The 112536-nt window shown below is 72.4% G+C and carries 95 protein-coding genes, 1 tRNA gene and 1 pseudogene (1 of these 97 only partly in view); 39 read left to right on the top strand and 58 right to left on the bottom strand.

What is annotated here, in order from left to right; genetic code table 11:
- Window positions 1–116 precede the first annotated feature (116 nt).
- Both AB0H82_RS15510 and AB0H82_RS15515 read right to left on the bottom strand, forming a co-directional pair.
- Entirely contained in the window at window positions 117–1061 is a 945-nt protein-coding gene (locus AB0H82_RS15510) for a Gfo/Idh/MocA family oxidoreductase (protein ID WP_362992810.1), read from the bottom strand.
- Window positions 1062–1080: 19 nt separating this feature from the next.
- A complete protein-coding gene (locus AB0H82_RS15515; RefSeq protein ID WP_362992812.1) occupies window positions 1081–2082 on the bottom strand; it encodes a zinc-binding dehydrogenase in 1002 nt (333 codons plus the stop codon).
- Window positions 2083–2338: 256 nt separating this feature from the next.
- Here AB0H82_RS15515 and AB0H82_RS15520 point away from each other — a divergent pair, with 256 nt between their 5' ends.
- Window positions 2339–3883: a glycoside hydrolase family 3 N-terminal domain-containing protein gene (locus AB0H82_RS15520; RefSeq protein ID WP_362992814.1), complete on the top strand. Its 1545-nt coding sequence runs from the start codon at window positions 2339–2341 to the stop codon at window positions 3881–3883.
- On the opposite strand, the gene AB0H82_RS15525 is transcribed toward AB0H82_RS15520, so the two are convergent.
- Both AB0H82_RS15525 and AB0H82_RS15530 read right to left on the bottom strand, forming a co-directional pair.
- On the bottom strand, window positions 3855–6212 hold the full coding sequence (locus tag AB0H82_RS15525) for a collagenase (protein WP_362992816.1): 2358 nt from the start codon (window positions 6210–6212) through the stop codon (window positions 3855–3857). The two genes, AB0H82_RS15520 and AB0H82_RS15525, sit on opposite strands and share 29 nt — an antisense overlap.
- Window positions 6213–6395: 183 nt before the next feature.
- Window positions 6396–7556, bottom strand: coding sequence for an MFS transporter (locus tag AB0H82_RS15530; RefSeq protein ID WP_362993112.1), 1161 nt, complete (start codon window positions 7554–7556; stop codon window positions 6396–6398).
- Between the two features lie 186 nt (window positions 7557–7742).
- On the opposite strand from AB0H82_RS15530, the gene AB0H82_RS15535 reads away from it, so the two are divergent.
- From AB0H82_RS15535 to AB0H82_RS15565, 7 genes are all read left to right on the top strand, one after another.
- Complete coding sequence (locus AB0H82_RS15535) at window positions 7743–8489, top strand: helix-turn-helix transcriptional regulator (RefSeq protein ID WP_362992818.1); 747 nt, start codon at window positions 7743–7745, stop codon at window positions 8487–8489.
- Between the two features lie 84 nt (window positions 8490–8573).
- Window positions 8574–9794, top strand: a complete 1221-nt coding sequence (locus AB0H82_RS15540; RefSeq protein ID WP_362992820.1) for an FAD-binding oxidoreductase — start codon at window positions 8574–8576, stop codon at window positions 9792–9794.
- A complete protein-coding gene (locus AB0H82_RS15545) occupies window positions 9784–10107 on the top strand; it encodes a (2Fe-2S)-binding protein (RefSeq protein ID WP_362992822.1) in 324 nt (107 codons plus the stop codon). Before AB0H82_RS15540 ends, AB0H82_RS15545 begins: the two co-directional genes overlap by 11 nt.
- Window positions 10088–11629, top strand: a complete 1542-nt coding sequence (locus tag AB0H82_RS15550; RefSeq protein ID WP_362992824.1) for an NAD(P)/FAD-dependent oxidoreductase — start codon at window positions 10088–10090, stop codon at window positions 11627–11629. The genes AB0H82_RS15545 and AB0H82_RS15550 overlap by 20 nt, the downstream gene beginning before the upstream one ends.
- Window positions 11626–12534 carry a dihydrodipicolinate synthase family protein gene (locus AB0H82_RS15555; protein ID WP_362992826.1) on the top strand — a complete coding sequence of 303 codons (909 nt, stop codon included), beginning with the start codon at window positions 11626–11628 and terminating at the stop codon, window positions 12532–12534. The genes AB0H82_RS15550 and AB0H82_RS15555 overlap by 4 nt, the downstream gene beginning before the upstream one ends.
- A gap of 65 nt (window positions 12535–12599) precedes the next feature.
- A complete protein-coding gene (locus AB0H82_RS15560; protein WP_362992828.1) occupies window positions 12600–13604 on the top strand; it encodes a proline racemase family protein in 1005 nt (334 codons plus the stop codon).
- A gap of 104 nt (window positions 13605–13708) precedes the next feature.
- A complete protein-coding gene (locus tag AB0H82_RS15565; protein WP_362992830.1) occupies window positions 13709–14383 on the top strand; it encodes a GntR family transcriptional regulator in 675 nt (224 codons plus the stop codon).
- 7 nt (window positions 14384–14390) lie between these two features.
- On the opposite strand, the gene AB0H82_RS15570 is transcribed toward AB0H82_RS15565, so the two are convergent.
- Both AB0H82_RS15570 and AB0H82_RS15575 read right to left on the bottom strand, forming a co-directional pair.
- Window positions 14391–15944: a PQQ-dependent sugar dehydrogenase gene (locus AB0H82_RS15570; protein WP_362992832.1), complete on the bottom strand. Its 1554-nt coding sequence runs from the start codon at window positions 15942–15944 to the stop codon at window positions 14391–14393.
- Window positions 15945–16068: 124 nt separating this feature from the next.
- Window positions 16069–16740: a lytic polysaccharide monooxygenase gene (locus AB0H82_RS15575; RefSeq protein WP_362992834.1), complete on the bottom strand. Its 672-nt coding sequence runs from the start codon at window positions 16738–16740 to the stop codon at window positions 16069–16071.
- Window positions 16741–17538: 798 nt separating this feature from the next.
- Here AB0H82_RS15575 and AB0H82_RS15580 point away from each other — a divergent pair.
- The 3 genes and pseudogenes from AB0H82_RS15580 to AB0H82_RS15590 all read left to right on the top strand — a co-directional run.
- Window positions 17539–18330 (top strand): annotated as a pseudogene (locus tag AB0H82_RS15580) (glycosyl hydrolase family 5); the annotation flags it as partial.
- 82 nt (window positions 18331–18412) lie between these two features.
- A complete protein-coding gene (locus tag AB0H82_RS15585; protein ID WP_362992836.1) occupies window positions 18413–19915 on the top strand; it encodes a glycoside hydrolase family 6 protein in 1503 nt (500 codons plus the stop codon).
- Window positions 19912–21000, top strand: a complete 1089-nt coding sequence (locus tag AB0H82_RS15590; RefSeq protein ID WP_362992838.1) for a lytic polysaccharide monooxygenase — start codon at window positions 19912–19914, stop codon at window positions 20998–21000. Before AB0H82_RS15585 ends, AB0H82_RS15590 begins: the two co-directional genes overlap by 4 nt.
- Window positions 21001–21098: 98 nt before the next feature.
- Here AB0H82_RS15590 and AB0H82_RS15595 read toward each other — a convergent pair.
- The 19 genes from AB0H82_RS15595 to AB0H82_RS15685 form a co-directional block, all read right to left on the bottom strand.
- Window positions 21099–21186: transfer RNA gene (locus AB0H82_RS15595), tRNA-Leu, on the bottom strand.
- Window positions 21187–21405: 219 nt separating this feature from the next.
- Complete coding sequence (locus AB0H82_RS15600) at window positions 21406–22455, bottom strand: sugar phosphate isomerase/epimerase (protein ID WP_362992840.1); 1050 nt, start codon at window positions 22453–22455, stop codon at window positions 21406–21408.
- A 148-nt stretch (window positions 22456–22603) separates the two neighbouring features.
- Window positions 22604–23980 carry a nucleotide pyrophosphatase/phosphodiesterase family protein gene (locus AB0H82_RS15605; protein ID WP_362992842.1) on the bottom strand — a complete coding sequence of 459 codons (1377 nt, stop codon included), beginning with the start codon at window positions 23978–23980 and terminating at the stop codon, window positions 22604–22606.
- The gene (gene eboE, locus AB0H82_RS15610; protein ID WP_362992844.1) at window positions 23977–25146 is read right to left on the bottom strand and encodes a metabolite traffic protein EboE; all 1170 of its coding nucleotides are present in this window, start codon (window positions 25144–25146) and stop codon (window positions 23977–23979) included. Before eboE ends, AB0H82_RS15605 begins: the two co-directional genes overlap by 4 nt.
- A gap of 3 nt (window positions 25147–25149) precedes the next feature.
- Window positions 25150–26001: a TatD family hydrolase gene (locus AB0H82_RS15615; RefSeq protein WP_362992846.1), complete on the bottom strand. Its 852-nt coding sequence runs from the start codon at window positions 25999–26001 to the stop codon at window positions 25150–25152.
- Window positions 26002–26009: 8 nt separating this feature from the next.
- Window positions 26010–26693, bottom strand: coding sequence for an EboA domain-containing protein (locus tag AB0H82_RS15620; protein ID WP_362992848.1), 684 nt, complete (start codon window positions 26691–26693; stop codon window positions 26010–26012).
- Entirely contained in the window at window positions 26690–27631 is a 942-nt protein-coding gene (locus AB0H82_RS15625) for a sugar phosphate isomerase/epimerase family protein (protein ID WP_362992850.1), read from the bottom strand. Before AB0H82_RS15625 ends, AB0H82_RS15620 begins: the two co-directional genes overlap by 4 nt.
- Window positions 27628–28890 carry an SCO3242 family prenyltransferase gene (locus tag AB0H82_RS15630; RefSeq protein WP_362992852.1) on the bottom strand — a complete coding sequence of 421 codons (1263 nt, stop codon included), beginning with the start codon at window positions 28888–28890 and terminating at the stop codon, window positions 27628–27630. Before AB0H82_RS15630 ends, AB0H82_RS15625 begins: the two co-directional genes overlap by 4 nt.
- Before the next feature lie 181 nt (window positions 28891–29071).
- Window positions 29072–30244: an inositol-3-phosphate synthase gene (locus AB0H82_RS15635; RefSeq protein WP_362992854.1), complete on the bottom strand. Its 1173-nt coding sequence runs from the start codon at window positions 30242–30244 to the stop codon at window positions 29072–29074.
- Window positions 30245–30403: 159 nt separating this feature from the next.
- The gene (locus AB0H82_RS15640) at window positions 30404–31810 is read right to left on the bottom strand and encodes a ThuA domain-containing protein (protein ID WP_362992856.1); all 1407 of its coding nucleotides are present in this window, start codon (window positions 31808–31810) and stop codon (window positions 30404–30406) included.
- Between the two features lie 16 nt (window positions 31811–31826).
- Window positions 31827–34301 (bottom strand): PQQ-dependent sugar dehydrogenase, encoded by a 2475-nt coding sequence (locus AB0H82_RS15645; protein WP_362992858.1) that lies wholly within the window; start codon window positions 34299–34301, stop codon window positions 31827–31829.
- 190 nt (window positions 34302–34491) lie between these two features.
- Window positions 34492–35496 carry a sugar phosphate isomerase/epimerase family protein gene (locus AB0H82_RS15650; protein WP_362992860.1) on the bottom strand — a complete coding sequence of 335 codons (1005 nt, stop codon included), beginning with the start codon at window positions 35494–35496 and terminating at the stop codon, window positions 34492–34494.
- Window positions 35497–35508: 12 nt separating this feature from the next.
- On the bottom strand, window positions 35509–36732 hold the full coding sequence (locus tag AB0H82_RS15655; RefSeq protein ID WP_362992862.1) for a Gfo/Idh/MocA family oxidoreductase: 1224 nt from the start codon (window positions 36730–36732) through the stop codon (window positions 35509–35511).
- A gap of 48 nt (window positions 36733–36780) precedes the next feature.
- Complete coding sequence (locus AB0H82_RS15660; protein ID WP_362992864.1) at window positions 36781–37821, bottom strand: substrate-binding domain-containing protein; 1041 nt, start codon at window positions 37819–37821, stop codon at window positions 36781–36783.
- 16 nt (window positions 37822–37837) lie between these two features.
- Window positions 37838–38857 carry an ABC transporter permease gene (locus AB0H82_RS15665; protein WP_362992866.1) on the bottom strand — a complete coding sequence of 340 codons (1020 nt, stop codon included), beginning with the start codon at window positions 38855–38857 and terminating at the stop codon, window positions 37838–37840.
- Window positions 38854–40371 (bottom strand): sugar ABC transporter ATP-binding protein, encoded by a 1518-nt coding sequence (locus tag AB0H82_RS15670; RefSeq protein ID WP_362992868.1) that lies wholly within the window; start codon window positions 40369–40371, stop codon window positions 38854–38856. The genes AB0H82_RS15665 and AB0H82_RS15670 overlap by 4 nt, the downstream gene beginning before the upstream one ends.
- Window positions 40372–40575: 204 nt before the next feature.
- Window positions 40576–41757 carry an ROK family transcriptional regulator gene (locus AB0H82_RS15675; RefSeq protein ID WP_362992870.1) on the bottom strand — a complete coding sequence of 394 codons (1182 nt, stop codon included), beginning with the start codon at window positions 41755–41757 and terminating at the stop codon, window positions 40576–40578.
- Between the two features lie 230 nt (window positions 41758–41987).
- Window positions 41988–42605 (bottom strand): GNAT family N-acetyltransferase, encoded by a 618-nt coding sequence (locus tag AB0H82_RS15680; RefSeq protein ID WP_362992872.1) that lies wholly within the window; start codon window positions 42603–42605, stop codon window positions 41988–41990.
- Between the two features lie 23 nt (window positions 42606–42628).
- Complete coding sequence (locus AB0H82_RS15685; RefSeq protein WP_362992874.1) at window positions 42629–43576, bottom strand: beta-ketoacyl-ACP synthase III; 948 nt, start codon at window positions 43574–43576, stop codon at window positions 42629–42631.
- A gap of 267 nt (window positions 43577–43843) precedes the next feature.
- On the opposite strand from AB0H82_RS15685, the gene fdhD reads away from it, so the two are divergent.
- The 3 genes from fdhD (at window position 43844) to AB0H82_RS15700 (ending at window position 48035) form a co-directional block, all read left to right on the top strand.
- Entirely contained in the window at window positions 43844–44692 is an 849-nt protein-coding gene (fdhD, locus tag AB0H82_RS15690) for a formate dehydrogenase accessory sulfurtransferase FdhD (protein WP_362992876.1), read from the top strand.
- Window positions 44693–44881: 189 nt separating this feature from the next.
- Complete coding sequence (locus AB0H82_RS15695) at window positions 44882–46771, top strand: exo-alpha-sialidase (RefSeq protein ID WP_362992878.1); 1890 nt, start codon at window positions 44882–44884, stop codon at window positions 46769–46771.
- Window positions 46772–46781: 10 nt separating this feature from the next.
- A complete protein-coding gene (locus AB0H82_RS15700) occupies window positions 46782–48035 on the top strand; it encodes a DUF4185 domain-containing protein (RefSeq protein ID WP_362992880.1) in 1254 nt (417 codons plus the stop codon).
- Here AB0H82_RS15700 and AB0H82_RS15705 read toward each other — a convergent pair.
- Window positions 47971–49011, bottom strand: coding sequence for a bile acid:sodium symporter family protein (locus tag AB0H82_RS15705; protein ID WP_362992882.1), 1041 nt, complete (start codon window positions 49009–49011; stop codon window positions 47971–47973). The two genes, AB0H82_RS15700 and AB0H82_RS15705, sit on opposite strands and share 65 nt — an antisense overlap.
- Window positions 49012–49154: 143 nt before the next feature.
- Between AB0H82_RS15705 and AB0H82_RS15710 the strand changes: the two genes are divergently transcribed.
- Window positions 49155–50024: a LysR substrate-binding domain-containing protein gene (locus AB0H82_RS15710; RefSeq protein WP_362992884.1), complete on the top strand. Its 870-nt coding sequence runs from the start codon at window positions 49155–49157 to the stop codon at window positions 50022–50024.
- Window positions 50025–50042: 18 nt separating this feature from the next.
- On the opposite strand, the gene AB0H82_RS15715 is transcribed toward AB0H82_RS15710, so the two are convergent.
- Complete coding sequence (locus AB0H82_RS15715; protein ID WP_362992886.1) at window positions 50043–51020, bottom strand: AsnC family transcriptional regulator; 978 nt, start codon at window positions 51018–51020, stop codon at window positions 50043–50045.
- A 126-nt stretch (window positions 51021–51146) separates the two neighbouring features.
- Between AB0H82_RS15715 and AB0H82_RS15720 the strand changes: the two genes are divergently transcribed.
- Window positions 51147–52646, top strand: coding sequence for an MFS transporter (locus tag AB0H82_RS15720; protein WP_362992888.1), 1500 nt, complete (start codon window positions 51147–51149; stop codon window positions 52644–52646).
- 326 nt (window positions 52647–52972) lie between these two features.
- On the opposite strand, the gene AB0H82_RS15725 is transcribed toward AB0H82_RS15720, so the two are convergent.
- The gene (locus AB0H82_RS15725; protein ID WP_362992890.1) at window positions 52973–53656 is read right to left on the bottom strand and encodes an alpha/beta fold hydrolase; all 684 of its coding nucleotides are present in this window, start codon (window positions 53654–53656) and stop codon (window positions 52973–52975) included.
- A 378-nt stretch (window positions 53657–54034) separates the two neighbouring features.
- Here AB0H82_RS15725 and AB0H82_RS15730 point away from each other — a divergent pair, with 378 nt between their 5' ends.
- From AB0H82_RS15730 to AB0H82_RS15745, 4 genes are all read left to right on the top strand, one after another.
- On the top strand, window positions 54035–55834 hold the full coding sequence (locus tag AB0H82_RS15730) for an AMP-binding protein (protein ID WP_362993114.1): 1800 nt from the start codon (window positions 54035–54037) through the stop codon (window positions 55832–55834).
- A gap of 63 nt (window positions 55835–55897) precedes the next feature.
- Window positions 55898–57154 carry an ABC transporter substrate-binding protein gene (locus AB0H82_RS15735; protein WP_362992892.1) on the top strand — a complete coding sequence of 419 codons (1257 nt, stop codon included), beginning with the start codon at window positions 55898–55900 and terminating at the stop codon, window positions 57152–57154.
- Window positions 57155–57166: 12 nt separating this feature from the next.
- Entirely contained in the window at window positions 57167–59902 is a 2736-nt protein-coding gene (locus AB0H82_RS15740; protein WP_362992894.1) for an ATP-binding cassette domain-containing protein, read from the top strand.
- Window positions 59899–60690, top strand: coding sequence for an ABC transporter ATP-binding protein (locus tag AB0H82_RS15745; protein ID WP_362992896.1), 792 nt, complete (start codon window positions 59899–59901; stop codon window positions 60688–60690). Before AB0H82_RS15740 ends, AB0H82_RS15745 begins: the two co-directional genes overlap by 4 nt.
- Here AB0H82_RS15745 and AB0H82_RS15750 read toward each other — a convergent pair.
- Window positions 60651–61739, bottom strand: a complete 1089-nt coding sequence (locus tag AB0H82_RS15750; protein WP_362992898.1) for a CocE/NonD family hydrolase — start codon at window positions 61737–61739, stop codon at window positions 60651–60653. The two genes, AB0H82_RS15745 and AB0H82_RS15750, sit on opposite strands and share 40 nt — an antisense overlap.
- Before the next feature lie 118 nt (window positions 61740–61857).
- On the opposite strand from AB0H82_RS15750, the gene AB0H82_RS15755 reads away from it, so the two are divergent.
- From AB0H82_RS15755 to AB0H82_RS15765, 3 genes are all read left to right on the top strand, one after another.
- Complete coding sequence (locus tag AB0H82_RS15755; protein ID WP_362993116.1) at window positions 61858–62505, top strand: GNAT family N-acetyltransferase; 648 nt, start codon at window positions 61858–61860, stop codon at window positions 62503–62505.
- A complete protein-coding gene (locus AB0H82_RS15760; protein WP_362992900.1) occupies window positions 62502–63452 on the top strand; it encodes a PaaX family transcriptional regulator C-terminal domain-containing protein in 951 nt (316 codons plus the stop codon). Before AB0H82_RS15755 ends, AB0H82_RS15760 begins: the two co-directional genes overlap by 4 nt.
- 77 nt (window positions 63453–63529) lie before the next feature.
- On the top strand, window positions 63530–64402 hold the full coding sequence (locus AB0H82_RS15765) for an aldo/keto reductase (protein WP_362992902.1): 873 nt from the start codon (window positions 63530–63532) through the stop codon (window positions 64400–64402).
- A gap of 46 nt (window positions 64403–64448) precedes the next feature.
- Here AB0H82_RS15765 and AB0H82_RS15770 read toward each other — a convergent pair whose 3' ends face one another.
- The gene (locus AB0H82_RS15770) at window positions 64449–64841 is read right to left on the bottom strand and encodes a CU044_2847 family protein (protein ID WP_362992904.1); all 393 of its coding nucleotides are present in this window, start codon (window positions 64839–64841) and stop codon (window positions 64449–64451) included.
- Window positions 64842–64893: 52 nt separating this feature from the next.
- Entirely contained in the window at window positions 64894–68589 is a 3696-nt protein-coding gene (locus tag AB0H82_RS15775; protein ID WP_362992906.1) for a WD40 repeat domain-containing protein, read from the bottom strand.
- 387 nt (window positions 68590–68976) lie between these two features.
- On the opposite strand from AB0H82_RS15775, the gene AB0H82_RS15780 reads away from it, so the two are divergent.
- The gene (locus tag AB0H82_RS15780) at window positions 68977–70296 is read left to right on the top strand and encodes a glycosyltransferase family 39 protein (protein WP_362992908.1); all 1320 of its coding nucleotides are present in this window, start codon (window positions 68977–68979) and stop codon (window positions 70294–70296) included.
- Window positions 70297–70319: 23 nt separating this feature from the next.
- On the opposite strand, the gene AB0H82_RS15785 is transcribed toward AB0H82_RS15780, so the two are convergent.
- The 3 genes from AB0H82_RS15785 to AB0H82_RS15795 form a co-directional block, all read right to left on the bottom strand.
- Window positions 70320–71246 carry a class I SAM-dependent methyltransferase gene (locus AB0H82_RS15785; RefSeq protein WP_362992910.1) on the bottom strand — a complete coding sequence of 309 codons (927 nt, stop codon included), beginning with the start codon at window positions 71244–71246 and terminating at the stop codon, window positions 70320–70322.
- A 148-nt stretch (window positions 71247–71394) separates the two neighbouring features.
- Window positions 71395–72135 (bottom strand): class I SAM-dependent methyltransferase, encoded by a 741-nt coding sequence (locus tag AB0H82_RS15790; protein ID WP_362992912.1) that lies wholly within the window; start codon window positions 72133–72135, stop codon window positions 71395–71397.
- A 6-nt stretch (window positions 72136–72141) separates the two neighbouring features.
- Window positions 72142–72447, bottom strand: coding sequence for a 4a-hydroxytetrahydrobiopterin dehydratase (locus tag AB0H82_RS15795; protein ID WP_362992914.1), 306 nt, complete (start codon window positions 72445–72447; stop codon window positions 72142–72144).
- Window positions 72448–72518: 71 nt separating this feature from the next.
- On the opposite strand from AB0H82_RS15795, the gene AB0H82_RS15800 reads away from it, so the two are divergent.
- The gene (locus AB0H82_RS15800; protein ID WP_362992916.1) at window positions 72519–73352 is read left to right on the top strand and encodes a helix-turn-helix transcriptional regulator; all 834 of its coding nucleotides are present in this window, start codon (window positions 72519–72521) and stop codon (window positions 73350–73352) included.
- On the opposite strand, the gene AB0H82_RS15805 is transcribed toward AB0H82_RS15800, so the two are convergent.
- Window positions 73349–73768, bottom strand: a complete 420-nt coding sequence (locus AB0H82_RS15805) for a hypothetical protein (protein WP_362992918.1) — start codon at window positions 73766–73768, stop codon at window positions 73349–73351. The genes AB0H82_RS15800 and AB0H82_RS15805 overlap by 4 nt on opposite strands.
- Before the next feature lie 257 nt (window positions 73769–74025).
- Here AB0H82_RS15805 and AB0H82_RS15810 point away from each other — a divergent pair, with 257 nt between their 5' ends.
- The 4 genes from AB0H82_RS15810 to narI are packed head-to-tail and all read left to right on the top strand — an operon-like array spanning window position 74026 to window position 80667.
- Complete coding sequence (locus AB0H82_RS15810; RefSeq protein WP_362992920.1) at window positions 74026–77709, top strand: nitrate reductase subunit alpha; 3684 nt, start codon at window positions 74026–74028, stop codon at window positions 77707–77709.
- Window positions 77709–79373, top strand: coding sequence for a nitrate reductase subunit beta (gene narH, locus AB0H82_RS15815; RefSeq protein ID WP_362992922.1), 1665 nt, complete (start codon window positions 77709–77711; stop codon window positions 79371–79373). The genes AB0H82_RS15810 and narH overlap by 1 nt, the downstream gene beginning before the upstream one ends.
- Window positions 79370–79948 carry a nitrate reductase molybdenum cofactor assembly chaperone gene (gene narJ, locus AB0H82_RS15820; RefSeq protein WP_362992924.1) on the top strand — a complete coding sequence of 193 codons (579 nt, stop codon included), beginning with the start codon at window positions 79370–79372 and terminating at the stop codon, window positions 79946–79948. The genes narH and narJ overlap by 4 nt, the downstream gene beginning before the upstream one ends.
- Window positions 79945–80667, top strand: coding sequence for a respiratory nitrate reductase subunit gamma (gene narI, locus AB0H82_RS15825; protein ID WP_362992926.1), 723 nt, complete (start codon window positions 79945–79947; stop codon window positions 80665–80667). Before narJ ends, narI begins: the two co-directional genes overlap by 4 nt.
- 21 nt (window positions 80668–80688) lie before the next feature.
- Here the strand turns inward: narI and dnaK are convergent, their stop codons facing one another.
- From dnaK to AB0H82_RS15840, 3 genes are all read right to left on the bottom strand, one after another.
- Window positions 80689–82569, bottom strand: coding sequence for a molecular chaperone DnaK (dnaK, locus tag AB0H82_RS15830; RefSeq protein ID WP_362992928.1), 1881 nt, complete (start codon window positions 82567–82569; stop codon window positions 80689–80691).
- Window positions 82570–82718: 149 nt separating this feature from the next.
- Window positions 82719–83144: an OsmC family protein gene (locus AB0H82_RS15835; RefSeq protein WP_362992930.1), complete on the bottom strand. Its 426-nt coding sequence runs from the start codon at window positions 83142–83144 to the stop codon at window positions 82719–82721.
- Window positions 83145–83267: 123 nt separating this feature from the next.
- A complete protein-coding gene (locus tag AB0H82_RS15840; protein WP_362992932.1) occupies window positions 83268–84068 on the bottom strand; it encodes an SAM-dependent methyltransferase in 801 nt (266 codons plus the stop codon).
- A gap of 319 nt (window positions 84069–84387) precedes the next feature.
- On the opposite strand from AB0H82_RS15840, the gene AB0H82_RS15845 reads away from it, so the two are divergent.
- A complete protein-coding gene (locus tag AB0H82_RS15845) occupies window positions 84388–86025 on the top strand; it encodes a DUF6345 domain-containing protein (RefSeq protein WP_362992934.1) in 1638 nt (545 codons plus the stop codon).
- Between the two features lie 5 nt (window positions 86026–86030).
- On the opposite strand, the gene AB0H82_RS15850 is transcribed toward AB0H82_RS15845, so the two are convergent.
- The 3 genes from AB0H82_RS15850 to AB0H82_RS15860 form a co-directional block, all read right to left on the bottom strand.
- Window positions 86031–87422: an amino acid permease gene (locus tag AB0H82_RS15850; RefSeq protein ID WP_362992936.1), complete on the bottom strand. Its 1392-nt coding sequence runs from the start codon at window positions 87420–87422 to the stop codon at window positions 86031–86033.
- Between the two features lie 83 nt (window positions 87423–87505).
- Window positions 87506–89641, bottom strand: coding sequence for a phage holin family protein (locus tag AB0H82_RS15855; protein WP_362992937.1), 2136 nt, complete (start codon window positions 89639–89641; stop codon window positions 87506–87508).
- Window positions 89642–89729: 88 nt separating this feature from the next.
- Complete coding sequence (locus AB0H82_RS15860) at window positions 89730–90152, bottom strand: hypothetical protein (protein ID WP_362992938.1); 423 nt, start codon at window positions 90150–90152, stop codon at window positions 89730–89732.
- Window positions 90153–90235: 83 nt separating this feature from the next.
- On the opposite strand from AB0H82_RS15860, the gene AB0H82_RS15865 reads away from it, so the two are divergent.
- Both AB0H82_RS15865 and AB0H82_RS15870 read left to right on the top strand, forming a co-directional pair.
- Window positions 90236–91012: an MBL fold metallo-hydrolase gene (locus AB0H82_RS15865; protein WP_362992940.1), complete on the top strand. Its 777-nt coding sequence runs from the start codon at window positions 90236–90238 to the stop codon at window positions 91010–91012.
- Entirely contained in the window at window positions 91012–91626 is a 615-nt protein-coding gene (locus AB0H82_RS15870) for a VTT domain-containing protein (protein WP_362992942.1), read from the top strand. The genes AB0H82_RS15865 and AB0H82_RS15870 overlap by 1 nt, the downstream gene beginning before the upstream one ends.
- Here the strand turns inward: AB0H82_RS15870 and AB0H82_RS15875 are convergent.
- From AB0H82_RS15875 to AB0H82_RS15885, 3 genes are all read right to left on the bottom strand, one after another.
- The gene (locus AB0H82_RS15875; protein WP_362992944.1) at window positions 91623–92846 is read right to left on the bottom strand and encodes an MBL fold metallo-hydrolase; all 1224 of its coding nucleotides are present in this window, start codon (window positions 92844–92846) and stop codon (window positions 91623–91625) included. The two genes, AB0H82_RS15870 and AB0H82_RS15875, sit on opposite strands and share 4 nt — an antisense overlap.
- Window positions 92843–94090: an aminotransferase class I/II-fold pyridoxal phosphate-dependent enzyme gene (locus AB0H82_RS15880; protein WP_362993118.1), complete on the bottom strand. Its 1248-nt coding sequence runs from the start codon at window positions 94088–94090 to the stop codon at window positions 92843–92845. Before AB0H82_RS15880 ends, AB0H82_RS15875 begins: the two co-directional genes overlap by 4 nt.
- 240 nt (window positions 94091–94330) lie before the next feature.
- Window positions 94331–95029 (bottom strand): ANTAR domain-containing protein, encoded by a 699-nt coding sequence (locus AB0H82_RS15885; protein ID WP_362993120.1) that lies wholly within the window; start codon window positions 95027–95029, stop codon window positions 94331–94333.
- 83 nt (window positions 95030–95112) lie between these two features.
- Here AB0H82_RS15885 and AB0H82_RS15890 point away from each other — a divergent pair, with 83 nt between their 5' ends.
- On the top strand, window positions 95113–96243 hold the full coding sequence (locus tag AB0H82_RS15890; RefSeq protein WP_362992946.1) for a PAS domain-containing protein: 1131 nt from the start codon (window positions 95113–95115) through the stop codon (window positions 96241–96243).
- 4 nt (window positions 96244–96247) lie between these two features.
- On the opposite strand, the gene AB0H82_RS15895 is transcribed toward AB0H82_RS15890, so the two are convergent.
- Complete coding sequence (locus AB0H82_RS15895) at window positions 96248–97057, bottom strand: RNA polymerase sigma factor SigF (protein WP_362992948.1); 810 nt, start codon at window positions 97055–97057, stop codon at window positions 96248–96250.
- 252 nt (window positions 97058–97309) lie between these two features.
- On the opposite strand from AB0H82_RS15895, the gene AB0H82_RS15900 reads away from it, so the two are divergent.
- Window positions 97310–99100, top strand: a complete 1791-nt coding sequence (locus AB0H82_RS15900; RefSeq protein ID WP_362992950.1) for a thiamine pyrophosphate-requiring protein — start codon at window positions 97310–97312, stop codon at window positions 99098–99100.
- A gap of 75 nt (window positions 99101–99175) precedes the next feature.
- On the opposite strand, the gene AB0H82_RS15905 is transcribed toward AB0H82_RS15900, so the two are convergent.
- Window positions 99176–99304, bottom strand: coding sequence for a hypothetical protein (locus AB0H82_RS15905; protein ID WP_362992952.1), 129 nt, complete (start codon window positions 99302–99304; stop codon window positions 99176–99178).
- A 180-nt stretch (window positions 99305–99484) separates the two neighbouring features.
- Between AB0H82_RS15905 and AB0H82_RS15910 the strand changes: the two genes are divergently transcribed.
- Both AB0H82_RS15910 and AB0H82_RS15915 read left to right on the top strand, forming a co-directional pair.
- Window positions 99485–99859, top strand: coding sequence for a CBS domain-containing protein (locus tag AB0H82_RS15910; protein ID WP_362992954.1), 375 nt, complete (start codon window positions 99485–99487; stop codon window positions 99857–99859).
- Window positions 99860–100003: 144 nt separating this feature from the next.
- Entirely contained in the window at window positions 100004–100549 is a 546-nt protein-coding gene (locus AB0H82_RS15915) for a type 1 glutamine amidotransferase domain-containing protein (RefSeq protein WP_362992956.1), read from the top strand.
- Here the strand turns inward: AB0H82_RS15915 and AB0H82_RS15920 are convergent.
- The 3 genes from AB0H82_RS15920 to AB0H82_RS15930 are packed head-to-tail and all read right to left on the bottom strand — an operon-like array spanning window position 100546 to window position 102419.
- Window positions 100546–101562, bottom strand: a complete 1017-nt coding sequence (locus AB0H82_RS15920) for a Ppx/GppA phosphatase family protein (RefSeq protein ID WP_362992958.1) — start codon at window positions 101560–101562, stop codon at window positions 100546–100548. The genes AB0H82_RS15915 and AB0H82_RS15920 overlap by 4 nt on opposite strands.
- Window positions 101563–101592: 30 nt before the next feature.
- Window positions 101593–102189 (bottom strand): TIGR03086 family metal-binding protein, encoded by a 597-nt coding sequence (locus AB0H82_RS15925; protein ID WP_362992960.1) that lies wholly within the window; start codon window positions 102187–102189, stop codon window positions 101593–101595.
- Window positions 102186–102419 carry a DUF6158 family protein gene (locus AB0H82_RS15930; protein ID WP_362992962.1) on the bottom strand — a complete coding sequence of 78 codons (234 nt, stop codon included), beginning with the start codon at window positions 102417–102419 and terminating at the stop codon, window positions 102186–102188. Before AB0H82_RS15930 ends, AB0H82_RS15925 begins: the two co-directional genes overlap by 4 nt.
- Before the next feature lie 243 nt (window positions 102420–102662).
- Between AB0H82_RS15930 and AB0H82_RS15935 the strand changes: the two genes are divergently transcribed.
- Entirely contained in the window at window positions 102663–104204 is a 1542-nt protein-coding gene (locus AB0H82_RS15935) for an alpha/beta hydrolase (RefSeq protein WP_362992964.1), read from the top strand.
- Between the two features lie 20 nt (window positions 104205–104224).
- On the opposite strand, the gene AB0H82_RS15940 is transcribed toward AB0H82_RS15935, so the two are convergent.
- Entirely contained in the window at window positions 104225–105853 is a 1629-nt protein-coding gene (locus AB0H82_RS15940) for an ATP-binding cassette domain-containing protein (protein ID WP_362992966.1), read from the bottom strand.
- Window positions 105854–105957: 104 nt separating this feature from the next.
- Between AB0H82_RS15940 and AB0H82_RS15945 the strand changes: the two genes are divergently transcribed.
- Both AB0H82_RS15945 and AB0H82_RS15950 read left to right on the top strand, forming a co-directional pair.
- Window positions 105958–107490 (top strand): phosphatase PAP2 family protein, encoded by a 1533-nt coding sequence (locus tag AB0H82_RS15945; protein ID WP_362992968.1) that lies wholly within the window; start codon window positions 105958–105960, stop codon window positions 107488–107490.
- Window positions 107491–107610: 120 nt separating this feature from the next.
- The gene (locus AB0H82_RS15950; RefSeq protein WP_362992970.1) at window positions 107611–108426 is read left to right on the top strand and encodes a class I SAM-dependent methyltransferase; all 816 of its coding nucleotides are present in this window, start codon (window positions 107611–107613) and stop codon (window positions 108424–108426) included.
- Window positions 108427–108461: 35 nt separating this feature from the next.
- Here AB0H82_RS15950 and AB0H82_RS15955 read toward each other — a convergent pair whose 3' ends face one another.
- The 8 genes in view from AB0H82_RS15955 to AB0H82_RS15990 are tightly spaced (at most 10 nt apart) and all read right to left on the bottom strand, a layout consistent with a single transcriptional unit that may run on beyond the window.
- Window positions 108462–108761 carry a gas vesicle protein K gene (locus tag AB0H82_RS15955; RefSeq protein WP_362992972.1) on the bottom strand — a complete coding sequence of 100 codons (300 nt, stop codon included), beginning with the start codon at window positions 108759–108761 and terminating at the stop codon, window positions 108462–108464.
- Between the two features lie 8 nt (window positions 108762–108769).
- Complete coding sequence (locus AB0H82_RS15960) at window positions 108770–108958, bottom strand: gas vesicle protein (RefSeq protein WP_362992974.1); 189 nt, start codon at window positions 108956–108958, stop codon at window positions 108770–108772.
- The gene (locus tag AB0H82_RS15965) at window positions 108955–109818 is read right to left on the bottom strand and encodes a GvpL/GvpF family gas vesicle protein (RefSeq protein ID WP_362992976.1); all 864 of its coding nucleotides are present in this window, start codon (window positions 109816–109818) and stop codon (window positions 108955–108957) included. The genes AB0H82_RS15960 and AB0H82_RS15965 overlap by 4 nt, the downstream gene beginning before the upstream one ends.
- Complete coding sequence (locus AB0H82_RS15970) at window positions 109799–110161, bottom strand: gas vesicle protein (RefSeq protein ID WP_362992978.1); 363 nt, start codon at window positions 110159–110161, stop codon at window positions 109799–109801. The genes AB0H82_RS15965 and AB0H82_RS15970 overlap by 20 nt, the downstream gene beginning before the upstream one ends.
- Window positions 110158–111312: an SRPBCC family protein gene (locus tag AB0H82_RS15975; protein ID WP_362992980.1), complete on the bottom strand. Its 1155-nt coding sequence runs from the start codon at window positions 111310–111312 to the stop codon at window positions 110158–110160. Before AB0H82_RS15975 ends, AB0H82_RS15970 begins: the two co-directional genes overlap by 4 nt.
- Window positions 111305–111997, bottom strand: a complete 693-nt coding sequence (locus AB0H82_RS15980; RefSeq protein WP_362992982.1) for a DNA primase — start codon at window positions 111995–111997, stop codon at window positions 111305–111307. The genes AB0H82_RS15975 and AB0H82_RS15980 overlap by 8 nt, the downstream gene beginning before the upstream one ends.
- Before the next feature lie 2 nt (window positions 111998–111999).
- On the bottom strand, window positions 112000–112239 hold the full coding sequence (locus tag AB0H82_RS15985; RefSeq protein ID WP_362992984.1) for a gas vesicle protein GvpG: 240 nt from the start codon (window positions 112237–112239) through the stop codon (window positions 112000–112002).
- A gap of 10 nt (window positions 112240–112249) precedes the next feature.
- Window positions 112250–112536: the final stretch of a GvpL/GvpF family gas vesicle protein gene (locus AB0H82_RS15990; RefSeq protein WP_362992986.1), read on the bottom strand. The gene runs 454 nt beyond the window's last position; the window shows 287 of its 741 coding nt (coding positions 455–741); the start codon falls outside the window, past its right edge; the stop codon is at window positions 112250–112252.

The raw sequence follows: 112536 nt of genomic DNA on the forward strand, positions 1-112536 counted from the left end.
CTGGGGCGCCGTGCGGCATGGGGGTCCCCCCTGCTCGAGCGCAGCCGAGAGCTTGGGGGAGGGCGTGCCGGGCGTCGGGGCGCAGGCGGGGGTTCGAAGACAGGCTCTGAGTCCCTTCAGAGCCGGACGGCCCTGCCTCCCGCCGCGTCCGAGCGTTCCGCCGCGACGATCACGTCGTCGACGAGACGGGCCTCGGCCACCGGGCAGGCCGGGGTGGTGCCAGCCGCCACGGCGGCCGCGAAGTCGGCGAGCAGCGGCTGGTGGGGGTTGGGCGCCGGGGGCAGCAGGAGAGGTGACCCGGCGGCCCCTTCGAGGTGGCCCGAGTCGAGCGGGTCGAGCGTCACGGCGCGTCCGCCGCCCGTGAGCCGGATGCGGTCCACGGGCGGGGCGTCGCCCCACTCCATGAGGCAGTGCGCCCGGAGCCCGGACGGCCAGCGCAGGACGAGCTGGGCCTGCCGCTCCGCGCCGCGCGGGAAGCGGCGGCCGAGCCGGGCCGTCACCTCGTCCGGCGCTCCGAAGAGGTGGAGCAGCAGATCGATCCGGTGGCTCCCCGCGTCGGCGAGGACCCCGCCGCCGGACACGGCGGGATCGGTGCGCCAGCGCATCGGATCGCCGGGCCCCGGCTCGAAGGCGCACCGGAACCGCACCTCCACCCGGTCGGGCGCCCACCCGGCGAGCTCCTCGCGCAGCCGCCGCACGGCGGGCGCGAGTCTGCGGTAGTAGGCGACGCCCGCGCACCGCCCCGTCGTGTGGAGCGCGCTCCCGGTGCCGAGGCCGCCCGCGAGCGGCTTCTCGATCAGCACGGGCAGGCCCGCGTCCAGCACGGCACGGGCGACCGGTACATGGAGCGCGACGGGGGTGGCGACATACACGGCGTCGACGCCGGACAGGAGGAGGTCGGGGTCGGCGCCCGACCGCGCGACCCCGTACCGCTCGGCGGTGCGCGCGGCGCGGTGCGGGTCGCGGCCCCAGAGGGCCACCGGTTCCTCGCCGAGCGCGTGCAGCGCGGGCAGCACGCGGCGCGTCACGACGTCGCCGTATCCGGCGATGCCCCATCTCATGCGGTTGTCCTCCGGCCGTTCAGGGGACGATCGCCACCTTCAGGGTCTCGGGCGGCGGGCCGTCGTAGGGGGCCTGTCCGGCGTCCGGGTAGAGGGAGCGGCTGGCGGAGAGCTGTTCCAGGGCCTTGGAGAGTTCGTCGAGGGGGTAGGTGTGGGTGTGGAGGTCGGGCAGGCGCAGGGCGTCGGTGCGACGGTGGGCGAGCCGTTCGGCGGTCGCGAGCGCCTCGGCGCGGGCGGTGTCCAGCGGCTCCGCGGAGCTGTGCACCCGCAGCCCCTTGCGCTCCCAGGTGACCAGGTCGACGGTGACGTGCGTGTCGACGTGGTGCGTGCCGAGGAGGACGACGAGGCCGTTCTGCCGTACGAGACGCACGCAGGCGTTGAGGGTGGTGGGGGTGCCGACGGCGTCGACGGCCACGTCGAAGTCCGCTCCGACGGACGCCAGCTGTTCCGCGCTGCCGTCCACGCGGCGTACGTCGTCGGCGCCCGCGGCGGACGACCGCTCAAGGCGCCAGTCGTCGAGGTCGACGGCGACGACCTCGGCAGCGCCGCGCGCCAGCGCCACCCGCAGTGCCAGCTGTCCCACGGGCCCCTGTCCGACGATCGCGACGCGGTCGCCGAGCCGGATGCCGCGGGTGGCGTGCACGGCCAGCGGCAGGAGCTGCAGGATCGCGCCCTGTTCGAAGGGCACGTCGTCGGGCAGCGCGCCCACGGAGATCTCGCGGGCCAGCGCGTAGTCGGCGTATCCGGTGGTGAGCGGGGTCCGCACGAATACCCGCTGCCCGGGCACGACCCGCCGTACGCCCGCGCCCGCCGCCTCGACCACTCCGGCGATCTCGTGGCCGAAACACCCCTGGGAGCAGTGCTCGCGCAGTCCGTAGTAGTGGAAGTAGGCGAGGTCGCTGCGGTTGCAGACCGTGCAGGCCCGGACGCGGACGAGGACTTCCGACGGTCCGGGTTCCGGCACCGCGACATCGGTGACCAGCCTGATGTCACGCCTGCCGACGAGCTCATACCTGCGCATGGGCCTCTCCTCTCAGCGGATGTGATCCGCGGAAGCCTCAAGGATTCCCCAACTCTCGCCCCGAGAGGGCGGATTCGCCCGCCTCGACCTGTTCCGACTCCTTGACAGCCCTGATTGGTACGAGCCAATATCCACTATCCGATTGGCCTGGACCAATCAGCAGGAGCCCCGCCGCACACCCGCTCACCTCGTGCACCCCGCACACCCCATGCCCCGTACGTCTCCCGTACGTACCCGCAACTTCGGAGGTCGCGCCATGGCATCGAGCAGTGACCCGACTCTGGAGCACCTCGCCCACTCCGTGCTGCAGCCCGGCTTCGAGGGCACCACGGCCCCCGACTGGGTGCGCCGCAGGATCTCCGAGGGCCTGGGCTCCGTCGTGCTGTTCGCGCGGAACATCGAGACGCCCGAGCAGGTCGCACGGCTCACCTCGGACCTGCGCGCGGAGAACCCCGACCTCATCGTCGCCATCGACGAGGAGGCGGGCGACGTGACGCGCCTGGAGGCGTGGACCGGCTCGTCCCGCCCCGGCAACCTCGCCCTCGGCGCCGTCGACGACATCGACCTCACCGAGCGCGTCGCCCACGACATCGGCCGCGACCTGCACGCGGCGGGCGTCTCCCTCAACTTCGCGCCCAGCGCCGACGTGAACTCCAACCCGCTCAACCCGGTGATCGGCGTACGCTCCTTCGGCTCCCGCACCGACGTCGTCTCCCGCCACACGGCCGCCTGGATCCGCGGCCTCCAGGAGGCCGGCGTCGCCGCCTGCGCCAAGCACTTCCCCGGCCACGGCGACACGGTCGTCGACTCGCACTACGGCCTGCCGCAGGTGAAGGGCTCCGCCGAGGAGATCGCCCTCACCGCGCTGCCGCCGTTCATCGCGGCGATGGAGGCGGGCGTGCGCGCCGTGATGACCGCGCACCTGCTCGCCCCCGCCTACGACCCGGACCTGCCCGCGACCCTCAGCCACCGCATCCTGGTGGAACTGCTCCGCGGCGAGCTGCACTTCGACGGCCTCCTGGTCACCGACGGCATCGAGATGGGGGCCGTCACCGACCGCTACGGCATCGACGGCGCGACCGTGAAGGCGGTGGCCGGCGGCGTGGACGCGGTGTGCGTGGGCGGCGAGAGCGCCGACGAGTCGACGTTCGACCTGCTCTCCACGGCCCTGGTGAAGGCCGTGCTCGACGGCACGCTGCCCGAGACCCGCCTCGCCGAGGCGAGCACGCGCGTACGGGAGTTCGCCGCCTGGTCCGGCGAGCGGTCCCGGGCCGTGGGGCGCGCCCCGGAACCCTCCGACATCGGCCTGGTCGCGGCCCGCCGCGCCGTGCGGGTGCACCACCGCTCCGGCACGGCGAACGCGGCGCTGCCCGTCGTGGGCGTGCCGCACGTCGTGGAGCTGTCCCCCACGATGAACCTGGCCATCGACGGTCACACCCCGTGGGGCGTCGCCGAACCGCTGCGGGACCTGCGCCCCGGCACGACGTCCGTACGCCTCACGGAGCCCGACCTCGCCCACGTCGGCGACCTCCTGGACCGCGAGGTGCTGACCCCGGCGACGGGCCGCGCCCTGGTGGTCGTGGTCCGCGACGCGGCCCGGCACCGCTGGGTGACCGACACCCTCAACCGCATCCTGCGGTGCCGCCCCGACGCCCTGGTCGTGGAGATGGGCGTCCCGGCGGGCGACGCGCTCGGTGCCACCCGCCTGATCACCCACGGCGCGACCCGTGTCTCGGGCATCGCGGCGGCGGAGCTGCTCGCGGGCGGGGGTCTCACCCCTTCAGCGGCCCCTCGCAGCTGAAGTCCGCGCTCCCCGCGCGCCCGTCGGACCAGATGTCCACCTCGCCGAACGAGCAGTTCATGTCGGTGAGGTTGTTGTCACCGGCCAGGGAGCGGTCGAGCAGGAAGTAGTCCACCGTCTCCGACATGTCCTTGAAGACGGTGTCGGGGCTGTCGGCCGCGGTGAGGTTCGCGGTGATCCTGCCCGTGCAGGTGTACCGCGGGCGCTCCGGTGCGGCGTTCGAGCGGCAGTCGGGCGTGATGCCCGTCGTCGCGGCGATGGAGGTGCGGACCTGGGCGGCGGTGGTGTCGCGGAGCTCGCCGACCGGCACGTACTTCGTGTCGGGCACGAAGAGGTCGTCGACGCGGGCGATCTGCTTGTCCAGGAAGGCGTCGTACTGGCTCTGCAGTCCGCGGTCCTTGCTGAGCCGGTCGCGCCAGGCGTCGAAGGCCGCAGGGTCGTCGGCCCGCAGGTGCCGGTACATCTCCTTGACGAGGGCGGGGCGTTCGGTCCACAGGAACTCGAAGAACGTGCCGGCGTAGTCGTAGAAGCGGAAGCCGTCCCCTTCGTAGGTGGCGTGCAGCAGCTGGTCCACGGTCATCCTGGGGCCGCCGTTCGCCGTGTCGTCGATGACGCCCTGGACCAGTGACTTGCGGACCTTGATGCCGTCGTCACGGGTGGCGCCGTCGAAGAACTCCGCGGTGCCCTCGTCCATGGCGGTGGTCCGGTCGCCCTGGTACCACGGGCCCTCTCCGAAGAAGCCGGGCACCGCCCAGCGGCCGTTGAGGTAGTGCGTGTACTCGTGGCGGAAGAGCTCCTCCAGCGTCAGCGTGGAGTCCTGCGGGACACGCCGCTGGTAGGTGTAGAAGGTCGCGCCGCGCTCTATGTAGACGCCGCCGTTGTTCGTGTCCATCCCGGTGAGCAGCGGGTGGTAGTTCTCGTAGTCGGCGCGTGAGGCGTAAAGGACCGTCGTCAGCGTGGTGTTGGGGTCGCCCGCGAGCGGCTTCTCGGTGCCGACGACGCGGTGGAACTGCGCCTTGACCTGCTTGCTCGCGTAGTACAGCTGGTCGACGGTCTTGCGGTCCAGCGCCGTGCGGACCTTCATGCCGCCCTGGTCGTACGTATAGGTCTGCGGGAAGACGCGGCGCTCGATGTCGGCCTTGCACACGTTGTACGGCGCGCAGGCATCGAACTCGTTGAGCCAGAGGGCCACCTTCGCCCAAGGGGCGCTGCCTTCGCCGAAGTTGCGGACGGTGACGGGCAGCAGGCCGCCGAGGCCGGTGACGATCTCGCCGGTGAGGCCGTCGATCTGGCCGAACCTGCCGTACTCGCTCAGTGCGTCCCGCACCACCCAGGCGTTGCCCGTGCCCTTGAGGTGGGTGTGCCCGCCGAAGGCCTTGAAGGCGGCGCGGTAGGACGGATCGGCCTTCACCGCCGCGTGAAAGGCGGTGTCCTTGTTGCCGGGGTAGACGCCGAGGTAGCTCAAGGAGAGCGCGGCGAGTGCGGATCCGGCCCAGGCGGCGTCCTTCGCCGTGTCGGGGTGCTTGGCGTCCATGGTGGCCAGGACCCGTTTGACGAGCGGGAGTTGGTGCTGCCGCAGGCCGGGCGCGCCGGCGGCGTAGAGGGCCTCGCGCAGCGAATCCGCGTTGGTGCGGGTCACGTCGAAGGTGCGGGCCGCCGAGCCGAAGGCGGCGACGGCGCGGCGCATCGCGTCCACGGTCGGCGCGTCGGTGACGTCGATCTCGTCGTGCGAGAAGTCCTGGTAGGCGACGGCGTGCAGATAGGTGAGCAGCTCCAGGAGGTTGCTGCCGTTCTTGCCGTCGTGGGCCGCCGCGAGGCGGGTGACGCGGCCGGAGACGGCCTGGACGTGCGCGTCCGACATGACGGGGGCGAGCCGCGGGTCCCAGGTCCAGACGAGGGTGCGCAGACAGCCGTCGGCGGTGACGGCCGGGTCGGTGAGGAAGTCGGCGAACCGCTCGGGCGACAGACCGGTGACGCCGTCCAGGGTGCAGGGCGCGGCCGCGACATCTGCCGCGACCTCCTTCTCAGGCTTCGGCGTGCGGGCGCCGGGGACCCGGCCGTCCTTGAGTCCGCCGGGCGCGGGGATCTTGAAGGCGCCCGGCTCGGGGGCCTTCGCCCTGCGGTCGACCACGTCGAGGGGGTTCGGTTCTGTGGGTGCGGACGCGGACGCGGATGCGGACGACACGGTCGGGGCGGTGGTGCGGGGATCGGGCGTCGCGGGGGACGGTTCGGCCGCTTGTCCGTACTGGGCGGCCGAGATGCAGAGGGTCGCCGCTGTCGCGCCGGCGAGCACGGATCTGCGCAGGGTTCGTAGACGTGGCTGGGACACCGAGGGCTCCTGTGTGGGAGGTGGGGGAGAGAGGTGATGTCACGCTGAACTGACGCACGGACAGCCCCACTTGAGGGCTGCCGCCGCGTCATGTGATGCGTAACGTAGTAATGTGAAATTGCACTGACAACCCCTCAGGCGCCGCCGACTGTCACGGATTTACTGGCTCAGGAGCGGGGCGGCTCAAGGGCGGGTTGGGTCATCCGCCCCCGGCTCGCGCAGGGTACGCAGGAGGAGCCAGCCGAGGGCGGGCAGCGCGATCAGCGGCGCGAGGGCCACCCGCAGGGAGGCGGCGTCCGCGACGGCTCCGATCAGTGGGCTCGCGAGGCCGCCGATGCTCACGGTCAGCCCCAGCGTGACGCCGCTCGCCGTGCCCATCCGGCGCGGCAGATAGTCCTGGCCGAGCGTGATGTGCAGGGAGAACGGCACGTACAGGCCGGCCGAGACGAGCGCGACGAAGACGTACAGCAGCGGCCCGGGGACGAGGACGACGCCCGCGACCGCGAGGACCGTCGAGGCGTACGACCACCTGACGACCGGGATGCGGCCGTACCGTGCGGCGAGCCGCCCGCCCGCGACGGTGCCGGCCGCGCCGCCGACGTAGAGCACGAACAGCGCGACGGTACCGGCGGCCGCACCGCCACCGGTGCGCTCCCGCACGAACAGCGCGATGAACGTGCTCAGCCCGGTGAAGACGACCGAGCGGCAGACGACGGCGGCGGACAGCTTGAGGAAGGACGGCCAGTCGTCCTCGGCGACCGGGGAGGGCGCGGCCCGCGGACCCTCGGACGCGCCTTCGTCGGCGGCGGCCTCCCGCGCCCGGACGCTCCGCAGCGCGGCCACGCAGAGCACGGCTCCCGCGAGGGCGGGGACGACCAGGAGCGGGGACGCGCGCAGGCCGCCCGTCGCGACGACGGCCGAGACCAGCAGGGGCGCGGCCGCGAAGCCGAGGTTGCCGCCGAGGGAGAACCAGCTCATGGCCGTGTGGCTGCCCCGGCTCGCGTGCCGCGCCACCCGCGCCGCCTCCGGGTGGTACGCGGCGACGCCGATGCCGGACACGGCGACGGCCAGCAGCGTCAGCGGATAGCTCCCGCCGACCCCCGCGAGGGCGACCCCGGCACCGCCCACCACCGTGCTCACCGGCAGCAGCCACGGCATGGCCCACTTGTCGGTGAGCGCGCCGAACAGCGGCTGCACCACGGAGGAGAGCAGCGAGGCGGCGAGCACGATGCCGGACGCGGCGGCGTAGGTATAGGCGCGCTCGGCGACGAAGAACGGGACGAGGGCGGCGACGGCACCCTGATAAATGTCCACGCAGGCGTGGCCGAGGGAGAGGAGGGGGATGGGGCGGGGGCGAGGGCTGGTGCGGGATCGCTTGGTGTGGGGTGGCTTTGTGTGGGGTGCGCGTGGAGCGCGTACGTACACGGGTGACGGTGAGGGTCGGCTTGTTGGGCGTGAGGGCTGGTTCGTCGACACCGCCTCATCCTCGCCAGCCCGGACCGTGGCCCGCTTCCGATAAAGTGCCAACCTGTGCCGAAGATCCGCCACACCCCCCAAGCCCCCACCGTCACCCGGGAACTCGCCCCCGGAGAGCGCATCGACGCGCACCGTCACGACGACCACCAGATCATCTACGCGGGCTCCGGCGTCGTCGCCGTCACCACCGACGCGGGCACCTGGTTCGCGCCGGGCACCCGGGCCATCTGGGTCCCCGCGGGATGCGTCCACGCGCACCGCGCCCACGGCCACCTCGCCCTGCACCTGCTCGGCCTGCCCGCCGACACGAACCCGCTCGGCCTCGACTCCCCCACCGTCCTCGCCGTCGGCCCGCTCCTGCGCGAACTGATCCTCGCCTGCACGCGCGCCCCGCACGACGCGTCCCCGGAGCGCCGCCGGCTGCGCGCCGTTCTCCTCGACCAGCTGCGCGCGTCACCGCAGCAGCCCGTGCAGCTGCCCGCCCCGGCCGATCCGCGCCTCATCACCGTCTGCGACCTGCTGCACAGCGACCCCGCCGACCCGCGCGGCCTGGCGGACCTCGCCGCCGCGGCGGGGGCGGGCGAACGCACCCTGAGCAGACTGTTCCGTCGGGAGCTGGGGATGACCTTTCCGCAGTGGCGCACCCAACTGCGCCTCTATCACGCGCTGCGCATGCTCGCCGACGGCATGCCGGTCACCGCGGTCGCGCACCGCTGCGGCTGGTCGTCCACCAGCGCGTTCATCGACGTGTTCCGCCGCGCCTACGGATACACGCCCGGCGCGCACCAGCGCCGCGACTGACCGCCCCCCTTCCGGCTCCACCGGCCAACTCCCTTGCGTGTACGCACCCTTGGCAGCAGCAGTGCCATGTGAAATATTACTGCCGTGCTCACGAGACACCCGTCCGCACAGCCGGACCTCATCATCGTGGGGGCGGGCGTCGTCGGCGCCGCGTGCGCCTACTACGCCGCCCGTTCCGGACTCGACGTCACCGTCATCGACCGCGGCCCCGTCGCGGGCGGCACCACCGGAGCGGGCGAGGGCAACCTCCTCGTCTCCGACAAGGAGCCGGGCCCCGAGCTCGAACTGGCCTTGCTCTCAGCACAGTTGTGGCGGGAGCTCGCGGCCGAACTTCCCTCCCGCGTCGAGTACGAGGCGAAGGGCGGCCTGGTCGTCGCCTCGACCGAACCGGGGCTCGCCGCGCTGCGGGACTTCGCCGCGGCGCAGACACACGCGGGCGTCAAGGCGACCGAGGTCCCCGCCGACCGCCTCGCCGACTTCGAACCGCACCTCGCACCCGGCCTCGCGGGCGGCTTCCACTACCCGCAGGACGCTCAAGTGCAGCCCGCCCTCGCCGCCGCGCACCTGTTGCGGGCGGCGACCGACGCCGGACGCCTGACACTGCGGCTCGGCGAGGAGGTCACCGCGGTCCTCACCGGCACGAAGGGTGAGGTGCGGGGCGTACGGACACAGCGGGGAGAGGTGCGGGCGCCGCACGTGCTCAACGCGGGCGGCACCTGGGGCGGTGAACTGGCCCGCATGGCGGGCGTGGAGCTGCCGGTGCTCCCCCGCCGCGGCTTCGTCCTCGTCACCGAACCGCTGCCGCGTGTGGTGCGCCACAAGGTGTACTCCGCGGAGTACGTCGCCGATGTCGCCAGCGGTTCGGCGGCACTGCAGACATCGGCCGTGGTGGAGGGCACCCCGGCGGGCCCGGTGCTGATCGGGGCGAGCCGGGAGCGGGTGGGCTTCGACCGGACGCTGTCGGTGGAGGTCCTGCGACGGCTCGCGGCCCAGGCGGTCGGCCTGTTCCCCGCCCTCGCCGCGGTGCGTGCGATCCGGACGTACGCGGGGTTCCGCCCCTACCTTCCGGACCACCTCCCGGCGATCGGTCCGGACCCGCGCGTTCCCGGCCTGCTGCACGCGTGCGGCCATGAGGGCGCGGGCATCGGCCTCGCCCCGGCGACCGGGGCGCTGGTCGCGGCGATGCTGGTGGGAGCCGAACTCCCCCTGGCGGCACGCCCATTCGACCCGGCGCGCTTCGGGCGCGAGGACTCGGCAGTGGACCCGCCCAAGACCTCGGAGAGGAGCGGCCCCCATGCCATCTGACGACCGGACCCCCGCCGAACGCGTCGGGGTGCCCCCTGGAACCGCCTTCACGATCACCTTCGACGGACGTCAACTCACCGCGCTCCCCGGCCAGTCCGTCGCCGCCGCGCTCTGGACCGCGGGGATCCTCTCCTGGCGGACCACGCGCGTCGGCGGCCGGCCGCGCGGGGCGTTCTGCGGCATCGGCCAGTGCTACGACTGCCTCGCGACCGTCAACGGACGGCCCAACAGGCGGGCGTGCCTGGTCACCGCCCGCCCGGGCGACACGGTCACCACCCAGGAAGGGAACGGTCATGCCGGGCTCGACGACTGAGGCCACCGCGGCGCCGAAAGGCCCGCCGCACGACCTCGCGGTGCTGGGCGCCGGACCCGCGGGCCTCGCCGGCGCGGTGACGGCAGCGGAACTCGGCCTGTCCGTCGCCCTGTTGGACTCGGCGCCACAGCCAGGAGGCCAGTTCTACCGACACCCCGTGGCCGCCACACGCGCCGCCCGCCCCGAAGCCCTGCACCACGACTGGTCCACCTTCGCCGACCTGCGCGACCGGCTGGCGGCGAGCGACGTCACCCGGCTCTTCGGTCATCACGTCTGGACGGTGACGCGTGCGGCGGAGGACCACTGGACGGTCCACGCCCTCACGGGTGAGGACGGCGGGTGCGACGAGGACGGCAGCGGTGACGCGGGGCAGCGTCCGGTGGTCGTCCGGTGCCGCGCGCTCCTCCTCGCGACCGGCTCGTACGAACGCCAGCTTCCCTTCCCCGGCTGGACCTTGCCCGGGGTGGTGGGCGCGGGCGGCGCCCAGGCCATGCTCAAGTCGGGCCTGGCCCTGCCCGGCCGGCGCGTGGTCGTCGCGGGGAGCGGTCCCCTGCTGCTCGCGGTGGCCGCGTCGCTCACCGCGGCCGGGGCGGAGGTGCCCGAACTGATCGAGTCCTCCGGATACCTCGGCTACGCCCGCCACCCGGCCGTACTCGCCGGCCAGCCGCACAAGTTGGCGGAAGCCGCGCGCCACGGCACGAGCCTCCTGCGCCACAAGGTGCGCCCGCGCAACCGTCACGCGGTGACCGAGGCGCACGGCGCGGACCGGCTGGAGGCGGTGACCGTGTCCCGCCTCGACCGCGACTGGCAGCCGGTGCCGGGCACGGACCGCCGCATCGCCTGCGACGCGCTCGCCGTCGGCCACGGCCTGGTCCCCCAACTGGACCTGGCGACCGCCCTGGGGTGCGCGACCCGCCGCGCCGCCGACGGCACGCACGCCCTGGCGCTGACCCCGCTGCAGGAGACGTCGCTGCGCGGTCTGTGGGCGGCGGGCGAGACATCGGGCATCGGCGGCGCACAAGCAGCCCTGGTCGAAGGCGAGTTGGCCGCACTGGCCATCACGGCCCGGCTCACCGGACGCCGGCCCGCCCCGGCCTCACGCCTGCGCGCCCTGCGCCGTCGCCGCGACCGCATGACCGCCTTCGCCGACGTCGTGGCCGCGGCACACGCGCCGGGCCCCGGCTGGACCCGGTGGCTCTCCGACGACACGGACGTCTGCCGCTGCGAGGAGGTCCCGGCGGGCCGGATCCGCGAGGCCGTCACGGAGTACGGCGCCCGCGACGCACGCACCGTGAAACTCCTGACCCGAGCGGGCATGGGCTGGTGCCAGGGCCGCATGTGCGGCTGGACGACGGCCTGCCTCGCGTCATCACCCCCTGTCGGCGGCACTCATGCCCCTGACCACCGCCTCCTCGCGGCACCCGTGCCGCTCGGCACCCTCGCGTTCCTCCCGGAGGCCCCCGGCTCCCCCGCCTCCCCTCCCCACTCGCCTCCCCACCCGACAGAAGGACAGCCCTCATGACCGCCACCACCTGGACCGCCGACCGCCCCTGGCGCGGCATCATGGTCGCCACCGCGCTCCCCTTGCGCGACGACCTCTCCATCGACTACGACGCCTACGCCGAGCACGTCAGCCACCTCATCGGCAATGGCTGCGACGGCGTCGTCCCCAACGGTTCCCTCGGCGAGTACCAGACCCTCACCGACGACGAGCGCGCCCGCGTCGTCCGGACCGCCGTCGCGGCCGCCGGCGACGGGGCCCGCGTAATGCCCGGCGTCGCCGCCTACGGCAGTGCCGAATCCCGCCGCTGGGCCGAACAGGCCGCCGAAGCGGGCTGCGGCTCCGTGCTCCTCCTCCCGCCGAACACCTACCGCGCCGACGACCGGTCCGTACGCGCCCACTACGCCGAGGTCGCCGAGGCGGGCCTGCCCGTGGTCGCCTACAACAATCCGTTCGACACCAGGGTCGACCTGACCCCGGAGCTGCTGGCCGGGCTGCACGGCGACGGCACCGTCGTCGCGGTGAAGGAGTTCACCGGCGACGTCCGCAGGGCGTACGAGATCGCCGAGGTCGCCCCGGAGCTCGACCTGCTGATCGGCGCCGACGACGTACTGCTCGAACTGGCACTCGCGGGCGCGGTCGGCTGGATCGCCGGCTACCCAAACGCCTTCCCCGCCACCTGCGTGGAGCTCTACGACGCCGCCCGCGCCGGGGACCTGGAGACCGCACTGCCCCTCTACCGGTCGCTGCACCCGCTCCTGCGCCAGGACTCCAAGACGGAGTTCGTGCAGTCCATCAAGCTCTCGATGGACATCGTGGGCCGTCGCGGCGGCCCGACCCGCCCGCCGCGCTCGCCGCTGTCCGGCCCCACGGAGGCGCTGGTGCGCTCGGCCACGGAGAAGGCGATGGCAGCAGGCCACCGCTGACCCTCCCTTCCACCTATCCCCCCCCCCGCGATCTATCCCCCCGCGACGAGAACCGGAAGGGACCCATGCGCACCCGTCACGTCTTCCACGCCGTCGACTCGCACACCGAAGGCATGCCCACGCGGGTGATCACCGGCGGTGTCGGAGTGCTCCCCGGCGCCACCATGGCCGACCGCAGGCTGCACTTCATCGAGCACCTGGACCACCTCCGCACCCTCCTGATGTACGAGCCGCGCGGCCACTCCGCGATGAGCGGCGCGATCCTCCAGCCCCCGACCCGTCCGGACGCCGACTACGGAGTCCTCTACGTCGAGGTGTCCGGGCTCCTCCCCATGTGCGGCCACGGCACCATGGGCGTGGCCACGGTCCTGGTGGAGACCGGCATGGTCCCGGTCACCGAGCCCGTCACGACGGTGCGCCTCGACACCCCGGCGGGCCTCGTCTCCGTGGACGTACGGGTGAGCGACGGCGCGGCCACGTCGGCGACGCTCACCAACGTTCCCGCGTTCTGTGTCGCCCTGGACCGCAAGATCGAGGTGCCGGGGCACGGCACGGTGACGTACGACATGGCCTACGGCGGAAACTTCTACGCCTTCGTCCAACTCGACGCCCTCGGCCTGCCGTTCGAGCGCTCACGCAAGGACGACCTGCTGGCGGCGGGCCTCGCCGTCATGGAGGCGATCAACGCGTCGCCGGACCGCCCGGCCCACCCCGAACAGCCGGAGATCGCCGGGGTGAAGCACGTCTATCTGGCCGCGCCGGGCTCGGACGCGCACCGCTCGCGGCATGCCATGGCCGTCCACCCGGGCTGGTTCGACCGCTCGCCGTGCGGGACGGGCACGTCCGCGCGCATGGCACAGCTGCACGCCCGCGGCGAGCTGCCGCTGGACCGCGACTTCGTCAACGAGTCCTTCATCGGCACCGAGTTCACCGGGCGGCTGGTGGCGGAGACCGAGGTGGCGGGTCTGCCCGCGGTCGTCCCCCGGATCACCGGACGGGCCTGGATCACGGGCACCGCCCAGTACTTCCTCGACCCGGACGACCCTTTCCCGGCGGGCTTCCTGCTCTGAGCCCCCGCCTCGCCTCCTCCGGAGCGCCCTCCCGCCCCCAACTTGCCACGTGACATTGTACTTTGGTGATCTACGCGGGCGCGGGGACCACCGGAGGGGACACCATGGGGCACCTGAAGCAGAAGAACCTCATCACCACCAGGGAGCGGCTGCGCGACCAGGTCGGCCACGCCCTGCGCGCCGCCCTGATCTCCGGCGAACTGCGCCCCGGCGAGATCTACTCCGCGCCCGGCCTCGCCGAGGACTTCGGCATCTCGGCGACGCCGGTGCGCGAGGCGATGCTCGACCTGGCCAGGGAGGGCCTCGTCGAGCCCGTCCGCAACAAGGGCTTCCGGATCACCGAGGTCAATGAGCGCGACCTCGACCAGTACACGGAGATCCGCGGCCTGATCGAGGTCCCCATGATCGGCCGGATCACCCGCACCGCCGCCCGCGAGGACCTGGAGGTGCTGCGCCCGGTCGCCGAGGAGATCGTGCGCGCCGCCCGCGAGCACGACCTCATCGCCTATCTGGAGGCCGACCGCCGCTTCCACCTCTCGCTCCTCGCCCTCTCGGGCAACGACCGGCTGGTCGAAACAGTCGGCGACCTCCGCAAGCGCTCCCGCCTCTACGGCCTGACGACGCTGGACGAACGCGACCAGCTGACCCCGTCGGCCGAGGAGCACATCGAACTCCTCGACCTCATGCTGTCGGGCGACGCCGAGGCCGCCGAGCGGTGCATGGCCCGGCATCTCGGCCACGTGCGGTCGCTGTGGGCCGAGAACGACAACCGGCCCTGACGGAACGTCACCGTCCCACGGCGCAGGCGTCCCCGTTGAGCAGGAAGCGCGGCGGCGGCGTGCTGTCTCCGGTGTGGTCGGCGAGATAGCCGAGGGTGACGCGCCCTCCCGGCGCGACAGCGGCGTTGTACGGGGCGTTGGCGGCCGTGACGGTGTTGCTTCCCTGGGTCAGGTCGGTGTTCCAGTCGGAGACGACGGTCTGGCCGAGGGCGAGGGGGAACTCCAGCCTCCAGCCGTTCACGGGCGTGGTGCCCGTGTTGGTGACGGTGAGGTCGACCTTCGTTCCCGTGCCCCAGCTCTGCACGGTCCTGTCCACGCGGCAGGTGGGTTCCTCCCGTGCGAGCGAGAGGCGGTGCAGGCCGCCGGGCAGGTCGTTGACCATGTAGAGCTCCCCGTCGACGGTCGCGCCGATCGACGTCACCTGGGTGGGCAGCTCGCCGATCTCCGCCTGTTCGTAGCCGCCGCTGCCGTCCGGGCGCAGCGCCCAGACCGTGGAGGAGCAGTAGTCCGTGGCGAGATACGTGCCGTCGGCCAGGTCGGCGTACTTCTTGCCGCGGTACACGTGGCCGCCGATGACGGAACACCCGCCCGTGTACGGGGAGTACGTGAACACCGGCTTGGTGTACTGCTCGCCCGGGGCGCAGTCGCCGCCCTCGAACCGTTCCAGCCCTTCGTAACAGGACCAGCCGAGGTTGAGCCCGCCGCGGCCCGGCGCGAGGTGGTCGATCTCCTCCCAGCGGCCCTGGCCGACATCGCCGATCCACAGCGAGCCGTCGGCCCGGTCGAAGGAGAACCGCCACGGATTGCGCAGCCCGTACAGCCAGATCTCCGGGCGGGCGCCGGGGACATCGACGAAGGGGTTGTCGTCGGGGACGCAGTAGGCGCGCTCTCCGCACGTGCGGTTCACGTCGACGCGCAGGATCTTGCCCAGCAGCGTGTCCAGCCGCTGCCCGGCGCGCAGGGGGTCCGCCGAACCGCCGCCGTCGCCGATGCTCCAGTAGAGGTGCCCGTCGGGGCCGAAGGCGAGCTGGCCGCCGTTGTGGTTGCTGTACTCGGCGTGCTCCTGGGAGAGCAGGGGCTCAAGTCGGGCGCCGTCGAGCCGGTAGCGGGCGAGGGTGACCGCGCCGTCGGGCAGGGCCGTGTACGCCAGGTACAGCTGTCGGCTGGTGGCGAAGTCGGGCGGGACGGCGATGCCGAGCAGGCCGCGTTCGTTGCCCGACTCGTCGACGGAGGACTTGATGTCGAGGAGGGGGGTCGAGGCCAGACCGGTGTCGGGGTGGTAGACGCGGACGGTGCCGGACTTCTCGGTGACGAAGAGCCGGCCGGTGCCGTCGTCGGGGGCGGCGAGGGCGGTGGGCCGTCTCAGCCCGGACGCGACCTGCGTGGTGGTGGCGTGCAGCGAGGTGAGGGGGACGTCCGCGGCTCTGCCGGTCGGGGGCGCGCCGGACGCCGTGGCACACGGGGCCGCGGTGGCGGTCAGAGGGGTGGCGAGGGTGCTCAGCAGGAGGGCGAGGAGGACGAGGGGCAGGGAGAGGGGGCCGGTCCGGCGGCTTCGGGGCATGTCGGCTCCAGAGGGTGGGGCGCTGGGCGGGGCGGTGCACCGGGGAGGGAGGGGCAGCCGGCCGGGCCGGACGCGTCCCGCCGGGCATGGCGCTGCCCGGCAGGACGGTGATCGGCCGGTGCGGTCAGCCGAAGTCGACGTCACTGCACAGGAAGTACGTCTGGTCCATGTGCGACGCCTGCCAGATCGTGTACACCACGTGGCGGCCGCTGTAGCCGGAGGTGTTCACAGGGATCGAGTAGTTCTGGCTCGGCGCGTACTTGCCGGTGCGGGCGACCAGTTCGAGATCGCTCCACCGCAGGGGCTGGGTGACGGGGTCGTAACCCTGCCGGCTGACGTAGACCTCGAAGTAGTCCGCGCCGTGGCTGGCCTGGTCGTACAGCTGGACGGTGAAGTCGTCGGCGAGGGCCGTGGTCCGCCACGCGCCTGGGGTGTCCAGCGCGTTGTAGCGTCCGCCCTCGGTCCGGCCGCCGCTGCACAGCTGGCCGTCCGGGACGACCGCCCGGAAGTTGCCGCCGGAGCCGTTGCGGTACAGGCCGTTCCAGTTCCACATGGCGTTGGGGTCGGCCCGCCACGCCTGCCAGCACATGGGGTCCTGCTGGGCCATCGCCGGGTTGAGGTGGTCGCTGCCCCAGCGCTGCCAGCAGCCGTAGTTGCGCGACGCCGGGTCGACGACCGAACCGTGCGCCGCCGCGGTCCCGCTCCAGGGGACCAGGCCGAGCAGCAACGCGGCCAGGGCGCTGAGGACGAGCGTCAGGCCGCGTCTCGTACCGAGGAGATGAGAATGACGATCCATGGGGCTCCGCCTTCCTGTGGGGGTGCGTCGGGTGAGACGTGGGGGGTGACGTGTGGAGCGACTTGCAGGGCGATCCATGGGAGCGCTCCCGCGAAACAATCTGCGGGTGCGCCAACATGGCGGCAACACCCGAACACGCCACATACGCGTGGTAGTTGACGGGGCAAGCGAGGGGGCGCGGCGACGGCCCGACGGCTCGCCCCACGGCGGCCGCCCCGCCCGGGCGCCGGACGTGCGGCACGAGGCGCGCACGCGGCAAGAGCCGGGCCCAGGGGCCGATTCCCCGACCTCCGCGAGTCCCTCCCCGCACCGCGCGGCGCAGTGTTCCCATCGGTCGGCGGGCGCCGGTTCGGCGCATGACACCGCCCCCGGGGCGCCCCCGGAGGTGGGTTCCGCGCCGGCGCGGGCCGCGAGAACCGGCCGGTGCGCTTGGGCACGGGCGCGCCCAGCGACGTCGTACCTGCTCACCAGGCCGGTCGGCCGTCGGTGCGGGGTGCCGACCGATGCCTGCAAAACCCTCCCGCCGACCCGCCCGAAACCGGCGTCATCCGGACCCGCCCGCCGGATGGCCACTTTCGCTCGCTGCGGGCGGGGTTACGTTCGTCCGCGGATTCCTGTACAGGGTGCCGGATTTCGTTCGACGGATCGGCTCCCACAGGGTTGTCATGGCCCCATCGGACTCCTACAGTCCGGCTGTGGGAGGTGGGAGCGCTCCCATCTCACGGCACCAGTCCCCGCGACACCCCCTGTGAGACCCGGCCCCCTCGGAAAGAGGGCCCCTCGGAGAGAGGCTCCCCCATGCGCTCATCACCGCATCGCCTCCGCACCGCCAGCACCGTCCGCACCCTGTCAGGCGCTCTGCTCACCGCTCTCACCACGATGGCGGCGCTCCTCGTCGCCGGCGCCCCCGCCCAGGCCGACACCACGATCTGCGAACCCTTCGGAACCACCGTGATCCAGGGACGCTACGTCGTGCAGAACAACCGCTGGGGCACCAGCGCCCCCCAGTGCGTCACCGCCACCAACACCGGCTTCCGGGTCGCACGGGCCGACGGTTCGGTGCCCACCAACGGCGCCCCCAAGTCGTACCCGTCGGTCTTCAACGGCTGCCACTACACCGTCTGTTCACCGGGGACCAAGCTCCCCGCGCAGCTCAGCACGGTCTCCAGTGCGCCGAGCAGCATCTCCTACGGCTATGTCTCAGGCGCCGTGTTCAACGCCTCGTACGACATCTGGCTGGACCCGGCCCCTCGCACCGACGGCGTCAACGGGACCGAGATCATGATCTGGTTCAACCGGGTCGGACCGATCCAGCCCATCGGCTCCCGGGTCGGCACCTCCACCGTCGGCGGGCGCACCTGGGAGGTGTGGACCGGCAGCAACGGCGCCAACGACGTGATCTCCTTCGCCGCCCCGTCGACGATCACGAGCTGGAGCTTCGACGTCATGGACTTCGCCGACCAGGCCGTCGCCCGGGGCATGGCGCAGCGCAACTGGTACCTGACCAGCGTGCAGGCCGGCTTCGAGCCGTGGCAGAACGGCACCGGGCTGTCGGTGAACTCCTTCTCCTCCGCCGTGAACCTCGGCGGCTGACCCGGCCAGGAGTCGCCCTGCCCCCTCCCCCCCCAGACCTCGCCCCCGCCCCCCGCCCCGCCGCCATCCAGGAGAGCACATGACCGACCCGACCAGACGCACGAGCGCCCGGACCCGCAGACCCCACCGCAAGCGAACGGCCGTCCTGGCCGCCGCGTTGAGCACTCTGCTGCTCGGGGCGGCGGTCCAAGTGGCCGCGCCCCCGGCGTCGGCGGCACCCCCGACGTCAACAGCACCCTCGACATCAACGGCGTCAGGGGCGGAGCCGCACGTCGACAACCCGTTCGCCGACGCGTCCTTCTACGTCAACCCGGACTATGCCCGCCTCGTCGACGGGTCCATCGCCAGGACCACCGACGCGACGCTCAAGTCCCGGATGGAACAGGTCAAGGGCTATCCGACAGCCGTCTGGCTCGACCGGATCGCCGCCATCCACGGCGGCGACGCCAACGCGGGCCGCAAGAGCCTCGCCGACCACCTGGACCTGGCGCTCGCGCAGAAGAAGCCGGGCCGCCCGCTCGTCGCCTCGTTCGTGGCGTACGACCTGCCGGGCCGCGACTGCGCCGCCCTCGCCTCCAATGGCGAACTGCCCCTCAGCCACAAGGGGTTGGCCCGCTACAAGGCCGAGTACATCGACGAGATCGCCAAGGTCTTCGCCAGACCCAAGTACCGGAACATCCGCATCACCACGGTCATCGAGCCGGACGGTCTGCCGAACCTGGTCACCAATCTCTCCGACCCGGAGTGCGCCCGGGCCAAGAGCAGCGGCATCCAGGTGGCCGCCACCCGGTACGCCCTGAACAAGCTGCACGCCATCCCCAACGTGTACACGTACATGGACGTCGGCCACTCCGGCTGGCTCGGCTGGGACACCAACCTCGCCCAGACCGCCCAGCTGTACACCGACGTCGTCAAAGGCACCAGGGCCGGCCTGCGCAGCGCGGACGGTCTGATCACCAACGTCTCCAACTACACGCCCCTGACCGAGCCGTTCCTCACCGACCCGAACAAGACGGTCGGCGGTGACATGATCAAGTCCGGCACGTTCTACGGGTGGAACCCGAACTTCGACGAGACGGACTTCACCAAGGCCCTGCATTCCGCGCTGGTGGCCCAGGGCTGGCCCGCTTCCACCGGGATGGCCGTCGACACCTCCCGCAACGGCTGGGGCGGCAGCGACCGCCCGACCGCCGAGGGGACCAGCACCGTACTCGACACCTACGTCAGCCAGTCCAAGGTGGACCGCAGGACCCACCGCGGCCTGTGGTGCAACGTCAGCGGCGCGGGGCTCGGCCGGCCCCCGCAGGCCGTGCCCGCGGACTCCCCGGACTCGCACCTCGACGCGTTCCTGTGGGTCAAGCCGCCCGGGGAATCGGACGGTGCGAGCGAGGACATCCCGAACGACGAGGGCAAGCGTCCGGACCCGATGTGCGACCCGGACCACTCAGCGCCCGGCGCGGGCGGCAACCCGTCCGGCGCCATGCCCGACGCGCCGCTCGCCGGCCACTGGTTCCACGATCAGTTCTCCATGCTCGTACGCAACGCCCACCCGCCCGTACCCACCGAAAGCCGAACCCCATGACCCGAAGCAAGAGACGACCACTGTCCTTACTCGCGGTGCTGGCCACCCTGATCAGCGGGCTCGGCCTCGTCCTGGTCGGCCAGCAGAGCGCGCAGGCGCACGGCGTGACGATGACGCCCGGATCGCGGACCTACCTCTGCTACCTGGACGCCAAGACCAGCACCGGCGCGCTCGACCCGACGAACCCGGCGTGCAAGGCGGCGCTCGCGGAGAGCGGCGCGAACTCGCTGTACAACTGGTTCGCCGTGCTCGACTCCAACGCGGGCGGCCGTGGCCCGGGCTACGTCCCGGACGGCAAGCTGTGCAGCGCCGGCGACCGCTCCCCGTACAACTTCACCGGCTACAACGCCGCCCGCGCCGACTGGCCCCGGACGCACCTCACCTCCGGAGCGACGATCAAGATCAAGCACAGTAATTGGGCGGCGCACCCGGGCGACTTCCGCGTGTACGTCTCCAAGCCCGGCTACTCGCCCACGAAGCCGCTGGGCTGGGGCGACCTGGAGCTCGTCCAGACCGTCACCAATCCGCCGCAGTCCGGTTCCGTGGGGAGCGAGTCCGGTCACTACTACTGGGACCTGAAGCTGCCCTCGGGCCGCTCCGGTGACGCGATGATGTTCATCCAGTGGGTGCGGTCGGACAGCCAGGAGAACTTCTTCTCCTGCTCCGACATCGTCTTCGACGGAGGCAACGGCGAGGTCACCGGCATCCGCGACGGCGCGGGAGGCCCCACTCCCACCCCGACGCCCACGCCCACGCCGACCCCGACCGACCCGCACACCGGATGCATGGCCCTGTACAAGGTGACGAACTCCTGGAACGGCGGCTTCCAGGGTTCCGTCGAGGTGATGAACCACAACACCACCGCGCGTGACGGATGGGCCGTGCGCTGGGAGCCGGGCGCCGGCACGAAGCTCGGCCAGGTCTGGAACGGCACCCTCAGCACCGGCTCCGACGGCGCGGTCACGGTCAAGAACGTCGACCACAACCGCACCATCCCACCGGACGGCACGGTGACGTTCGGCTTCACCGCCACCTCGACCGGCAACAATCTGCCGACCGGCTCGATCACCTGCGTCAATCCGTAGCGACTTCAGTCTGCAGCGGCTACAGCCTGTAACGGCAACAGCCTGTAGCGATAAAACAACAGATCCCCACGGTTCACGAAGAACCGTGGGGATCTGATTGGTGTCCGAGGGGGGACTTGAACCCCCACGCCCGATAAAGGGCACTAGCACCTCAAGCTAGCGCGTCTGCCATTCCGCCACCCGGACCAGGTGTCTGCCGCCCTGCGGGGTGTTCCCCGCGGCGACATGGACAACAATACCAAGGTTTCGGAGTGCCTTTCACCTGCGTATCCGTCCGCCGACCGCGTTATGCACGGTGACCCGCACCACCCGACCCAGGCTCTCACTAAAAGTGATGGATGGATTACTTACAGAAAGGGGCCCTCCCGCCCGACGGCGGGAGGGCCCCTCCAGGCTGGCGTGCGGTCAGTCGCCGCAGCGGCCGGTGCGCAGCGAGTGCAGGTGCTCGCTGGACTTGCGCGCGAAGGCGTAGGACTCGGCCGGGTTGTCGTGCTCGGTCTGCCAGTGGTGGTAGCGCTTCCCGTGGTGGGTGCGCCCGGTCACCTTGGACAGGAACTTCTTGTAGTCGATGTCGCCGTCGCCGACGTCCGTCATGCGGTAGCCGTCGCGCGTGGTCTCGTCGCGGATGCCGTCCTTGACGTGGAACAACGGGTATCGGTGGGGCTGCTTGAGTACGTAGTCGAGCGGGTCGAAGGGTGCGGGGGTGCCGTCGGGCCGCTTGCCGAACCGGAACTGGGCGCTGTAGGCCCAGTAGATGTCCATCTCCAGGTACACGAAGTCGGGGTCGGTCTCGGCGAGCAGCACGTCGTAGAGCCTGACCTTCGGCTTGTCGGTGGCGAAGGAGAACTCCTCGGCGTGGTTGTGCTGGTAGAACTTCATGCCGCGCTTGCGGGCCGCTTCGCCGTACGTGTTGAAGTCCTCCGCCGCACGCTTCCAGGCGTCGACGGTGGTGCCGTAGCGGAAGGGCCCCGACGCGGTGCCGATGTGTTTCAGGCCGAGGGCCTCGGCGTCGTCGAGGACCTTGGTGAGGTTCTGCGCGAACGTGTACGCGTTGGGGTTGTTGTCGGCGTAGTAGCCGACGTGTGATCCGATGGGGTGCAGGCCGTGGTCCCGTGCCAGCGCCTTCAGCTGGGCGAGTGTGATGGCGCCTGCCGAACCCTGGGTGTAGCCGGCGAATTCGATCTCGTCGTAGCCGTACTTCTCCAGCTCCGCGAAGACGGGGGCGAAGCCGAGGGTGGAGACCTTGTCGCGGAGGCTGTAGAGCTGAATGCCGAGCCGGCCGGGCGGCAGGACGGGGCGCCCGCGGCCCTTCCCTGAGGTGGCTGAGGCGGTCGGGGCGGCCGCGCCGACGAGGGCCGCGGCGGTCGCACCGGCGGCCACACCGAGCACGCCGCGTCGGCTGAGTCTGCGGGCGAGCTCGGGGTCGGGATCGGTGGAGGATGGCTTGCGGATCATGCGGTTCTCCTCGGCTGGATCAGGGTCGCGTCAGGGATGGGTTCGAAGAACGGATCGGGGATCACTGAGGGTCGGACCCCGATGGCAGGGTCCGAGCCTTCTGGTTCAGTGGAGATCGAGCAGATTCAGCGGCGCGGGCAGGCGGTCGTCACCGCAGGCCCGCGAGGTCGAGCAGAAGCGATTTCACATCGGTGGCCGCGACGCGGCCGCTGACGGCGCGGGGGGTGGAGCACAGAATGAGCGGACTTTCGTCCTCGCTTGTGGGGAGGCGGCCATGGCTGCCGCGAATAGGTGACGGGTCCAGGGGCACGACCGCCATGCGGTAGCGCATGCCGAGCTTCTTGCGGGCCAGCGCGCCCGCGGCCTTGACGCGGACGTACGGGTCCTCGGGGTCCATGAAGAGCTCGACGGGGTCGTAGCCGGGTTTGCGGTGGATCTCGACGAGCTGCGCGAAGTCGGGCGCGCGAGCGTCGTCGAGCCAGTAGTAGTACGTGAACCAGGCATCCGGCTCCGCGACGGCGACGAGTTCGCCGGAGCGCGGGTGGTCCAGGTGGTGTGCCTTCTTGCCCTCGTCGTCGAGGAGCTGCTCGATGCCGGGCACGTCCTTGAGGGCGGCGCGCGTGGCGTCGAGGTCTTCCGGGCGGCGGACGTAGACGTGGGCGATCTGGTGGTCGGCGACGGCGAAGGCGCGGGACGCCATCGGGTCGAGGTACTCCATGCCCTCCTGGGTGTGCACTTCCAGCAGGCCCGCGCGGCGCAGTGTCCGGTTGATGTCGACGGGCCGGCTCACCCGGGTGATGCCGTATTCGGAGAGTGCGACGACGGTCCGGCCCTCCGCTTTCGCGTCGTCCAGGAGCGGGGCGAGGGTCGCGTCCAGGTCGGCGGCCGCCTGGAGGGAGCGCGGGTCGTCGGGGCCGAAGCGCTGCAGGTCGTAGTCGAGGTGAGGGAGGTAGCACAGGGCCAGGTCGGGGTGGCGGGTGTCGATGATGTGCCGGGTGGCGGCCACGATCCAGCGGCTGGACACGATGTCCGCGCCGGGCCCCCAGAAGTGGAAGAGGGGGAACGTGCCGAGTTTCCCGGTGAGTTCGTCGTGGAGGTCCGGGGGCCGGGTGTAGCAGTCGGGTTCTTTGCGGCCGTCGGCGTAGTAGACGGGTCGGGGGGTGATGGTGAAGTCGGTGTCGGCGCCCATGGCGTACCACCAGCAGATGTTGGCGACGGTGTAGCCGGGGTGCGCGCGGCGGGCGGCGTCCCACAGTTTGTCCCCGGCGACGAGCCCGTTGTGCTGACGCCAGAGGAGGACGTCGCCGAGCTCCCGGAAGTACCAGCCGTTTCCGACGATGCCGTGCTCGGCGGGGGTGGTGCCGGTGAGGAAGGTGGACTGGGCGGCGCAGGTGACGGCGGGCAGGACGGTGCCGAGTGGCGCCCGGGACCCGGACTGGCCGAGCGTTTTGAGGCGGGGCATGTGGTCGAGGAGGCGCGGGGTGAGGCCGACGACGTCAAGAACCAGCAAGGGGGTCGGGGTCATGGGAGTTCCTTGAGGCCGAGGTCGGTCAGGAGGTCGCGGGCGAGGGCGAGTTCGGCGGCGATGCCCTCGGCGAGCTGCGGGCGGCCGCGCGGGCGCAGTGCGGGCGGGAGGGCCTGCCAGGTGTACGTCTCGACTTCGAGGTGGCGGGTGAGGGGGACGGGTCCGCCGACGAGCCGGGTCAGGACGTCCTGGAGCACGGGGAGCGTGGAGGTGAGCGGCGGGGCGGGAGCGGCGTGCAGGGGGACGTGGAAGTGGGCGCGCCAGGGCGCCGTGTCGGGCAGGGCGTCCGTGGTGAGGGCTTCGCCGAGGTCGTCGGTGCCGCGCAGCCCGGCGCGGGTCAGGGTGCGGGTCTGGTGGAGGAAGCGGGGTTCGTCGAAGGCGGCGAGTGCCTCGCGTACGCCGGGAAGGTGGGGGTGTTCGGCATGGAGTGCGGCGGACAGCTGCGACTTGACGACGGGGATGCCCGCGGCGGCGAGCGCGTCGAGGGCGTCACCCGGGGCCTCGAAGGAGGTGGCGAGGTGGCAGGTGTCGACGCAGACACCGATGCGGTCGTGGCCGACGGCGGTGAGCGGGGCGATGGCGTCGGCGGTGGTTTCGACGGTGCAGCCGGGTTCCGGTTCGAGGCCGATGCGGATGGAGCGGCCGGTCAGCTCGGCGAGGGCGTCGAGGCGCTGCGCGAGCGCGGTGAGGGCGGTGCGGGCGGCCTCGGCACGGAGGTCGTCGAAGGGTGTGCGCCAGGCGAGGGGAAGGGTGGAGATGGTGCCTTCGGTGACGTCGTCGGGGAGCAGGGCGGCGAGCAGCCGGGCAAGGTCGGTGGTGTGGGTGAGGCGCTCCGGGTCGGTCCAGTCCGGCTTGTACACGCGGTACTTGACCTGTTCGGCGCCGAAGCCCTCATAGGGGAAGCCGTTGAGCGTGACGACTTCGAGGCCGCGCCGGTCGAGTTCGGTACGCAGGCCGCGCAGTGCGGCAGGGTCGGTGACGAGGGCGCGGGCGGCGTCCTTGGCGAGCCACAGGCCGATGCCGATGCGGTCCCTGCCGAGCCGTTTGCGCACGGGCTCGCAGTGGTCACGGAGCTGGGCGAGCACACCGTCGAGGGTCTCGGCGGGGTGGACGTTCGTGCAGTAGGCGAGGTGGACGGTGGAGCCGTCGGGATGCCGGAAGCGCATGGCTCACGCCCCGCCGCGCAGGATGGAGTTCCCCTCGTGGGTCGTCGCGTCCGGTTCCCGCACGTCGAGCCGGAGCCGGCCGCTGAGGCCGTAGAAGGCCACGGGGTTGCGCCACAGCACGAGGTCGACGTCGTCCTCGCCGAACCCGGTGGCCAGCATGGCGTCGGCGACCTTGCGGGTCTTGAGGGGGTCGCTCTTTCCCCAGTCGGCGGCGGAGTTGACCAACACCCGGTCGGGTCCGAAGTCCCGCAGGATGGCGACCATCCGTTCCTCGTCCATCTTGGTGTCGGGATAGACGGAGAAGCCCAGCCAGCAGCCGCTGTCCTTGGCCTCCTTGACGGTGGTCTCGTTGAGGTGGTCGATCAGGACGCGGTCCATGGGCAGGGCGGACTCGCGGACGGCATCGATGGTGCGGCGCAGGCCCGCGAGCTTGTCGCGGTGCGGGGTGTGCACGAGAGCGGGCAGCTCGTGGTCGGCGGCGAGCTGCAGCTGGGTGGCGAGCGCGGTGTCCTCGGCCGGCGTCATGGAGTCGTAGCCGATCTCGCCGACGGCGACGACGTTGTCCTTGACGAGATAGCGGGGCAGTTCGTCGAGGACGGGGGTGCAGCGGGGGTCGTTCGCCTCCTTGGGGTTGAGGGCGATCGTGCAGTGATGGGCGATGCCGTACTGGGCCGCGCGGAAGGGTTCCCAGCCGAGGAGGGAGTCGAAGTAGTCGAAGAAGGAGGCGGGCGAGGTTCGGGGCTGACCGAGCCAGAAGGCGGGTTCCACGACCGCGCGGATGCCTGCGGCGTACATCGCCTGGTAGTCGTCGGTGGTCCGGGACGTCATGTGGATGTGGGGATCGAAGATACGCATCAGGACTCCTACTCCTCGCCGGACGGCGGGCCCGCGAGGCCCGTGGGGGCCGAGGGCGGCTCGGGGGACTCTGGGGAGGTCAGACGCAGGGCGCGGTGCAGGTCACCGGGGACGGCGCGGCCGGCCGCCGTCCGCTCACCCGCGTAGTCGCCGAGCATGCGGGCGAGCTCGCCGTCCCCGCGGGCACGCCTCGGCAGATCGGCGACGGCGTCCACGGGGACCCCGGTGAACAGGCACTTGAGGACGGCGTGGCGCCAGTCGTGCGGGGCGAGGTGTGTGGCGGCGTAGGAGCCGACGGCCGCGGCGACGAGTCTCGTGTCGTTGGTGCGGAGGGCGTCCTCGACCAGGGGCAGTGCTTCGGGGCCGGGCACCAGGTGGGGCAGGGCCAGGAGGACGGCACGGCGTTCGTCGGCGGTGCCGTGGGCATAGACGCGGGCGAGGGTGGCCGGGGTCGCGTTCGCGGCGTGCAGCAGCAGGATGCGGGCCGCGTCGGCGTGGTCGGGGCCGCAGCGCCGTCCGGCCTCGGCGAACCGCAGCTCCCAAGTGGCGAGGGGCCCGCGCTTCTCCTGCTCCGGTCGTCCCCCGTGGGCGGCGGCCTCGGCGGTGGCCTGGTCGAGCCAGGCGCGGGCGGCTCCGCCGAGTTCGGCTTCGAGGCGGGTTCGGAGGGCGGCGATCCCGGGGGGCTCGGTCACGGGGTACCTCCTTCGACGAGGGCGGGAGCGGGGGTGGCAGCGGAGGTCACCGGGGTGGCGGAGGTGGCCCGGTGCAGGAAGTCGATGGAGCGGGCGGCGAGGTCGGGGCCCGCGTGGGAGTGGCGGGGCAGTTCGACGACGGTCAGCCCTCGGTAGCCGACGGCTGCCAGTGCTTCGAGGACGGGCGGGAAGTCGATCTCGCCGTCTCCGAAGGGCAGGTGTTCGTGGACTCCGCGGCGCATGTCCTCGATCTGGACGTGTCGCAGCCAGGGGGCGGCGGCCCGTACGCAGTCCGCGGGAGGGAGTGGTTCGAGGCACTGGCAATGGCCTATGTCGAGGGTGAGGCCGAGCAGCCCGGGGTCGGGGTCGTCGAGTTCGTGGCGCAGGCGGTGGAAGTCGGCGAGGGAGGAGAGGAGGTGACCTGGTTCGGGTTCGACGGCGAGCGGGACACCGAGGCGGGACGCGGCGTCGAGTACGGGGCCGAGTGCGTCGGCGAGGCGCTGCCACGCGGTGTCGTCCGAGGTGCCCGCCGGGGTGAGGCCGCTGAAGCAGTGCACGGCGTGGGCGCCCAGGTCGGCGGCGACCTGGACGGCGCAGATGAGGAGGCGGACCCGTTCGGTGCGCCGTTCCGGGTCGGGATCGAGGAGGGAGGGGCCGTGCTTGTGGCGCGGGTCGAGGACATAGCGGGCGCCCGTTTCGACGGTGGCGGTCAGACCGAGGTGATCGAGCCTGCGCGCCACCTGTCGGGTGCGGGCGGCGAGATCGGGGGCGAGGGGGTCGAGGTGCATGTGGTCGAGGGTCAGACCGACACCCGCGTAGCCGAGGTCGGCGAGGAGGCCGAGGGCGTCGTCGAGGCGGAGATCGGTGAGACCGTTGGTGCCGTAGCCGAAGCGGAGACCGTCGGCGGAGTGGGGGTGGCGTGGGGGCGTACCCGTCATGTGACGCTCACCTTCCGTGCGAACTTGCGGGCGGCCGGGGCGAGGGCCGCGGTCAGCAGGGCGGTGCCCGCGGCGCCGGCTCGGGCGGCCAGGGCGGCCTGCAGCGGGATCATGGCGCGGACCCCGCCGCCGACGGCCCGCTGTGTGAGGGGAGGTGACGGGTTGAGAGCAGCATGGAAGAGGGGCTTGGCGGCGGTCCCGATGTAGGCGAGGGCGAGCGCGCCACGGAGGGCCTGGCGGCCGGTGCGGAGGCTGGCGCCGACGTCTCGCCGGTCCGGGAAGCCTCCCTGACCGGGACGGAAGCCGCTCGGGCCGGGACGGGAGCCGCTCGGGCCGAGACGGAATCCGCTCCGCCCGAGCCGGAGACCACTTCGCCCGCTCCGAAGGCCGCAGGCGCCCTCACCGTCACGTGGACCACTCAGAAGGCCGTAGCCGCCCTCACGGTCATGCGGACCGCTCCGAAGGCCGCCCTCACCGTCACGTGGACCACTCAGAAAGCCGCCTTCCCCGTCACGTGGACCACTCCGACCGCCCCAGAAGGCGTCCCGCACCCCGCTCCGGTGGCCGTCCCGACGGCTCCCACTGCCAGGTCTACCCCCGCTCCCGGGCCCGCCCCGGCTGCCGAAGCCACTGCCCACCAGCCCTGCCAGCGCAGCCGTCGCCGCCAGGGCGGCCAAGGGGGCGGTCGAGGAGCCGCCCTGGGCCTCGTGGCGGGAGACCACGGTGACGGCGAGGGTGTGGGCGGCGAGGACTCCGGCGGAAGGGGCGGCGGCCTTGGCGATCGAGCCGTGGCCGGGGCCCGCGGTGGCGGTCGCGCCGAGGAGCAGGTCGAGGCCGCGGGCGGCGGCCATGGCTGCCGGCCCCGCGGGCGTGTGCTTCAGGCCGAGGTCGTAGGCCCACACCGTGCCGGCCAGGGCGCTCGCCGTCGTGAGGGAGGGGCGGCCCGCGCGGGAGGCGAGGGCCAGGCCGGTGGCGGTGAGGGCGGTCGCGGCGGCGAGGGCCGCGGGCGGAGTGATGCGGCCGGACGGAAGAGGGCGTTCGGGGCGCTCGATGGCGTCGTCTGCGCGGTCCGCCCAGTCGTTGAGGGCCATGCCGGCCTCGTAGAGACAGAGAGAGGAACCGATGGCAAGGAGGGTGCGGTGGTTGGGGCGCAGAGTGGTCGTCGCCGCGCCGGCGAGGGCGTCGCCGGGGACGGTGAACAGGGCGGGCAGCCGAAGGAGTTCGGCCCAGGCGCGGGCGGCGCCGTGTGCGGCGGTCATGCGGCCTCACCGCAATCGAGCGCCCCGAATGTCGACAGGGCGAGCGGTGCCTTGCGCCTGGCTGTCGGCGCGGGGCCTTCGCGCCGGGCAGCGGCGTCCGGCACGATGGGCTCCCCGCGTCGCTTTCGGGGGTGCGCGCCCTGCGTTCGAGGGTGCGGTCGTCGTGTGGTGCGTCGAGGGCTCATCGGCTCCCCTCCCCCAGCCGTGCCGCGAAGCCCAGGAGGGATGTGTACTGGTCGCCCAGGGCGGCGGGGGCGCCGGGGTCCGGATCCTTGAAGTAGAAGGCGAGGGCGGGGAGGGGGCCGGAGAGGCCGCGTTCGTGGGCGCGGGACGTGAGGCGGGCGAGGTCCAGGATCAGGGGGGCGGCGAGGGCCGAGTCGCAGCCCTGCCAGGTGGTCTGGAGGACCATGCGGGTGCCGAGGAAGCCGTCGAAGGCGATGTGGTCCCAGGCCGTCTTCCAGTCGCCGAGGGACGGCACGTCGTCGATGTGGACCTCGCCTTCGGGGGTGGTGCCCAGGGTGTCGGCGAGGACGCGTTCCTTGCCCGTGTTCTTCGCGGCCGCGGCCGCGGGGTCGGCCAGGGCGGCGCCGTCCCCGCCGCCCAGGAGGTTGGTGCCCGACCAGGCGCGCACGGCGAGTGCCCGCTGCGCGAACATCGGGCCGAGTACGGAGCGGAGGAGGGTCTGGCCGGTCTTGCCGTCCCGGCCGGCGTACGGGAGGCCGGAGGTGCGTGCCGCCTCGGTGAGGCGGGGGTGGTGCAGGCCGGTGGAGGGGGTGAAGTTGACGTAGGGGCAGCCGGCCCGGAGGGCGGCTGCCGCGTAGAGGGAGCTGGCGGGCAGCCGTTCGTCGCCGTCCGCGGGGCGGGGTTCGGTGGAGGCGACGTTCACGACCACCGCGCGGGCCAGTCCGCGGCGGCGTACGAAGTCGCGGAGGTCGGCGGTGAAGGCGTCGATGAGTTCCTCGTCGCCGCGGGAGTCGCCGGGCTGGGGTCCGCCGGGGCGGATCTCGGCGTCGGCGGCGGCGAGTTCGGCGCGCACCGCGGAGGGGAGGCTGTGCGGCAGGACGCCGCCCGCGGCGAGTTCTTCGGCGCGTTTGGGCAGGGGGCAGCTCGTGGTGTCGTGGCCGCCGAAGACGAGCGACGACAACGTTGGCAGTCCGCGGTCCAGGAAGGGCGGGGTTTCGGTCACCATGCCGGTGGGCGCGTGCAGTCCGGCGGCCACCGCCGCGCAGCCGGCGACGGCCGTGGTCGCGACCGAGCCGCGTGCCCCGATCAGCCATACGCCGGTGGGTCCGACGGGCGACGTCCCGAGGGGGGAAGTAGAGGGCGTGGATGTAGAGGTCGCGGATGTGGACACGGCTGCCTCCTGCCATGGCTCAAGAGCTCGGGACTCGACTCGACTCGTCTCGACTCGACTCGTCTCGACTCGGGAGCCCGATACGGGATACCGGGTTCGACGAACGGAGCGCGGTGCGAGACGGCGGGCGGAGGTCCGGCGTCCTCCGCCCGCCGCCGTCTAGCGGCCCGCTGCCGGGTGGCGGTCCGTTTGCGGGCCGTTCGGTGCGGGTGTCCCTGCGCGGCGGGCCGGCAGGTCCTTCACCCGGATGTTCCGGAAGGAGACCTCGTCGGCGTCGCCGTGGTTCTGGATGCCGATGTGGCCTTGGCGCAGGCTGCGCGCCGGGTCGGTGTTGGTGAAGTCGTTGATCTTGACTCCGTTGAGGTAGACGCGAAGGCGTTCGCCCTCGACGCGGATCTCGTAGGTGTTCCACTCCCCCGGCCGGTTCAGGGCCCTGTCGCGCTTCTTCAGGTCGGCGGACCGGAAGCCGTAGACGGAGCCGGTGGTCTTCGCCGGGATGTCGGTGGCGTCGATCTGGATCTCGTAGCCGTTGTTCACGGCCGACCAGGGGTCGTCGGAGCGCGGGAAGCCCACGAAGATCCCGGAGTTGTCGTCGCCGCGCATGCGCCAGTCGAGCTTGAGGGAGTACGAGCCGAGTTCCCGCCGGTCGTACCAGAGCATGCCCATGCCGCCGACGGTGGTGAGCGTTCCGTCGTCCTCGTCCAGTGCGAACGATCCCGGGCCTGCCTGCTTCCAGCCCTCCAGCGAGGCCGCCGTTCCGTCGAAGAGCGGGGTGTAGCCCTTCTCGGCCCTGCAGTCCGCCCGGGCCGCGCCGACGGCCCAGCGGATGCCGCCCAACAGGTGTTGGCGAAAGGCCGGTTCGGCGTAGGACTCCTTGGTGTGGCCGCCGCCGGTGTAGAAGGAGCGCCCGCCTTGGTAGTCGCTCTGGCACCAGGCGATCGGGTGGTCGCCCGCCATCGTGCCGCCCGTGTACGACGTCTCGTCGAGCGAGGCGAGGACATGGGCCTTGTCCCGGGGGTTGGCGCGGTAGTTGTACCACTCGTCGGTGCGGTCCCAGCTCCCGGTGCCCAGGTGGGAGGTCGCCGGGTGCGCGTGGTCCTCGACGTGCACCTTCGCGGGCTGGATCGCGGGGTGCGACTGGAAGTAGGCGCCCGCGAGCCCGCCGTAGAAGGGCCAGTCGTACTCGGTGTCGGCCGCGGCGTGCACGCCGACGTAGGCGCCACCACCGCGGATGTACCGCTCGAAGGCCCCCTGCTGCGTGGTGTTCAGGACGTCACCGGTGGTCGACAGCCAGATCACGGCGTCGTACTTGGCCAGGTTGGCGGCCGTGAAGGAGCCCGCGTCCTCGGTCGCGTCGACGGCGAAGCCGTGGGCGGCGCCGAGTTCCTTGACCGTCGCGATGCCGGTGGGGATGGAGTCGTGCCGGAAGCCCGCGGTCTTGGAGAAGACCAGGACCCGTTCGCCCGCCCGGTCCGGTTCGGGTTCGGAGGCCGCGGGGCCCGAGACACACCCGATGAGGAGTGCGGCGGCCGCGGTCGCGGTGATGAGCCGTGCGCGTCTGCGCATGGTGCTCGCCCCTTCCTCAGCCGGAGCTGGAGCTGGTGGTGAAGGTGAAGTCGTCCACGTCGTAGAGCGAGCCGGTTCCCTTGCCCTTGAAGACCAGGTAGAGCGTGGTGGTCTTCGTCGGCGGCTTGCTGATCACCGTGCTGACGTCGGCGTACTTCTCCCAGCCTCCGGTCGGTGTGACCTTCGCGGCGCCGAGCAGCCTGCCGCCGGCCGATCCGCTGCGCACCTCCAGGGTGCCGCCGGCACCGGCCGATGCGACGCGTGCGGTCAGCTTGGTGGCGTTGCCGAGGATGTAGGGCTTGAAGGAGATCCAGTCGCCGTTGTGGATGTGGCCGACGGTCTTGCCGCCGTGCGCCGGGGTGTGGTTGACGACGGAGACGCCCTTGGAGTCGTTGTAGTGCTCGCCCTGGCGGTGCTTGGGCTGGACCACGTTCTGGTCGTGGGTGGTCAGCGCGGGCTGGCCGTTCGCACCCTTGTCGGTGTACTCGGCGTCGAAGACCCCGAAGATGTTGGCGTTCGGGTCGTGCTCGCCGTCCGCCGACGTCTGGATGGTGCCCTCGCAGCCGTTGGCCGAGGTGACCGGGTGGCCGTGGCTGTCGTGGCCGAGGATGTGGGTGACCTTGACCTTGGCGCAGTCGACCGGGCCGTCCTCCGGGTCGGTCACCTTCACCTTGAAGGGCACCTTGTCGCCGAAGGTGAAGAGCTGTCCGTCACCGGGGAGTTCCAGGGTGACCTTGGGCGCGGTGTTGCCGACGGTGATGTGCGCGCTGGCCGAACCGGTGCGTCCGGTGGAGTCCTTGACGGTCACGGTCGCCGTGTAGACACCGTTCTTCTTGTACGTGTACGTGGGGTTCTGCTGCGTCGACTTGCCGCCGTCGCCGAAGTCCCACGCGTAGGTGAGCGTGCCGCCGTCGGCGTCCGTGGCCTTGGCGGTGAACTTCGTGCGCAGCGGGGCCTGGCCGCTGGTCACCGACGCGCTCGCCTCGACGACCGGGGAGTGGCCGTCCGTGGCGTTCTCGATGCGGTAGAGGCCGGAGTTCTCGTCGCCGCCGAACCAGGCGGTGCCGTAGTCGAGGACGTAGAGGGCGCCGTCGGGTCCGAACTCCATGTCCATCACCTGGGTGCCCGTCCAGGGGAAGGGGTTGATGGACCGCACGGTGCCGTCCGCGTCGTGCTCGATGCGCTTGATCCAGCGTCGGCCGAACTCTCCGGCGAAGTAGTCGCCGTCGTACGCCTCGGGGAACTTCACGGGCGAGGTGTTCGCCGCGTCGTAGCGGTAGACGGGGCCGCCCATCGGGGATTCGGAGCCGGTGCCGAACTCGGGGACGGAGCCGCCGTCGTAGGGGATCCAGGCCTCCTGCGCGGGCGGCAGCTCGGTGAGGCCGGTGTTGTGCCGCGATTCGTTCTTGGGGGCCGCGCAGTCGAAGGTGGCGCCGGAGGTGCCGGTGGCGAAGTCGTAGTCGACGTAGGGCTGGTTCTTGCCGGCGCAGAAGGGCCAGCCGAAGTTGCCCGGCTTGGTGACGCGGGCGAACTCGACCTGTCCCGCCGGGCCGCGCTTGGGGTCGGCCGCGCCGGCGTCGGGTCCGTAGTCACCGACGTAGACGATGCCGGTCGGCTTGTCGACACTCATGCGGAAGGGGTTGCGGAAGCCCATCGCGTAGATCTCGGGGCGGGTCTTCTCGGTGCCCTTGGCGAAGAGGTTGCCGTCGGGGACCGTGTAGCTGCCGTCGGCGGCGACCTTGATGCGCAGGATCTTGCCGCGCAGGTCGTTGGTGTTGCCGGCGCTGCGCCGGGCGTCGAAGGCGGGGTTGCGGTTCGGCCGCTCGTCGATGGGGGTGAAGCCGTCGGAGGCGAAGGGGTTGGAGTCGTCGCCCGTCGACAGGTAGAGGTTGCCCTCCTTGTCGAAGTCGATGTCGCCGCCGACGTGACAGCAGGTGCCGCGGCTCGCGGGGACGTCGAGGACCTTCTTCTCGCTGGCGTTGTCCAGGGTGCCGTCGGCCTTGAGGACGAAGCGGGAGAGGCGGTTCACGCCGTCGAACTTCTTGAAGTCCTCGGCCGTGCCGTTCTCCGGGGCGTCGCCCGCGGGGGTGTCCAGCGGCGGCGCGTAGTAGAGGTAGATCGCGCGGTTCTCGCTGAACTTCGGGTCTATGGCGACGCCCTGCAAGCCTTCTTCGTCGTGGGTGTAGACCGGTATCTTTCCGGCGATCCTGGTGTTGCCCGCCGCGTCGGTGAGGCGGAGCGTGCCGTCGCGGGAGGTGTGCAGGACCGAGCGGTCGGGGAGCACGGAGAGCGTCATCGGCTCGCCCGTCTCGGGCTCGCCCTTGGCGAGGGTGACCTGCTGGAAGTCCTCGGCGGTGGGGGCGGCGGTCGCGGGCGGGTCCGCCGGGGCGGCGCCGGCCTGCGGTGCGGTGAGGGTGAGGGTGGCGCCGGTGAGTACGGCGCCGGTGAGCAGGGCGAGTGTGCTGCGCAGTCTCGGGCGTTTCCTGTGCACGGTGTTCCTCCGGAGGGGGACGGTCGTACGGGGTGTGTGCGCCGTGCGCCGGGGTGCGCCGTCACCCCGGACCATTCATGTCCTGTACACCTCAGGGACGGTAGCCAGGTTTGTCCCGGGCGGAAAGCCCTTGTGCGGGACGGAAGTTGAACTTTTTCCTGTCAATGGACAAACCTGATTCGGGTCCGGACTAGTCGGAGCCGCCGAACGCCGCGTCGAAGGACGCAGTCGGCGCCTCGAAGTCGTACGCCTTCAAGCGCGTCAGCGCCTCCGGCGCGCCCTGGAGCCGGTCCATGCCCGCGTCCTCCCACTCCACGGAGATCGGCCCGTCGTACGCGATGGAGCGCAGCATCCGGAAGACGTCCTCCCAGGGCACGTCCCCGTGGCCGGCCGACACGAAGTCCCAGCCGCGTCGCGGGTCGCCCCATGGGAGGTGCGAGCCGAGGCGGCCGTTGCGGCCGTCCAGGCGGCGCCGGGCCTCCTTGCAGTCGACGTGGTAGATGCGGTCCCGGAAGTCGTAGAGGAAGCCGACCGGGTCGAGGTCCTGCCACACGAAGTGCGAGGGGTCGAAGTTCAGGCCGAACGCGGGCCGGTGGCCGACGGCTTCGAGCGCCTTGTGCGTGGTCCAGTAGTCGTACGCGATCTCCGACGGGTGCACCTCGTGGGCGAACCGCACGCCCTGCGCGTCGAAGACGTCCAGGATCGGGTTCCAGCGCTCGGCGAAGTCCTCGTAGCCCCGCTCGATCATCGACTCGGGGGCCGGCGGGAACATCGCGACCAGGTGCCAGATCGACGAGCCGGTGAAGCCGACGACCGTGTCGACACCGAAGGCGGCGGCCGCCCGCGCGGTGTCCTTGATCTCGGCGGCGGCCCGCTGCCGCACCCCCTCCGCCTCCCCGTCGCCCCAGATGCGGGCCGGCAGGATCGCCTGATGCCGCTCGTCGATGATCGCGTCGCAGACGGCCTGTCCGACGAGGTGGTTGGAGATCGCCCAGCACTTGAGCCCGTACTTGTCGAGCAGCGCGTGCCGCCCGTCCAGGTAGGACGGGTCGGCGAGCGCCTTGTCGACCTCGAAGTGGTCGCCCCAGCAGGCGAGTTCGAGACCGTCGTAGCCGAAGTCGCGGGCGTACCCGCAGACCTCTTCGAGCGGCAGGTCGGCCCACTGGCCGGTGAAGAGCGTGAACCTACGGGGCATGGCGGGGCCTCCTCAGGCGGGGATCAGCGTGTACACGGAGTTCTTCGCCGCGCTCTCCTCCACCGCGGCGAGCACCCGCTGCACGGACAGGCCGTCGGCGAAGGAGGGCTCGGGCCGCGCCCCGGTGGCGATGGCGTGCAGCAGGTCGCGGGCCTGGTGCACGAAGGTGTGTTCGTAGCCGAGGCCGTGGCCGGGCGGCCACCACGCCTCCAGGTACGGGTGCTCGGGCTCGGTCACGAGGATGCGGCGGAAGCCGGACGACGCGGCGGGCTCCGTGTGGTCGTGGAACGACAGCTCGTTCAGGCGCTCCAGGTCGAACGCCAACGACCCGGCGGAGCCGTTGAGTTCGAGCCGCAGCGCGTTCTTGCGGCCTGCGGCGAAGCGCGTCGCCTCGAAGGAGGCGAGGGCGCCGGACGGGAACCGCCCGGTGAAGACGGCCGCGTCGTCGACCGTGACCGCCCCGAGCCGGCTGCCGCCCGCCGCCGTGAGCCCGCTGGACGCCCCCTCCAGGACGGGGCGTTCGCGTACGAAGGTCTCGGTGAGCGCCGACACCCCGGCCACCGGCTCCCCCACCAGGTACTGCGCGAGGTCCACGATGTGCGCCCCCAGGTCGCCGAGCGCCCCGGAGCCCGCGCGGTCCTTGCGCAGCCGCCAGGTGAGCGGGAAGTCCGCGTCGACTAGCCAGTCCTGAAGGTACGTCAGGCGCACGTGGCGCAGCACGCCGAGCCGTCCTTCCACGACCATCCGACGGGCGAGCGCGAGGGCGGGCACCCGGCGGTAGTTGAAGCCGACCATGGCCACCTGCCCGCGTGCGCGGGCCCGTTCGGCGGCCTCGGCCATCGCCTCGGCCTCCTCCACGGTGTTCGCGAGCGGCTTCTCGCACAGCACGTGCTTGCCCGCCTCCAGGGCGGCGACGGCGATCTCCGCATGGCTGTCGCCCGGGGTGCAGATGTCGACGATGTCGACGTCGTCGCGGGCGATCAGGGCGCGCCAGTCGGTCTCGGCGGCGGCCCAGCCGAGCCGGTCGGCGGCGGCGCGCACGGCGCCGCCGTCGCGGCCGCAGACGGCCGAGAGCACCGGCCGCACCGGCAGGTCGAAGGCTCGCCCCACGGTGCGCCAGCCCTGTGAGTGGGCGGCGCCCATGAAGGCGTAGCCGACCATGCCCACTCCCAGTGGCCGCTTGCCGGCATCTGCTCCCAGTGGCCGCTTCCCGGCCTCGGGGTCCGTCTCACGCATGCGGTAATCCTCCTCGTCGACGCTCGGTGGGGGGTGCGGGAGCGCGCATCACTTGAAGCCGGTGGACATGTACTGGCCGACGTTCTCCTTGTCGACGACGGCCGAATAGCAAGTGACGAAGGACGGGATCTCGAACTCCGCCATGCCGCTGACGCCCTTGCCCTGCCCGAGGGCGCGCGCCAGGTCGATCGCGGACGCGGCCATCGTCGGCGGGTAGAGGACGGTGGCCTTCAGGACGCTGTCGTCCGCCTCGATGGCCTGCATCGCGGAGAGCGCGCCCGCGCCGCCCACCATCAGGAAGTCGTCGCGGCCCGCCTGCTTGATGGCGCGCAGGGCGCCCACGCCCTGGTCGTCGTCGTGGTTCCACAGGGCGTCGAAGTTCTTCTGGGCCTGGAGGAGTTGGGACATCTTCGCCTGTCCGGACTCGACGGTGAAGTCGGCGGCCTGGCGGGCGACCTTCTTGATGTTCGGGTAGTTCTTGAGTGCGTCGTCGAACCCTTTGCTGCGCTGCTTGGTGAGTTCGAGGTTGTCGATGCCCGCCAGCTCGATGACGCGGGCGTTCTTCTTGTCCTTGAGCTGCTCGCCGATGTAGTGCCCGGCGCTGAGGCCCATGCCGTAGTTGTCGCCGCCGATCCAGCAGCGGTAGGCCTGCGGCGAGGCGAAGACGCGGTCGAGGTTGACGACGGGGATGCCCGCCTTCATGGCCTTCAGGCCGACCTGGGTGAGGGCCTTGCCGTCGGCGGGCAGGACGACGAGGACGTCGACCTTCTTGTTGATCAGCGTCTCGACCTGGCCGATCTGGGCCGCGGTGTCGTTCGACCCCTCGGTGGCCTCCAGCGTGACGTCCGAGTACTTCTCGGCCCGCTTCTTGGCGTTGTCGTTGATGGCGTTGAGCCAGCCGTGGTCGGCCTGGGGGCCCGCGAAGCCGATGGTGACCTTCTTGCCCGGCTTGTCGTCGGCGACCTGCTGTGCCGTGTCCTCGGACCCCTCGTCCTTGGACTCGTTGCTGGTGCACCCGGTGACCAGGGCTCCGGTGGACAGGGCGGCGGCTCCGAAGAGGAGCCCTCTGCGGCTCGTGTGGGATGGCATGGGTGAACCCCTCAGCTCAAGTAGTGGTGGCCGTACGTCGTTGGACGAGCACCGCGGCGACGATGATCGCGCCCTTGGCGATCTGCTGGGTCGCGGTCTCCAGGTTGTTGAGCGCGAAGATGTTGGTGATCGTGGTGAAGATCAGTACGCCGAGCACGGAGCCGGTGATCGTGCCGCGCCCGCCGCTGAGCAGGGTGCCGCCGATGATCACCGCCGCGATGGCGTCGAGTTCGTACAGGTTGCCGTTGGTGTTCTGGCCCGAGCCGGAGAGGATGATCAGCAGGAAGGCCGCGATGCCGCAGCACAGGCCGGAGAGCAGATACAGATAGAGCCGCTGCCTGCGGACGTCGATGCCGGCAAGGCGGGCCGCTTCCGCGTTGCCGCCGACCGCGAGCGAGCGCCGCCCGAAGGTCGTGCGGTTCAGGAGCAGCCAGCCGACGGCGGTGACGGCGGCGAAGACCAGGACCAGCGGCGGGATGCCGAGGATGTACGACTCGCGAAGGCCGAGGTCCAGCACCCCGTCCACGGTGACCATCTGGGTCTTGCCGTCGGTGATCTGCAGGGCGAGGCCGCGGCCCGCCGCCAGCATGGCGAGGGTGGCGATGAACGGCACGATCCCGCCGTACGCGATGAGCAGGCCGTTCACCAGGCCGCACCCCATGCCGACGACCACGGCGGTGAAGAGGATGCCCGCGAAGCCGTACTCCTGGGTGGCGACCGTCGTCGCCCACACCGAGGCGAGCGCGACGATCGCGCCGACGGAGAGGTCGATGCCACCGGAGATGATCACGAAGGTCATGCCGACGGTGACGACGCCGATGACGGAGGCCTGGGTGAGGATCAGCTGGACGTTGTCGGTGTCGAGGAACGAGTCGGGCTGGGTGATGCCGCCGATCACGATCAGCGTGGCGAGCACGCCGAGCAGCGACAGGGTCCGCACGTCGGCGCGGGCCAGCGTGGCGCGCCACGGGCTTCCGCCGTCGGCGGGGGCGCTCTTGCGGGTGGCGGCCTCGGCCGCCGGGGCTGGCTGGGTCATGCCGCCGGGCTCCCTTCAAGGACGAGGTCGAGTACGCGGTGTTCATCGAGGTCACGGGCGGGTGCGGTGTGGACGACGCGGCCCTCGCGGAGGACCAGCACGCGGTCGGCGAGGCCGAGCACCTCGGGCACCTCGCTGGAGACGAGGAGCACGGCGAGGCCCTCGTCGGCGAGCCGGCGGATCACCGCGTACAGCTCGGCGCGGGCTCCGACGTCGACGCCGCGGGTCGGTTCGTCGAGCAGCAGGACGCGGCAGCCGCGCAGCAGCCAGCGGGCCAGGACGGCCTTCTGCTGGTTGCCGCCGGACAGGGTGCGCACGGGGGCTGCGGGGTCGTCGGGGCGCAGCGAAAGCTCGCGCGTCGCGGCGCGCGCGGCCTCGCGTTCGGCACCGCGGTCGAGCCAGCCGCCGTGCGAGAAGCGGGACATGGTCGACACCGATACGTTGCGGGTGACGGACTCCAGCATGAGGAGGGCCTGCGCCTTGCGTTCCTCGGGGGCGAGTCCGAGCCCCGCGCGGACGGCGGCCCGCACGCTGCCCGCCTTCAACTCCTGACCGCCGACGACCACTTGGCCGGTGGTGGGCTTGCGGGCGCCGTAGATCGTCTCCAGGATCTCGGAGCGGCCGGAGCCGACGAGTCCGGCGAGGCCCACGATCTCGCCGGGGCGCAGATCGAGGTCGAGGGGCTCGAACTCGCCTCGCCGGGAGAGGCCGCGTACGGTCAACACCGGTGGCGTGGCGGGCGGTTCGGCGGGCCGGTCCGGGAAGACGTACTCGACGTTGCGGCCCGTCATCAGCGCCACGACGTCCCTGGTCGGGGTGGATTCCGCGGGCAGGCCGCCCGCGACGGCGCGCCCGTCCTTGAGGACGGTGACACGGTCGCCGATGCGGCGGATCTCCTCCAGGCGGTGGGAGATGTAGACGACGGCGACGCCCTCGGCCGTGAGGTCGCCGACGATGCGGAAGAGGTTGTCGACCTCGTCGGGGTCGAGGGCGGCGGACGGCTCGTCCATGACGATGAGGCGCACCTCGTGGGAGAGTGCGCGGGCCATCGAGACGATCTGCTGCTGCGCGGCGGAGAGGTCTCCGACGAGGCGTCCCGGATCGATCTCCGAATGTCCAAGTCGCTTGAGCAGGGCGGCGGTCGAGGCCTTGGCCTCCCGTCCGCGCACCACGAAACCGGCGGTTGTCGGCTCGTGCCCGAGGTGGACGTTCTCCGCGACGGAGAGGCCTTCGACCAGGTCGAGTTCCTGGTAGATGGTGGCGATGCCGAGCCGCATGGCGGCGATCGGCGAGCGGAGCGTGATGCGCTCGCCGCGCCAGGTGATCTCGCCGCCGTCGGGCTGGTGGGCGCCCGCGAGGACCTTGATGAGGGTGGACTTCCCGGCGCCGTTCTGGCCCAGGAGGCAGTGCACTTCCCCGGCCTGGACCTGGAGGTCGACGCCGTCGAGGGCGCGGACCCCGGGGAAGGACTTGGTGATGCCGGACATGGTGAGCAGGGGTGGTTCTGATGCCATGACGGTTCCCCTCGGCGGCGGCCGCAGCAGGGCAGGACGGATTCAGGGCAGGGCGGAACAGGGCGGGGCGAAACGGGGCAGGGTCGGGCGCTGTGCCGGACGAGGTGGCGCTACGTTCCGTAGAGGTCGGGCCGGGCCGGTGCGGGGCCGGTCAAGCCGGTGAAGAACAGGTGGCCGGTCGGGCCGGTGAGAACAGGTGGCCGCTCAGGCCGGTGAGAACAGGTGGTCGCTGATGAGCCGGGCGCCGCCGATGACTCCGGCTGTGGGGCCCAGCTCCCCGAGCACGATGGGGAGGTTGCCGGTCGCCAGGGGCAGCGACTGGCGGTAGACCTGGGTGCGGATCGCGGCGAGCAGCGTGTGGCCGAGCCCGGTCACGCCGCCGCCGATCACCACGAGGCCGGGGTTGAAGAAGCTGACGAGACTCGCGATGACCTGGCCGGTGCGGTTGCCGCCCTCGCGGATGAGGTCGAGCGCGGCGGGGTCGCCCGCGGCGGCGGCCGCCGCGACGTCGACGGCGGTGAGCCGTCCCGCCTCGTCGAGCCGCGTGGCGAGCTCCGCCGAACGCCCCTCCCTGGCCGCCTCCTCGGCGTCGCGGGCGAGCGCCGCGCCGCTGAAGTAGGCCTCCAGGCAGCCCCGGTTGCCGCAGGCGCAGGGGCGTCCGTCCGGTTCGGACTGGATGTGGCCGATGTCGCCGGCGCTGCCCGTCGTACCGCGGTGGACCTCACCGCCGACGACGATGCCGCAGCCGATGCCCGTGCCGATCTTGACGCAGAGGAAGTCGCCCACGGAGCGTGCGACGCCCGCGTGCTGCTCCCCCATCGCCATGAGGTTCACGTCGTTGTCGACCATGACGGGGCAGCCGAGGTCCTGGCTGAGGGCCTCCCGGACGGGGAAGCCGTCCCACCCCGGCATGATCGGCGGGGCGACGGGCACGCCCTCCGGGAAGCGGACCGGGCCCGGGACGCCGATGCCGGCGCCGTCGAACCCCTCCGCGAGCCCGGAGGCCTTCAGCTTGGCCGCCATGGCGAGGACCTGCTCGAAGACCGCGACCGGGCCCTCGCGCACGTCCATGGGCTGGTTGATGTGGCCGAGGACCTCCAGCTCGGCGTTGGTCACCGCAACGTCGACCGAGGTCGCGCCGATGTCCACGCCGAGGAAGCGGAGGGCCGGGGCCAGGCGGATGTTGTGGGAGCGGCGGCCGCCGCGCGAGGCGGCGAGTCCGTCGGCGACCACGAGTCCGGTCTCCAGGAGCCGGTCGACCTCCACGGCCAGTTTGGACCGTGAGAGGTCGATCTGATCGCCCAGCTGGGCGCGGGAGTTGGGTCCTCCGTCACGCAACAGGCGCAACAGGCGCGCCTGGTGTGTGTTGGCGGGTCGAGCCGTCATACGTCTCACGCGCCCCTCCCCGCCTCATCGGGCTTCCCATGCCGTTGCCCTCGGGCCGGCGCGCCGTCGCGCGGTCGCCGTCGCCTTCGGGCTTCCTTCAGGCTTTCGAGGGGAACGTAGCAGTGCCTGCCGGGGCTGGGAAGAAGTTGAGCGCGAATTACCCATGACTTTCTCCAGTCACAGGACAAAGGGGCGTACGGCCGTGTGTCACAGGCGCGTACGGCCGTGTGTCACAGGGGCGTACGGCCGTGCGTCCGGGCCGGCTTCCGGAGCATGCACCACGTGCGGGGGCCGTGGTCAGGCAGCGTGACGTCGGCCGTGACGGTGAAGCCGAGCCGCTCGTAGAACGCCACGTTCCGCTCGGTCGACGTCTCCAGGAAACACGGGTGGCCCGCGCGGTCGGCGGCCTCCAGGCCGGGTTCGAGCACCGCGCCGCCGAGGCCCTTGCCCTGCTCGTCCGGGTCGACGCCGACCGTGGCGAGGAACCACGCGGGGTACTGGGGACGGTGCGGAAGGAGCGCGCGGTCCGCCGAATCGAACCAGGGCGCGCGGTCGCCCGCGAGTTCCCCGATGAGCGGGCCGATGGCGGCGAAGCCGGGCGACGGGTCGCGGTCCGGCGTGGTCCAGACGGCGACGGCACGGCCCGCGTTGGCGACCCAGACGCGTCCGTACACCATTCCGATGCGGGTCAGGAAGAGTTCCTGGAAGCGCCGGATCCGCTCCTCGTGGCCGTCGGCGGCGACGACGTGGCGCGTGAAGGGGTAGTCGGCGAAAGCGCGGGCGAGGGTGTGCACGGCCACCGGCACGTCCTGCTCGATCAAGGGGCGTATGCGGTGGTCCGTCCTCATGTCTCTTCTCCCTGTCCGGTACGTCACGGGCAGCGTACGACCTGGCCCGCGTACGACAGGTTGCCGCCGAAGCCGAAGAGCAGGACCGGTTCTCCGGAGCTGACCTCACCGCGCTCCACCAGCTTGGACAGCGCCATCGGGATGCTCGCCGCCGAGGTGTTCCCGGAGTCGACGACATCGCGCGCGATCACGGCGTTCACGGCGCCGATGCGCTCGGCGAGCGGCTCGATGATCCGGAGGTTGGCCTGGTGCAGGACGACCGCGGCGAGGTCGGCCGGGGTCAGCCCCGCGCGCTCGCAGGCCGCGCGGGCGAGCGGCGGCAGTTGGGTCGTCGCCCAGCGGTAGACGCTCTGGCCCTCCTGGGCGAAGCGCGGCGGCGTGCCCTCGATGCGGACGGCGTTGCCCATCTCGGGCACCGAGCCCCACAGCACGGGGCCGATGCCGGGCTCCTCGCCCGGCCCGCACGCCTCGACGACGGCCGCGCCCGCCCCGTCGCCGGTCAGCACGCAGGTGGTCCGGTCCGTCCAGTCGGTGACCTCGGACATCTTGTCCGCGCCGATGACCAGGGCGCGCGTCGCGGCCCCGGCCCGCACGGTGTGGTCGGCGGTGGCGAGCGCGTGCGTGAAGCCCGCGCACACGACGTTGAGGTCCAGGGCGGCAGGGCCGGGGACGCCGAGGCGCGCGGCGACCCGGGCGGCCATGTTCGGCGAGCGGTCGATGGCCGTGGAGGTGGCGACCAGGACCAGGTCGATCGCGTCGGGGGTGAGGCCCGCGGCGGCCAGCGCCTTGCCGCCGGCGTGCGCGGCCAGCTCGTCGACCGGCTCCTCCGGGCCCGCGATGTGGCGGGTGCGGATGCCCACCCGGGACCGGATCCACTCGTCGCTGGTGTCGACCCTGCTCGCCAGCTCCTCGTTGGTGAGGATTCTGGCGGGCTGATAGTGGCCGACAGCGGCGATGCGCGAGCCGTGCATGTACGGGTCCCCCTTGATGCCGAAGATGCGGGACCCTCCAGTTTGGTCAGCGACTCACGAGTAACGGTGCACGTAATGCGACAGGAAAGGAGCGCAGGGTTTGGATGCTTCTCATGATGTGGTCACCCTCTGAAGAGCGGTGTGACCTTGTGTGTGAGTTCGTACAGGTTGTACGCCGCGCGTACCGGGGAGCCGACCGCAACCCGACTCCGCGCGTGCAGGACAATGAGATCCTCAAGCACGTACGGAACCGGGGCTGATCAAGACATGGGACGAGTCACGGAGCGACGCAAGGTGATCCGCGTCAGGGACGGTCACGTCTCGGAGCGGCCCGACACCCTCGTCGCGGAGGAACCCCTGGAGATCCGGCTGAACGGCAGGCCGCTCGCCATCACCATGCGCACCCCGGGCGACGACTTCGCGCTCGCGGCGGGCTTCCTGGTGAGCGAGGGCGTGCTCGCCTCGGCGGACGACCTGCGGTCGATCGTCTACTGCGCCGGGGCGCGCGATGACGGCTCCAACACGTACAACGTGGTCGACGTGCGGACCGCCGAGGGAGTCGTCCTCCCCGACATCACGCTCGAACGCAACGTCTACACCACCTCCTCGTGCGGACTGTGCGGCAAGGCGAGCCTCGACGCGGTCCGCACCACGGCGCGCTTCCCGATCGCCGACGCGCCCCCCGTCCTGCTCGGCACCGAACTGCTCGCGAGCCTCCCCGACCGGCTGCGCGCGGCGCAGCGCGTCTTCGACAGGACCGGAGGCCTGCACGCCGCGGCGCTCTTCGACGAGGAGGGCGCCCTCCTGGACATACGCGAGGACGTGGGGCGGCACAACGCCGTCGACAAGCTGGTCGGCCGCGCCCTGCGGAACGGGGACCTGCCGCTGTCCCGCGCCGTCCTGCTCGTCTCGGGCCGCGCCTCCTTCGAGCTGGCCCAGAAGGCCGTGATGGCCGGCATCCCGGTGCTCGCCGCGGTCTCCGCGCCGTCGTCGCTCGCCGTCGACCTGGCCGCCGAGACGGGGCTCACGCTGATCGGTTTCCTGCGGGGCTCCTCCATGAACGTGTATGCGGGTGAGCACCGCGTCGCCCTGCGGACCGCGCCCGCCGAGGGCTGACCCGGGCCGTACGTCCCGCCGCGCGACCGGCCGGAGCCGCACGAGCCTCACGCACGCTTCTTGTGGGGTGTCGGAGCCCGCAAGTAGCGTCGGTCCACGTACGTTGGACATGGGACGTGGGATGTCCACCACATCGCCAACGCCCGCCCTCGCCATGAGTCGCCGTCGCCATGAAAGGCGGACCGCACCATGCCATCAAGTCTCCCCGCACGCCGTGTACGCCTCAGATCGCTCCGCGCCGTCACCGCCGCCGTGACCGCGGTCGCGGTGGGCGCCCTGCTGCCCGCGCCGACCGCGGGGGCGGCGGAGTCGCCGCCGTTCGAGCAGCAGGTGCTGTTCAAGGCGGACCGGGATCCCGGCTACGCCTGCTTCCGCATCCCGGCCGTGGTGCGGACGACGAAGGGAACGCTGCTCGCCTTCGCGGAGGGCCGGGTCAACGACTGCGGCGACGCGGGCGACATAGATTTGGTGCTCAAGCGGTCGCACGACGGTGGCCGCACCTGGGGCCCGCTCCAGGTCGTCAACGAGGGCGCGGGCGACACGCACGGCAATCCGGCGCCGGTCGTGGACCGCGAGAGCGGCCGGATCCTGCTGGCGGAGACGTACAACACGGGCCGTACGGACGGCAGGAACTGCGACGTGCCGTGCGACCGCACCCCGCACCTGCAGTACAGCGACGACGACGGCCGCAGCTGGTCGGCGCCGCGCGACCTGAGCGACCAGATCCTGCCGAAGCACTGGAACTCCTGGTACGCGACCGGGCCCGTGCACGGACTCCAGCTGACCCGCGGCCGGCACGCGGGGCGGCTCGTCCTCACCGCCAACACCGAGACGTGGGACGGCGGCCGGGTCACCGCCAACCACGCCGCGCTGATCGTCAGCGACGACGGCGGCGACCACTGGAAGATCGGCGCGACGGACTCGTACCCGATACCGGCCGGCGGCACGTTCCGTCAGAAGCCGTCCGAGATGACCATCACCGAACGGCCCGACGGCGCGATCCACGTCAGCGGCCGCGAACAGGACGGCACGGACCTGGGCCACCGCACGCAGACGGTCAGCCGGGACGGCGGCGACTCCTTCACCGCCCCCTTCCGCGCGATCCCCGACCTGTACACGCCCCAAGTGCAGGGCTCCACCCTGCAGTTCGGCAAGCGGATGCTGCTCGCCTGCCCCGCCGACCCGGACCGCCGCCGCACGATGCAGATCCGCTCGTCCTACGACGGCGGCCGCACCTGGGACAGCGTCGACCGCGGCACCACGGTGACCACCGACTGGTCCGGCTACTCCGACATGGTGCGGGCCGACCGGACCCACGTCGGCCTGATGTACGAGGGCGGCGCGGTGGACGCGCGCGACGAGATCCGCTTCGCCCGCTTCACCGAGGACTGGCTGAAGCCGCGCCGGGGCCCGGATCCGACCACCCGCGACCACGCGCCGGGCGCCCGGCCCGCCCTCGTGCTCGGCGGGGCGCGCGGAGTGCCCGGCCGCTTCGGCGGCGCACTCGACTTCGACGGCACGGACGACGCCGTACGACTGCCGTACCGGCGCCAACTGCCGCTGGGCACAGCGGATTTCACGGCCTCGCTCTGGTTCCGCTACTCCGCGACGGCCGGCGAGCAGCCGCTGCTGTGGATGGGCGGCATCGGCACCAACCAGCCGCAGGTGTGGCTGCGCGGCGAGCCCGCGAGCGACCGCGTGACCGGCCTGATCACCACCCGGGACGGCGTCACGCCCCCGAAGTCCGCGTTCGTGCGCACGACGGGCGCGTACAACGACGGCCAGTGGCACCACATCGCGCTGCGCCGCGGCGCCGGCCGCCTGACGCTGTTCCTCGACGGCACACAGGTCACCGCCGCGGACGTGCCCGGCTCGGTCAGCCGCAACTCCCCCTTCGGCGTGCACATCGGCCAACGGCTCGACAGCCGGGCCCACTTCTCCGGCTCCGTCGACGAAGTGCGGGTCTACGACAGGGCGTTGGACGATGCCGAGGTGGAAGCCCTGCGCACCGGCGATGCTCCTGTGACACGGGACACCGTCGTGCGGCTCCCCATGGACCGGGTGCGCGACAGCAACTAACGTCCCCGGCGTGTCCGCCCGTGAACGTCCCGCGCCGGGGGCGCGCAGCGTCTGGCTCGTCCTGCTGCTCGCCCTGGTCTGCGCGGCCGTCCTGCTCATCGCCCTCCCGGAAGACGACCGGGAGGGCGATGCGGCATGCAGGCCCCGCACCGTCGCCTCCTGGACCGCCGACGACAGGTCCACCGGGGAGTTCGCGCGCTACGGAGACGACATGACGCGCACCGACGACTGGACCGGCGGCGACGGCACGCACTCGGTGCGGCTGCCGGACGGGCGCGTGCTGTGGCTGTTCTCCGACACCTTCCTCGGCCGGGTCCACGCGCCACCGAACCAGGCGGGCCAGCCGCACACCTGGCGCGACCCGAACACGCCCATGGTCCGCAACTCGGCCGTGGTGATGTCCCGTTCGGGCACCCTGCAGCGCACCCTCGCCGCGCCGCTCTTCCCCGACCCGGCGCCCCAGGAGTGGCGCTGGCCGGTGGCGGCCCGCGTGGAGCCCCGCTCGTCCGGCTCGGAGGAGCGCGTCGTGCGCGTCCTGCTGTGGAACCGCATGGCGAGCCAGGGGCCGTGGATCTACGGCGTGCCCGTCGCCACGGAGGTCGCCACGCTCTCCCTGCCCGACCTGCGCGTCGAGGGCATCACCAAGGTCTCGGACCAGCGGTCGGTCGCCGATCCGGAGAAGCGGGTCCTGTACGGCGCGGCGGCGGTCGACGACGACGGCTGGACGTACGTCTTCGGCGGCACGGACGCGCAGGCGACCTCGCGCCCCTCCTCGGACGCCCATGTCGCGCGCGTCCCGCACGGGAGCCTCGCGGAACCGGACGCCTGGGAGTACTGGGACGGCGAGGCGTGGGGGCACGACGTCACGCCTCGGCCCGTGCTCGGGGACGGCAAGCGGAAGGGGGTGGGGAGCGCGTTCACGGTGGTGCGGGACGACGGGACGTACGTGCTGTTCACCATGGCCGCGGGCACCGAGGGCCTGACCACCGTGACCTCGTACTGGTCCTGCTCCCCCACCGGCCCCTGGCACGGCCCCAGCAAGGCGTTCGAGGCCCCTCTGCCCAAGGACAGCGCCGTCCGCCAGGAGACGGCCGCGTACAACCCGCAGGCCCATCCGGCGCTCGGCGGCGACGGCCGTCTCGTCCTCAGCTACGACGTCAACTGGCTGGACGCGACGCCCGCCAACGCGCAGGCCAACGTCACCCGGAACGTGTCGCTGTACCGGCCGCGGTTCGTTTCCCTGCGGCTGGCGGCGGCTCGCTGACGAACTCCCGCGGATCGCGCGAGCGGCGCTTGGCGATGACCGCGCAGACCATCAGCTGCATCTGGTGGAAGAGCATCAGCGGCAGCACGGCCAGCGAGGCGTCGGCGCCGAACAGGACGCTCGCCATGGGCAGTCCGGCCGCCAGGGACTTCTTCGACCCGGCGAACTGGATCGCGACGCGGTCGGCCCGGCCGAAACCGAGCCGCTTCGCCCCGTACCAGGTCAGCGTCAGCATGACGGTCAGCAGCACCGCCTCGACGCCGAGCAGCGCGAGCAGTCGCAGCGGGTGCACCTGGCCCCAGATGCCCTGCACCATGCCCTCGCTGAACGCGGTGTAGACGACGAGGAGGATCGACCCGCGGTCCACGTATCCGAGGATCTTCTTGTGGCGCGCTATGAAGCCGCCCACCCACCGGCGCAGGAGCTGCCCGGCGAGGAACGGCACGAGCAGCTGCAGCACGATCTTGAGGAGCGAGTCCGCCGAGAAGCCGCCGCCGCTGTCGCCGAGCAGGGCGGCCGCGAGCAGCGGGGTGAGCACGATGCCGGCCAGCGAGGAGAAGGAGCCCGCGCAGATCGCCGCGGGGACGTTGCCGCGGGCCATCGACGTGAAGGCGATGGACGACTGGATGGTCGAGGGCACCAGGGTGAGGAAGAGGAAGCCGCTGAAGAGCGCGGGCGTGAGGACGTACGGGACGAGTCCCCTCGCCGCGAGTCCGAGCAGCGGGAAGACGACGAACGTGCAGGCCAGGACCGTGACGTGGAGCCGCCAGTGCTTGAGTCCGTCGAGTGCCTCGCGGGTGGAGAGCCGGGCCCCGTAGAGGAAGAAGAGCAGCGCGACGGCGCCGGTGGAGGCGCCGGACGCGACATCGGCGGCGGTGCCGCGGGCGGGCAGCAGGGCCGCGAGGCCCACGGTCGCGAGCAACGCCACGATGTACGGGTCGACCGGCATCCAGGACGGCCACTTCAGGCGTTTCACGGTGCTCCATGCTCTCGGGGGCGGGGGTGCCCCGGATCGGGGGTGTCCTCTCCATGATCCTCCCGGTGGGGGTGATCGGGAATCCCGTACACCGCTCTGACTGCCATCACGTTCCGCGATAGCCAGGGTCTAGGCTGGCAGGCGTGTACGACCCCTCACAGCTCCGTACGTTCCTCGCGGTCGCCCAGACGCTGAGCTTCACGCGGGCCGCCCGCAGGCTGAACCTGCGCCAGTCCACCGTCAGCCAGCACGTGCGCCGCCTTGAAGACGCCGCCGGGCGGCAGCTGTTCACGCGCGACACCCACAGCGTGGAGCTGACCGAGGACGGCGAGGCCATGCTCGGCTTCGCCCGCCGGATCCTGGCGGCGCACGAACAGGCGGCGGCGTTCTTCGCGGGCAAGCGCCTCGGCGGACGGCTGCGGTTCGGGGCGTCCGAGGACTTCGTCCTGACGCGGCTCACCGACATCCTGGAGGCGTTCCGGCACGACCACCCCGACGTCGACCTGGAGCTGACGGTCGAGCTGTCCGGCACGCTCCACCAGCGTCTCGACGCGGGCAAGCTCGACCTGGTGCTCGCCAAGCGGCGCCCGGAGGACCCGCGCGGCGAGCTGGTGTGGCGGGACGACCTGGTCTGGATCGGTGCCGAGCGGCTGCGCCTCGACCCGGAGCGGCCGGTGCCGCTGATCGTCTATCCGCCGCCCGGCATCACCCGCGCCCTCGCCTTCGAGGCGCTGGAGCGCCGGGGCCGCGCCTGGCGGGTGGCCTGCACGAGCGGCAGCCTCAGCGGCCTCGTGGCGGCGGCCCGTGCCGGGCTCGGCGTGATGGCCCACTCGCGGGGCCTGATCCCGCCGGGCCTGGTCCGCGTCCCCGACCGCGCCGGCCTGCCGGAGCTCGGTCCGGTGGACTTCGTGCTGCTGCACGGCGAGCGGCGCGCGCCGGCCCAGGACGCGGCGGACGCCCTCGCGGCGGCGATCCTGGCGGGCGGGGACCGGCTGCACCGGGGCGGGCGCTGACGCCGTCCGCGGCCTGCCTCAGCGCAGCGGTCGCGGATACGTCAGCTCCTTGAAGCGGCGCAGATAGGGCGCCGACTCGACGTGCCGCACCCCGTCGAGCGAGCCCAGGCTGCCGCTGAGGTAGGCGTAGAGCTCGTCGGTGTCGCGGGTCAGGACGGTCGCCATCAGGTTGACCGACCCGGTGATGGCAGAGACGTGGGCGATCTCGGGGTGCCCGGCCATCGCCCGGCCCACCCGGTCGAGCGCGCCCGGGGCGACGGTGACCCAGAGCATCGCGGCGGTGGTGAAGCCGAAGCGCGCGGTGTCGTACTCGGTGTCGAGGTAGAGCGCGCCCGAGCCGAGCAGCGCGGCGACACGGCGCTTGACGGCGGACTCGGAGCGGCCGGTGAGCCGCTGCAGTTCGGGGTAGGTGACGCGGCCGTCGGCCTTCAGGGCGGTGACCAGCGGCTCGTCGTCGGGGGTGATGCGGGCGGGGCCCGGCACGGCCGGCGGCTCGGCGGGGCCGAGCGCGGCGACCTGCTCGTCGGAGAGCGGGCGGTGCTTTCCGATCCAGCCGGTGCGGCCGCCGTAGAAGCGGTGCATCAGCTGGTGTGCGGTGATCTCGATGAGCTTGCGGGTGCGCAGGAGCTTGCCGAAGAGCAGGTCGTCGTAGTCGGCCGGGGTGCGCGGCAGCGACAGGCAGACCACTTCGGTGCCGGCCGAGGTGAGGTGGACCCATGCCGTGTCGGGGCGGCGGGCCAGTGCGGCCGCGATGGCCTCGGCGCCGTCGGGCGTGCAGCGCAGGCGCAGCATCCACTCGTCGTGGCCGAGCCGCCGGGTGTCACGGACGCCGACGATGCGCAGGCCCGCCTCGGCGCGCAGGCGGCGGAAGCGGCGGGCGACGGTCTGGTCGGAGACGCCGAGGACGCCCGCGATGCGGCTGAAAGAGGCCCTGCCGTCGACTTCCAGGGCGTGCAGCAGCTGGAGGTCCAGGTCGTCGAGGACATCGGATTCCATCGCTGTAGAGCCCCCAAATGTCGGATCAGTGCGCCGGACAGGCCTCTGGCACCGGCTTCGTTCGCCGTCGGCTCATCGTACGAGGACGTCCGCGGGTGTCGGGCGACGAGTCGGAGGAACAAGGAAATGCGCACATGGGGGCCGCTCACGGCGGTGTCTCTGGGGACGTTCATGCTCTTGCTGGACGTGACGATCGTGATCGTGGCTCTGCCCGACATGGCGCGGGCGCTGGACGCCTCGCTGAGCGATCTGCAGTGGGTGATCGACGGCTACGCGCTCGCACTGGCCGCGCTGCTGCTGGGCGTCGGCGCCGCGGCCGACGTGTTCGGCAGGCGGCGGCTCAACGTCGTCGGCACCGCGCTGTTCGCGGTGGCCTCGCTGGGCTGCGGGCTCGCCTCGGACGCGGGCCTGCTGGTGGCGGCGCGCGCCGTGCAGGGGCTCGGCGCCGCCGCGATGCTCGCGACGACGCTGCCGCTGCTCGGCGCCGCCTACCAGGGGCGCGACCGGTCGGCCGCGCTCGGCGTGTGGGGCGCGGTGAGCGGCGCGTCGGCCGCGCTCGGTCCGATCGTGGGCGGGCTGCTCACGGAGGGGCCCGGCTGGCGCTGGATCTTCTTCGTGAACCTGCCGGTCAGCGTGGCGTCGATCTGGCTGACGCTGCGGGTCGTGCCGGAGTCGAAGGGGCCCGCGGGGCGCCGGGTCGACTGGGCGGGCACGGCGGCGTTCGCGAGCTTCGCGGGCGCGGGGACGTACGGGGTGCTGCGCGGCGGGGCGGACGGCTGGGCCTCGGCGGCCGCCGTGACGTCCTTCGCGGTCTCGGCGCTGGCGCTGCTCTGCTTCGTCCTCGTCGAGCGGCGCGTCGCGCAGCCGCTCCTCGACCTGCGGCTGCTGCGCAAGCCCGCCTTCACCGGGGTGCTGATCGGTGCCATCGGCTACAACGGTGCCGCCTTCGGCGTCGTGCCGTACCTCTCCATCTGGCTGCAGACCGTGCTCGGCATGAGTCCGGTGCGCGGCAGTCTGGTGCTGCTGCCGCTCGCCGGGACGTCGTTCGTGGTGGCGCTGGTCGCCGGGCGGCTGCTGCACGGGGTGGCGCCGCGCCTGGTCATCGGGGTGGGGCTGCTGCTGATCGGCGGGGGCGGGCTGTGCCTGGCGGTGCTCGACGCCGGGTCGTCGTGGGGCGCGCTCGCGCCGGGGCTCACGCTCACGGGCGTCGGCGCCGGTCTGGTCGCGCCGGCCCTGGCGGGGGCGGCGCTCGCCGCGGTGCCTCCCGCCAACGCCGGGATGGCGGGCGGCGCGGTCAACACGTTCCGCCAGCTCGGGTACGCGGTCGGGGTCGCCCTGTTCGGGACGGTGCTCACCGCGCGCATGCAGGATTCGCTCGGCCGCGAGGCGGCGCACACCGTCGCGGGCGGCGGCGCCCCGGCGCTGCACGGCACGGTGCCGGAGCACGCGGTGCGCGCGGCCTTCGCGTCGGGCCTCAACGGGGCTTCGCTGGCGGCGGGGGTGGCGGGTCTGGTCGCGGGTGTCCTGGTGCTCGTGATGGTGCGGGCGCCGGGGGCCGGGCACCGGGCGCCGTCCGTGGCAGCGCCCGCACAGCCGGGAGAGGAGGCGCTGACGGCGCGTCGCTGACGGTACGTCACAGGCGGTGCGTCACACGCGGTGGCCGTCGCGGACCCGTCACCGGGGCTGTCCACGTAGTGGGCACCTTGGTGGCGGGTCTCGTGCATCGGCCAGCGATGCGCCCGCCACCGCGGCCACGGACCCCGACGCGGACATCCGCGCGTACGCGGCCCGCTCCCCACTGACGACGCCCACACCCAAAAGCCCCGAACACGCCGTCTCGGCAGCCGCGGCCGTCGGCCTCACGACCGTCGGGACCGCCCCCCGCCCCCGAAGCCGGACCCACTGCGCCGCGCGGTCCCACGGCGGCACGCGCCCCTTCGCCGCCGGGCCCGCTACGTCGCCGGACGCGGTTCCGAGCCGCGTGCCACCTCCTCGGGGAGTGGGCCGAGGTGCAGGAGGCCGCCGACCGTCGCCGTCGTCAGTGTGTGCCAGGTGGATGCGTCGCGCAGCATCGTGTGGCCGCTGCCCGCCATCGTCACCAGGGTCGCGTCCGCGCCTGCCGCGGCCGCCCGGGTCACGTACTCGGCGGACTCCGCGGGGTCGGTCGTCCCGTCCCGGTCGCCGTGCAGCAGGACCACGCCGCGGCCCCGCAAGTGGTCGACCGGCTCTCCCGGTGGGCACCAGGGGGCCAGGCCCACCACGGCCCGGACCGAGGGGTGACCGGCCGCGCGCAGGGCGGCGCGGGCGCCCATGGAGTGGCCGACCAGGACGACCGGCGCGCCTCCGATGCGCGGCGCCAGCGCGTCGAGCGCGCGGCGGGCGTCCCTGGCGGCGTCCTCCCGCTCGCCGTTCCAGCCCCGGCAGCGGTAGCGGACCTGGCCCACCACGACGCCCTGCGCGCCGAAGGCCCTTCTGACGGCGCGCGCGAAGGGCCGCATGCGCAGACTCGGCAGGTTCCAGGGAAGGGGTGTCGACGTCCCGTGCTCCCGGCCTCCGTGCAGGAGGAGGACGGCCGCCCGAGGGGGCGCGGAGACGCGCGGGAGGACCAGGGGGGAGCGGGGCGGGTCGGCGGACATGGACACGGAGGCTCCTTCGGCGTCGCGGCGGCTCCTTCAGCGTCATGGCGGCGAAACCCCCGCAAACACCCCGGACCGGCCCACATACTGGAACGCGAAGTACAACGCCGGGAGACCTGTACGAGTTCCCCCGCCGGCGCCGACACGCGGCATGCCGCGTACAGATTCGGTGGAGATTACGCCACCGAAACTTACTCCGCCGTAAGTAAGTTGTCCCGCCCTTCCCCTTGTGGCCGCATTTCCACCGGCTGACCTGTGCCGATGGACCGTTCCGACCGCGCTGGAACCCCCTCCCGAAGGCGCGCGGCGTGGGGTACGGTCACGGCGCTGTGCGGAGCGCCACAAGGAGCATCATTGCGCGAGTTCACGAATCCTCCGATGGCGTCGGTGCCGCTGGTGGGCGGCCTCGCCGACGCCGTGTTCGACCATGCCGTCGAGGACCCGACGCGCATCGCCTTCGGCCGCAAGACCGACGGGCGCTGGTCCGACGTCACCGCGGCCGAGTTCCGCGACGAGGTGCTGGCCCTGGCCAAGGGCCTGATCGCGCAGGGCGTGCGGTTCGGGGACCGCGTGGCCATCATGTCCCGTACGCGGTACGAGTGGACGCTCTTCGACTTCGCGCTGTGGACGATCGGCGCCCAGGTCGTGCCGATCTACCCGACGTCCTCCGCCGACCAGGTCCTGTGGATGCTGCACGACGCGCAGGTGTCGGCCGCGATGGTCGAGCACGAGGACCACGCGATGACGATCGGCTCGGTCGTCGACCGGCTGCCGCAGCTGCGCCGGCTGTGGCAGCTGGACGCCGACGCGGTCGGCGAGCTGACCGGCGCGGGGCGGGAGATCGACGACGACGTGGTGCACCGGCACCGCCGCGCGGTCACGCCCGACTCGATCGCCACGATCATCTACACGTCCGGCACGACGGGCCGCCCCAAGGGCTGCCTGATCTCGCACGCGAACTTCATGTTCGAGGCGGACGTGATGGTGGGGCGCTGGGAGCCGGTGTTCCACTCCAAGCGGGGCGACGAGGCGACGACGCTGCTCTTCCTGCCGCTGGCGCACGTCTTCGGCCGCATGGTGCAGGTGGCGGCGGTGCGCGGCCGGGTCAAGATGGGGCACCAGCCCAACCTGAACGCGGCGGCGCTGCTGCCCGACCTGGCCGCGTTCCGGCCCTCGTTCATCCTCGCCGTGCCGTACATCTTCGAGAAGGTCTTCAACGCGGCCCGGCGCAAGGCGGAGAAGGACGGCAGGGCGGGCCCGTTCGACAAGGCCGTCGAGTGCGCCGTGCGGTACGCCGACGCGCTGGAGGCGAAGGCGTTCGGGACGGGTCCGGGGCCCTCGGCGGGGCTGCGGATGCAGCACCAGCTCTTCGACAAGCTCGTCTATTCCAAGGTGCGGGAGGCGATGGGCGGCCGGGTGCGGCACGCGATGTCCGGCGGCTCCGGGATGGACCGCAGGCTCGGCCTGTTCTTCGCGGGCGCGGGCGTGACGATCTACGAGGGGTACGGCCTGACCGAGTCGACGGCCGCCGCGACCGCCAACCCGCCCGAGCGCACCCGCTACGGCACGGTCGGCCCGGCCATCCCCGGCACGACGGTGCACATCGCGGAGGACGGCGAGGTGTGGCTGCGCGGCGGCAACGTCTTCCAGGGCTATCTCAACGACCCCAAGGCCACCGACGCGACCCTGCGGGACGGCTGGCTGGCCACCGGCGACCTGGGCGCGCTCGACGAGGACGGCTATCTGACGATCACGGGGCGCAAGAAGGAGATCCTGGTGACGTCCGGCGGCAAGAGTGTGTCGCCGGCCCAGCTGGAGGAGCGGGTGCGCGACCATCCGCTGGTCGCCCAGTGCGTCGTCGTCGGCAACGACCGGCCCTACATCGCGGCGCTCGTCACGCTGGACTCCGAGGCCGTGGAGCACTGGCTGACCATGCGCCGCAAGCCGCAGCTGCCCCCGGGCGAGCTGGTGCGCGACCCGGATCTGGAGACCGAGGTGCGGCGGGCCGTCGTCGCCGCCAACACCCTTGTCTCGCAAGCCGAATCGATCCGTACGTTCCGCATACTGGCGCATCAGTTCACCGAGGAGCACGGCCTGCTTACGCCGTCGCTGAAGCTGAAGCGGAAGGCGATCGAGACAGTGTACTCGGCCGAGGTCGACGCGCTGTACCGCAACTAGTTATTGACGGTTCGTCAGGTCGCGCACACAATCAGCCCCACTTCGACTTCAGGGGGCTCGCCCGTGTCGCGATCGTTCCGCACCATCACCGCCGCCGTCGCGGCCCTGCTGCTCGCCACGTCCTGCAACTCCGCGTCCGACAGCGGCAGTTCCAAGGGGGCGGGCGGCGGCTCCGCGCGGGGCGTGACCGGCGACTCCATCAAGGTCGGCGGCATCGTCTCCATGACGACCGCCAGCGGATACAGCAAGAAGGACACCGATCTGGGCGCGAAGGCCCGCTTCGACCGTGCCAACGCCGAGGGCGGCGTGCACGGCCGGAAGATCGACTACCTGGGTGCGGAGGACGACGGGCAGGACCCCGGCAAGAACCTCGCGGCGGCCCGCAAACTGGTCCAGCGGGAGAAGGTGTTCGCGATCGCGCCGATGAGCTCGGTCACGTTCTCCGGAGCGGACTTCCTGCAGGAACAGAAGGTGCCCACCTTCGGCTGGGGCACCATTCCGCCCTTCTGCGGCCCGACCTACATGTACGGCTTCGGCGGCTGCATGGTGCCGATGCCCGGCGGCACCATCACGCAGAGCTGGCCCGAGGGCCTCAAGAAGGTGATGGGCGGGGCGAAAGGCCGGTCGGTGGCGATCCTCGCCAACGACAACGACGCCGGCACGTTCGCCGTCCGCACCTACAAGCAGAGCTTCGCGGCCGCCGGGTACGAGGTGACGTACGCCAAGTCGACGGTGCCCGCGACATCGGTGCCGAGCGACTGGTCGGCGTACACGAAGGAGATCCTGCGCTCCGACGGCGGCAGGGCGCCGGACGCCGTCGTCTCCGTCATGCAGACCCCGTACAACATCGGTCTCTTCACGGCCGTCAAGCGGGCAGGTTTCAAGGGCGTCCTCACCGACCCCACCGACTACGACCCGGGCCTGCTCGCCAAGAGCGCGACGCGGAAGGCGCTCGACGGCGTGCACGTCCTCCTCTCCTTCCAGCCGTTCGAGCAGGAGAGCGAGGACATGCGGCGGTTCAAGGCGGACATCAGGAAGGCGGCGGGCGAGGAGGTGCCGCTCAACATGCACATGATGACCGGCTACATGTCCGCCGACCTCTTCCTCGCCATCGCGGAGAAGGCGGGCAAGGACCTCACCGTCGCCTCCTTCCAGAAGGCCGCGGACGGCTACTCCGACACCGGCACCATGGTCGGCGACCGGCGGCTGCCCGAGGGCCGGAAGGAGGCGTTCGGCTGCGGCGCCCTCGTACAGCTCAAGGGCGGCACGTACACGGTGTCGTCGCCGTTCGAGTGTTACGAACCGATCCCCTTCAAGTAGGGACAGGCCGCCATGTCGGACCTGCTGGGATTCGTGCTGAGCGGTCTCGTCTCGGGCGCGCTCTACGCCCTCCTCGCCACGGGCCTCGTCCTGTCCTACTCGGCATCGGGCCTCTTCAACTTCGCGCACGGCGCCACCGCCTACCTGTGCGCCCTCGCCTTCCACGAACTGCACTCCGGCTTCGGCTGGCCCGCCGTGCCGACCGCGCTGCTGCTGGTCGCCGGGGTGGCCCCCGCACTCGGCTGGGCCCTCGACCGGCTGATGTTCCGCAAGCTGGCGCGGGTCGGAGAGACCGCGCAGATCGTCGCGACCATCGGCCTGCTCGTCGCGCTGCCCGCGCTCGGCCTGTGGACCGTGGAGCTCCTGGCCGACGCGGGGGCACCGGTCAAACCGGCCGAGAACCAGTTCGGGCTGCCGGGCGTCGGGCCCAGCCCCGCCGCGAGCTGGCAGCTCATGGACGGTGTCGGCATCGACTCCGACCAGCTGATCACGTGGGTGGCCACGGCGGTGGTCGCCGTCGGCCTGTGGATCCTGCTGCGCCACACGCCGCTCGGCCTCAGGCTGCGGGCCGCCGTCGACAACCGCTCGCTCGTGGAGCTGCGCGGCATGAGCGCGGACCGGCTCTCCTCGGTGGCGTGGATGCTGTCGTCCGGCCTCGCGGGCCTGGCGGGAGTGCTCGCGACGCCGCTGCTCGGGCTCTCCGCCCACGACTTCACGCTGTTCCTCTTCGTGTCGGCGACGGCCGCCGTGCTCGGCCGCTTCATGTCGGTCCCGCTGGCGTTCGCGGGCGGCCTCGGGCTCGGGGTGCTCCAGAACCTCGTCGCGGGGTACGCGGACTTCGCCGAGAAGATCACCGGTTTCCGTACGGCCGTGCCCTTCGTGATCCTGTTCGCCGGGCTGCTCCTGCTCACGCGGCGGCAGCGGGCGGCGGGCACGGCGGCGGTCGACCCACCGCCCGTCGACTATCTCGCGGGCCTGTCGTGGGCCCGCAGATGGGGGCCGTGGGCAGTGGCGGCGGCGCTCCTCGCCCTCGCGTTCTACACGGTCACGACCCCCTTCTGGAGCGGCATCCTCGCCCAGGGGCTCGCGATCTCCCTGGTCTTCATCTCCTTCACCGTGGTGACGGGACTCGGCGCGATGGTGTCCCTCGCACAGGCCACCTTCGTCACCGGGGCCGCGCTGGTCGCCGGGCTCCTGATGAGCCACGGCTGGCCGTTCTTCGCGGCGGCGCTGGTCGGGACGTGCGCGGCGGCGCTCCTCGGTGCGCTCGTGGCGCTGCCCGCGCTGCGGCTCGGCGGGCGCTCGCTGGCCCTCGCCACGCTGGCGCTCGCCTTCCTCGCCGACCAAGTCCTCTTCCAGATGGGGTGGTTGCGGAACGGCGACACCGGCTGGGAGATCCCCCGGCCGGTCCTCGGCCCCGTCGACCTCTCGGACGACCGCGCCCTGGGCGTCGCGATGGTCGTCCTCGTCACGGCCGCCGTCGCCGCGCTCGGCGCGCTGCGGAACTCGCCGACGGGGCGCGCCATGCTGGCGGTGCGGTCCGCCCCGGCGGCGGCGATGGCGTCCGGCATCTCCGTGGTCCGCACCAAACTGCTGCTGTTCACGCTGTCGGCGGGGCTCGCGGGGTTCGGCGGTGTGATGTACGCGTCCTTCAACACCCGCATCACAGCGACGGACTTCACCGCGATGACCGGGCTGATCTGGCTTGCGGTGGTGGTCGCCGCGGGGGTGCGCAGACCGCAGTTCGCGGTGGTGGCGGGCCTGGTCTTCGCGATCGTGCCGCATCTGGTGTCGGACTACGTCACGGAGTCCGTGCACCTGCCGGTGATCCTGTTCGGCCTCGCGGGGCTGGCGCTGGCGAACGATCCGGACGGCTACTGCGCGGCGGTGTCGGTGCGGAGGTACCGGCGGCGGGCGGGTTCGGCTCCTCCGGTGTTCGAGGAGCGGGGGCCGGGGCGGAGCCCCTCCGTGACGGAGTCACGGAGGGGAGAGCCGGGAAGGAACGGGAGCGGAAACGAGGTGTCCGCCGCGCTCGCCCTCCGCGACCTGCACGCCGGGTACGACGGCGCCCCCGTCCTCCACGGAGTGGACCTCACCGTCCGCCCGGGCGAGATCGTCGCGCTGCTCGGCCCGAACGGCGCGGGGAAGTCCACCACGTGCCTCGCCGCGGCGGGGCTGCTCGCGCCCGCGCGGGGCCACGTGTACGTCGCCGGGCGCGACGCCACCCGGGAGAGCGCCGTCCACCGCTCCCACGCCGGTGTCGTCCTCGCCCCCGAGGGCCGCGGCATCTTCCCCGCACTCACCATCGACGAGAACCTCGCCCTGTACCTCGGGGGACGTGACGAACGCGACGCCGTGTACGAGCGGTTCGCGGGGCTCGCGGCGCGGCGCAAGGTCACCGCGGGCTCGCTCTCCGGCGGCGAACAGCAACTCCTCGCGCTCGCCCCGCTGTTGCAGCGCCCGCCGAAGGTGCTGATCGCGGACGAGCCGTCCCTCGGCCTCGCACCCCGCGTGGTCGACGACGTGTTCCGTCTCCTCGTCGAACTCCGGGACGGCGGCGCCGGGTTGCTCCTCGTCGAGGAGAAGGCCGCCGAGATCCTGGGGGTCGCGGACACGGTGGCGTATCTCGCGCAGGGCCGTGTCTCCTGGTGCGGCCCGCGCTCCGAGGTGCGCGCGGACCGGCTGACGGAGGCGTATCTGGGCATGGCGGCGGGCGGGGAGACGGCCGAGGGGGTGGGCACGTCATGAGGGAGTACGTCCTGGAGGCCGAGGGCGTCGGCGTCCGCTTCGGCGGGATCCGTGCCCTGGACGGCGTGGGGCTCGCCGTCCGCCGAGGCGAGATCTGCGGGCTCATCGGCCCCAACGGAGCCGGGAAGACCACGCTGTTCGACGTGCTGTCGGGCATGCGCGGGCCGGACCGGGGCCGGGTGCTGCTCGACGGCCGTGACGTCACGCGCCGCTCCCCCGTGTGGCGCGCGCGGCACGGGATGCGCCGCACGTTCCAGCGGCAGCAGCTCTTCGGGCAGCTCACCGTCGCCGACAACCTCGTCGTCGCGCAGGAGTGGCGGGGCGGTGGCGGCGGGTTCGCCGCCGATCTGCTGGCCGCGCCGACGCGGCGCGCACGCGAGGCCGCGCGGCGGGAGCGGGCCGCGGCGGTGCTGCGCTCGTGCGGCCTCGACGCGCTCGCCGGGCAGTACGCGGGCACGCTGCCGGTCGGGCTGGCCCGCATGGTGGAACTGGCGCGCGCGGTCGCGGACCCGCCCAGGGTGCTGCTCCTGGACGAGCCCGCTTCCGGGATGACGGCCGACGAACGGGACCTGCTGGCGGCCGTCGTCCGCCGGCTCGCGGCCGAGGAGGGCTGCGCGGTGCTGCTCGTGGAGCACAACGTCGCCTTCGTGATGGAGCTCTGCGCCCGTGTCGTCGTCCTCGACCTGGGCCGGGTCCTGGCGCACGGCACGGCGGACGAGGTGCGCGCGGATCCGCGGGTGCGGGACGCCTATCTGGGGACCGGCGACTCCACCGGCTCCGGTGACTGACGCCCGTGGGTCAGCTGCTCGACGAAGCGGCGCTGGCGGGCGAGGAACCCGTCGGCGTACAGGCGTCGGGGGGCGAAGACGGCGGTGAGGGTGAGGCGCGCCTCGGAGTTCTCCACGGCGTGGTCGACCAGTGAGTGGGTGGCGTCGGGGTAGTGCTCCACCGTCAGGGACGCGGACGGCAGGATGCGGCGGTAGGCGGTCTCGGTGTCGGCGACGTCCACGTTGACGTCGTGCCCGGCCAGCACCAGGAGCGTGGGGGTGCCGCGCATGGCGCGCAGGTCCTCGCTCGCATTGGAGCGGTAGTTCTTGGCGATGAACCGCCAGCGGTCGGCGGTCATGCCGTCGGTGTCGGCGACCGCGGCGCGGTACTGCGCGAAGGTCGCGCCCTGCCGCAGCAGGCGCAGGGTCGTCTCGCGCCGTCGCAGTGCCGTGCGCGTCTCGTCCCGGCCGGCGCCGTCCGCGCGCAGTTCGGCGAGGAGGTTGTAGCGCCCCTGCCGCTGCCAGTCGACGGCCGGTGAGACCGCGATGACGAAGCGGAGGGCGCGGTCGCGGGCCGCGACCTTGGGCAGCACCCACCCGGCCTGGCTGGCCCCCCACAGGCCGACGCGCCGGCCGTCGATGTCGGGGCGCCCGCGGGCCCAGGCGATCGCGGCGAGGGTTTCGTCCGCGCGGTCGTCCATGCTCTGGTCCAGCCAGTTCCCCTCGGAGGCGCCGACGCCGGGCTTGCTCAGCGAGAGCGAGGCGTAGCCGGCCTTCGCGAAGGACTCCCACAGAGGCCGGTAGAAGGTGTCGTGGGTGGCGTCGACGGGACCGTCGCCGTGTACGAAGACGACGAGGCCGAACGGGCCTTCGCCCCGCTGCGGCCGCGCCAGGACACCGTCCAGCAGCCGCCCGTCGTGACGCACGGCGACACGCTCCTCCCGTAGCGCGTAAGTGTTCTGCCGGACCGCGACAGCGCCGGCTCCCGCGCCCACCAGCAGTACGGCGGCCAGTGACCACGCGAGGACACGCCATCGGCGCCGCGCGAGCGGCGCGAGCAGTCGTCTCATCTCTCCCCCAAAAACTATCACTATCAATACGTTCGTATTCAGCATGAGCGTAGTAGAGTCGATAGTGCAAGGGCGGGCGCTCCGCCCCTGCCACACGGAAGGGACGCCGATGGAGCCCATGAAGCCGATGGAGCGGATGGAGCCGATGCACAGCCCGGCGATACGGAGGGGCGTGCCCGAGGGCAGCGAGACGCGTGTGGCCGCGCTGTACTGGGAGGCCTTCGGGCGGAAGCTCGGTGCCGCCCTGAACCCGCCGGACAAGGCACGCGCCTTCCTCGCGGCCCACCTCCACCACGACCGGGGCATAGTCGCCCTCGTCGACGGCGAGGTGGCGGGGGTGGCCGGCTACCAACTCGACAAGCGCGGCCTGACCGGCGGCGGCGCGGGCGACGTCCTGTCCGCGTACGGAACCCTGCGCGGACTCCCCCGCCTGCCGCTGCTCGCCCTGATGGAACGGCGTGCCGCCGACGGCGAGCTCGTCATGGACGGCATCGCCGTCGCCTCCGAGCACCGCGGCAAGGGCATCGGCGGCCTCCTGCTGCGCGAGATCGCGGCCGTGGCCACCGAGCACTCCTGCCGGCGCGTCCGTCTCGACGTCATCGACGTCAACCCGCGCGCCCGCGCCCTGTACGAACGGCACGGCTTCGTCGCCGTACGCACCGAGAAGACCCCGTACCTGCGCAGCCTGATGGGCTTCGGCGCCGTCACGACCATGCACCGGCCCGTCACACCGGCCGCCGCGGCGAACCGCCGGGAGGCCCGATGAACACCGCGGCCACGAACACCGCCCCGAACACCCCGGAAGACGCGCAGATCGACGCGGACGGCACCGCCCCCGTCCCCGTCCCTACCCGACTGCTCGTCCACGCCCTGGTCCGCGAGGACGGCACCGTCGACTCCGGTGAGCTGTACGCGGTCGCCGGCCTGCTGGGCATGACCGACCAACAGGTCCGCCTCTGCATCAAGCGGCTCGTCGCCGAGGGCCGCTTCACCCACGAAGGCCGTGGCCGCAAGGCCGTGTTGAGGGCGGTCGCCGACTACACCGGCTCGATCACCCCCGACGTCGCCTACGTCCGCCACGCCTACCGCCAGGACCACGGGCTCGCCGCCTGGGACGGCGTCTGGCACCTCTTCGCCTTCGCCATCCCCGAATCGAGCAGGACGTCCCGCGACACCCTCCGCGACACCCTGCGCCACCTCGGCGCCGCCCCGGTCCAGAGCGGCCTCTACGTCACCCCGAACCCCATCGGGGAACTCGTCGAGGCCCAGGCCCGCCACCTGGACGTCACCCACGCGGTGACCTGCCTCACCAGCACCGACCTGCGCGTCGGGGGCGTCGACCAGCCGCCCGCCCTGGCCGCCGCCCTCTGGCCCCTCGACGACATCGCCGCGCGCCACGACCGCCTCGCCGGCCTCGCCCAGGCGTACCTCGACCGGCTCACCCGGCCGGACGGTCCCACCGGCCCCGAGCGGTTGGCCATGGCGGTCCGGCTCGCCGCGGCCTTCAGCCACGCCATGGAACCGGACCCGCTCCTGCCGCCCGAACTCCTCCCCCGCCCCTGGCCCGGGGCCGACGCCCGCCGCCTCACGGCGGCTTGCTGGACCGCACTCGCCGAGGCCGACCCCCATGCCCCCACCGGGGCGGCGTCCCCCCGCCTGTTCGTCCAGTACGGGGACCTGCTCGCCTCCCTCCCCGAGGGCCTGACGTCCTGACCACCGGGCCGGAGGGACGCGGGCAGCCCATGCCCTTGTAGCGTTCAGGAATGCGGCGCGGCCGCTGATCGTTGACCATGGGGCAGAACACCCGACGACTTAAGGATCGAGAGCTCGTGAGCAAGGTTCCCCCGATCATCCTCAACAACGGCGTCGAGATGCCGCAGCTCGGTTTCGGCGTCTGGCAGGTTCCGGACGACGAGGCCGAGAAGGCCGTCGCGACGGCGCTGGAGGCCGGGTACCGCAGCATCGACACCGCGGCCATCTACGGCAACGAAGAAGGCACGGGCAAGGCGATCGCCGCTTCCGGCGTGGCCCGTGAGGAACTGTTCGTCACGACGAAGCTCTGGAACGCCGACCAGGGCCACGACGCGACGCTGCGCGCCTTCGACACCTCGCTGGAGAAGCTCGGCCTCGACTACGTGGACCTGTACCTGATCCACTGGCCGGTGCCCTCCAAGGACGCGTACGTCGACACGTACAAGGCCTTCGAGAAGATCCACGCCGACGGCCGCGCCAAGTCCATCGGCGTCTCGAACTTCCTGCCCGAGCACCTGGAGCGGCTGACCGGCGAGACGTCGATCGTCCCGGCCGTCAACCAGATCGAGCTGCACCCGCACCTGCAGCAGCGCGCCGCGCGCGAGTTCCACGCCGAGCAGGGCATCGCCACCGAGGCGTGGTCGCCGCTCGGCTCGGGCCGCGGCCTCCTGGAGGTCCCGGCGATCGTCGCCATCGCGCGCAAGCACGGGCGCTCCCCCGCGCAGATCGTGCTGCGCTGGCACATCCAGCTGGGCAACATCGTGATCCCCAAGTCCGTGACGCCGTCGCGGATCAAGGAGAACATCGACGTCTACGGCTTCGAGCTCGACCCCGAGGACATGGCGGCGATCTCCGCGCTGAACGAGGACCGGCGGATCGGCCCGGACCCGGCGACGTTCGACGTGGCCTGACGGCAGGACAGCCCGACAGCGCGACGGACCGTCTCCGCCTCCCCTCTCAGGGCTGGCGGAGGCGGTCCGCCCGCATGGCCGCATCCGCCCCGACCGCCCCGTCCGCCCCCTCCGGCGGGACACGGCGCGACCAGGTCAGCTTCACCGTCAGGTGCCCCTCCGCCGCAGTCCTGGCGATGACGGCGCCTGCCGCGGCGCTGAGCTTGACGCCGAACTCCAGCTCGATCGTGTCGGGGTCGAGCGCGCGGTCCCGAAAGGTCCGCAGCGCGGACAGCGCGGCGCCGCGCACATTCCCCAGCGCCGACTCGAAGCGCCCGTCGACGTCGTGGATCCCGTCGGCCTCACCACGCCGCGACACCGACCGGAACCCGGGGTCCCTGGAGTCCACCTCCACCACGACGGGCCCCTCGTCGGACTCCCAGCGCATCAGTTCGTTCACGTAATGGCTCCCCTCCGTGGCCGGCCGGGTCGGCACTGTCTGGAAGGTAGCGTCAACAGGTCTTCCGGTACCCGGTGTTCGGCAGATAGGTCCGCCATTCCTGACGCGTCAGCCCGCCGCGGGCCCGATCGCACACGCGGTCCGCATCGCGCTCCGCCGCGACGGAGACCCTGCGGACCGTTCCCTCCGCGGTCGTGACGCGCAATTCATCGCCGGCGAAGCCGAGGGCGAGGACGGTGCCGTACGCCCCGGGGATCCGGGCACCGGCGAGGCGCGGGGTGCCCGTCTCCCACACCCGGACGGAGCCTTCGGCATCGGCCGCGGCGAAGTAGCGGCCGTCGGCGGAGAAAGCGACGGGCGGCTCGGGCTCGCCTCCTTCAGGTCCGCCCGCCGAGAGTACGGCGAGGGGGCGGGTCGCCCGGCCGTCCCACAGGGTGAGCCTGCCGTTGTGGTCGGAGACGGCGAGGAAGCGGCCGTCGGGACTGAACGTTCCGGACGTCAGCGCGTCCTCACCGCGCAGAGCGGGTCTCGTACTCCCTGTTTTGAGGTCGACCATCCGGCCGTCCAAGGAGAGGAGTTCACGGCCGCCGGGCGCGACCACCAGCAGACCGGGGAGCCTGCGGTACAGCAGACGCGTGCTGGTCCGCTCACCGACCCGCCATACCTCACCCTTCCACGTGTCGTTGTCCTGGAGCCGGGGCGGGGCTCCCGCGGTGACGGGTGGCCCGACCGCGGGCAGCACCAGGCTCTCCACCCTCGATGCCACGGTCGTCCGGGCCCTCACCTGGCCCAGCCGCAGGTCCCATTGCCGGATCGTCGAGCCCTTCGGTGCGTCGACGCTGTACGCGAGAGTCCCGCTGTCCGGGGAGAACGCCACAGCCAGGCCGTCGCACTCCTCGCACATGCGGCCGGGCAGCGTTCGCAGCACCGTGCCGTCCCGCCCGTCGCGCAGCCGTAACCGGCCCTCCCTCGCGTGGCGTTCCAGCGTGGCGAGGGTGCGGCCGTCCGGGCTGAAGCGGGCCTTGTCGAGGTGGAGCGGCGGTGCTCCGCGCGGCCCTGCCAGGACGTCGCGGACGTCCAAGGTACGGATCACCTTGGTGCTCGCCTGCAGACGGATCACCCCGGCCGCCTCGTCCAGGCGCACTTCCTGCGCCGTCAGCTCGCCCACCGAGTGCCGCAGCAGCGGTGTCTCCGGTGCGGCGGTGCGCCACAGGACCACCTCACCTTCCCCCAGGGCGACCGCCGTGGCGCCGTCGGCGCTGAAGTCCACGCTCGGTTCGTACGCGCCGGGCAGCTTGAGCCTCGGCCGCTCCTCGCCGGTCCTCACGTCCCAGGTCCGTACACCACCCTGCACAGGAACGGCCAGCGCCCGGCCGTCCGGTGTGAAGGAAGCCTCCTGGGCCCCGCAGAAGTTCCGGTCGAGCGCGCGCGGCCACGTCCTGGGGAGGTCGTGCCCCGTGCGTATGTCGCGTACGACAAGAGGACCGTCGTCCCCCGAACAGGTCGCGACGAGTCGGTCGCGGGGGCTCATGACGGAGAAGGGGGAACTGCCCGTTTCCGCTCTCCGGACCGTCGCCACCACCTTGTGCCGTCGTACGTCCCACACCTGGACGTCGCCCCGGTCCTCGTCCTGGACGATGAACATCCGTCCGCTGGGCGCGAATCGGCCGGCCACCCCCGTTCGGCCGTTGGTTCCCAGAGGACGTCCCACCGGCCGTTCGTTCCGCAGGTCCCAGATCTGGAATCCCTTTCGGGTCGACCGCGCGATCAGCCGCCCGTCCGCGCTGACATCCGTGTCGTAGTCGGCCGTGCCGAAAGGACCCGGCCTGTCGTACGTACTGATCCGCCGGTGACCGCTCAGCTCCCGGCGTGTCACCCGCCGCCCGGTGGACGTGGTCAGCAGGCTGCCGTCCGCGCTGAGGAACCGCGCCGTCACGGGCGAGTCCTCCCCGCCCCCGTGGAACGCGTCCTGCTCCCGCTGCGCGGCGGCGGTCCGCACCGCCTCCCGGGTCTCGGGCAGATCCGCGATCCGCCAGGCGGCCACGCTCAACCGCATCGAGGTGACCGGATCGGACGTACGCAGCGACTCCGCGACCCCGGCGATCCGCCGCGCCCGGGACTCGTCCCGCTGCCGCTGACCGTTCCTGTGCTGCTGCCAGGCGACCGCGCCCGCCACCGTCGCGAGACAGACGAGCAGGGCGAGCGCCGAAAGGAGCACGCGGGTGCGGCGCGCGGCGCGGGTCTTCGCCCGTATGCCCTGTTCGTGGGCGGTGATCCCGGCGTTGAGAAACGCGTTCTCGCTCGCGGTCAGCCCGTCCGCACCCCTGCCACCTCTGCCCGCTTCGAACGCCTCCCTCGCCGCCGTGAGCCTCGTGCCCCGGTACAGCGCCCCGGGGTCCCGGTCCAGCTCTTCCCAGGTGTGCGCGGCTTCGGTCAGCGCCCTGTGCAGGCGCAGCCGCTCCCTGTCCTCCTCGATCCAGGCCCGCAGCCGGGGCCAGGCGCCGATCAGCGCCTCGTGCGCGAGATCGACCTTCGTGCCGTCCACGGTCAGGAGGCGTGCCTCGACCAGGCGTTCCAGGACGCCTTCGCAGCCGGGCGGAAGTTCGGAGCGGTCGGCGGGGCGCCGGGTGTCCTGTGTGCCGTCGCCCGGCTCCACCATGCGCAGCAGCAGCGTGCGCGCCCTCACCGCCTCCGTCTCGCTCAGGCGCCCGTAGAGCTCCTCCGCGGTGTGCGCGACGGCGCCGCGCACCCCTCCGATCGCCTCGTACGCCGCCTCTGTCAGCATCCTGCCGCTGCGGCGACGCCACACCTCGCGCAGCGCGTGAGCCATCAGCGGCAGACCACCCGGCTCGTCCGCCACATCGGCGACGACTCGGGCGGTCAAGGAGCGCTCCACCACGAGCTGTTCGGCCGCGGCCGGTCTGACAACGGCCTCGCGCAGGCCGCCCGGAGACATCGGACCGACGAGCAGGTTGGCATCACCCAACGCGTCGGCGAGAGGCCCGTGTTCGGCGCACCGGCCGTAGAAGTCGGCGCGTACCGCGAGGAGCACGCGCAGCCGGGTGCTGGGGTCGCGCGCGGTGAGCAACCCGTCGAGGAAGACGGCCCGTTCGGCCGGGTCATGACAGAGCGAGAAGACCTCCTCGAACTGGTCGACCACGAGCAGCGTGTCACCGTCGCCGTCCGCCGGCGTGAAGAGGTGGTGGTGGGTGCGGGCCGGCCGCTCCCCAGGGGTCAGGAGGCGGATCGCGGCGGGTCGCGCGGGTCCGGTCGACTCTCGTAACGCCGGTATCAGCCCGGCCCGCAGCAAGGACGACTTGCCGCTGCCCGACGCGCCGATCACCGCCGCCACGCGCCGCCGGGCCGTGAGCTCCAGCAGCTCGTGCACGAGGTCGTCGCGGCCGAAGAAGCGTTCACGGTCGCCGGTGCCGAACCGGGCGAGGCCGGGGTAGGGCGACTCGCCCTCGTCCTCGCCTCGTGCCGCGTCCTCCGCCACCGTCTCGTACCAGTACCGCTCCCACTCCTCCGGATCCCCCTCGCAGGCGGCGACGTAGGCGAGCAGGACGGGCAGCGTCGGCAGCCGCTGCCCCGCGGCCGCCGCGGAGAGGGTGGGTGCCGAGTACGGGACGCGCTGCGCCATCGCGCGGTAGGTCGGGGCGCCCGCGTCCACACGGAGTTTGCGGAGTCCGTGCGCGAGGCGCTGGACGGGGCCCGCCGTGGGGTCCAACGGCTTCTCTCGACGCCCCACTCCGACCCCTCCCTCTCGGTACCGGCCGGCGCCCCGGGCAGTGCCCCCGTCAGCGCTTCCGGTCAAGATCCGAAGTCACGCTAGCAATTGATCGGCGCGGCGGGACAGGGCTGCTTAACAATCCGCGCGCCGCTGAACTGGGCCTCACGAGCCCGCTCTTGGGCTCCTCAGGTCCCTTCCGCAGCGCACCCACGGGAGCACGTCATCGCCACCACCCGGCCCGCCCTCTCGGACCACGCCCGGCGCTCCGCGCGGGGCGCCCCGCGCGTCCCGCCGCCCCGCGCCCGCGCGCGGTGGGCGGCCACCGCCCTGCCGGGGCTGCTCCTGTCGCTCGGCCTCGGCCTGTGGGGTGTCCGCCGCGGCGGCGCCATGTGGCGGGACGAGGCGGTGACATACGACGTGTCGCGGCGCGACCTCTCCGATCTCTGGCACACGCTGGGCAACGCGGACGCCGTGCACGGGCTGTACTACCTCTTGATGCACGGCCTGTTCCGGCTCGCGGGCGACGCCGACCCGCTGCTCGTCATGCGGGTCCCCTCCGTTCTCGCCATGAGCGCCGCGGCCGCCGGTGTGGCACTGCTGGGCAGGCGGCTCGCGGGACCGCGTGCGGGACTGCTCGGCGGCCTCGCGTTCGCCGTGCTCCCGCTGATCCAGCGCTTCGCGCAGGAAGGCCGTTCATACGCCGCGGTCTGCGCGCTGGTCGTCTGGGCGACACACGCCCTGCTGGACGCCGTCGCCGCCGATGAGTGTCGTACGAGACGCTTGTGGTGCCGCTACGCCGTACTGATGCTGGTGGCCTGCGTGCTGCACGAGTTCGCGGTGTTCGCCCTTGCCGGGCACGCCCTGGCGGTTCCCCGCGCGGCGCGTCGGAGGTGGGCCACGGCCGCGGGCGCGGTGGTCGTGGGGCTCGCGCCGCTCGCCGTGCTGAGCCGGCAACAGCAAGCACAGGTGCACTGGCTCTCGTTCAGCCCTCGCCCGTACGCGGCGACCCTCGGCGTATGCCTGTTCGGAGTGGGGTGTGCCGAGCTCGTCAGGAGGTGGGCGCCTCGGGATGCGGAGGCGCCGGACGGGCTCGTCCGGGTGGCGCTGCCCCTGCTGGTCGCCCCCACCGGCCTGCTGATGCTTCTCACGCCGATCAAGCCCCTGTTCGTGGACCGCTATGTCCTTTACAGCTGGGCCGGCCTCGCTCTGCTCCTCGGGGCCCTCCTTGACCGGGCCCTGCGCGGTGGCCGCACGCACCGGGCGGTCGCCGCGGTGACCGTGGGGGCCGCTCTCGCCTCGCTGATCCCGTCGGCGGTGCACCTGCGGACCCCCGAGAGCCGCGTCGACAACGGCACCGCCGCCGCGCAGGCCATCCGGACCGCCGGCCGCCCGGGGGACGCGGTGGTGTACCTGCCGTCCCGCCGAAGGGCGTGGACGCTGCCGTCCCCCCGTGCCGTCGAGGGGCTGCGCGACCTGGCTCAGGACCGCGGCCCGGCCGCCTCGCACACTCTGTACGGCACGGAGGTGCCCGCGCACGTCATCCGGGCCCGGATGAGCGAGGAGCCGCGGATCGTCCTGGTCACCGATCCATCGGGCGGGACCGGCGACACGATCGACCGGGAAACGGTGAAACACCTCGTCATCCGGGACCGCTTCAGGAAGTGCCGGTCGTGGCACGCCCGCGGGGCACGCGTCACCCTGTACGCGCGCCCCGGCCGCTGCTGACGCCCGCCGTCCCGCCGTCCCGTCTATCCCCGGGTTTCGTCCTTGACCGCCACATGCACCGTCTGCGCCGACAGCAGGAACAGGTCGGGGCGCCGGTGCAGGCTCTGCGGGTCGGACGTGTCCAGGAGGCGGTCGAACGTGGCGAGGTCGTCCGGGCCCAGGCGTTCCGACTGCATTGCGCGGCGGCGGGTGAACTCTTCCACCACGTGGGCGCGGGCGTCGTCCGAGAGGGGGGCGGGCAGGTCGAGGAGGAAGCTGCGGGTGGCCTCGTAGCGGAGGCCGGCGGCGGTGAGGAGGGCCGGCCAGTCCTCCGTCGCGCCCTTCGAGCCGTCGAGGCCCTCGCGCATCCCGGCGAACCACTCCTCGTCCGCCGCCTCCAGGCGGGAGAGGAGGCCGGGGCGGCCGAAGCCGATGTCGCGGGGGAGGTAGCGGGCGGTCAGGCCGCCCTCCAGGAGGGCGACGGCGCCGCCGGGTGCGAGGCGGTCGGCGAGCGCGGAGAGTGCGGCGCCCTGGTCGCCGACGTGGTGCAGGGACCTGCACAGCCACAGCAGGTCCGCCTCGGGCACGTCGTCGATGGCGTCCGGGAGTGCGGCGCGCACCGTGTCGAAGCGGTCGGTGAGTCCTTCGTCCGCGGCGCGGTCGCGGGCCCGCCGGAGGAGGGCCTCCTCGGGGTCCGCCGCGACGATCCGCGCCTTGGGGTACGCCTCGGCCAGCAGGAAGGAGACGGCGCCCGGGCCGCTGCCGACGTCGACGACGACGCCCGGGTCCGGGACCCAGCGGGTGAGCCAGGACGCCACCTCGCCGTACATCGGCGCTGCGACGCGGGCGTAGCGCTCCAGCATGGTGCCCATGGCCGACCAGTCCATGTCGCCGTCGTGGTTGTGGTCATGGTTGTGGCCATGACTGTGGCTGTGGCCTTGGTTCTCGCCGTGCCCGTCGTGGTGCCCCATCGTGTTGTGCCGCCTTCCGGTTCGCTGCCCTGCCTTCTGCGGGAAGCAGGACTGTGTGGACAGGGCCAGCCTGCTCCCGTTTCCCGGTTTTCGACGAGCGATGTTGCCGCTATCGCAAAAAATTCCGCCCGGGGAGGCCCGGGCACCGTCAACGTCGCTTTCGGTACGCGCGGAGCGTGAAGCGGGGGTCGGGGCGTGGGACGTCCTGGTCAGGGAGCTCCGCGAGCCGGGCGGCGAACCGCGCGGCCAGCGGTCCGTCGGGCGGGATCCGGGTGAACCAGCCGCGTCGCAGGTCGTCGACCGTGGAGCGGGGTGTGCGGCCCTGCCCGTGGCCGCGGAACCGTGCCCGCCCGGCCGGCGTGAGGCCGTGCTCGGCGGCGTAGGCGTCGACGGCCTGGACGCGGTCGACCGCGAGTCGTACCGGGCGCGGCGCGAGCACGGCGTCGATGTCGCTGCGCACGTCGTGCGAGGCGGCCTTGTCCACGGTGGTGACGTACACCCCGCCGGGCCGCAGCACCCGCGCGCACTCGGCGACGACCGACGACGTCTCCTCGGGCCCGGAGAGGAGGTGCAGCAGCCATATGGTGGTGACCGCGTCGAACGAGGCGTCGGGGAAGGGGAGTTGGCGGCTGTCGCCGAGGACGATGGAGCCGGGGACGCGTCCCGCGGCCATCCGCGCCATGCGGTACGCGGCGTCCACCCCGGTCACCCGCAGCCCCGGCCGTTCGGCGAGGCACCGGGTGACCAGGCCGGTTCCGCAGGCGACATCGAGGAGCGCGCCGGCGTCCGCGGGCACGAGGCCGAGGACCGCTTCAGCGGCGGCAGCGGCGCGGGGTTCGCCGCCGCGCGAGGCGTCGTACCGGTCGGCCTCCTTGCTGTAGTCCAGCATCGGCGGTCAGCCGGCTCCGTGGGCGGGCGCCAACTCCTGGACCCTGCGGGCGAGTTCGAAGTCGAGTTCGGTGAGTGCGCCGCCCGCGCTGTGCGTGTGCACGGCGAGCGTGACGGTGTTGTAGCCGAGGGTCAGGTCGGAGTGGTGGCCGAGCTCCTCCTGGGTCCGCGCGATGTGGACGACGAGTCCGGTCGCCGCGAAGTGCGAGCCGAGCCGGTAGGAGCGGGTGAGTCTGCCGTCCTCCAGGGACCAGCCGGGCAGCTCGGCGAGGCGGTCCTCGATCTCCTTCTGCGAGAGCGGTTCGGGGGGCATGGGCCACGCTCCTTCCGTGAAGTCGGTCTTCGCCTCACCCTGCCACAAATTGTTTCGATTACCTTCTACGTATGACAACCGCCGCGCCCGCCAAGGGGAAGAACAACACCGCCGAGCACGCCACCGGAGTGGGTCCTCTGCTGCGCAGCTGGCGCGAGCGGCGCCGGGTGAGCCAGCTGGAGCTGGCCCTGCGCGCCGACTCCTCCGCGCGGCACATCAGCTTCGTCGAGACGGGCCGGTCGCGCCCGAGCGAGGAGTTCCTGCTGCGCCTCGCCGACCATCTCGACGTGCCGGTGCGGGAGCGCAACTCGCTGTTGCTCGCCGCCGGTTACGCGCCTCGGTTCCGGGAGACCCCGCTGGACGACCCCGCCATGGGCACGCTCCGCGAGGGCCTCGAACAGCTCCTGGCCGGCTATGAGCCCTACCCGGCCCTGGTCGTCGACGCGACGTACGACGTCGTCGCGGCGAACCGCGGCATCTCGATGTTGCTCGACGGCCTTCCCGGGCATCTGCTGGCGCCGCCCCTGAACGCGATGCGGCTGACCCTCCACCCGGAGGGCCTGGCGCCGCGGATCCGCAATCTGCGGGAGTGGCGGGGGCACCTGCTGCATCAGATGGAGCGGCAGATCGCGCTGCAGCGCTCGGACGCGCTGCGGGCGGTGTACGAGGAGGTGGCGGCGTACCCGGTGGCGGATCCCGGCGTCGACGCCTTCGAGGCGGGGGCGGAGGTGCCGTACTTCGCGCTGCCCCTGCGGATCGAGCACGACGGGCACGTGCTGTCCTTCATCTCGTCGATCTCGACGTTCAACACCCCGATGGACGTGACGGTCGCCGAGCTGGCCATCGAGACGCTGCTCCCGGCCGACCCGGCGACGTCCAAGTACCTGCAGGCGCACATGTCCTAGGCGTTCGCCCGCAGCGCCGCGTACTGCAGTGCGGCGAAGCCGCCCACGGTCACGGCCTGGAGCGGAATCCAGACCGCTCCCGCCGTGGTGGGCGAGAGCCAGGCGACGAGGGCGACGACACCGGCCACCGCCCAGACGGCGTTCGCCTCGACGACCGCCTGCACGGCCGCCTTCGGCGGACTCTTGCGCGAGGCGAGGTAGCCGACGCCCGCGCCAAACAGGGTGAGGAAGACGCCGAGGCCGAGGAGCAGCCCGGAGTCGACGCCGAGGAAGTCGCCGAGAGGGCCCGAGGCGGCGGCGTACGCGATGCCGTTGCCCGCGGTCACGACCGCGTCCAGGCCGAGGAAGCGGCGCAGCATCGTGGTCGGGTCGGTGGTGCGGGCGAGCGTGGCGAGCGGGTACGTGGACGTGGTCATGGCGGGTGCCTCCCAGGGGGACGGTTCGGTGCCGGGTCCGGTCCGGAGTGCACCGGACCGTTTCGGGTGCCGGATCCGGTCCGGAGTGCGCCGGACCGGATCCGGTGACATCACTCTGTCGCGCCCGCGCCGGCCGGTCGATTACGTCGCAGGTAATGCCGCGCGGGCCGCCCCGCAACCCGTACGGCCGCCGCCGACGGGTGTGCCGCCGGTCCCGCCCCTACGTTCGGTGGGAGGCAGACCTAGGGAGCTCCACGGTGACAGAGACGACCGAGCCCGCCGCCGCCCTGCTGCGGGCGGGGAGGTTCTTCCGGCGCGGCACCGCCGCCCCCGACCTGCACAGCGTCCGGCTGACGGGCGGCCGGGACGCGGACGCCTTCTACCGGGACCGGTGGAGCCACGACAAGGTCGTGAACTCCACGCACGGCGTGAACTGCACCGGCTCCTGCCGCTGGAAGGTGTACGTCAAGGACGGCATCATCACCTGGGAGTCGCAGGCCACGGACTATCCGAGCGTCGGTCCCGACCGCCCGGAGTACGAACCGCGCGGCTGTCCGCGGGGCGCCGCGTTCTCCTGGTACACGTACTCCCCCACGCGCGTGCGCTACCCGTACCTGCGCGGCGTCCTCGTCGACATGTACCGGGAGGCGAAGGCGCGCCTGAAGGACCCGGTGCTCGCGTGGGCGGACATCCAGAGTGATCCGGAGCGTCGCCGGACGTACCAACAGGCGCGCGGCAAGGGCGGGTTGGTGCGAGCGTCCTGGGACGAGGCCGTCGAGATCGTCGCGGCCGCGCATGTGCACACCATCAGGACGCACGGCCCCGACCGGGTCGCGGGCTTCTCCCCCATTCCCGCGATGTCGATGGTGTCGCACGCGGCCGGCGCCCGCTTCATGAGCCTCATCGGCGCGCCGATGCTCTCCTTCTACGACTGGTACGCGGACCTGCCGGTCGCCTCGCCGCAGGTCTTCGGCGACCAGACCGACGTGCCGGAGTCGGGTGACTGGTGGGACGCCGCGTATCTGATGATGTGGGGCTCCAATGTGCCGGTGACGCGGACCCCGGACGCGCACTGGATGGCCGAGGCGCGCTATCGCGGTCAGAAGGTCGTCGTGGTGGCGCCGGACTACGCGGACAACGCCAAGTTCGCCGACGAGTGGCTGCATCCGCACCCGGGCACCGACGGGGCGCTGGCCATCGCCATGGGGCACGTCGTCCTCAAGGAGTTCTTCGTCGACCGGTCGACGGACTTCTTCACCGACTACGTCCGCAGGTTCACCGACCTGCCCTTCCTGGTGACGCTCACCGAGCGCGACGGCGCGTACGTGCCCGCGAAGTTCCTGCGCGCCACCGACCTCGGTGACGCCGGAGAAGGCGGCGACTGGAAGACAGCGGTGCTCGACAAGAACACCGGCCGACCCGCCGTGCCGAACGGCTCGCTGGGCTTCCGCTGGACCGACTCCGGCAAGGGCAGATGGAATCTGGAGCTCGGCGACATCGAGCCGCTCCTGACCCTCCAGGGCTCGGCGGTCGCGGCGGGCGTCGAGGTGCTGCTGCCCCGGTTCGACACCGAGGGCGGCACGCACGGGCAGGGCCGCGGCGAGGTCGTGCGGCGCGGGGTCCCCGCCACCCGCCTCGGCGGCCAGGACGGGCCGCTGGTCACCACGGTCTTCGATCTGCTGCTCGCGCAGTACGGCGTCGGGCGCGAGGGGCTGCCGGGCACGTGGCCCACGTCGTACGAGGACGCCGCCGCGCCCGGCACGCCGGCCTGGCAGGAGGTCCACACCTCCGTCCCCGCCGCCAAGTGCGTCAAGATCGCCCGCGAGTTCGCCGCGACGGCCGAGAAGTCGCGCGGCCGCTGCATGATCCTCATGGGGGCGGGGACCAACCACTGGTTCCACTCCGAGACGATCTACCGCGCCTTCCTCGCGCTGCTCCAGCTCACCGGCTGCCAGGGCCGCAACGGCGGCGGCTGGGCGCATTACGTCGGGCAGGAGAAGTGCCGTCCGAACACCGGCTGGGCCACGCTCGCGAGCGCCAACGACTGGAGCAGGCCGCCGCGGCAGATGATCGGCACCGCGTACTGGTTCCTCAACACCGACCAGTGGCGCTACGACAGGTTCGCGGCGGACGTGCTGTCGTCGCCGCTCGGCGAGGGCCGGTTCGCGGGGATGACGGGCGCCGACTGCCTGGCGCTCTCGGCCCGTACGGGGTGGATGCCTTCGTACCCGACGTTCGACCGCAACTCCCTCGACCTGGGCGAGACCGCCGGCGACCCGGTGGCGAACGTGGTCGACGAACTCAGGGCGGGCACCCTCAAGTTCGCCTGCGAGGACCCGGACGCCCCCGAGAACTGGCCGCGCGTCCTGACCCTATGGCGCGCCAACCTCCTCGGCTCCTCCGCCAAGGGCGCCGAGTACTTCACCAGGCACCTGCTGGGCACGCACTCGTCGCTGCGGGCGGAGGAGGCGGGCCCGGACGAGCGCCCGTCCACGGTCACGTGGCGCGAGCAGGCGCCCGAGGGCAAGCTCGACCTGCTCGTCTCCCTCGACTTCCGGCAGACGTCGTCGACGCTGCTCTCCGACGTCGTACTGCCCGCCGCCACCTGGTACGAGAAGCACGACCTGTCGACCACGGATATGCACCCCTACGTGCACTCCTTCACTCCGGCCGTCGACCCGCCCTGGCAGGCCCGCACCGACTTCGACACGTTCCGCGCCATCGCCGACCGGCTCAGCGAGCTGGCGGTGGCCCACCTGGGCGTACGCAAGGACGTCGTCGCCACCGCGCTCCAGCACGACACGCCGGGCGAGACCGCGCAGCCCGGCGGGGTCGTCCTGGACTGGCGCAAGGGCGAGTGCGAGCCGGTGCCCGGCAGGACGATGCCGAACCTGGCGGTCGTGGAGCGCGACTACACCGCGATCGGCGCGAAGTTCGCCTCGCTCGGCCCCCTCGTGGAGACGCTCGGGCTGCCGGTGAAGGGCATCACCTTCCACCCCGACCAGGAGGTCGAGGAGCTGGGCCGGCGCAACGGCGTCGTGCGCGGCGGGCCCGCGGACGGCCGCCCCGCCCTGGACACGGCGGTGAAGGCCGCCAACACCATCCTCGCGCTGTCCGGCACGACGAACGGCCGCCTCGCCACCCAGGGCTTCCACACCCTGGAAGCGCGCACAGGGCAGGAGATGGCGCACCTCGCCGCCGAGCACGAGGGCAAGCGCGTCACGTACGCCGACACCCAGGCCGCACCCGTGCCGGTGATCACCTCGCCGGAGTGGAGCGGCAGCGAGGCGGGCGGGCGCAGGTACACGGCGTTCACCCTCAACACGGAGCACCTGAAGCCGTGGCACACGCTCACCGGGCGCCAGCACTTCTTCATCGACCACGACTGGATGCACGAGCTGGGCGAGGCGATGCCCGTCTACCGGCCGCCGCTGGACATGAACCGGCTCTTCGGCGAGCCACGGCTCGGCCCGGACGGCGAACGGGAGGTGACGGTCCGTTACCTCACGCCGCACAACAAGTGGTCGATCCACTCCGAGTACCAGGACAACCTCTTCATGCTGTCCCTCTCGCGCGGCGGCCAGTGCGTGTGGATGGCGCCGCAGGACGCGGACGCGATCGGCGTGAAGGACAACGACTGGATCGAGGCCGTCAACCGGAACGGCGTGGTGGTGGCGCGCGCGATCGTCTCGCACCGCATGCCGGCCGGCACGGTCTACATGCACCACGCGCAGGAACGCACCGTGAACGTGCCGAAGGCGGAAACCACCGGCAAGCGCGGCGGCATCCACAACTCGCTGACCCGGCTCATCCTCAAGCCGTCCCATCTCATCGGCGGCTACGCCCAGTTGTCGTGGGCGTTCAACTACCTGGGCCCCACGGGCAATCAGCGCGACGAGGTGACGGTCGTCCGCCGCCGCAACCAGGAGGTTCAGTACTGATGCCCCGTGCCGAAGGCACCATCGGACGCTGTATGGCCCAGATCGCGATGGTGATGAACCTCGACAAGTGCATCGGGTGCCACACCTGCTCCGTCACCTGCAAGCAGGCGTGGACCAACCGCGACGGCATGGAGTACGTCTGGTTCAACAACGTCGAGACCCGGCCCGGGCAGGGCTATCCGCGCCGCTACGAGGACCAGGAGAAGTGGCGCGGCGGCTGGGAGCTGAACAGGCGCGGCGCCCTGAAGCTGAAGAACGGCGGCCGGATCAAGTCGCTCCTGGAGATCTTCTCCAACCCCAAGCTCCCGGAGATCAAGGACTACTACGAGCCCTGGACGTACGAGTACCGGAACCTCACCGACGCCCCGCTCGGCGACGACTACCCGGTGGCCGAACCCCGCTCCCTGATCAGCGGCAAACCCATGAAGATCGAGTGGTCCTCGAACTGGGACGACAACCTCGGCGGCGCCACCGAGCACGGCGACCTCGACCCGATGGTCGCCAAAACCAGGCAACAGGTCGCGGACAAGGTGAAGTTCACCTTCGAGCAGACCTTCATGTTCTACCTGCCCCGCATCTGCGAGCACTGCCTCAACCCGTCGTGCGTGGCGTCCTGCCCGTCCGGCGCCATGTACAAGCGGTCGGAGGACGGCATCGTCCTCGTCGACCAGGACCACTGCCGCGGCTGGCGCAAGTGCGTGACCGGCTGCCCGTACAAGAAGGTCTACTTCAACCACCGCACCGGCAAGGCCGAGAAGTGCACGCTCTGCTATCCCCGCGTCGAGGTCGGCCTGCCGACCGTCTGCTCGGAGACGTGCGTGGGCCGGCTGCGCTATCTCGGGGTGATCCTGTACGACGCGGACAAGGTGACGGCGGCGGCCAGTGAGCCCGACGAGAAGAGGCTCTACGACGCCCAGCTGGACGTCTTCCTCGACCCCGAGGACCCCGAGGTGCGGCGCGCGGCGGAGCGGGACGGGATCTCGTACGACTGGATCGAGGCGGCGCGCCGCTCCCCTGTGCACGCGCTGGTCAGCAGGTACAAGGTGGCGCTCCCGCTGCACCCGGAGTACCGCACCATGCCGATGGTCTGGTACATCCCGCCGCTCTCCCCGGTGGTCGACGCGCTGACGGAGACCGGCCACGACGGTGAGGACCTGGGCAACCTGTTCGGCGCCATCGACACACTGCGCATCCCCCTCGAATACCTCGCGGAGATCTTCACCGCCGGGGACGTGGGTCCGGTGCGGGCCTCGCTGGAGAAGCTGGCGGCGATGCGGGCCCACATGCGGGCCATCAACCTCGGCGATCCGCCGGACGGTTCGACGGCGGCGGCGGTCGGGATGTCGGGCCAGGAGATCGAGGAGATGTACCGGCTGCTCGCGATCGCGAAGTACGAGGACCGGTACGTCATCCCGACCGCGGCCGTCGCCGACGCGCAGCGCCTTGAGGAGTCCGCGCTGCCCGAGGGCTCGAACTCCTGCAGCCTCGACTTCGAGGGCGGCCCCGGGATGGGCGGCGACGGGCCGTTCGGCCAGGACTCCGGCCGCAGGCAGCTGCCGCTCGTCACCATCGAGAACTTCCACACGCTGCGGGCCAGGCAGACCGCCGACGAGCAGCCCAGCGCGGTCGAGAAGGCCCATGCGCCCGAGGAGGACGAGACGTGACCCGGCACGCGGTGCTGTACCAGGCGGCGGCGCTCTGCCTGGCCTATCCCGACGACGAGTTCCACGCGCGGCTGCCGCTGCTGCGGGCGGCAGCCCCCGCGGACCTGCACGGCTTCCTGGAGTACGCCACGGCCGCCGAGCCCCGCGAGCTCGCCGCGCACTACGTCCAGGTCTTCGACTTCAAGAACCGCCACAGCCTGTATCTGAGCTGGTGGCGGGAGGGCGACACCCGGCGGCGCGGCATGGCCCTGGTCCGCTTCAAGGAGGTCTACCGCGAGCACGGCCTGGAGTTCACCGGCGAGGAGCTGCCGGACTTCCTGCCCGCGGTCCTGGAGTTCTCGGCGCACGCGGGCCCGGTGCTCCTGACCGAGCACCGCGGCGGCCTGGAACTGCTGCGGATCGCGCTCGCCGACCACGGCACCCCGTACGCGTCCGTCGTCGAGGTGGTGTGCGCGACGCTGCCGGGCCCCTCGCCCAAGGACCGCGCGGAGGCGCTGGCCCTCGCGCGCTCCGGACCGCCGCGCGAGGACGTCGGGCTCCAGCCCTTCGCACTCATCGGGGAGGTCCCCTCATGAAGACGCTGCTGTGGGGCGTGCTCCCCTACCTGGCCTTCGTCCTGCTCGTCGCGGGCACGGTCTGGCGCTACCGCTACGACAAGTTCGGCTGGACGACCCGCTCCTCCCAGGTCTACGAGTCGAAGCTCCTGAACATCGCCTCGCCGATGTTCCACTACGGCATCCTCTTCGTGCTCGTGGGCCATCTGGTCGGGCTGTTCCTGCCGGAGTCGTGGACCGAGAAGGCGGGCGTGAGCGAACACACGTACCACCTGTTCTCGCTGTACGGCGGCACGGCGGCCGGCGTGCTCCTCGTCGTCGGCATCCTGCTGCTGCTCTACCGGCGGCGGACCAACACGCCGGTCTTCCGGGCCACGACCGCCAACGACAAGCTGATGTACCTGGTGCTGTTCGCGGCGATCGTGCTCGGCATGGTGGCGAAGCTGACGCATTCGTCCGGCGACGGCTACAACTACCGGGAGTCGATCGCCCCTTGGGCCCGCAGCCTGTTCACGCTCCAGCCGGACATCGACCGGATGACGGGCGTGCCGCTGCTGTACGAGATCCACGCGGTGGTCGGGATGGTGCTGTTCGCGCTGGTGCCGTTCACCCGGCTCGTCCACATGTTCAGCGCCCCGCTCCAGTACCTCTTCCGTCCGTACGTGGTCTATCGCAGCCGGGATCCGAAGCGGCTGGGCGCGCGGCCGGAGCGGCGGGGCTGGGAGCGGACGGGGTCCTGAGCCCGCCCGCCCCCGTGCCGCTTACGGGGTGCCGCCCTGTTTCCGGTCGTCGTTCCGGTCGTCCTCGTCGACGATCTCGGCGTCCACCACGCTGTCGCCGTCCTCGCCGGTGGCCTCCGGGCCCTTCGCCTCCTGGGCGGTGCCTCCGCCGGGCGTCTCGTACATCGCCTGGCCCATCTTCTGGCTGACCGCGGCCAGCTTCTCCGCGCCGGTGCGCAGGGCCGTCGTGTCGTCGGCCCGGTTCTTCAGGAGATCCTTCAACTCGGCCGATGCCGCCTCCACTTCGGTCTTCGTGTCCGCCGGTATCCGCTCGCCGTTCTCGCGGAGGAACCGCTCCGTCTGGTAGACGAGCTGCTCCGCCTGGTTGCGGACCTCCGCCGCCTCACGGCGTTTGCGGTCCTCCTCCGCGTGCTCCTCGGCCTCCCGCACCATGCGGTTGATGTCGTCCTTCGGCAGCGCGGAACCGCCGGTCACCGTCATGCGCTGCTCGCGCCCCGTGGCCTGGTCCTTCGCCGAGACGTGCATGATTCCGTTGGCGTCGATGTCGAAGGTGACCTCGATCTTGGGGACGCCGCGCGGCGCGGGCGGCAGCCCTGTCAGGTCGAAGACGCCGAGTTTCTTGTTGTACGCGGCGATCTCCCGCTCGCCCTGGAAGACCTGGATGCCGACCGATGGCTGGTTGTCCTCGGCGGTGGAGAAGGTCTCCGAACGCCGGGTGGGAATGGTGGTGTTGCGCTCGATGAGCTTCGTCATGATGCCGCCCTTGGTCTCGATGCCGAGGGACAACGGCGTCACGTCGAGCAGGAGCACGTCCTTGACGTCCCCGCGGATCACCCCGGCCTGCAGTGCCGCGCCGAGCGCCACCACCTCGTCGGGGTTGACGCCCTTGTGCGGGTCCTTGCCGGTGAGCTCCCTGACCAGGTCCGTGACCGCGGGCATCCGCGTGGAGCCGCCCACCAGGATCACGTGGTCCACGGCGGAGAGCTTGACGCCCGCATCCTTCACCGCCTGGTGGAAGGGTTCCTTGCAGCGGTCGAGCAAGTCGGCGGTCAGCTCCTGGAACTGAGCGCGCGTCAGTTTCTCGGCCAAGTGGAGGGGGCCGTCTGCGGAGGCCGTGATGTAGGGCAGGTTGATGTCCGTCTCGCTCGACGAGGACAGCTCGATCTTCGCCTTCTCCGCGCCCTCGCGCAGGCGTTGGAGCGCCATCTTGTCCTTGCCGAGGTCCACGCCGTGCCCGTTCTTGAACTGCCGCACGAGGTATTCGACGATCCGCTGGTCCCAGTCGTCGCCGCCGAGCTGCGTGTCGCCGTTGGTGGCCTTCACCTCGATGACGCCCTCGCCCATCTCCAGGAGCGAGACGTCGAAGGTGCCGCCGCCGAGGTCGAAGACGAGGACGGTCTGGTCGTCGCCCTTGTCGAGGCCGTAGGCGAGGGCTGCCGCTGTCGGTTCGTTGATGATGCGCAGGACGTTGAGCCCGGCGATCTCGCCGGCCTCCTTGGTGGCCTGGCGCTGGGTGTCGTCGAAGTACGCGGGCACGGTGACCACCGCGTCGGTGACGTCCTCGCCGAGATAGGACTCGGCGTCGCGCTTCAGCTTCTGCAGGACGCGCGCGGAGAGCTCCTGCGCGGTGTAGCGGGTGCCGTCCACGGAGCCGCTCTCCGGGAAGTGCCAGCCGCTGACGCCCATGTGGCGCTTGACGGAGCGCGCGGTGCGCTCCACGTTGGTGACCGCCTGCCGCTTGGCGACCTCGCCCACCAGGACGTCGCCGTTCTTCGCGAAGGCGACGACGGAGGGTGTGGTGCGCGCGCCCTCCGCGTTGGCGACGACGGTGGGCTCACCGCCCTCCAGCACGGCCACCACTGAGTTCGTCGTCCCGAGATCGATCCCGACCGCACGTGCCATGGTCCAGTCCCTTCCGCCGCGAGCTCACATCCCCCGCTTCCCGGTCTACTCCGTTCTCCATCACAAAACTTGAGCGGGCTGATGTCAATGCCGTACGCGACAATGCCGCCACCCCGACAGGGGTGACGGCACTGTCAACTGCGGCTTTGTCAGGCCAGCTTGGCCGAAAGCGTGATGGTCGTGCCCGTCAGGGCCTGGCTCACCGGGCAGCCGTCCTTGGCCTTCTCGGCGGCCTCGACGAAGGCGGCCTCGTCGATGCCCGGCACGACGCCCTCGACGGTGAGGTGGATGCCGGTGATGCCCGTACCGGGCTGCAGGGTCACGTCGGCGGAGGTGGTGAGCCGGGTGGGCGGGTTGCCGGCGCCGGTCAGGGTGTGCGACAGCGCCATGGAGAAGCAGCTGGAGTGCGCGGCGGCGATGAGCTCCTCCGGGCTGGTCTTGCCGTTCGCCTCCTCGGCGCGCGACGGCCAGGACACCGCCTGCTCCCCGATGCCGGAGGAGTCGAAGGTGACGGTGCCCGAGCCCTCCGCCAGAGAGCCTTCCCAGACGGTGTGCGCGGAGCGAGTGGTAGCCACGATGCAGTTCCCTTCAGTGCGGATCCGTGATCGGATTTTCCGTTGCCACCATCCGATCACACTCGGGACGAAAACGGGGCGTGCGGTGGCCACGCGGGGCGTGCGATGGCCGAAGCGGCCCGCTCAGGGCTTCCGGGCCACCGCCCCGTACATCGCGATGGCGCCGTCGTCGATGCCGTCCTGGAGGGGGCCGGGACGCCACTTGTGCACCTGGGTGACGCCCGGATCGAGGAGTTCCAGGCCGTCGAACAGGGCGGTGGCGGCCGGGAGGTCGCGGAGCGCCATGGGCATGCCCTGCCGCTCGTACTCCTCGGCCACGCGGCCGACCTCCTCCGGCACGAAGTCGGCGGTGCCGATCGTCATGGCCAGGAAGCTGCCCGACGGGAGCGGTTCCAGCAGGCGCCGCACGAGGCGCAGGTCGTCCGGCGGCAGGATGAAGTGCAGTATGCCGATGACCATCAGGCCGACCGGCTCGTCCAGGTCCACCAGGGCGCGGAACTCGGCGCTGTCCAGGATGGCGTCCGGATCGTGCATGTCGGCGTCGACGTAGGCGGTCGCGCCCTCCGGCGCGCTCTGCAGCAGGGCGCGGGCGTGGGCCAGGACGATCGGGTCGTTGTCGACGTAGACCACGCGGGACTCCGGCGCCACGCCCTGCACCACCTCGTGCAGGTTGGGGGCGGTGGGCAGGCCGGTGCCGATGTCGAGGAACTGCCGTACACCGTGCTCCTGGGCGAGGAACCGCCCGGCACGGTGCATGAACCGCCGGTTCTCCAGCATGTGCACGGGCAGCGCCGGCCAGTGCCTGCACATGGCGTCGCCCGCCTCGACGTCGACAAGGTAGTGGTCCTTGCCGCCCAGGATGTAGTCGTAGACCCGCGCCGAATGTGCCGTCGAGGTGTCGATCCGATCCCCTGCGCCGTACATGGGCAACTCCGCTTCTCACCAGTGACATTGGAGTGCACGGTATGCCGGGCCGAAAAGCGACCGACGCGATGTCGCCACGACGGATACGAGCCGCCCGGCGCCCTGCCGCACCCGGGAGGTGTTCGAGCAGGGTGTGCAGGTGCGCGTCGCCCGATACGAACACGTTGTGCGGGCCGCCGCGCCACAGGGGGCCTCTGAGGTGCGGGAACAGGCGCGTGGCGGGGGTCCTATGGCCTGAATGGCAACTGGGCAAGGCGGGCCCGCGGTGACACTTTGAGGCCCCCTCGCGGACGACGGCGAGGAGATCCTCTCAGGGGGTATGGCCATGCGCATCAACTACTCGGACCGCGGTCCGTCACCGCTCGAACCGGAGAAGCCCGGAGCCGCGGGTGACCGGGACTCGACCTTCGGCTGGTGGGGGGCCTTCAGCATCCAGAAGTTCGTCAACCAGTCGCCGCTCTACCACACGCACGGCGACGCCACCGGCTGGCTGGCGTACCTCCAGCAGTTCTACGACCGCAACTTCTGGTTCGCCGACGGCGGCGCGCAGGTGTGGGCGTACGAGGAGACGTACGACAACTGGCAGGACCGGTACGGCATGGACGCCGTCGTCGCCGTCTACCACTCGGGTCACGGCGGCATGGACGGCAACGGCGTGTTTTTCGCGCCGCTCGGCGCCGCCTGGGACGGGCGCAGCGACGCCGTCTCCAACCGCATGGCGCTCGGCAACGAGAAGGCCAACTACGTCTTCTGGTCCACCTGCGACTCGCTGAAGGTCACCGGCGGGCACTCGCCGATCCGCACCTGGGCCGGGCCCAACATCGGCTTCCGGATGATCTTCGGGTTCGAGACCGTCAGCATCGACAGCCCGGACTACGGCAAGAAGTTCTGGGAGAAGTGGCGGGCCGGGCAGACGTTCTGCGACGCCTGGCTCAACGCCAGCTGGGACATCCACCACGGCCAGGCGCCGTCGGTGTGCGCGGTCGGCGCCACCCAGGCCGAGGCCACCAACCGCCTCAACACCGAGCGGAACTTCTTCCGCGAGCACGTGCCGGACAACTGGTACGCGTGGCGCTGGTACTACGCGCGCGAAGGCGTCAGGGAGCCGCTCACCCAGCTGCCCGGGCAGCAGCAGATCGTCCAGCTGGCGCCCCGCGACCCGGGCGCCGAACTCAGCAAGCTCGGACAGGTGGCCGACTTCCCGTCGGCGGCGCTGCAGGAGGTGCAGGTCGACGAGCTCGGCGTGCTCAACGCGACCTCCGGGGACCGCATCATCTCCACCGGCCCCGAGGCCATCCGCTGGGTCAGGCTCGCCGAGCCCAACCACCGCAACACCCAGCAGCTGCCCACCGAACGCGCCATCGAGGCGGCCCGCACGGTCGCCGAGCGGTACGCCGAGGGCGCCGAGCTGGTCGTCGACAGCGTGCACGACCTGATGCAGAACTCCGGGACGAAGGACGGCTCCGAGGTCGGGCGCCCGGTGACCCTGCAGACGCATGTGACGTTCCGGCAGGTCTTCGACGGCGTGCCCGTCATCACGCCGGGGCGCGGCCTGATCCGCGTCGGTCTCGACAATGACGGCACCGCCGTCCAGGCGCAGATCGCCACCCGCCGGGCCACCGGCATCACGCGCGAGCCGAGCACCGAGGTCGCGCCGCCGCCGCCCAAGGGCGGCAGGGCCACGGCGGCGCCGCTGGAGCGCGACCCGCGCAAGGCGCTCGACGCGGCGCAGCGCAAGCTCCTCGCGCAGCTCGCGACGGTCACCGCCGACGACCCGGCGCAGGCCGCCGCGGCGACCCGCGCGCCTCAGGTCAGTGACGTCCCCGGCACCTTCGAGGTCGGCTATGAGCTGGAGGGCAACGAGGCGTACCCCGCGGCCCGCAAGCTGATCGAGATCGGCTCGCAGGGCGGCATGTTCAAGACACGCCGCTGGGTCGTCGCGCCGCTGGCGAGGTAACCCGCTCAGTGGTTCACGGTGGCGGCCCGCTGCTTGCGGGCCGCCATCCACGCGTAGACGAGCACACCGACGAAGAGGAACAGCACGCCCTGGTAGACGGCCGCGTAGCCGGACCCGGCGACCAGCCACATGGAGAACGCGAACGCGACGCCCGCGAGGACCCCGTCCCGCGCAAGACGGCCGCGGTGGACGCGCTCGCGCTGCCCGGAGACCAGGAAGTAGATCTGCGCGGCGGTGGCGAGGAGGTAGGGCACGGTCGCCGTGAACGTGGTGATCAGGACGAGCGACTCGAAGACGCCGCCGGAGCCCGCCGTGTAGTTGTAGACGGTCAGCAGCGAGGCGAGGACGACGGTGACGAGGACGCCGACGGTCGGCACGCCGCGCTTCTTCTTCCCGAACGCGCTCGGGAAGAGCCCGTCCTGGGCGGCCGCGTACGGCGTCTGTGCGCTGAGCAGCGTCCAGCCGTTGAGGGCGCCGACCATCGAGACCAGCGCGGCGCAGGCGACCGCGGTGCCGCCCCAGGAGCCGCCGAACATCACGTCGACGGCGTCCGAGAACGGCGCGGTGGAGGAGACCAGCTTGTCGTGCGCGACCGTCCCGAAGACGGCGAGGGTGCCGAGCAGGTAGACGAGGGCGGCGCCGAGGGTGCCGAGGATGGTGGCGCGTCCGACGTTGCGCCGCGGGTCGCGGACCTCGCCGGCGCTGACGGCGGCCGACTCGACGCCCAGGTAGGAGAAGAGCAGGATCGCGGCGGCCGCCGAGACGGCGCCCAGCGGGCTGTCGTCGCTCGCCTGGAACGCCCCGAGGTTGGCGCTGTCGAAGAAGAAGAGGCCGCCGACCGCGACGAGCAGCAACGGCAGGAACTTCAGGACGGTGGCGACCAGCTGGACGGCCCCCACGTACCGCGTGCCCGCGAAGTTCGCGAGGGCGGGCAGGAGTTGCAGGACCAGCGCGGCCAGGCAGGCCGTCCACTTGTGGTCGTTGACGGGCATGAGGACGTCCAGGTACCCCACGGCGGCGACGGCGAGGGCCGCGTTGCTCACCCAGGTGGTGATCCAGTACGACCAGGCGGCCAGGAAGCCCGCGAAGTCGCCGAAGGCCGCGCGGGCGTAGACGTACGGGCCGCCGGTGCGCGGGTCGCGCTCGGCGAGCCGGCCGAAGACGAGGGCGAGGGCGATGGCCCCCGCGGTCAGCACGGCGAAGGCGACCAGGCTGATGGTGCCGAACGGGGCGACGGAGGCCGGGAGCAGGAAGATGCCGCCGCCGATGATGTTCCCCATGACGAGGCAGGTGGCGATCGGAAGGCCGAAGCGGCGGGCGTGCTTGCTCGGCGCCTGCGCCGGTTCTCCCTGGTCGGGGGCCGGATCCGACGGTGCAACGGTTCCGGTGTCGTGCATGGGGTGGTGCGCCTCTCGTCGTGCCCGGCGCCCGGGATCGCCGGGCGCAAGACATGGTCGGGCACCGCGGACGCCGATCCAAATCAGTGTGTTTTGTCCGGCGCGGCGTGGTCGGGGGCCGCAAAAGCTGTGTCGTCCGGGGTGTCGAACAAAGAATCGTTCACCTCGACGGCGACGGGTATCTGCGGCCCGTGGGCCTCCCCCAGCCAGCGTCGCAGCACGTGGTGGACCTGCTCGGCGCCGACCAGCTCCCCGTCGTCCGGCAACGGCTCCGAGAGCACGAGCGGCGACAGCAGGAACGGCCGGGACTGCGCCCCGCCGAGCCCGCCGTGCGAGCCGATCTGCTCCTCGAAGGCGAGCACCTCGCCCTCCTCCGGGTCGTACCAGGAGTTGACCATGATGTCGGCGGCGTGCGGAAAGCCGTCGGTGCGCCGCACGGCCTCCGCGGCGCCGGGCCCGAAGTCGGCGAGCGGCCCGAGCTCGGCGGGCTCCTCGTCCAGATACACCTCGGCACCCCGCGCCCCCAGCACGACCGGGCCCCGCTCCGCGCTGCGTACGAGCAGGAAGCCGATGCCCGGGTGGTTGGCGAGGGTGGGCAGCAGCGCCGGATGGCGGCGGTCGATCTCCTCGCGGGTCATGCGGTGCCGCACATCGGGGAACGAGACGAGCCCGAGGTTGCCGGAGGCCAGCACGATCGGCTCGGCGCGGCGGACCGGACGGCGCTCCTCCGCGCTCTCCTCGACGGGTCGGCGCAGCGCGGCCCGCACGGCCGAACGGGCCTCCGCGCCGCTGTGCGTGCGCTGCGCCCTGCGCGGCACGGGCAGCCCGCAGCCGGCCCGGACCAGGTCGGCGAGGGTGAGGCCGTAGCGGGCGCGGAACGTCTCGCCGGGGCTCTGCCCGTGGTCGGAGAGGACCACGATCCGGTAGGCGCGCGGCGCGTGCTCGGCGACCTGGTCGAGCAGCGCGAGCGACCGGTCGAGCCGCCGCAGGACCTTCTCGACGCCCTTCCCCGCCGGCCCGGAGTGGTGCGCCACTTCGTCGTACGCGACGAGGTCGGCGTAGACCGCGCTGCGTCCGGCGAGCATGTCGCCGAGGACGGCGGCGACCACGACGTCGCGCTCGACGACGGTCGCGAAGGCGCGGATGAACGGGTAGAGGCCGCCGCGGCTCACCCGCGGGCGGGTCTTCCTGAAGCGGGCGCGGGTGGACTCGCCGATCTCCCGGAAGACCTCGGCGACGAAGGAGAGGGCGGTGCGGACGGCGTTGGCCGGGTCGGAGAAGTACGCGAAGTACCCGGCCCGCGACCGGTTCCCCTTGCCCCGCCGGGCCGCCACGGACAGGACGAGGGCGAGCTGCTCGGCGCCGCCGCTGAAGAGGTTGCCGCGGCTCGCGCCGTCGACGGTGAGGAGTCCGCCGTCCCCGGTGCGCGCGACGGCCCGCCGCTGCAGCTCGACGGCGGAGGCGGGCCGGTTGCTCACCATGACCTCGCCGGTGTCCTTCTCGTACCACCGGAACGCGGGCACGTCGTGGTTGGAGCCGTGCAGGATGCCGAGCTGGCTGGCGCCGGTCTGGCTGGACCAGTCGGTGCGCCAGGGCGTGAGCCGGTGGGTGGCGGGTCCCGTGTCGCCGAGCCAGCGGGCGACGGTGGGCATGAGCCCCTCGGCGACGGCGGCCGTGAGGACGTCGTGGCCGACGCCGTCGAGCTGGATGAAGACGGTGCCGGGGCCGGCGGGCCCCGGGTTCCCGTCGGGGCCGCGCCTGCGACGCCGGTCCGCGAGCCGGTACAGCCTGCGCCGGTAGGCGTCGTCGTCCCGCACGGCGAGGGCGCCGCCGGTGGCCGAGGCGACGGCGGACATCACCGCGGCGACGACGACGGCGGTCTCCGCCCCCGCCTCGCCGCGGCCCTCCGGGATGAGGCTCAGGGCGAGCAGCAGCAGCGACCCGTTGAGGAAGAACGCGAGCAGCCCGAGCACGAGTGCGGGCACGAGCAGCAGGGCGCGGACCAGCAGGGGCCACACCAGCGCGGAGAGCAGCCCGAAGGCGCCGGCGCCGAGGGCGGCGGTGACCGCGATACGGGTGGCGCTGTCGTCGTCGCCGGACTGCAGCTTGAAGTCCGGCAGGAGGCCGGCGAGCACGAGCATCGTCAGGGTGCTGACGGCCCACACGGCGACCACACGCCACAGAGCGCTGCCGGCCCGCCGCCATCGCCCTTGCCCCACGCCCAGCCCTTTCACCAACCCCGGATTTCGGCCACCAGCGTGTCACAACCTGCGCTCAGGGGGCTCACTGTGGGGGTGGGGGTGGTTGTCAGCGGCCGTCGTATCCCGCCGTCGGCATGGACAGTCTGCGGTGCACGCTCGCCTTCATCTGGGAGTCGTACGCCGGTTCGGCGAGGCCCGCCGTCTCGATCCGCACGCCCCGCCGCCCGCACTCCGCGGTGAACTCGTCCGCGGACCTGAGGGCCCGCTCCAGGACCCTGCGGCTCGGCACGACGAAGAGGTCGACGAGGCCCGCCTCGATGTCGCCCCACAGCATGGCGTGGTCGGCGCGCAGCCCTCGCACGACGAGTTCCCGGGTGACCACGTACCCCTGAGCGGCGGCCCAGCGCGCGCACATCGCGTGCTGGCTGCGGGAGTCGACCAGGAAGGGGTCGGCCTCCAGCTCCTCCAGGGGCGTCAGGCTGGCGATCGCCGCGACGCGCACGGCGGCGGTGCCCACGGCATCTCCCACGGCGTCCCCCTGACCTTCGGTCTCAGCCGCTGACCCTACTCCTGGCCGTAGGCTCGGAGACAGTCGCACGAAGGAGGAACCGGGTGCCCGTCGAGGTCACATGGTGGGGTCACGCCACTTGCACGGTCGAGGACTCGGGCGTCCGCGTACTGACCGACCCGCTCTTCGCCCGCCGTCTGGCGCATCTGCGGCGCCGCAGGGGCGCACTGCCGCCGCCGCACGCCGCCCTCGCCGACGTCGTGCTCCTTTCGCATCTGCACGCCGACCATCTGCATGTACCGTCGCTCGCCCGGCTCGCGCCCGGCACCCGGGCGCTGGTCCCGCGCGGGACGGCGCGGTCGGTGCCGGGCCTGGCCCGCAGGCTGCCGAACCTGCGCTTCACCGAGGTCGTGCCCGGTGACGAGGTCCCGGTCGGCGACCTCGTCGTACGGGTGGTGTCCGCGCTGCACGACGGGCGGCGGCTGCCCGTCGGCCCGCACCGGTCGCCCGCCCTCGGCTATGTGGTGGACGGTGAGGCGCGCACGTACTTCGCCGGGGACACCGGTCTTTTCGACGGGATGGCCGAGGAGGTGGGCCCCGTCGACGTGGCGCTGCTGCCCGTCGGCGGCTGGGGGCCCTACCTCGGCCACGGCCACCTCGACCCGGGCCGCGCCGCCGAGGCCCTCGCCCGGATCGCGCCGCGCAGCGCGGTCCCCGTGCACTACGGCACGTACTGGCCCATAGGCATGGACGCCGTCCGTCCGCACGAATTCCACGCGCCGGGCCACGAGTTCGTGCGGCAGGCGGCCCGGCTCGCCCCCGAGGTGGCCGTGCACCGGCTCGCGCACGGGCAGAGCGTGCGGCCGGAGGTGTCCAGGTGATGCTGGCCGCGGCGGTCCAGGTGACGCCGGAGAGCACGCAGCAGGCGGTCGGCTATCCGTCGCTGTTCCTCCTCGTGGTGATCGGCGCGCTGGTCCCGGTGGTGCCGACGGGCGCGCTGGTCAGTTCGGCGGCGGTGGTGGCCTTCCACCAGACGGCGCCGTTCGCGCTGCTGGTGGTCTTCGGCGTCGCGGCGCTCGCGGCGTTCCTCGGGGACATGGCCCTGTACTGGCTCGGGCGGCGCGGCATGCGCTCGAAGAACGGTTCGCGCTGGCTGGCGGCGATCCGTGACCGGGCGCCGGAGGAGCGGCTCGCGCAGGCGCAGGCCAAGCTGGCGGACCACGGGGTGATGGTCCTCGTACTGTCGCGGCTCGTCCCGGCGGGCCGCATCCCGGTGATGCTGGCGTGCCTGATGGCGAAGATGCCGCTGCGTCAGTTCGCGCGCGGGGACGTGCCGGCGTGCCTCGCGTGGGCGGTGACGTACCAGCTGATCGGCATCCTCGGCGGGTCCCTCTTCAAGGAGCCGTGGGAGGGCGTGGCGGTGGCGGTGGCACTGACGGTGCTGATCAGTGTGGCGCCGTCGCTGTGGCGCAAGGTGCGCCGCGCCACCGCCTAGGGCGTGTCTTTTGGATCGGTCCGGACAGCCCGCGGCGTCCGGTGCGGTGCATCGCAAGGCGGAGCATCGCCCGCGGACCGGGTGTCGGTGGGTGATGCGACAACGCCGCGAGGCGCCGTGCCAGGCGTCGTGGGCCCGGGCCGATCCGAAAGACACGCCCTAGGCCACCGCTCAGGCCGTCGTCCGGTGAGGACCCGTGAGGCACCCACCGGCAGGTCCCACAGGTCCTCGCGCGGCCGCCCCGTCCTCTCCCACGCCGCGCGCACCCGGGTGAGCGGTTCGAGGACCGGCTCGGCGGAGAGCAGGAAGGTGCCCCAGTGCATGGGGGCCATGCGGCGCGCCCCCAGGTCGGCCGCCGCGCGCACCGCCTCCTCCGGGTCGCAGTGCACGTCGCGCAGCCACCATCGCGGGTCGTACGCGCCGATCGGCAGGAGGGCGAGGTCGATGCCGGGGTAGCGGGCGCCGATCCGCTCGAACCAGTGGCCGTACCCGGTGTCACCCGCGAAGTAGACCCGCTGCCCCTGCGCGTCCGTGAGCACCCAGCCGCCCCACAGCGTGCGGCACGTGTCGAGGAGGCTCCGCTTGGACCAGTGGTGCGCGGGCACGAAGTCCAGGCGCACCCCGCCGAGTTCGGCGCCCTCCCACCAGTCGAGCTCGGTGACGTCGGCGAAGCGGCGCCGGGTGAACCAGCGGCCGAGCCCCGCGGGCACGTAGACGGGGGTGTCCCTGGGGAGCCTCTTCAGGGTCGGCCAGTCCAGGTGGTCGTAGTGGTTGTGGCTGATGACGACCGCGTCGACGCGCGGCAACGCGCTCCAGGCGACGCCGACGGGCGTGACCCGGGCCGGAGTACCGAGGATCTTCCTCGACCAGACGGGGTCGGTGAGGACGGTGAGCCCACCGATCCGGATGACCCAGCTGGCGTGCCCGGCCCAGGTGACGGCGACGGTACGGGAGTCGACGTCCGGCAGCGGCCCGGGCTCGAAGGGAAGCCGCGGAATATCGGCGAGCCCTTCGGGCCGCGGCCGCAGCGCACTCTCCCGGGCGAACCGGGCAAGTCCCCGCAGCCCGGGCAGCGGCGCGGTCAGCCGGTCGGCGAACGACCTCGGCCACACGCGCGGGCCGCCGGGCGGGGCGGGGGTGTCGGACAGCCGGCCTGTGTGGGGCGTCCGGTGCCGGGAAGGGCCGTGGTGCTCTTGGGCTCGCTGGGCCTGCTGGGTCATCGAGGCGGCTCCATTCGCCGGTCTGCCGCGCGGAGGTCTTCGAAGGCCGATCCGAAGGTGTTGAGCGCTCTTTTCACGTGCGGCAGGGCCAGGGGGTCGGGGGCGGTGAGGGCGGCCAGGCGTTCCGCGGGGGCGGAGCCGAGGAGTGGTCCCGTGGACAGCCGTACGCGCAGGGCGTCGATGTCGTCGCCGAAGCGGTGGCCGCCCGGTGCGGGCATGCCGAGCCGGTCGGTGAGGAAGTCCTCCAGGTCCTGCGCGTCGCCGACGCCCCGCGCGGCGAGCGCGGACCGCAGAGGGCCCAGGTCGGCGTAGAGGTGGCGGCCCGCCTGCGGGGGCCTGGTGAGGGCGCCGGCGGCGAGGAGGGCGCGCTGCGCGGCGGCGGCCACGCGCGCGTGCAGCCGGACGGTGGCGGTGAGCCGGTCGGTGATCTCGTCCGGTTCGCCGAGTGCGTACGAGGCGGCGGCCGCCGCGGGGGCGGCGAGGGTCGCGCCGAGCGCGGTGAGGACGTCCAGGGTGCGGGCGCGCAGGGCGGCGCCTTCCGGGGTCGCGGGGAAGCGGGCGACGGCGGCGGGCAGTGCCGGGGGAAGGAACGCGCCGGTCAGGTCGGTGAGGACGGTCACCCGTTCGTGGTCCATCTCGGCGGGTCCGATCAGGACGGTGTCGTGCGGCTCGTGCAGGGTGTCGCGCCAGGTCTCGTCACTGACGATGTGCAGGCCTTCGCCGACGGCCGCCTCGACGGTCTCGTGGAGCACTTCCGGGGGCGGGACGGTGGCGGTCGGGTCGTCGGCCACGGAGAGCACGAGGAGCCGGGGTGTGCCGCCCTCGGCGCGGACCCGGCGGACGGTCTCCAGGAGGGCGTACGGATCGGGGACGCCGCCGCATTCGGCGGGCGTCGGCACGTGGTAGACGCCGCGGCCGAGCAGCCGCGCCTGGGGCGCCCACCAGGCGGCGCAGGGGCGGGGCAGCAGGACGTCGCCGCCGAGGGCCGCGGTGAGGGCGAGCAGGAGGGGCGGGGCGCCGGGGGCGGCGACGGTCCGGTCGCGCTCCACGGGCAGGCCGCGCCGGGTCCAGTAGCCGCACGCGGCGTCGAGGAGCACGGGACCGCCGCCGGCGGGCTCGCACGGGGAGCGGCCCGCTGCCGCGGCGGCGGCCGCCGCCAGCTCGGGCAGCACCGGGAGGCCAGGCTCCGGCGGGTGCGGCCCGTAGCGGACGGGTCCGCGGCCCTCCGTGTCCGTCCGCCGCATCCGTACCTCCGTGCACTCGCGTACCTCTGTCCTGGTCATGCCCCGTCGCGGGGGTGTGAATCCAGCACGCGGCGGGACAGCGCCGGGACATCGCCGTACGTGTCCATCACAGCGCGGCGCCCTCCGCCGCGCCCGCCCTGGCCTCCGCCCGGGTGAGCGGCCCGGGGCGCACGCGGAAGGCCCGAACCGGTCGTCCACCCCGGTTCGGGCCCATGTTTCTACCGTTCTCCGCCGTCGCGCTCAGCGGGCCAGCGAGACCAGCTCACGTTCCAGGCCGCGGCCCTTCGTCTCGACCAGCGCGGCCGCGACGTCCGCGAGCTTCCTGTTGGTGGTCTGGGATATCCGCCGCAGCACGCCGAACGCGGCCTCCGCGTCGCACCCCAGGACGTGCATGACGATCCCGGACGCCTGGTCCACGACGGGCCGCGTCCGCATGGCCGTGCCCAGCTGGTCCAGTTCGGTCAGCGCGGCGCGGTAGTGCCGGTCGCGCACGAAGCTCGTCGTGGCGAGGTCGCCGAGCGCCTGGGCGGGTCCGTGGCCGGGGTCGTCGAGCGCTCCGGGGCGGAAGCTGAAGAGGCTCAGGGTGACCGTGAGTCCGCCGCGCCGGAAGGGCAGGGTGACGCTGGAGCGGACGCCGGAGTCGAGGGCCATCGCGCGGTACTCGGGCCATCGCTCGTCCCGCAGCAGATCGTCGGCGCCGACCGGTGCGCCCCGCTCCTCGGCGGCGGGGATGGGCCCGTCGCCCGAGTTCAGCTGCACCGAGACGAGCCCGGCGAGGTCGGGGTGGGTGACCGCGGTGGGGCGCTCGTCGCCGCCGTCGGAGACCGTCGTGCTCGCACCGCAGCAGGCCGGGGTGCAGCGAACCGCTCGCTCGGCGAGTTCGGAGAGCCTGCGGCCGGGCAGGGATGACTCGGGTCGAAGCAGGTCCGGGTCGGGCATGGGCGCCATGACGTGTTCCTCCTCTGTCCTTCGGCTTCCCTTCAAGGCCTTCGGGAAACTGCCGCAGCGGATAGGTTCGACGCATGTCTCAAATGGAGGAGTTCGGTGAAGAGCTCGCGGATTTTGTGCGCCGCATAGCGGAGTTGAAGTCCGCCAGGTCCGTTCCCGCGGGCGACCTCAGCACCGTGCTCGACGCGGCGCTCTTCGAACTCGATCACGTGGCCGACCAGTTGTGGCCCACGTACCAGCGGCTCGCCGTCAACGGCCGGTGGGACGACACCGCGTCGGACCGGGACGAGCAGCGGTTGCTGCGGTCCCTGTTCCAGCGGCTGCCGCTGCCGGTCGCGCTGGTCGACAGGGAGACCGTGGTCCGCCGCATGAACTTCGCCGCGACGGGCCTGACCGGGGTGCGCGCGGGATACGCGACGGGCCGGCCGCTGACCGGGTTCCTGATGCACGCGGACCGGGTCGCGTTCCGTTCGCAGACCGCGGCGGTCGCCCGCGGCGAGGGCGACCGCAGCCTGAACGTCCACCTCCAGCAGAGCCCCGGCACGCCGGTGCGCGCGACCCTCACGGCGCTGCGGCCGGGCGCCGAGCCGCGCATGGCGGTCCTCGTCGTGCTGCAGCCCGCGGCGGACCGGGTGCGGCGGGGCCCGAGCGCGCCGGGCCCGGCCCCCGACCTCGGCGAGGCGACGCGGCACGCGGCGCAGCTCGACCTCATGGACGCCATGGCGTCGGCGCTGCTGACCACGCAGGCCGGGGACCGTGCGGCCGTCCTCGAACGGGCGGCGGCGGTCCTGCACGGGCGGTTCGCCGACTGGGTGATCGCCGACGAGGGTGCGGCGCGGCTGCGGCGCACGACGGTTCTCGGAACGCCGGACGGACCGGTCGCCGACGTGCTGGCGCAGGACCCCGCCGCGTCCCCCCTCGTCGTGGAGGCGGCACGCGGCGGGGCGGCGTCGCTTCAGGTGCGCCCGGAGGACCCGGACGCCTTCGGCAGGGACGCGTCCGGCGCGCACGTGCTGATCCGCGCCGAGGTCACGTCGCTGCTGTGCGTGCCGCTGACCGCCCACCCGCAGGGCCCGGTGGAGGGGGTCCTCACGCTGTTCCGGAGCGGTGCGCGGCTGGCCTTCTCGATGGCGGAGGCGCGGTTGGTCGACGTGATGTCCCGGCACATGGCGCTCGCCATGCGGGGCGGCGCCGCCGACCGCTGAGGCGTCAGGCGGCGTCCCGCATGACCTGGTCGCGGAGCCGGTCGCAGCAGCGGCTGATCAGCCGTGAGACGTGCATCTGCGAGATGCCCATCTCGTCCGCGATGCGGCTCTGCGTCATGTCGCCGAAGAAGCGCATGTAGAGGATCTCCCGCTCGCGCTCGGGCAGCTCCGCGATGCGCGGCTTGACGGCCTCGCGGTCGACGACGACGTCGAGCGCGGGGTCGGGGCCGCCGAGCGCGTCGCTCAGCGAGTAGCCGTCCTCGCTGCCGGGCAGTTCGGCGTCGAGGGAGAGCGCGGTGAAGCTGTCGAGCGCCTCCAGGCCGGCCTTGACGTCCTCCTCGCTCATCTGCGCGTGCTCGGCGATCTCGGCGACGGTGGGGACGCGCCCGGAGAGCTGGGAGAGGTCCTGGCGGGCGAACCGTACGCGGTTGCGCAGGTCCTGGACGCGGCGCGGCACGTGCAGGGTCCACATGTGGTCGCGGAAGTGCCGCTTGATCTCACCGGTGACGGTGGGTACCGCGTAGCTCTCGAAGGCGGTGCCGCGCTGCGGGTCGTAGCGGTCGACGGCCTTGACGAGGCCGAGGGCGGCGACCTGCCGCAGGTCGTCGAGGGCCTCGCCGCGGTTGCGGAACCGGCCGGCGAGCCGTTGGGCCATGGGCAGCCAGGCCCGGACGAGCTCCTGGCGCAGCGCGTCCCTTTCGGGTCCGGGTTCCATCTCGACGAGGCGGGCGAAGCCTTCCGCCGTGTCCGGGGCGTCGTCGTGTGGGTGCCGCTTGGTCCTGGTGGCCACTGCGGTGCTGGCGTGGGATCGCATGGTGCGTCGCAACTCCCTCGTGGGGTGCCTTGGGGGTGGACGGTCACCGTGGGAGTGCGTGCGTGTCGGATCGCGACGGGGCACACCCGGGGGCGAGCGACGCGGTCGCTCCCACGGACGTGCCTCCGTTCCGAAGCACTCTCTTCCGCCTGCCCCGAGCCTTCGTCAGCAAACACCCCAGATGTTTCTCGCCGGTTCGGCCGGACACCCGGACGTGACCGCCGATTCCCGATCCGTTCGGAGGGCTCCGTCATGAGCGTCAAGGTCGCCGACCACATTCTGGAGAGGCTGCGCGCCTGGGGCGTCGAGCAGGTCTTCGGCTATCCGGGTGACGGCATCAACGGTCTGCTGGCCGCGTGGGGCAGGGCCGAGGACCGGCCGCGTTTCGTGCAGTCGCGGCACGAGGAGATGTCCGCCCTGCAGGCCGTCGGGTACGCCAAGTTCGGCAGGCGGCTCGGCGTGTGCGTGGCGACGTCGGGCCCCGGGGCGGTGCATCTCCTCAACGGTCTCTACGACGCGAAGCTCGACCACGTGCCGGTCCTCGCCATCGTCGGGCAGACGGACCGCAGCGCGATGGGCGGCTCGTACCAGCAGGAGGTCGACCTGCACACGCTGTTCAAGGACGTGGCGGGTGACTTCGTCGAGACGGTGACGGTGCCCGAGCAGCTGCCCAACGTCATCGACCGGGCGATCCGCACCGCGTACGCGCGGCGCTGCCCGACGGCCGTCATCGTCCCCGGTGACGTACAGGAGCTGGAGTACTCCCCTCCCCCGCACGCGTTCAAGATGGTCCCCTCCAGCCTGGACCGCAGCAGCTGGACGGCGATGCCCTCGCCGACCGCCCTGGAGCGTGCCGCGGAGATCCTGAACTCCGGCGACAAGGCGGCGATCCTCATCGGCCAGGGAGCCGCGGGCGCCCGCGCCGAGGTCCAGGAGATCGCGGAGGTGCTCGGCGCGGGCGTGGCGAAGGCGCTCCTCGGCAAGGACGCGCTGAGCGACGAGCTTCCGTACGTCACCGGTTCGATCGGCCTGCTCGGCACCCGCCCCAGCTACGAGCTGATGCGCGACTGCGACACCCTCCTGACGATCGGTTCGAGCTTCCCCTACTCGCAGTTCCTGCCGGAGTTCGGCTCGGCGCGGGGCGTGCAGATCGACATCGATCCGCACATGATCGGGATGCGTTACCCGTACGAGGTGAATCTCGTCGGCGACGCGCGGGCGACGCTGCGCGAGCTGATCCCGCTCATCGACAAGGACCGCCGCGCGGTCTGCCGCGAGTGGTCCGACGAGATCCGCGCGAACGTGACGCGCTGGAACGGTGTGCTGGAGCGCAGGGCGGCGCTCTCCGCCGACCCGGTCAACCCGGAGTACGTGGCGCGCGCGCTCGACCCGCTGCTGCCCGACAACGCGGTCATCACCGCCGACTCGGGCTCGGTGGCGAACTGGTACGCGCGCCACCTCACCGTCCGCGGCGACATGCGGGCCTCGCTGTCGGGCACGCTCGCCACGATGGGGTGCGGGGTGCCGTACGCGATCGGGGCGAAGTTCGCGCACCCGGACCGGCCCGTGGTGGCCCTGGTGGGGGACGGCGCGATGCAGATGAACGGCATGGCGGAGCTGGTCACCGCCGCCAAGTACCGGCACCGCTGGGACGACCCTCGGCTGGTCGTCGCCGTGTGGAACAACCAGGACCTGAACCAGGTGACGTGGGAGATGCGGGCGATGGAGGGTGCCCCGTCCTTCCTGCCGTCGCAGTCCCTGCCGGACGTGCCGTACGCCGAGTTCGCGCGTTCGATCGGGCTGACCGGCATCCGGGTGGAGCGCCCCGAGGACGTCGAGGACGCCTGGCGCGCCGGTCTCGCGGCGAACGGCCCCGCGGTGCTGGAGTTCCGCACCGACCCCGCGGTCCCGCCGATCCCGCCGCACGCGACGTGGGACCAGCTGGAGGCCACGGTGTCCTCCGTGTTCAAGGGCGATGCGGACCGCGGTTCGATGATCAAGCAGGGTCTGAAGGCGAAGATGCAGGAATGGGGCCGGCACTAGACCCGGTGGTGGAGGGGGCCGCGCGACGGTGCCGCCCGGCCGTTTCGAGGGGCCCGGCGGCACCGTGCTGCCGCTTCACGCGGTGCGGCGCCGTACGACGTCGTCCGGGTGCTTCGCGGGCGGCAGCAGCATTTCCTCGTACCGGCCGAGTGCCAGGACCACGCCCAGCATCACCAGCGGGATGAATACAGCGAGTACCGCCATGACCCCTGCCCTCCCAGTCGGTGTGGGGGGTGTCGCGGGCCGGGTCTCCCCGGCCCGGCGGCGCAAACCTCCCGGAAAGGGCATGGCCGCGGAGCTCAGGGGTACTGCGGCGACAGCACACGACGAACGCACGAGGGACAGACGCGGGACACGAACGACAGATGCAGGAAGGGCCCAGCCATGGCCGATTACGTGAGGGACGTCATGACGCCGGGCGTCGTGGCCGTCCGCCCCGACGCTTCCCTCGTGGAAGCGGCGCAGCTGATGCGCGCCCAGGACACCGGCGACGTGCTGGTCGCCCTGGACGGCCAGGTCCTCGGTGTGCTCACCGACCGGGACATCGCGCTGCGCGCCGTGGCGGACGGCGCCGATCCGCTGACCGTCAGCGCGCAGGCCGTCTGCACGCCCAATCCGGTGGTGGTGGGCCCCGACGACGCGGTGTCGGCCGCGGTCGGACTGATGCGCGACCACGCGGTCCGGCGGCTGCCCGTCGTCGAGGACGGCCGGCCGGTGGGGATGGTGAGCCTCGGCGACCTCGCGCCGGGCCTCGCATAGGCCGCCGGGGGGCATGCCGTGTCGCTGCGCCACCTCGGGACCAAAGGCCCGTAGAAAGGGCAAAAGGGTCTACATATAACCCGCCCGGAGTGGCACACGTACAGCGAGACACAAGAGCTCGAAGAAGAGAAAGGACACTCCGCCATGCCGCAGCGCATCGCGTTCCTCGTGGCGCCCGAGGGCGTCGAGCAGATCGAACTCACCGACCCGTGGCAGGCCGTCAAGGACGCCGGCGACGAGCCCGTCCTGGTGTCGACGCAATCCGGCGAGGTGCAGGGCTTCAACCATCTCGACAAGGCGGACACGTTCCCCGTCCAGGAGGTCGTGGGCGAGACGCGGGCCGACGCGTTCGGCGGGCTCGTGCTGCCCGGCGGCGTCGCCAACCCGGACTTCCTGCGGATGGACGAGAAGGCCGTCTCGTTCGTACGGGACTTCTTCGACCAGGGCCGGCCGGTGGCGGCCATCTGCCACGCCCCGTGGACGCTCGTCGAGGCGGACGTGGTGCGCGGCCGGACACTGACCTCCTGGCCGAGCCTCAAGACCGACATCCGCAACGCGGGCGGCACCTGGGTCGACGAGCAGGTCAAGGTCTGCGACGGCGGCCCCAACACGCTGATCACCAGCCGCAAGCCGGACGACCTCAAGGCGTTCTGCGAGGCGTTCCTCGCAGAGTTCGCCAAGGGGGGCTAGGTGGCGCAGGTCGCGGTGGCCAGTCCCAGGGACGCCGGGTCACCGCGGCCGCCGTCGGCGGTGTGCACGTGTTCCCCGGCCCACCAGTCGGCGTCGCCGTCCTCGATGTAGCGCAGCAGGATGCCCTCGCGCAGCGCCCACGGACAGACCGTCACCGTCTCGATCCCGGTCAGCTTCATGGCCGTGTGGGCGACGACCGCGCCGGCCACGCACTGTCCGGCGCGCGCCGCCGAGATGCCCGGCAGCTGGGCGCGCCGCTCGGCGGGCAGCCGGGCCAGCTCCCGGACCGCCTTGCCCAGCTCGGTGCGGTCCAACTGCCGCTCCATGAACGGGCCGTAGCGACCGGGGGCCGCTCCGCACAGCCGGGCGAGCTGCTGGAACGTACGTGACGTGGCGACGGCCGTGTGCGGCATCTCCCAGCGGATCCGCGCGGCCACGTCGCGCAGCTGGTGGCGGACCTGGCGCCGTACCGCCTTGAGGTCCGCCTCGCGGGGCGGGTCCTGGCCGTCGAAGAGTTCCCGCGTCAGCCGTCTCGCCCCCAGCGGCAGCGAGGCCGCGTAGTCCGGCAGGCGGCTGCGCCCGAAGGCGACCTCCAGGGAACCGCCGCCGATGTCGAAGAGCACCAGCGGCCCCGCGCGCCAGCCCATCCACCGCCGGGCGGCGAGGAACGTCAGCTCCGCCTCGGCCTCACCGGACAGGGTGCGCAGCCGGACCCCGGTCCCCGCCGCCACCGCCTCAAGCACCTCGGCCCGGTTCGGGGCGTCGCGCACGATCGACGTGACGAAGGCGAAGGGCTCGGCCACCCCCCACCTCCGCGCTTCTTCCTGCACGTCGCGCACCGCGGCGACCAGCTGCCCGACCGGCTCCTCGCCGAGCCGCCCGTCCTGGTCCAGGTGCTCGCCCAGCCGCAGCCGTCTCTTCACCGTGTGGACCGGCAACGGCACCTGCCCGTCGGCGTCCGCGACGACCAGGCGCACCGTGTTCGATCCCACATCCACCACACCGACTCTCATGAGCATCAGGTTCCCTCTGCCGCGAGGGGGTCACACCCCGCGGCCCATGAGGTTCAGCAGCTTGGTCTGCGCGTCGGCGTCGGTCGGCGGCTCCACCGCAGGGGCGAAGAGGCCGCTCTTCTCCAACTCGTCGGCGTACGGGGCGACTTCCCGCACCGCGAAGTCGACGAGGTCGTCGGGCAGCTGCTCGTCGGCGCCGATCGCGCGGGACAGGTCCCACGCGTGCACGATGAGGTCGACGGTCATCTGGCCGCAGTAGAAGGTGCTCGACGCGTCCCCGGAGGAGAGGTGGACGATACGGTGCAGGGCGCCCGGTTCGCGGAAGGCGTCCCGGGAGGCGGCGGCCGCGGTGTCCCAGGAGGCGATCCGGTCGGGGCCGAGCATGTCCCCTTCGAAGAGGTCGCCGACGGACTCCATGGTGGCGCCGTCGCGGACCAGCGGCGGCACCCACAGCTGTTCGGCCGTGAGGTGGTTCACCAGGTCGTGCACGGTCCAGTCGGTGCAGGGGGTGGGGTCGGTCCACTGGTCGGCGCGGACGGCGTGCACGCGGTCGGTGAAGAGGTCGAGTGCCGCGCCGTGCCGGTCCAGCAGGAGCGGGTCGGCCTCGCTTGCGGGACGGTCCGTCATGAGCCTGTCGTTCCCCTCTCCCGCGCGCCTTCGCGGGTCCGTCCGCCCGCCACCGACCGGTGCGGGTGGCGGCGCAGATACTCGCCCTCCAGCTGGGCCATGCGTTCGTTGTGGGCCCGCAGGGCGTCGCTCGAACCGTGCAGCAGGGTGGTGTGGCGGGTGCGGTGGATCGTCTCCAGCTCCTTGATGAGCTGCTGGTCGTCCAGCCGGCTCGGCTCGACTCCGTTCATGGCGCGCTCCCATCGCTGTGGTCGTCTCGCTCCCTGCCTCCCGGGTACCCGCTGGGCCCGTACTACCCAGGATGCACCGCACACGGTTCGCGCGCGCTCCCGGTGCGTGACGGGTGCCTGCGACGGCGGTGTGCGGAGGCCCGGGAAATGTCCTGAAACAGCGGTTCCCGCAGGGGAGGCAGGGGGCTCTGTTCCGGCGTCCATCCGATCGGCAGAACTTCACCGATCGGAAGGACCGCCTCGATGCCCCGCTCCGCTCCACGCCGCCGTCTCTTACCGCTCCTCGCGCTCGGCGCGGCCGCCGCGCTGCTCCCCGGCCTCACCGCGCTGCCCGTCTCGGCCGCACCCCAGCCGGACACCGAGAGCGCCCCGCCGGCCCGGTTCACGCACCAGACCCCGGACTGGAAGCGGTGCGGCTCCGACACGCCCGCCCGTTTCCGGTGCGCCACCATCAAGGTGCCCCTCGACTACCGCGACCCCGACGGCACCACCATCGACCTCGCGATATCCCGGATCGGAGCGCGTGACGCCGGCAAGCGCCGCGGAGTCCTCCTCTCCAACCCCGGCGGCCCCGGCGGCCCCGGGCTCGACCTGCCGCTCGCCCTGTCCAAGGACATGCCCCGGTCGGTGACGGACCGCTACGACCTCATCGGGTTCGACCCCCGGGGCATCGGCCGCAGCGCGCCCGTCACCTGCGGGCTCACCCCGGCGGAGCGGCAGTGGCCGCGCCACTACCGGCCGTTCGGCCCGAACGTCGGATGGGCGAAGACCGTGGCCGACAAGTGCCGCGCGCGGACGGGCGACAGGCTGGCGCACATCACCACCCGCAACACCGCCCGGGACATGGACGTCCTGCGGGCCGTCCTCGGCGAGCAGAGGATCTCGTACTTCGGCGTCTCGTACGGGACCGCCCTCGGCGCCGTCTACACGCAGCTGTTCCCGCGCCGCGCCGACCGGTTCGTCCTCGACAGCGCCGTCGACCCGAAGCTCATGTGGCGGAAGATGTTCCAGGTCTGGGGGCCGGAGGCCGAGCCCGCGTTCGCGCGCTGGACGCGGTGGACCGCCGGGCACGCGTCGACGTACCGCCTGGGAAAGACCCCGGCCGAGGTCTCCGCGACCTTCTGGGGCCTGGTCGAGCGGGCCGACCGCGACCCGATCGTCGTGGGCACGGAGAAGCTCACCGGCACCGACATCCGCGCCTTCCTGCGGCGTGAGTTCTTCACCGTCCGCAGCGCCGCCGAACTCGTCGCCCTCCTCAGGGACGCCGCCGCGGGCGAGCCGGTCCCCGAGTTCCCGTCCGCGCCGGAGAACCCGGACGACCTGGTCTCGGCGCTCTGGACCGTCGTGTGCGGCGACGCCCCGGCGCCGCGGGACCCCGAGACGTACCGCCGCGACTCGGTCCGTGACGCCGCCCGCTATCCGCTGTTCGGCGACTTCGCGTCCAACATCAACCCGTGCGCCTTCTGGGACCGGCCGGTGGAGCCCGTGACCAGGGTGGACAACAGCGTCGGCACGCTGATCCTGCAGAACGAGTGGGACTCGCAGACCCCGCTGTCGACCGCACGGGGCATGCACCGCGCGCTCAAGGGCTCCCGGCTCGTCACCGTCGACGAGGGCGAGGGGCACGGCGTCGCGTACGGCATGGCGGCGGGCCCGGTCAACCGGTGCGCGCAGGACACCGCCACGGCCTACCTGGTCACCGGCAGGCTGCCGGCGAAGGACGTGACGTGCCGGGCGGCACCGGGCGCCGGACGCACGCAGCAGGCGTCGCCGGCCTTCGGCTGACGTCCGGCGGCGCGGCGGGTCTACCGCACCCGGTCGACCCGCCGCTCGTCCCACACCGGCTCCGGCGTCTCACGGACCCGGCCGTCGCTGCCGAAGACGAGGTAGCGGTCGAAGGAGCGGGCGAACCAGCGGTCGTGGGTGACGGCGAGGACCGTCCCCTGGAACGCTTCCAGGCCTTCCTGCAGCGCCTCCGCGGACTCCAGGTCGAGGTTGTCCGTGGGCTCGTCGAGGAGCAGCGCCGTGCAGCCCTGCAGTTCGAGCAGCAGGATCTGGAAGCGGGCCTGCTGGCCGCCGGAGAGCCGCTCGAACTTCTGCTCCGCCTGACCCGTCAGCTCGTACCGCCGCAGCCGGGACATCGCGGCGCCGCGGTCCTGCGCGTGCTCGCGCCACAGGATGTCGAGGAGGGTGCGGCCGAGCAGCTCGGGGTGGGCGTGGGTCTGCGCGAAGTGGCCGGGCACGACGCGCGCGCCGAGCTTCCAGGCTCCGGTGTGCGCGACCGGGTTGTCGGTGTCGCCGGCGAGCAGCCGCAGGAAGTGCGACTTGCCCGAGCCGTTCGAACCGAGGACCGCGACGCGCTCGCCGTAGAAGACCTCCAGGTCGAAGGGTTTCATCAAACCGGTGAGCTCAAGGTTCTCGCAGGTCACGGCCCGGACGCCGGTCCGTCCGCCGTGCAGCCGCATGGTGATGTCCTGCTCGCGCGGCGGCTCGGGCGGCGGGCCCGCCTCCTCGAACTTGCGGAGCCTGGTCTGCGCCGCGTGGTAGCGCGACGCCATCTCGTGGCTGACCTCGGCGGCCTGGCGCAGGGTGCGCACCAGCTTCTTCAGCTGCTCGTGCTTCTCGTCCCAGCGGCGGCGCATCTCCTCGAAGCGCGCGAAGCGCTCCTTGCGGGCCTCGTGGAACGTCTCGAAGCCGCCGCCGTGCACCCATGCGTCGGCGCCTCCGGGGCTCTGCTCGACGCTGACGATCTTCTCGGCGGCGCGGGCGAGCAGCTCCCGGTCGTGGGAGACGAAGAGGACGGTCTTGCGGGTCTCCTTGAGCCGCTCCTCCAGCCAGCGCTTGCCCGGTACGTCGAGGTAGTTGTCCGGCTCGTCGAGGAGCAGCACCTCGTCGGTGCCGCGCAGCAGGGCCTCCAGGACGAGGCGCTTCTGCTCGCCGCCGGAGAGCGTGCGGACCTCGCGGAACTGGGCCTTGTCGTAGGGGACGCCGAGCGCGGCGGTGGTGCAGATGTCCCACAGCGTCTCCGCCTCGTACCCCTGGACCTCCGCCCAGTCGGAGAGCGCCTGGGCGTACGCCATCTGGGCGGCCTCGTCGTCGACCGTCATGATCGCGTGCTCGGCGGCGTCGACGGCCTTCGCGGCCTCGCGGATCCGCGGCCGGGAGACCGAGACGAGCAGGTCGCGCACGGTGGTCTCGTCGCGCACGGAGCCCACGAACTGCGGCATCACGCCGAGTCCGCCGCTCACGGTGACGCTGCCGCCGTGCGGCTGGAGCTCGCCGGAGATCAGCCGGAGCAGGGTCGTCTTCCCCGCGCCGTTCGCCCCGACCAGGGCGACGACCGCGCCCTCGCCGACCCGGAAGGAGACATCACCGAGCAGCGCCCGCCCGTCCGGCAAGTAGTACTCAAGGTGTGCGGCTTCCAGATGTCCCATGAGCGGGATTGTCCGTGGCCGAAGGGTGCCCGGGCAAACCGTTTCCCGCGCGGTCCGCTGCACCCGTCCGGCCTGAAGGGCGGCGCGCAGGGTACGCGTGCGGCATGTGCGCTGATTCCCCGGACGTCTCCGGCATCGACCTGTCCCGCCCCGCCGCCGGGCACCATCCGTTCAAGGCCCGCATGGTCTCCCTCGACAGCCGGCTGTTCGAAGCGGTCGCCGCGCGGCACTGGCCCGGCGCCGACCGGGTGCTGCCCCGGCTGAGCCGGAGCGCCAACCACGGCGTGCTGTGGTTCGCGACGGCCGCGGGGATCGCCGCGACGCGCACCCCGCGGGCCCGGCGCGCGGCCGTGCGCGGCGTGGCCTCCCTGGCGCTGGCCTCCGCGACGATCAACACGCTGGGCAAGCGCTCGGTGCGCAGGGCGCGGCCGCTGCTCGACCCGGTGCCGCTGATCCGGCGGCTGAAGCGACAGCCGATCACCACGTCGTTCCCCTCGGGCCACTCGGCGTCCGCCGCGGCGTTCGCCACGGGGGTGGCGCTGGAGTCGCGGGCGTGGGGTGCGGCCGTCGCGCCGCTCGCGGCGGCCGTCGCGGTCTCCCGTGTGTACACCGGGGCGCACTTTCCGAGCGACGTCCTGGTGGGCGGGGCGCTGGGCGCGGGCGCGGCGTTCGCGGTGCGCGGCCTGGTGCCGACGCGGGCCCAGCTGGCGCCGCCGGGACGCCCCCGGGTGACGGCGCCCGCGCTGCCGGGCGGTGCGGGGCTCGTCCTGGTGGCCAACGCGGGGGCCGGTACCCCGCAGCGCGTGAAGACGCTGCGGGACGCGCTGCCGGCGGCGGAGGTCGTCGTCGCCGAACCCGCAGACATCGGCGCCGAGCTGGAGAAGGCGGCGGGCCGCGCCCAGGTCCTTGGCGTGTGCGGCGGCGACGGCACGGTCAACGCGGCGGCCCGCGTCGCCCTGGACCACGGGCTGCCGCTCGCGGTGCTGCCCGGCGGCACGCTCAACCACTTCGCGTACGACCTCGGGGTCGAGGACGCCCGCGACCTGGCCTGCGCGGTGGAGGCGGGCGACGCGGTCGCGGTCGACGTCGGCCGCTTCTCCTCCTCGGGGGGCTCCGGGGAGTCCGGGAACTCCGGGTACTTCCTCAACACGTTCAGCCTCGGTGTGTATCCGGAGCTGGTGCGGCAGCGCGAGCAGTGGACGCACCGCGTCGGCAGCAAGCCGGCCTCGGTGCTCGCCGCGCTGAAGGTGCTGCGCTCGGACGAGCGGCCGATGGTCGCCCACTTCCGGGGCGGGGAGCGGGCGTTGTGGATGCTCTTCGCGGGCAACTGCACCTACCACCGGTCGGGCCTCACGCCGGGCCGCAGGCTCGACCTGGCGGACGGGCTGCTCGACGTGCGCATCGTGCACGGCGGCCGCAGGCCGGGTGTCCGGCTGCTCGCCGCGGCGCTGACGGGACCGGACGTGCGCTCCCCCGCACAGGCGGCCGCGCGGCTGCCCCGGCTGCGGGTGGACGGCCTCGGGGCGGGCACGGTCGTGGCGTACGACGGTGAAGTGACGCATGTACAGGGGTCGTTGACGGTCGACAAGCTGCCCGAGGCGCTGACCGTGTACCGCCCGCTGCCCGCCGTCCGCTGACTCCGCACGGTTCGACCACTCCGACCGGATAGACCACATACTGATACGCAGGTCTCACCATTCGGCATGGCGGCGTACGGTGCCTCCTCCACGTACCCGAAGGAGCGAAGGAGTTCCGCCATGCCGGAGGAGACCGCCGTCTACACGCACGGGCACCACGAGTCCGTGCTGCGTTCGCACACCTGGCGCACCGCCGCCAACTCGGCCGCCTACCTGGTCGGTTCGCTGAAGCCCCACATGACGGTCCTGGACATCGGCTGCGGCCCCGGGACCATCACCGCGGACCTCGCCGCGCTGGTTTCCGACGGCCGCGTCACCGGCGTGGACCGGGCCCCCGACATCCTCGGCACGGCACGCGCCACCGCGGCCGAACGCGGCCTGCGCAACGTGGAGTTCGCCGTCGCCGACGTGCACGACCTCGACTACCCCGACGACACGTTCTGCGTCGTCCACGCCCATCAGGTGCTCCAGCACGTGGGCGACCCGGTGCGGGCGCTGCGGGAGATGCGCCGCGTCTGCAAGCCCGGCGGCATCGTCGCGGTCCGCGACGCGGACTATTCGGCGATGACCTGGTATCCGGAGCTGCCCGCCATGGACGACTGGCTGGACCTGTACCTGCGGGTGGCCCGCGCCAACGGCGGCGAGCCCGACGCGGGGCGCCGGCTCAAGTCCTGGGCCCTGGAGGCCGGCTTCGCGGAGTCCGGCATCACCGCGACCGCCGCCACCTGGTGCTACAGCTCCGCGGACGAGCGGGCCTGGTGGAGCGGCCTGTGGGCGGACCGCACGCTCGCCTCCACGTACGCCGAACGCGCGGTCTCGGGCGGCCACGTGGACGCGGCGGGGCTGCGCGCCGTCTCCGCGGCGTGGCGGGAGTGGGGCGGCCGACAGGACGCGTGGTTCGCGGTGCTGCACGGGGAGGTCCTCTGCCGGAAGTGAGCCACCGGGCGCTTCGCCGGAGCGGGCCCAGCGGGTCACTCCCTGGGAAGCAGGGGGCCCAGCGGCCCGAGGTCCAGGTTCAGATCCTCGGGCCGCAGCCCGTACCGGTCCCGGAGCTCGGCCATCCGGTCCTCCAGGAGCATCAGCGTGAGGCCGATCCGCTCTTCCTGGTCCTCGGTCAGCTCACCGGTGTCGAAACGGCGCACCGCCTGTCGCTCCATCAGCTGACGGAGGAGTTCGACGACGGTAAGGACCAGCTTCACCAGGTCCCGCTCCACGGTGTCGGGGTCGAGGTCCATGCGCTTGCGGCGTTCGTCGCGGCGCTCCGGTTCCATGGTTTGCTTCACTCCCTGTCCGGCCACGGCGACGGCACTTGTTCGTTCACCGAGCTGATCAACGCGTTCAGGTCGATCCGTACGAGATCGACGTCCGCGATCCGCAGGGTGATGTCGCCCTTGATGACGACGCCGCCCGCGAGCAGCCGGTCGAGCAGGTCGACCAGGGCGATCTCGCGGCGCTCGACGACGGTCATTCGGCACGGTCCTTGTCGCCGTCGGCGCGTTCGTGGCCGTCGGACTCGTCGCCGGTGAAGGAGTACGCGGCCCACGGCCCCGTCAGCTCCACCCGCAGACGGCTCGTTCCCTCGTCCTCGTCCTTCGTGCGGTCCACGAGCTCGACGAACTCCTCGGAGTCCGCGCGGCTCACCAGATACGCCGCGTTGAGCACGTTGCGCCCCGGCGTGCGGGACAGCTCGGCGTTCTGCGGCGCGTGCAGCCGGGAGTCGTCGGCGCGCCGCGACAGCGTCTCGTGGAGGCGCCGGGCGAACACCTCCGCCCGCTGCCAGCCCTCCTCCTGCGCCGTGCGCTGGCTGCGCCGCCGGCGCAGATAGTCGCGCCCGCTGAGCGGCCCGCTCTCCCGGGCCGGGGCGGCGGCCTGCGGCGCGGTGGACTCCTCGCTCAGCAGGTGGACCTTGACGCCCCACTCGACGCGTCCGTCGATCCGTTCGAGGACGCGGTGGAACCGCTCCGCCCCGTCCGACAGCATGGCGCGTACGCCGCTGTCGTCACGGAAGACGGTCGCGAGGCGCAGCGGCAGCGGGCAGGTGACGGAGGTCAGCGCGTCGATCACCCGCTGGTGCGCGCGGGCCGTGTCGGAGAGCCAGTCCAGGTCCTCCAGGTGGGCGCGCAGCGCGTCCTCCGCGAAGTCCCGCTCCGGCACCGGGCCGACCAGGGCGACCAGGCCCTCGTGTTCGAGGCGGCGGGGCGGCACGCCGCCGACCCCGGTGAGGTCGGCGGCGAGCGGTGCGGTGAAGGGGCGGCAGACCGCGTAGACGTACCGCAGGTCGTCGTGGCGCGGGCCGTCGCCGTGCGGATCATCGTTCACGGCGTTCATGTGTCTCCTTCTCGGCCGGCTCCAGGGACATCCGCTCCTCCAGCTCCGCGAGGCGCTGGCGCAACTCGGCGTTCTCCCGCGAGAGTTCCGTGCGGCGCGCCCCCTGGGAGAGCGCCGGGTCGCCCTCCCACCAGTCGATGCCCATCTCCTTGGCCTTGTCCACGGAGGCGACGATGAGGCGGAGCTTGATGGTGAGCAGTTCGATGTCGAGCAGGTTGATCTTGATGTCGCCGGCGATGACGATGCCCTTGTCCAGGACGCGTTCGAGGATGTCGGCGAGGTTGGCCCCGCCACCGCCTCCGCCGTAGGGGCCGGGCAGTCCGCCGCCAGAGGAGGTCGTCATCGACGGGCCCGTCCGCCGCCGGCCGACTCGGCGTACTCGCGCTGCTTCTCCTCGTCGGCGTCGGCCTCGTCCTCGGCCTCTTCGTCGTACTCGTCCTCGGGCTCGTCCTCCGGCTCGGGCTCGTCCTCTTCGTCGAGCTCCTGCTCATGCTCGCCCCGGAGTTCCTCGTCCTCCGCCTCTTCGGGCGCCTCTTCGGGCTCGTCCTCGTACTCCTCTGCCGGTTCGTCCTCGCGCTCGTCCTCTTCCTCGTCGTACTCGGACTCCGGCTCGTCCTGCGCCTCGTGCTCGTCCTGCGCCTCGTGCCCGTCCTCGTGCTCGTCCTCCTCCTCGGCCACGGCGTCCTCGTGGCTGCGGACGACCTCGCCGTCGCGGATCTCGCCGCGCCAGCCGTCGCTCGCCTCGCCGCGCAGCGAGATGTGCCGGGCGAAGTGCTTGAGGTCGAGCCGGGCCCTGCGGCCCTGGGCGCGCCAGATGTTGCCGGTCTTCTCGAAGAGGCCCTTCGGGTAGTACTCGATGATCAACAGTACCCGGGTGAGGTTCTCGGCGAGGGCGTGGAAGGTGACGACACCCTTCGTCGTCCCCTTGCCGCCCTCGGACGTCCAGGTGATGCGCTGGTCCGGCACCTGCTCGGTGGTGTGCGCCTTCCAACTTCGGCTGGACCAGAAGACCTTGAGCTTCCAGTCGGAGTCCGTGTCGTTCGCCACGGTGGCGCCCTTGACGCCCTTGGCGAACGTGGAGAACTCCTGGTACTGGGTCCACTGGTCGTACGCCTCGCGGAGCGGCACGCCGACGTCGACGTACTCCAGGATCACCGTCGGCTTCTGGCCCGCGCCGCCCTTCTTGCGCTTGCCGCCGAGGTTCTGGACGGCCCCCTTGACGGATTCCTTCACGTGGTTGCCGCCGAGTTCCAGCGCGCTGCGCACCGGGCCCTTGCCCTCGGCGACCTTCTTGCCCGCCTGTGCCGCCAGCTTGCCGAAGCCGGGGCTCTTGCCCTCCGCTATGTCGTTCAGCTTGACGGTGGCGTCGCCGAGCCGGTGCCCCACGCCGACGAGCATGCGCTCGACCTGGGCCATGAGGTAGGCCTGCGCCTCGTCCTTCAGGCGGTCGGCGGCCGGGCTGCGCGTGATGTTGCTCAAAGGTGACTCAGCCATGGTCGCTGCCTCCCTTCGCCCTGCCGCCGCCGCTGCGGGCCGAAGACGCCGACGACGCAGCCCTGCGGGCGGTGCCGCGCGCCGCCGCGGTGGACTTCTTCTGGGCGGTCTTACGGGCTGGTTTCTGCGGGCTCTTCTTGGCCGGGGTCTTCTTCGCGGCGGTCTTCGCGGCGTCCTTCGGTGCGGACTTGGCGTCCGGCTTCGCGTCCGTCTGCCGGGAGGTCCGCTTCGGAGGCGCCTTCTTGCGCTGTCCTGACCGCTCGGGCTCCGCGTCGTCGTCCCGCTCCTCGTCGGGCTCCTCGTCCCGGTCCTGGTCGCGGCTCTCGGTGTCCTCGTCCTCGTCGGCGTCGTCCGCCTGGCCCGGCACCACGCCGGCGATGCGGTCCTGGACGCCGAGGGTGCGGTCGTGCAGACGGTCGGCGAGGCCTTCGAGCTGCCGGTTGAGGAGCGAGCCGGTGGCCGCCTTGCCCACGCCCCGCACGTCCTGGCGCAGCTGGTCGCCGATCTCCTTGAACTGCGGGTTGTTCTGCAGCTGCTGGGACACGAACGTGCCCAGCGCCTTGGGGCTCAGGTTGAGCCGCTTGCCGGCCACCATCGTGCCGACGGCGAACGCGAACTTCGCCTTCTTCGTGCGACCGAGGACGTATCCCGCGCCCACGGCGAGGCCCACTGCCATTCGGTTCATTCTCAGAAGTCCTGTCCTGTGCTGTGCTGCAGTCGGTCGAGGAGCTCGTCCTCGCGCCGTTCGAACTCGGCCTCGTCGATCTCTCCCGCCTCCAGGAGTTCCTCAAGGCGGGAGAGTTCACGACGGATCGCCGAGGGGTCGTAGTACTGCCGCTCCGCCTCGTCGACCACCTGCCTGAGCACCCAGAGGGAGCCGCGGGCCGGGGCGAGAGGCAGCAGGAGCAGTTCACCGATCAGGCCCATGCCGTCACTCTCACTCCGCGGGCTTTGCGGGCCCCGGGTCGACGAAGCTGTACGGGGGCAGCGGACCGTGCACGCGCAGGTCCAGGTGCGGCTGGGTGGCCCGCAGCTCCTCGACGGCCGAGAGGAAGCCCTCGGCGGACTTGCGGTTCACCAGGAACGAGATGTTCGCCAGCCAACCGGAGCTCTCGGGGCCGTCCGCGACCGCCTCGGCGGCCGGCTCAAGGGCGCGCCGCACCTCGACGGCGTCGCTCTGCTCGCGGGCCCGCACGTTCGAGGTCACCATCTCGCCGAGCTGCA

It is taken from the genome of Streptomyces sp. NPDC050732, from assembly GCF_040654255.1.
GTDB lineage: Bacteria > Actinomycetota > Actinomycetes > Streptomycetales > Streptomycetaceae > Streptomyces.

What these genes read in the sequence shown, in the direction of transcription:
- AB0H82_RS15980 (WP_362992982.1), bottom strand. Translation starts at nt 111,997, where the DNA reads ATGAACCGAATGGCAGTGGGCCTCGCCGTGGGCGCGGGATACGTCCTC.
- AB0H82_RS15765 (WP_362992902.1), top strand. Translation starts at nt 63,530, where the DNA reads ATGGGGCAGAACACCCGACGACTTAAGGATCGAGAGCTCGTGAGCAAG.
- AB0H82_RS15800 (WP_362992916.1), top strand. Translation starts at nt 72,519, where the DNA reads ATGACAACCGCCGCGCCCGCCAAGGGGAAGAACAACACCGCCGAGCAC.
- AB0H82_RS15545 (WP_362992822.1), top strand. Translation starts at nt 9,784, where the DNA reads ATGCCATCTGACGACCGGACCCCCGCCGAACGCGTCGGGGTGCCCCCT.
- AB0H82_RS15795 (WP_362992914.1), bottom strand. Translation starts at nt 72,447, where the DNA reads ATGCCCCCCGAACCGCTCTCGCAGAAGGAGATCGAGGACCGCCTCGCC.
- AB0H82_RS15670 (WP_362992868.1), bottom strand. Translation starts at nt 40,371, where the DNA reads ATGGCATCAGAACCACCCCTGCTCACCATGTCCGGCATCACCAAGTCC.
- AB0H82_RS15680 (WP_362992872.1), bottom strand. Translation starts at nt 42,605, where the DNA reads ATGAGGACGGACCACCGCATACGCCCCTTGATCGAGCAGGACGTGCCG.
- AB0H82_RS15575 (WP_362992834.1), bottom strand. Translation starts at nt 16,740, where the DNA reads ATGGATCGTCATTCTCATCTCCTCGGTACGAGACGCGGCCTGACGCTC.
- AB0H82_RS15510 (WP_362992810.1), bottom strand. Translation starts at nt 1,061, where the DNA reads ATGAGATGGGGCATCGCCGGATACGGCGACGTCGTGACGCGCCGCGTG.
- AB0H82_RS15880 (WP_362993118.1), bottom strand. Translation starts at nt 94,090, where the DNA reads ATGCGGCGGACGGACACGGAGGGCCGCGGACCCGTCCGCTACGGGCCG.
- AB0H82_RS15615 (WP_362992846.1), bottom strand. Translation starts at nt 26,001, where the DNA reads ATGCGTATCTTCGATCCCCACATCCACATGACGTCCCGGACCACCGAC.
- AB0H82_RS15950 (WP_362992970.1), top strand. Translation starts at nt 107,611, where the DNA reads ATGCCGGAGGAGACCGCCGTCTACACGCACGGGCACCACGAGTCCGTG.
- AB0H82_RS15940 (WP_362992966.1), bottom strand. Translation starts at nt 105,853, where the DNA reads ATGGGACATCTGGAAGCCGCACACCTTGAGTACTACTTGCCGGACGGG.
- AB0H82_RS15955 (WP_362992972.1), bottom strand. Translation starts at nt 108,761, where the DNA reads ATGGAACCGGAGCGCCGCGACGAACGCCGCAAGCGCATGGACCTCGAC.
- AB0H82_RS15900 (WP_362992950.1), top strand. Translation starts at nt 97,310, where the DNA reads ATGAGCGTCAAGGTCGCCGACCACATTCTGGAGAGGCTGCGCGCCTGG.
- AB0H82_RS15785 (WP_362992910.1), bottom strand. Translation starts at nt 71,246, where the DNA reads ATGGGGCACCACGACGGGCACGGCGAGAACCAAGGCCACAGCCACAGT.
- AB0H82_RS15970 (WP_362992978.1), bottom strand. Translation starts at nt 110,161, where the DNA reads ATGACGACCTCCTCTGGCGGCGGACTGCCCGGCCCCTACGGCGGAGGC.
- AB0H82_RS15895 (WP_362992948.1), bottom strand. Translation starts at nt 97,057, where the DNA reads ATGCGATCCCACGCCAGCACCGCAGTGGCCACCAGGACCAAGCGGCAC.
- AB0H82_RS15910 (WP_362992954.1), top strand. Translation starts at nt 99,485, where the DNA reads ATGGCCGATTACGTGAGGGACGTCATGACGCCGGGCGTCGTGGCCGTC.
- AB0H82_RS15695 (WP_362992878.1), top strand. Translation starts at nt 44,882, where the DNA reads ATGCCATCAAGTCTCCCCGCACGCCGTGTACGCCTCAGATCGCTCCGC.
- AB0H82_RS15965 (WP_362992976.1), bottom strand. Translation starts at nt 109,818, where the DNA reads ATGAACGCCGTGAACGATGATCCGCACGGCGACGGCCCGCGCCACGAC.
- AB0H82_RS15740 (WP_362992894.1), top strand. Translation starts at nt 57,167, where the DNA reads ATGTCGGACCTGCTGGGATTCGTGCTGAGCGGTCTCGTCTCGGGCGCG.
- AB0H82_RS15945 (WP_362992968.1), top strand. Translation starts at nt 105,958, where the DNA reads ATGTGCGCTGATTCCCCGGACGTCTCCGGCATCGACCTGTCCCGCCCC.
- AB0H82_RS15715 (WP_362992886.1), bottom strand. Translation starts at nt 51,020, where the DNA reads ATGGAATCCGATGTCCTCGACGACCTGGACCTCCAGCTGCTGCACGCC.
- AB0H82_RS15845 (WP_362992934.1), top strand. Translation starts at nt 84,388, where the DNA reads ATGGCCATGCGCATCAACTACTCGGACCGCGGTCCGTCACCGCTCGAA.
- AB0H82_RS15730 (WP_362993114.1), top strand. Translation starts at nt 54,035, where the DNA reads ATGGCGTCGGTGCCGCTGGTGGGCGGCCTCGCCGACGCCGTGTTCGAC.
- AB0H82_RS15585 (WP_362992836.1), top strand. Translation starts at nt 18,413, where the DNA reads ATGACCGACCCGACCAGACGCACGAGCGCCCGGACCCGCAGACCCCAC.
- AB0H82_RS15725 (WP_362992890.1), bottom strand. Translation starts at nt 53,656, where the DNA reads ATGTCCGCCGACCCGCCCCGCTCCCCCCTGGTCCTCCCGCGCGTCTCC.
- AB0H82_RS15915 (WP_362992956.1), top strand. Translation starts at nt 100,004, where the DNA reads ATGCCGCAGCGCATCGCGTTCCTCGTGGCGCCCGAGGGCGTCGAGCAG.
- AB0H82_RS15555 (WP_362992826.1), top strand. Translation starts at nt 11,626, where the DNA reads ATGACCGCCACCACCTGGACCGCCGACCGCCCCTGGCGCGGCATCATG.
- AB0H82_RS15560 (WP_362992828.1), top strand. Translation starts at nt 12,600, where the DNA reads ATGCGCACCCGTCACGTCTTCCACGCCGTCGACTCGCACACCGAAGGC.
- AB0H82_RS15975 (WP_362992980.1), bottom strand. Translation starts at nt 111,312, where the DNA reads ATGGCTGAGTCACCTTTGAGCAACATCACGCGCAGCCCGGCCGCCGAC.
- AB0H82_RS15885 (WP_362993120.1), bottom strand. Translation starts at nt 95,029, where the DNA reads ATGCCCGACCCGGACCTGCTTCGACCCGAGTCATCCCTGCCCGGCCGC.
- AB0H82_RS15850 (WP_362992936.1), bottom strand. Translation starts at nt 87,422, where the DNA reads ATGCACGACACCGGAACCGTTGCACCGTCGGATCCGGCCCCCGACCAG.
- AB0H82_RS15750 (WP_362992898.1), bottom strand. Translation starts at nt 61,739, where the DNA reads ATGAGACGACTGCTCGCGCCGCTCGCGCGGCGCCGATGGCGTGTCCTC.
- AB0H82_RS15960 (WP_362992974.1), bottom strand. Translation starts at nt 108,958, where the DNA reads ATGACCGTCGTCGAGCGCCGCGAGATCGCCCTGGTCGACCTGCTCGAC.
- AB0H82_RS15755 (WP_362993116.1), top strand. Translation starts at nt 61,858, where the DNA reads ATGAAGCCGATGGAGCGGATGGAGCCGATGCACAGCCCGGCGATACGG.
- AB0H82_RS15550 (WP_362992824.1), top strand. Translation starts at nt 10,088, where the DNA reads ATGCCGGGCTCGACGACTGAGGCCACCGCGGCGCCGAAAGGCCCGCCG.
- AB0H82_RS15665 (WP_362992866.1), bottom strand. Translation starts at nt 38,857, where the DNA reads ATGACCCAGCCAGCCCCGGCGGCCGAGGCCGCCACCCGCAAGAGCGCC.
- AB0H82_RS15655 (WP_362992862.1), bottom strand. Translation starts at nt 36,732, where the DNA reads ATGCGTGAGACGGACCCCGAGGCCGGGAAGCGGCCACTGGGAGCAGAT.
- AB0H82_RS15875 (WP_362992944.1), bottom strand. Translation starts at nt 92,846, where the DNA reads ATGACCCAGCAGGCCCAGCGAGCCCAAGAGCACCACGGCCCTTCCCGG.
- AB0H82_RS15650 (WP_362992860.1), bottom strand. Translation starts at nt 35,496, where the DNA reads ATGCCCCGTAGGTTCACGCTCTTCACCGGCCAGTGGGCCGACCTGCCG.
- AB0H82_RS15630 (WP_362992852.1), bottom strand. Translation starts at nt 28,890, where the DNA reads ATGACCGCCGCACACGGCGCCGCCCGCGCCTGGGCCGAACTCCTTCGG.
- AB0H82_RS15675 (WP_362992870.1), bottom strand. Translation starts at nt 41,757, where the DNA reads ATGACGGCTCGACCCGCCAACACACACCAGGCGCGCCTGTTGCGCCTG.
- AB0H82_RS15985 (WP_362992984.1), bottom strand. Translation starts at nt 112,239, where the DNA reads ATGGGCCTGATCGGTGAACTGCTCCTGCTGCCTCTCGCCCCGGCCCGC.
- AB0H82_RS15745 (WP_362992896.1), top strand. Translation starts at nt 59,899, where the DNA reads ATGAGGGAGTACGTCCTGGAGGCCGAGGGCGTCGGCGTCCGCTTCGGC.
- narH (WP_362992922.1), top strand. Translation starts at nt 77,709, where the DNA reads ATGCCCCGTGCCGAAGGCACCATCGGACGCTGTATGGCCCAGATCGCG.
- dnaK (WP_362992928.1), bottom strand. Translation starts at nt 82,569, where the DNA reads ATGGCACGTGCGGTCGGGATCGATCTCGGGACGACGAACTCAGTGGTG.
- AB0H82_RS15605 (WP_362992842.1), bottom strand. Translation starts at nt 23,980, where the DNA reads ATGACCCCGACCCCCTTGCTGGTTCTTGACGTCGTCGGCCTCACCCCG.
- AB0H82_RS15840 (WP_362992932.1), bottom strand. Translation starts at nt 84,068, where the DNA reads ATGTACGGCGCAGGGGATCGGATCGACACCTCGACGGCACATTCGGCG.
- narI (WP_362992926.1), top strand. Translation starts at nt 79,945, where the DNA reads ATGAAGACGCTGCTGTGGGGCGTGCTCCCCTACCTGGCCTTCGTCCTG.
- AB0H82_RS15935 (WP_362992964.1), top strand. Translation starts at nt 102,663, where the DNA reads ATGCCCCGCTCCGCTCCACGCCGCCGTCTCTTACCGCTCCTCGCGCTC.
- eboE (WP_362992844.1), bottom strand. Translation starts at nt 25,146, where the DNA reads ATGCGCTTCCGGCATCCCGACGGCTCCACCGTCCACCTCGCCTACTGC.
- AB0H82_RS15920 (WP_362992958.1), bottom strand. Translation starts at nt 101,562, where the DNA reads ATGAGAGTCGGTGTGGTGGATGTGGGATCGAACACGGTGCGCCTGGTC.
- AB0H82_RS15720 (WP_362992888.1), top strand. Translation starts at nt 51,147, where the DNA reads ATGCGCACATGGGGGCCGCTCACGGCGGTGTCTCTGGGGACGTTCATG.
- AB0H82_RS15565 (WP_362992830.1), top strand. Translation starts at nt 13,709, where the DNA reads ATGGGGCACCTGAAGCAGAAGAACCTCATCACCACCAGGGAGCGGCTG.
- AB0H82_RS15890 (WP_362992946.1), top strand. Translation starts at nt 95,113, where the DNA reads ATGTCTCAAATGGAGGAGTTCGGTGAAGAGCTCGCGGATTTTGTGCGC.
- AB0H82_RS15925 (WP_362992960.1), bottom strand. Translation starts at nt 102,189, where the DNA reads ATGACGGACCGTCCCGCAAGCGAGGCCGACCCGCTCCTGCTGGACCGG.
- AB0H82_RS15930 (WP_362992962.1), bottom strand. Translation starts at nt 102,419, where the DNA reads ATGAACGGAGTCGAGCCGAGCCGGCTGGACGACCAGCAGCTCATCAAG.
- AB0H82_RS15520 (WP_362992814.1), top strand. Translation starts at nt 2,339, where the DNA reads ATGGCATCGAGCAGTGACCCGACTCTGGAGCACCTCGCCCACTCCGTG.
- AB0H82_RS15640 (WP_362992856.1), bottom strand. Translation starts at nt 31,810, where the DNA reads ATGCGCAGACGCGCACGGCTCATCACCGCGACCGCGGCCGCCGCACTC.
- AB0H82_RS15790 (WP_362992912.1), bottom strand. Translation starts at nt 72,135, where the DNA reads ATGCTGGACTACAGCAAGGAGGCCGACCGGTACGACGCCTCGCGCGGC.
- AB0H82_RS15905 (WP_362992952.1), bottom strand. Translation starts at nt 99,304, where the DNA reads ATGGCGGTACTCGCTGTATTCATCCCGCTGGTGATGCTGGGCGTGGTC.
- AB0H82_RS15685 (WP_362992874.1), bottom strand. Translation starts at nt 43,576, where the DNA reads ATGCACGGCTCGCGCATCGCCGCTGTCGGCCACTATCAGCCCGCCAGA.
- fdhD (WP_362992876.1), top strand. Translation starts at nt 43,844, where the DNA reads ATGGGACGAGTCACGGAGCGACGCAAGGTGATCCGCGTCAGGGACGGT.
- AB0H82_RS15870 (WP_362992942.1), top strand. Translation starts at nt 91,012, where the DNA reads ATGCTGGCCGCGGCGGTCCAGGTGACGCCGGAGAGCACGCAGCAGGCG.
- AB0H82_RS15660 (WP_362992864.1), bottom strand. Translation starts at nt 37,821, where the DNA reads ATGCCATCCCACACGAGCCGCAGAGGGCTCCTCTTCGGAGCCGCCGCC.
- AB0H82_RS15805 (WP_362992918.1), bottom strand. Translation starts at nt 73,768, where the DNA reads ATGACCACGTCCACGTACCCGCTCGCCACGCTCGCCCGCACCACCGAC.
- AB0H82_RS15625 (WP_362992850.1), bottom strand. Translation starts at nt 27,631, where the DNA reads ATGACGGGTACGCCCCCACGCCACCCCCACTCCGCCGACGGTCTCCGC.
- AB0H82_RS15590 (WP_362992838.1), top strand. Translation starts at nt 19,912, where the DNA reads ATGACCCGAAGCAAGAGACGACCACTGTCCTTACTCGCGGTGCTGGCC.
- AB0H82_RS15600 (WP_362992840.1), bottom strand. Translation starts at nt 22,455, where the DNA reads ATGATCCGCAAGCCATCCTCCACCGATCCCGACCCCGAGCTCGCCCGC.
- AB0H82_RS15570 (WP_362992832.1), bottom strand. Translation starts at nt 15,944, where the DNA reads ATGCCCCGAAGCCGCCGGACCGGCCCCCTCTCCCTGCCCCTCGTCCTC.
- AB0H82_RS15515 (WP_362992812.1), bottom strand. Translation starts at nt 2,082, where the DNA reads ATGCGCAGGTATGAGCTCGTCGGCAGGCGTGACATCAGGCTGGTCACC.
- AB0H82_RS15760 (WP_362992900.1), top strand. Translation starts at nt 62,502, where the DNA reads ATGAACACCGCGGCCACGAACACCGCCCCGAACACCCCGGAAGACGCG.